Source organism: Rhodococcus sp. ACS1 (assembly GCF_002300155.1).
Lineage (GTDB): Bacteria > Actinomycetota > Actinomycetes > Mycobacteriales > Mycobacteriaceae > Rhodococcus_F > Rhodococcus_F koreensis.
Genome location: NZ_NSDZ01000008.1, coordinates 115,343 through 230,685 on the forward strand (window position 1 = coordinate 115,343; position 115,343 = coordinate 230,685).

At 64.2% G+C, this 115,343-nt stretch carries 101 protein-coding genes and 6 pseudogenes (2 of these 107 running past the window's edge); 64 read left to right on the forward strand and 43 right to left on the reverse strand.

Annotated elements, in window-relative coordinates; genetic code table 11:
* Nucleotides 1–235, forward strand: the final stretch of a protein-coding gene (locus CJ179_RS34900; protein WP_257015932.1) for an aldehyde dehydrogenase family protein. It extends 1,202 nt beyond the left edge of the window; 235 of the gene's 1,437 nt are visible here — the last part of the coding sequence; its start codon lies off the left edge, out of view; the stop codon is at nucleotides 233–235.
* A 494-nt stretch (nucleotides 236–729) separates the two neighbouring features.
* On the opposite strand, the pseudogene CJ179_RS53175 reads toward CJ179_RS34900, so the two are convergent.
* Nucleotides 730–903: pseudogene (locus tag CJ179_RS53175) on the reverse strand (Na+/H+ antiporter NhaA); the annotation flags it as partial.
* Nucleotides 904–993: 90 nt separating this feature from the next.
* Here CJ179_RS53175 and CJ179_RS34905 point away from each other — a divergent pair.
* From CJ179_RS34905 to CJ179_RS34915, 3 genes are all read left to right on the forward strand, one after another.
* On the forward strand, nucleotides 994–2,700 hold the full coding sequence (locus CJ179_RS34905; RefSeq protein WP_143548954.1) for an iron ABC transporter permease: 1,707 nt from the start codon (nucleotides 994–996) through the stop codon (nucleotides 2,698–2,700).
* 50 nt (nucleotides 2,701–2,750) lie between these two features.
* A complete protein-coding gene (locus CJ179_RS34910; protein WP_257015933.1) occupies nucleotides 2,751–3,890 on the forward strand; it encodes an ABC transporter ATP-binding protein in 1,140 nt (379 codons plus the stop codon).
* Nucleotides 3,891–3,987: 97 nt separating this feature from the next.
* Complete coding sequence (locus CJ179_RS34915; protein ID WP_218834863.1) at nucleotides 3,988–4,932, forward strand: extracellular solute-binding protein; 945 nt, start codon at nucleotides 3,988–3,990, stop codon at nucleotides 4,930–4,932.
* 1,620 nt (nucleotides 4,933–6,552) lie between these two features.
* On the opposite strand, the gene CJ179_RS34925 is transcribed toward CJ179_RS34915, so the two are convergent.
* Both CJ179_RS34925 and CJ179_RS34930 read right to left on the reverse strand, forming a co-directional pair.
* Entirely contained in the window at nucleotides 6,553–6,732 is a 180-nt protein-coding gene (locus tag CJ179_RS34925) for a DUF5999 family protein (protein WP_095864413.1), read from the reverse strand.
* A gap of 120 nt (nucleotides 6,733–6,852) precedes the next feature.
* Nucleotides 6,853–8,295 carry an MFS transporter gene (locus CJ179_RS34930; protein WP_095864414.1) on the reverse strand — a complete coding sequence of 481 codons (1,443 nt, stop codon included), beginning with the start codon at nucleotides 8,293–8,295 and terminating at the stop codon, nucleotides 6,853–6,855.
* A 169-nt stretch (nucleotides 8,296–8,464) separates the two neighbouring features.
* On the opposite strand from CJ179_RS34930, the gene CJ179_RS34935 reads away from it, so the two are divergent.
* From CJ179_RS34935 to CJ179_RS34950, 4 genes are all read left to right on the forward strand, one after another.
* On the forward strand, nucleotides 8,465–9,667 hold the full coding sequence (locus CJ179_RS34935; protein ID WP_095864415.1) for a MaoC family dehydratase N-terminal domain-containing protein: 1,203 nt from the start codon (nucleotides 8,465–8,467) through the stop codon (nucleotides 9,665–9,667).
* A gap of 182 nt (nucleotides 9,668–9,849) precedes the next feature.
* The gene (locus CJ179_RS34940) at nucleotides 9,850–11,079 is read left to right on the forward strand and encodes a CaiB/BaiF CoA-transferase family protein (RefSeq protein ID WP_095864416.1); all 1,230 of its coding nucleotides are present in this window, start codon (nucleotides 9,850–9,852) and stop codon (nucleotides 11,077–11,079) included.
* Nucleotides 11,080–11,290: 211 nt separating this feature from the next.
* Nucleotides 11,291–12,478 (forward strand): CaiB/BaiF CoA-transferase family protein, encoded by a 1,188-nt coding sequence (locus tag CJ179_RS34945; protein WP_095864797.1) that lies wholly within the window; start codon nucleotides 11,291–11,293, stop codon nucleotides 12,476–12,478.
* Complete coding sequence (locus CJ179_RS34950; RefSeq protein ID WP_095864417.1) at nucleotides 12,475–13,524, forward strand: MBL fold metallo-hydrolase; 1,050 nt, start codon at nucleotides 12,475–12,477, stop codon at nucleotides 13,522–13,524. Before CJ179_RS34945 ends, CJ179_RS34950 begins: the two co-directional genes overlap by 4 nt.
* A 12-nt stretch (nucleotides 13,525–13,536) precedes the next feature.
* Here CJ179_RS34950 and CJ179_RS34955 read toward each other — a convergent pair whose 3' ends face one another.
* A complete protein-coding gene (locus CJ179_RS34955) occupies nucleotides 13,537–14,292 on the reverse strand; it encodes a GntR family transcriptional regulator (RefSeq protein ID WP_095864418.1) in 756 nt (251 codons plus the stop codon).
* Between the two features lie 212 nt (nucleotides 14,293–14,504).
* Between CJ179_RS34955 and CJ179_RS34960 the strand changes: the two genes are divergently transcribed.
* From CJ179_RS34960 to CJ179_RS34985, 6 genes are all read left to right on the forward strand, one after another.
* Nucleotides 14,505–15,287: an enoyl-CoA hydratase/isomerase family protein gene (locus CJ179_RS34960; protein ID WP_095864419.1), complete on the forward strand. Its 783-nt coding sequence runs from the start codon at nucleotides 14,505–14,507 to the stop codon at nucleotides 15,285–15,287.
* A 221-nt stretch (nucleotides 15,288–15,508) separates the two neighbouring features.
* Nucleotides 15,509–16,867: an MFS transporter gene (locus CJ179_RS34965; protein ID WP_095864420.1), complete on the forward strand. Its 1,359-nt coding sequence runs from the start codon at nucleotides 15,509–15,511 to the stop codon at nucleotides 16,865–16,867.
* Nucleotides 16,868–16,903: 36 nt separating this feature from the next.
* Nucleotides 16,904–18,373 (forward strand): aldehyde dehydrogenase family protein, encoded by a 1,470-nt coding sequence (locus tag CJ179_RS34970; RefSeq protein WP_095864421.1) that lies wholly within the window; start codon nucleotides 16,904–16,906, stop codon nucleotides 18,371–18,373.
* A gap of 51 nt (nucleotides 18,374–18,424) precedes the next feature.
* The gene (locus tag CJ179_RS34975) at nucleotides 18,425–19,255 is read left to right on the forward strand and encodes an N-acyl homoserine lactonase family protein (protein ID WP_179377747.1); all 831 of its coding nucleotides are present in this window, start codon (nucleotides 18,425–18,427) and stop codon (nucleotides 19,253–19,255) included.
* The gene (locus CJ179_RS34980) at nucleotides 19,252–20,382 is read left to right on the forward strand and encodes a zinc-binding dehydrogenase (RefSeq protein WP_095864423.1); all 1,131 of its coding nucleotides are present in this window, start codon (nucleotides 19,252–19,254) and stop codon (nucleotides 20,380–20,382) included. The genes CJ179_RS34975 and CJ179_RS34980 overlap by 4 nt, the downstream gene beginning before the upstream one ends.
* 287 nt (nucleotides 20,383–20,669) lie before the next feature.
* On the forward strand, nucleotides 20,670–23,948 hold the full coding sequence (locus CJ179_RS34985; RefSeq protein WP_095864424.1) for a protein kinase: 3,279 nt from the start codon (nucleotides 20,670–20,672) through the stop codon (nucleotides 23,946–23,948).
* A gap of 17 nt (nucleotides 23,949–23,965) precedes the next feature.
* On the opposite strand, the pseudogene CJ179_RS34990 reads toward CJ179_RS34985, so the two are convergent.
* Nucleotides 23,966–24,841 (reverse strand): annotated as a pseudogene (locus tag CJ179_RS34990) (wax ester/triacylglycerol synthase family O-acyltransferase); the annotation flags it as partial.
* A gap of 307 nt (nucleotides 24,842–25,148) precedes the next feature.
* On the opposite strand from CJ179_RS34990, the gene CJ179_RS34995 reads away from it, so the two are divergent.
* The 3 genes from CJ179_RS34995 (at nucleotide 25,149) to CJ179_RS35005 (ending at nucleotide 26,165) form a co-directional block, all read left to right on the forward strand.
* The gene (locus tag CJ179_RS34995) at nucleotides 25,149–25,478 is read left to right on the forward strand and encodes an ANTAR domain-containing protein (protein ID WP_095864425.1); all 330 of its coding nucleotides are present in this window, start codon (nucleotides 25,149–25,151) and stop codon (nucleotides 25,476–25,478) included.
* Between the two features lie 21 nt (nucleotides 25,479–25,499).
* The gene (locus CJ179_RS35000) at nucleotides 25,500–25,691 is read left to right on the forward strand and encodes a hypothetical protein (protein WP_095864798.1); all 192 of its coding nucleotides are present in this window, start codon (nucleotides 25,500–25,502) and stop codon (nucleotides 25,689–25,691) included.
* A 273-nt stretch (nucleotides 25,692–25,964) separates the two neighbouring features.
* Entirely contained in the window at nucleotides 25,965–26,165 is a 201-nt protein-coding gene (locus CJ179_RS35005) for a hypothetical protein (protein WP_095864426.1), read from the forward strand.
* Nucleotides 26,166–26,855: 690 nt separating this feature from the next.
* On the opposite strand, the gene CJ179_RS35010 is transcribed toward CJ179_RS35005, so the two are convergent.
* The gene (locus tag CJ179_RS35010; RefSeq protein ID WP_095864427.1) at nucleotides 26,856–27,605 is read right to left on the reverse strand and encodes an MBL fold metallo-hydrolase; all 750 of its coding nucleotides are present in this window, start codon (nucleotides 27,603–27,605) and stop codon (nucleotides 26,856–26,858) included.
* Nucleotides 27,606–28,360: 755 nt separating this feature from the next.
* On the opposite strand from CJ179_RS35010, the gene CJ179_RS35015 reads away from it, so the two are divergent.
* Nucleotides 28,361–28,606 carry an AlpA family transcriptional regulator gene (locus tag CJ179_RS35015; protein WP_095864799.1) on the forward strand — a complete coding sequence of 82 codons (246 nt, stop codon included), beginning with the start codon at nucleotides 28,361–28,363 and terminating at the stop codon, nucleotides 28,604–28,606.
* Nucleotides 28,607–29,129: 523 nt separating this feature from the next.
* Here CJ179_RS35015 and CJ179_RS35020 read toward each other — a convergent pair.
* Both CJ179_RS35020 and CJ179_RS35025 read right to left on the reverse strand, forming a co-directional pair.
* Nucleotides 29,130–29,622, reverse strand: a pseudogene (locus CJ179_RS35020) (hypothetical protein).
* Between the two features lie 179 nt (nucleotides 29,623–29,801).
* Nucleotides 29,802–30,974 carry an ATP-binding protein gene (locus CJ179_RS35025; protein ID WP_095864428.1) on the reverse strand — a complete coding sequence of 391 codons (1,173 nt, stop codon included), beginning with the start codon at nucleotides 30,972–30,974 and terminating at the stop codon, nucleotides 29,802–29,804.
* 676 nt (nucleotides 30,975–31,650) lie between these two features.
* Here CJ179_RS35025 and CJ179_RS35030 point away from each other — a divergent pair.
* On the forward strand, nucleotides 31,651–33,381 hold the full coding sequence (locus tag CJ179_RS35030; RefSeq protein WP_218834864.1) for an FAD-dependent oxidoreductase: 1,731 nt from the start codon (nucleotides 31,651–31,653) through the stop codon (nucleotides 33,379–33,381).
* A 56-nt stretch (nucleotides 33,382–33,437) separates the two neighbouring features.
* Complete coding sequence (locus CJ179_RS35035) at nucleotides 33,438–33,725, forward strand: hypothetical protein (RefSeq protein WP_095864429.1); 288 nt, start codon at nucleotides 33,438–33,440, stop codon at nucleotides 33,723–33,725.
* Nucleotides 33,726–33,928: 203 nt separating this feature from the next.
* Here the strand turns inward: CJ179_RS35035 and CJ179_RS35040 are convergent, their stop codons facing one another.
* Nucleotides 33,929–34,066 carry a hypothetical protein gene (locus tag CJ179_RS35040; RefSeq protein ID WP_218834865.1) on the reverse strand — a complete coding sequence of 46 codons (138 nt, stop codon included), beginning with the start codon at nucleotides 34,064–34,066 and terminating at the stop codon, nucleotides 33,929–33,931.
* Nucleotides 34,067–34,209: 143 nt separating this feature from the next.
* On the opposite strand from CJ179_RS35040, the gene CJ179_RS35045 reads away from it, so the two are divergent.
* Nucleotides 34,210–34,431 (forward strand): hypothetical protein, encoded by a 222-nt coding sequence (locus CJ179_RS35045; RefSeq protein ID WP_095864430.1) that lies wholly within the window; start codon nucleotides 34,210–34,212, stop codon nucleotides 34,429–34,431.
* Between the two features lie 292 nt (nucleotides 34,432–34,723).
* Entirely contained in the window at nucleotides 34,724–38,017 is a 3,294-nt protein-coding gene (locus CJ179_RS35050) for a protein kinase (RefSeq protein ID WP_095864431.1), read from the forward strand.
* A gap of 502 nt (nucleotides 38,018–38,519) precedes the next feature.
* Here the strand turns inward: CJ179_RS35050 and CJ179_RS35055 are convergent.
* From CJ179_RS35055 to CJ179_RS35070, 6 genes are all read right to left on the reverse strand, one after another.
* Nucleotides 38,520–39,944, reverse strand: a complete 1,425-nt coding sequence (locus tag CJ179_RS35055) for an NAD(P)(+) transhydrogenase (Re/Si-specific) subunit beta (protein WP_095864432.1) — start codon at nucleotides 39,942–39,944, stop codon at nucleotides 38,520–38,522.
* Nucleotides 39,944–40,270 carry an NAD(P) transhydrogenase subunit alpha gene (locus CJ179_RS35060; protein WP_095864433.1) on the reverse strand — a complete coding sequence of 109 codons (327 nt, stop codon included), beginning with the start codon at nucleotides 40,268–40,270 and terminating at the stop codon, nucleotides 39,944–39,946. Before CJ179_RS35060 ends, CJ179_RS35055 begins: the two co-directional genes overlap by 1 nt.
* Nucleotides 40,270–40,422, reverse strand: coding sequence for a hypothetical protein (locus CJ179_RS51620; RefSeq protein ID WP_179377748.1), 153 nt, complete (start codon nucleotides 40,420–40,422; stop codon nucleotides 40,270–40,272). Before CJ179_RS51620 ends, CJ179_RS35060 begins: the two co-directional genes overlap by 1 nt.
* Nucleotides 40,419–41,549 (reverse strand): NAD(P) transhydrogenase subunit alpha, encoded by a 1,131-nt coding sequence (locus CJ179_RS35065; protein WP_095864434.1) that lies wholly within the window; start codon nucleotides 41,547–41,549, stop codon nucleotides 40,419–40,421. Before CJ179_RS35065 ends, CJ179_RS51620 begins: the two co-directional genes overlap by 4 nt.
* Before the next feature lie 108 nt (nucleotides 41,550–41,657).
* Nucleotides 41,658–41,795: a hypothetical protein gene (locus tag CJ179_RS52280; RefSeq protein WP_218834866.1), complete on the reverse strand. Its 138-nt coding sequence runs from the start codon at nucleotides 41,793–41,795 to the stop codon at nucleotides 41,658–41,660.
* Nucleotides 41,792–42,292 carry a flavin reductase family protein gene (locus CJ179_RS35070; RefSeq protein ID WP_095864435.1) on the reverse strand — a complete coding sequence of 167 codons (501 nt, stop codon included), beginning with the start codon at nucleotides 42,290–42,292 and terminating at the stop codon, nucleotides 41,792–41,794. The genes CJ179_RS52280 and CJ179_RS35070 overlap by 4 nt, the downstream gene beginning before the upstream one ends.
* A 501-nt stretch (nucleotides 42,293–42,793) precedes the next feature.
* Between CJ179_RS35070 and CJ179_RS35075 the strand changes: the two genes are divergently transcribed.
* The 6 genes from CJ179_RS35075 (at nucleotide 42,794) to CJ179_RS35105 (ending at nucleotide 48,995) form a co-directional block, all read left to right on the forward strand.
* Nucleotides 42,794–43,696 (forward strand): hypothetical protein, encoded by a 903-nt coding sequence (locus CJ179_RS35075; protein ID WP_095864436.1) that lies wholly within the window; start codon nucleotides 42,794–42,796, stop codon nucleotides 43,694–43,696.
* Between the two features lie 421 nt (nucleotides 43,697–44,117).
* Nucleotides 44,118–44,489, forward strand: a complete 372-nt coding sequence (locus CJ179_RS35080) for a hypothetical protein (RefSeq protein WP_257015935.1) — start codon at nucleotides 44,118–44,120, stop codon at nucleotides 44,487–44,489.
* 299 nt (nucleotides 44,490–44,788) lie between these two features.
* Entirely contained in the window at nucleotides 44,789–45,913 is a 1,125-nt protein-coding gene (locus tag CJ179_RS35085) for an LLM class flavin-dependent oxidoreductase (protein ID WP_143548955.1), read from the forward strand.
* Between the two features lie 24 nt (nucleotides 45,914–45,937).
* Entirely contained in the window at nucleotides 45,938–47,104 is a 1,167-nt protein-coding gene (locus CJ179_RS35090; protein ID WP_095864439.1) for a thiolase family protein, read from the forward strand.
* Nucleotides 47,101–47,892 (forward strand): SDR family NAD(P)-dependent oxidoreductase, encoded by a 792-nt coding sequence (locus CJ179_RS35095; protein WP_095864440.1) that lies wholly within the window; start codon nucleotides 47,101–47,103, stop codon nucleotides 47,890–47,892. The genes CJ179_RS35090 and CJ179_RS35095 overlap by 4 nt, the downstream gene beginning before the upstream one ends.
* 218 nt (nucleotides 47,893–48,110) lie before the next feature.
* Entirely contained in the window at nucleotides 48,111–48,995 is an 885-nt protein-coding gene (locus CJ179_RS35105; protein ID WP_257015936.1) for an IclR family transcriptional regulator, read from the forward strand.
* A gap of 435 nt (nucleotides 48,996–49,430) precedes the next feature.
* On the opposite strand, the gene CJ179_RS35115 is transcribed toward CJ179_RS35105, so the two are convergent.
* Together CJ179_RS35115 and CJ179_RS35120 are read right to left on the reverse strand one after the other, a co-directional pair.
* Nucleotides 49,431–50,321, reverse strand: a complete 891-nt coding sequence (locus tag CJ179_RS35115) for a MaoC/PaaZ C-terminal domain-containing protein (RefSeq protein WP_095864444.1) — start codon at nucleotides 50,319–50,321, stop codon at nucleotides 49,431–49,433.
* A 21-nt stretch (nucleotides 50,322–50,342) separates the two neighbouring features.
* Nucleotides 50,343–51,146 (reverse strand): SDR family NAD(P)-dependent oxidoreductase, encoded by an 804-nt coding sequence (locus tag CJ179_RS35120; RefSeq protein WP_257015937.1) that lies wholly within the window; start codon nucleotides 51,144–51,146, stop codon nucleotides 50,343–50,345.
* 145 nt (nucleotides 51,147–51,291) lie between these two features.
* Here CJ179_RS35120 and CJ179_RS35125 point away from each other — a divergent pair, with 145 nt between their 5' ends.
* From CJ179_RS35125 to CJ179_RS52290, 7 genes are all read left to right on the forward strand, one after another.
* Nucleotides 51,292–52,926 carry an AMP-binding protein gene (locus CJ179_RS35125; protein ID WP_179377750.1) on the forward strand — a complete coding sequence of 545 codons (1,635 nt, stop codon included), beginning with the start codon at nucleotides 51,292–51,294 and terminating at the stop codon, nucleotides 52,924–52,926.
* Nucleotides 52,923–54,146 (forward strand): acyl-CoA dehydrogenase family protein, encoded by a 1,224-nt coding sequence (locus CJ179_RS35130; protein WP_095864446.1) that lies wholly within the window; start codon nucleotides 52,923–52,925, stop codon nucleotides 54,144–54,146. The genes CJ179_RS35125 and CJ179_RS35130 overlap by 4 nt, the downstream gene beginning before the upstream one ends.
* Nucleotides 54,146–55,006: an enoyl-CoA hydratase/isomerase family protein gene (locus CJ179_RS35135; RefSeq protein ID WP_095864447.1), complete on the forward strand. Its 861-nt coding sequence runs from the start codon at nucleotides 54,146–54,148 to the stop codon at nucleotides 55,004–55,006. Before CJ179_RS35130 ends, CJ179_RS35135 begins: the two co-directional genes overlap by 1 nt.
* Before the next feature lie 2 nt (nucleotides 55,007–55,008).
* Nucleotides 55,009–55,746, forward strand: coding sequence for a 3-oxoacyl-ACP reductase FabG (gene fabG / locus CJ179_RS35140; protein ID WP_095864448.1), 738 nt, complete (start codon nucleotides 55,009–55,011; stop codon nucleotides 55,744–55,746).
* 26 nt (nucleotides 55,747–55,772) lie between these two features.
* On the forward strand, nucleotides 55,773–56,930 hold the full coding sequence (locus CJ179_RS35145) for an acetyl-CoA acetyltransferase (protein WP_257015938.1): 1,158 nt from the start codon (nucleotides 55,773–55,775) through the stop codon (nucleotides 56,928–56,930).
* Nucleotides 56,931–57,029: 99 nt separating this feature from the next.
* On the forward strand, nucleotides 57,030–57,158 hold the full coding sequence (locus tag CJ179_RS52285) for a helix-turn-helix domain-containing protein (protein ID WP_218834867.1): 129 nt from the start codon (nucleotides 57,030–57,032) through the stop codon (nucleotides 57,156–57,158).
* A 160-nt stretch (nucleotides 57,159–57,318) separates the two neighbouring features.
* Entirely contained in the window at nucleotides 57,319–57,543 is a 225-nt protein-coding gene (locus CJ179_RS52290) for a TetR/AcrR family transcriptional regulator C-terminal ligand-binding domain-containing protein (protein WP_218834868.1), read from the forward strand.
* A 58-nt stretch (nucleotides 57,544–57,601) separates the two neighbouring features.
* Here the strand turns inward: CJ179_RS52290 and CJ179_RS35155 are convergent, their stop codons facing one another.
* The 4 genes from CJ179_RS35155 to CJ179_RS35170 form a co-directional block, all read right to left on the reverse strand.
* Entirely contained in the window at nucleotides 57,602–57,985 is a 384-nt protein-coding gene (locus CJ179_RS35155) for a nuclear transport factor 2 family protein (RefSeq protein ID WP_095864450.1), read from the reverse strand.
* Nucleotides 57,982–58,632 carry a transposase gene (locus tag CJ179_RS35160; protein ID WP_306454264.1) on the reverse strand — a complete coding sequence of 217 codons (651 nt, stop codon included), beginning with the start codon at nucleotides 58,630–58,632 and terminating at the stop codon, nucleotides 57,982–57,984. The genes CJ179_RS35155 and CJ179_RS35160 overlap by 4 nt, the downstream gene beginning before the upstream one ends.
* The gene (locus CJ179_RS35165) at nucleotides 58,536–59,063 is read right to left on the reverse strand and encodes a winged helix-turn-helix domain-containing protein (protein WP_218834869.1); all 528 of its coding nucleotides are present in this window, start codon (nucleotides 59,061–59,063) and stop codon (nucleotides 58,536–58,538) included. The genes CJ179_RS35160 and CJ179_RS35165 overlap by 97 nt, the downstream gene beginning before the upstream one ends.
* 192 nt (nucleotides 59,064–59,255) lie before the next feature.
* The gene (locus CJ179_RS35170) at nucleotides 59,256–60,713 is read right to left on the reverse strand and encodes an MFS transporter (protein ID WP_095864452.1); all 1,458 of its coding nucleotides are present in this window, start codon (nucleotides 60,711–60,713) and stop codon (nucleotides 59,256–59,258) included.
* Nucleotides 60,714–60,982: 269 nt separating this feature from the next.
* On the opposite strand from CJ179_RS35170, the gene CJ179_RS35175 reads away from it, so the two are divergent.
* Nucleotides 60,983–61,378, forward strand: a complete 396-nt coding sequence (locus CJ179_RS35175) for a DUF427 domain-containing protein (RefSeq protein WP_095864453.1) — start codon at nucleotides 60,983–60,985, stop codon at nucleotides 61,376–61,378.
* Here the strand turns inward: CJ179_RS35175 and CJ179_RS35180 are convergent, their stop codons facing one another.
* Both CJ179_RS35180 and CJ179_RS35185 read right to left on the reverse strand, forming a co-directional pair.
* Nucleotides 61,379–62,143: an SDR family NAD(P)-dependent oxidoreductase gene (locus CJ179_RS35180; RefSeq protein ID WP_095864454.1), complete on the reverse strand. Its 765-nt coding sequence runs from the start codon at nucleotides 62,141–62,143 to the stop codon at nucleotides 61,379–61,381. It abuts the gene before it with no gap.
* A gap of 56 nt (nucleotides 62,144–62,199) precedes the next feature.
* Entirely contained in the window at nucleotides 62,200–63,330 is a 1,131-nt protein-coding gene (locus CJ179_RS35185) for an epoxide hydrolase family protein (protein WP_095864455.1), read from the reverse strand.
* Nucleotides 63,331–63,875: 545 nt separating this feature from the next.
* Here CJ179_RS35185 and CJ179_RS35190 point away from each other — a divergent pair.
* The 4 genes from CJ179_RS35190 to CJ179_RS35210 all read left to right on the forward strand — a co-directional run bounded on the left by CJ179_RS35190 (nucleotide 63,876) and on the right by CJ179_RS35210 (nucleotide 69,148).
* Nucleotides 63,876–65,699 carry an FAD-dependent oxidoreductase gene (locus CJ179_RS35190; RefSeq protein ID WP_218834870.1) on the forward strand — a complete coding sequence of 608 codons (1,824 nt, stop codon included), beginning with the start codon at nucleotides 63,876–63,878 and terminating at the stop codon, nucleotides 65,697–65,699.
* 379 nt (nucleotides 65,700–66,078) lie between these two features.
* Nucleotides 66,079–66,477 (forward strand): nuclear transport factor 2 family protein, encoded by a 399-nt coding sequence (locus tag CJ179_RS35195; RefSeq protein WP_061700110.1) that lies wholly within the window; start codon nucleotides 66,079–66,081, stop codon nucleotides 66,475–66,477.
* Between the two features lie 281 nt (nucleotides 66,478–66,758).
* Nucleotides 66,759–68,384 carry an NAD(P)/FAD-dependent oxidoreductase gene (locus CJ179_RS35200; protein ID WP_095864456.1) on the forward strand — a complete coding sequence of 542 codons (1,626 nt, stop codon included), beginning with the start codon at nucleotides 66,759–66,761 and terminating at the stop codon, nucleotides 68,382–68,384.
* 278 nt (nucleotides 68,385–68,662) lie between these two features.
* Nucleotides 68,663–69,148: a VOC family protein gene (locus CJ179_RS35210; RefSeq protein ID WP_095864457.1), complete on the forward strand. Its 486-nt coding sequence runs from the start codon at nucleotides 68,663–68,665 to the stop codon at nucleotides 69,146–69,148.
* 858 nt (nucleotides 69,149–70,006) lie between these two features.
* On the opposite strand, the pseudogene CJ179_RS54175 reads toward CJ179_RS35210, so the two are convergent.
* Nucleotides 70,007–70,119, reverse strand: a pseudogene (locus tag CJ179_RS54175) (IS110 family transposase); the annotation flags it as partial.
* 347 nt (nucleotides 70,120–70,466) lie between these two features.
* Nucleotides 70,467–71,240 carry an enoyl-CoA hydratase-related protein gene (locus tag CJ179_RS35215; protein ID WP_179377752.1) on the reverse strand — a complete coding sequence of 258 codons (774 nt, stop codon included), beginning with the start codon at nucleotides 71,238–71,240 and terminating at the stop codon, nucleotides 70,467–70,469.
* A 568-nt stretch (nucleotides 71,241–71,808) separates the two neighbouring features.
* Between CJ179_RS35215 and CJ179_RS51625 the strand changes: the two genes are divergently transcribed.
* The 12 genes from CJ179_RS51625 to CJ179_RS35270 all read left to right on the forward strand — a co-directional run bounded on the left by CJ179_RS51625 (nucleotide 71,809) and on the right by CJ179_RS35270 (nucleotide 81,677).
* Nucleotides 71,809–71,982: a hypothetical protein gene (locus CJ179_RS51625; RefSeq protein WP_179377753.1), complete on the forward strand. Its 174-nt coding sequence runs from the start codon at nucleotides 71,809–71,811 to the stop codon at nucleotides 71,980–71,982.
* On the forward strand, nucleotides 71,979–72,851 hold the full coding sequence (locus tag CJ179_RS35220; protein ID WP_095864458.1) for a sugar phosphate isomerase/epimerase: 873 nt from the start codon (nucleotides 71,979–71,981) through the stop codon (nucleotides 72,849–72,851). The genes CJ179_RS51625 and CJ179_RS35220 overlap by 4 nt, the downstream gene beginning before the upstream one ends.
* Before the next feature lie 11 nt (nucleotides 72,852–72,862).
* Nucleotides 72,863–73,861, forward strand: a complete 999-nt coding sequence (locus CJ179_RS35225; protein WP_179377755.1) for a fumarylacetoacetate hydrolase family protein — start codon at nucleotides 72,863–72,865, stop codon at nucleotides 73,859–73,861.
* Nucleotides 73,851–74,666, forward strand: a complete 816-nt coding sequence (locus tag CJ179_RS35230) for an SDR family NAD(P)-dependent oxidoreductase (RefSeq protein WP_095864460.1) — start codon at nucleotides 73,851–73,853, stop codon at nucleotides 74,664–74,666. Before CJ179_RS35225 ends, CJ179_RS35230 begins: the two co-directional genes overlap by 11 nt.
* A gap of 298 nt (nucleotides 74,667–74,964) precedes the next feature.
* Nucleotides 74,965–76,161, forward strand: a complete 1,197-nt coding sequence (locus CJ179_RS35235; RefSeq protein WP_095864461.1) for a cytochrome P450 — start codon at nucleotides 74,965–74,967, stop codon at nucleotides 76,159–76,161.
* A gap of 37 nt (nucleotides 76,162–76,198) precedes the next feature.
* Nucleotides 76,199–76,405, forward strand: a complete 207-nt coding sequence (locus CJ179_RS35240; RefSeq protein ID WP_095864805.1) for a ferredoxin — start codon at nucleotides 76,199–76,201, stop codon at nucleotides 76,403–76,405.
* On the forward strand, nucleotides 76,402–77,595 hold the full coding sequence (locus tag CJ179_RS35245) for an NAD(P)/FAD-dependent oxidoreductase (RefSeq protein WP_095864462.1): 1,194 nt from the start codon (nucleotides 76,402–76,404) through the stop codon (nucleotides 77,593–77,595). The genes CJ179_RS35240 and CJ179_RS35245 overlap by 4 nt, the downstream gene beginning before the upstream one ends.
* On the forward strand, nucleotides 77,592–78,122 hold the full coding sequence (locus CJ179_RS35250; protein ID WP_095864463.1) for an HtaA domain-containing protein: 531 nt from the start codon (nucleotides 77,592–77,594) through the stop codon (nucleotides 78,120–78,122). Before CJ179_RS35245 ends, CJ179_RS35250 begins: the two co-directional genes overlap by 4 nt.
* 195 nt (nucleotides 78,123–78,317) lie before the next feature.
* Complete coding sequence (locus tag CJ179_RS35255) at nucleotides 78,318–79,580, forward strand: FAD-dependent oxidoreductase (RefSeq protein ID WP_179377756.1); 1,263 nt, start codon at nucleotides 78,318–78,320, stop codon at nucleotides 79,578–79,580.
* A 90-nt stretch (nucleotides 79,581–79,670) separates the two neighbouring features.
* Nucleotides 79,671–80,183, forward strand: a complete 513-nt coding sequence (locus tag CJ179_RS35260) for a carboxymuconolactone decarboxylase family protein (RefSeq protein WP_095864465.1) — start codon at nucleotides 79,671–79,673, stop codon at nucleotides 80,181–80,183.
* Nucleotides 80,176–80,727, forward strand: coding sequence for a nuclear transport factor 2 family protein (locus CJ179_RS35265; RefSeq protein ID WP_095864466.1), 552 nt, complete (start codon nucleotides 80,176–80,178; stop codon nucleotides 80,725–80,727). The genes CJ179_RS35260 and CJ179_RS35265 overlap by 8 nt, the downstream gene beginning before the upstream one ends.
* A 26-nt stretch (nucleotides 80,728–80,753) precedes the next feature.
* Nucleotides 80,754–81,677 carry a TIGR03619 family F420-dependent LLM class oxidoreductase gene (locus CJ179_RS35270; RefSeq protein WP_218834872.1) on the forward strand — a complete coding sequence of 308 codons (924 nt, stop codon included), beginning with the start codon at nucleotides 80,754–80,756 and terminating at the stop codon, nucleotides 81,675–81,677.
* Nucleotides 81,678–81,736: 59 nt separating this feature from the next.
* Here CJ179_RS35270 and CJ179_RS35275 read toward each other — a convergent pair whose 3' ends face one another.
* The 3 genes from CJ179_RS35275 to CJ179_RS35285 form a co-directional block, all read right to left on the reverse strand.
* Complete coding sequence (locus tag CJ179_RS35275; RefSeq protein WP_095864468.1) at nucleotides 81,737–82,570, reverse strand: mycofactocin-coupled SDR family oxidoreductase; 834 nt, start codon at nucleotides 82,568–82,570, stop codon at nucleotides 81,737–81,739.
* A gap of 194 nt (nucleotides 82,571–82,764) precedes the next feature.
* On the reverse strand, nucleotides 82,765–83,574 hold the full coding sequence (locus CJ179_RS35280) for a mycofactocin-coupled SDR family oxidoreductase (RefSeq protein ID WP_095864469.1): 810 nt from the start codon (nucleotides 83,572–83,574) through the stop codon (nucleotides 82,765–82,767).
* A 227-nt stretch (nucleotides 83,575–83,801) separates the two neighbouring features.
* Complete coding sequence (locus CJ179_RS35285) at nucleotides 83,802–85,292, reverse strand: aldehyde dehydrogenase (RefSeq protein ID WP_095864470.1); 1,491 nt, start codon at nucleotides 85,290–85,292, stop codon at nucleotides 83,802–83,804.
* Nucleotides 85,293–85,677: 385 nt separating this feature from the next.
* Between CJ179_RS35285 and CJ179_RS35290 the strand changes: the two genes are divergently transcribed.
* Entirely contained in the window at nucleotides 85,678–86,505 is an 828-nt protein-coding gene (locus tag CJ179_RS35290) for an NADPH-dependent oxidoreductase (protein ID WP_095864471.1), read from the forward strand.
* A gap of 38 nt (nucleotides 86,506–86,543) precedes the next feature.
* On the opposite strand, the gene CJ179_RS35295 is transcribed toward CJ179_RS35290, so the two are convergent.
* The 5 genes from CJ179_RS35295 to CJ179_RS35315 are packed head-to-tail and all read right to left on the reverse strand — an operon-like array spanning nucleotide 86,544 to nucleotide 91,568.
* Nucleotides 86,544–87,650 carry an acyl-CoA dehydrogenase family protein gene (locus CJ179_RS35295; protein WP_095864472.1) on the reverse strand — a complete coding sequence of 369 codons (1,107 nt, stop codon included), beginning with the start codon at nucleotides 87,648–87,650 and terminating at the stop codon, nucleotides 86,544–86,546.
* 12 nt (nucleotides 87,651–87,662) lie between these two features.
* Nucleotides 87,663–88,841: an acyl-CoA dehydrogenase family protein gene (locus CJ179_RS35300; protein WP_061042567.1), complete on the reverse strand. Its 1,179-nt coding sequence runs from the start codon at nucleotides 88,839–88,841 to the stop codon at nucleotides 87,663–87,665.
* The gene (locus CJ179_RS35305; RefSeq protein ID WP_061042566.1) at nucleotides 88,838–89,260 is read right to left on the reverse strand and encodes a Zn-ribbon domain-containing OB-fold protein; all 423 of its coding nucleotides are present in this window, start codon (nucleotides 89,258–89,260) and stop codon (nucleotides 88,838–88,840) included. Before CJ179_RS35305 ends, CJ179_RS35300 begins: the two co-directional genes overlap by 4 nt.
* The gene (locus CJ179_RS35310) at nucleotides 89,260–90,450 is read right to left on the reverse strand and encodes a hypothetical protein (protein WP_061042565.1); all 1,191 of its coding nucleotides are present in this window, start codon (nucleotides 90,448–90,450) and stop codon (nucleotides 89,260–89,262) included. The genes CJ179_RS35305 and CJ179_RS35310 overlap by 1 nt, the downstream gene beginning before the upstream one ends.
* A 38-nt stretch (nucleotides 90,451–90,488) precedes the next feature.
* Nucleotides 90,489–91,568 carry a phosphotransferase family protein gene (locus CJ179_RS35315; RefSeq protein WP_095864473.1) on the reverse strand — a complete coding sequence of 360 codons (1,080 nt, stop codon included), beginning with the start codon at nucleotides 91,566–91,568 and terminating at the stop codon, nucleotides 90,489–90,491.
* Nucleotides 91,569–91,736: 168 nt separating this feature from the next.
* Here CJ179_RS35315 and CJ179_RS35320 point away from each other — a divergent pair, with 168 nt between their 5' ends.
* The 3 genes from CJ179_RS35320 to CJ179_RS35330 all read left to right on the forward strand — a co-directional run bounded on the left by CJ179_RS35320 (nucleotide 91,737) and on the right by CJ179_RS35330 (nucleotide 95,345).
* Nucleotides 91,737–92,570, forward strand: a complete 834-nt coding sequence (locus tag CJ179_RS35320; protein WP_095864806.1) for a mycofactocin-coupled SDR family oxidoreductase — start codon at nucleotides 91,737–91,739, stop codon at nucleotides 92,568–92,570.
* 211 nt (nucleotides 92,571–92,781) lie between these two features.
* A complete protein-coding gene (locus CJ179_RS35325; protein WP_095864474.1) occupies nucleotides 92,782–94,425 on the forward strand; it encodes an NAD(P)/FAD-dependent oxidoreductase in 1,644 nt (547 codons plus the stop codon).
* Nucleotides 94,422–95,345, forward strand: coding sequence for an alpha/beta hydrolase (locus tag CJ179_RS35330; protein WP_095864475.1), 924 nt, complete (start codon nucleotides 94,422–94,424; stop codon nucleotides 95,343–95,345). The genes CJ179_RS35325 and CJ179_RS35330 overlap by 4 nt, the downstream gene beginning before the upstream one ends.
* A 541-nt stretch (nucleotides 95,346–95,886) precedes the next feature.
* Here CJ179_RS35330 and CJ179_RS51630 read toward each other — a convergent pair.
* Nucleotides 95,887–96,045 (reverse strand): hypothetical protein, encoded by a 159-nt coding sequence (locus CJ179_RS51630; RefSeq protein ID WP_179377758.1) that lies wholly within the window; start codon nucleotides 96,043–96,045, stop codon nucleotides 95,887–95,889.
* On the opposite strand from CJ179_RS51630, the gene CJ179_RS35335 reads away from it, so the two are divergent.
* The gene (locus tag CJ179_RS35335) at nucleotides 96,029–96,850 is read left to right on the forward strand and encodes an SDR family NAD(P)-dependent oxidoreductase (RefSeq protein WP_095864476.1); all 822 of its coding nucleotides are present in this window, start codon (nucleotides 96,029–96,031) and stop codon (nucleotides 96,848–96,850) included. The two genes, CJ179_RS51630 and CJ179_RS35335, sit on opposite strands and share 17 nt — an antisense overlap.
* Before the next feature lie 159 nt (nucleotides 96,851–97,009).
* Here CJ179_RS35335 and CJ179_RS35340 read toward each other — a convergent pair whose 3' ends face one another.
* Both CJ179_RS35340 and CJ179_RS35345 read right to left on the reverse strand, forming a co-directional pair.
* Complete coding sequence (locus CJ179_RS35340; RefSeq protein ID WP_095864477.1) at nucleotides 97,010–97,759, reverse strand: ABC transporter ATP-binding protein; 750 nt, start codon at nucleotides 97,757–97,759, stop codon at nucleotides 97,010–97,012.
* On the reverse strand, nucleotides 97,756–100,476 hold the full coding sequence (locus tag CJ179_RS35345; protein ID WP_095864478.1) for a branched-chain amino acid ABC transporter permease/ATP-binding protein: 2,721 nt from the start codon (nucleotides 100,474–100,476) through the stop codon (nucleotides 97,756–97,758). Before CJ179_RS35345 ends, CJ179_RS35340 begins: the two co-directional genes overlap by 4 nt.
* 355 nt (nucleotides 100,477–100,831) lie before the next feature.
* Here CJ179_RS35345 and CJ179_RS35350 point away from each other — a divergent pair, with 355 nt between their 5' ends.
* The 4 genes from CJ179_RS35350 to CJ179_RS35365 all read left to right on the forward strand — a co-directional run bounded on the left by CJ179_RS35350 (nucleotide 100,832) and on the right by CJ179_RS35365 (nucleotide 107,015).
* Nucleotides 100,832–102,097: an ABC transporter substrate-binding protein gene (locus CJ179_RS35350; protein WP_179377759.1), complete on the forward strand. Its 1,266-nt coding sequence runs from the start codon at nucleotides 100,832–100,834 to the stop codon at nucleotides 102,095–102,097.
* A 297-nt stretch (nucleotides 102,098–102,394) separates the two neighbouring features.
* Nucleotides 102,395–103,534 carry an NDMA-dependent alcohol dehydrogenase gene (locus CJ179_RS35355; protein WP_095864480.1) on the forward strand — a complete coding sequence of 380 codons (1,140 nt, stop codon included), beginning with the start codon at nucleotides 102,395–102,397 and terminating at the stop codon, nucleotides 103,532–103,534.
* Entirely contained in the window at nucleotides 103,531–105,033 is a 1,503-nt protein-coding gene (locus CJ179_RS35360; protein ID WP_257015939.1) for an aldehyde dehydrogenase family protein, read from the forward strand. Before CJ179_RS35355 ends, CJ179_RS35360 begins: the two co-directional genes overlap by 4 nt.
* Before the next feature lie 734 nt (nucleotides 105,034–105,767).
* Entirely contained in the window at nucleotides 105,768–107,015 is a 1,248-nt protein-coding gene (locus CJ179_RS35365; RefSeq protein WP_095864481.1) for an epoxide hydrolase family protein, read from the forward strand.
* A gap of 811 nt (nucleotides 107,016–107,826) precedes the next feature.
* Here the strand turns inward: CJ179_RS35365 and CJ179_RS35370 are convergent.
* The 7 genes and pseudogenes from CJ179_RS35370 to CJ179_RS35395 form a co-directional block, all read right to left on the reverse strand.
* Nucleotides 107,827–109,082, reverse strand: a pseudogene (locus tag CJ179_RS35370) (IS256 family transposase).
* 500 nt (nucleotides 109,083–109,582) lie between these two features.
* Nucleotides 109,583–110,635 carry an LLM class flavin-dependent oxidoreductase gene (locus tag CJ179_RS35375; protein WP_095864482.1) on the reverse strand — a complete coding sequence of 351 codons (1,053 nt, stop codon included), beginning with the start codon at nucleotides 110,633–110,635 and terminating at the stop codon, nucleotides 109,583–109,585.
* A gap of 75 nt (nucleotides 110,636–110,710) precedes the next feature.
* Nucleotides 110,711–111,370 carry a TetR/AcrR family transcriptional regulator gene (locus CJ179_RS35380; RefSeq protein ID WP_179377760.1) on the reverse strand — a complete coding sequence of 220 codons (660 nt, stop codon included), beginning with the start codon at nucleotides 111,368–111,370 and terminating at the stop codon, nucleotides 110,711–110,713.
* A gap of 443 nt (nucleotides 111,371–111,813) precedes the next feature.
* Nucleotides 111,814–112,056, reverse strand: coding sequence for an aldehyde dehydrogenase family protein (locus CJ179_RS54180; RefSeq protein WP_143548983.1), 243 nt, complete (start codon nucleotides 112,054–112,056; stop codon nucleotides 111,814–111,816).
* A protein-coding gene (locus tag CJ179_RS35385) for an IS3 family transposase (protein WP_095864808.1) occupies nucleotides 112,053–113,197 on the reverse strand; the annotation gives its coding sequence in 2 pieces (ribosomal slippage) (nucleotides 112,053–112,918 and nucleotides 112,918–113,197; 1,146 coding nt in all). Before CJ179_RS35385 ends, CJ179_RS54180 begins: the two co-directional genes overlap by 4 nt.
* A gap of 70 nt (nucleotides 113,198–113,267) precedes the next feature.
* A pseudogene (locus tag CJ179_RS35390) lies at nucleotides 113,268–113,702 on the reverse strand (aldehyde dehydrogenase family protein); the annotation flags it as partial.
* The gene (locus CJ179_RS35395; RefSeq protein WP_306454265.1) at nucleotides 113,690–114,325 is read right to left on the reverse strand and encodes a transposase; all 636 of its coding nucleotides are present in this window, start codon (nucleotides 114,323–114,325) and stop codon (nucleotides 113,690–113,692) included. The pseudogene CJ179_RS35390 and the gene CJ179_RS35395, both read right to left, overlap by 13 nt.
* On the opposite strand from CJ179_RS35395, the gene CJ179_RS35400 reads away from it, so the two are divergent.
* The 3 genes from CJ179_RS35400 to CJ179_RS35410 all read left to right on the forward strand — a co-directional run.
* On the forward strand, nucleotides 114,237–114,458 hold the full coding sequence (locus CJ179_RS35400) for a hypothetical protein (RefSeq protein ID WP_143548957.1): 222 nt from the start codon (nucleotides 114,237–114,239) through the stop codon (nucleotides 114,456–114,458). The two genes, CJ179_RS35395 and CJ179_RS35400, sit on opposite strands and share 89 nt — an antisense overlap.
* A 253-nt stretch (nucleotides 114,459–114,711) precedes the next feature.
* Nucleotides 114,712–115,161, forward strand: a complete 450-nt coding sequence (locus tag CJ179_RS35405) for a MarR family winged helix-turn-helix transcriptional regulator (RefSeq protein WP_095864809.1) — start codon at nucleotides 114,712–114,714, stop codon at nucleotides 115,159–115,161.
* On the forward strand, nucleotides 115,158–115,343 hold the 5' end (the start) of the coding sequence (locus CJ179_RS35410) for an MFS transporter (RefSeq protein ID WP_095864486.1). It continues 1,251 nt past the right edge of the window; 186 of the gene's 1,437 nt are visible here — the first part of the coding sequence; the start codon lies at nucleotides 115,158–115,160; its stop codon lies off the right edge, out of view. The genes CJ179_RS35405 and CJ179_RS35410 overlap by 4 nt, the downstream gene beginning before the upstream one ends.

Sequence of the window (115,343 nt, forward strand, 5' to 3'; positions counted from 1 at the left end):
AATCAGCGCCAGCCCGTACGGCTTGCAGTGCGGCATCTTCACCAACTCACTGGACCTCGCACTGTCGACACTGCGCAACGTCCGAACCGGCGGGGTAATCGTCAACGGCACCTCGCGTTGGCGCGCGGACCAGATGCCGTATGGCGGTGTGAAAGACAGTGGAATCGGTAGAGAGGGACCGAAGTTCGCAGTCCGGGAGATGACCGAGGAACGGCTCTTCGTGCTCAACGGCTGAGCGGGCCTCCTGCCCGTGGGCAAGGGCACTCGACCGATGGCCAGAGGGCCCTTGCATTCAGTGGGTGATCCGGTCGAAGGGGTCCGATGCATCTCCGGGACGGCGCAGATCGCGGACTCGGCCGTCCCCCTGTAGGCGCGAGTGCGCCGTGACAGCACCAGGATGCACATGGCGCTGAGCAGCGGGCCCGACAGCATCGCGACCGTCACGTGTCGGCGGCCGTGGTCGAGACGACGGCGGGTCGCCGATCGGCAGCGCCACCGTGAACCCGATCGTGCCGAGCAGACCGACACCGATGACGTCGATCCGGTGTAGCCGGATCTCGGTGCGGAACCGACGATACGGGACATCAGGGGCGTCGTGCCCGCGATCCCGGTCACCGTGTCGGTCAAGAGATCTCGGCGACGGCCCCGACGAAAAACGGATTCCGTGGTGGCGGTCACCAGGGCCGTCGATTCCTCCGACGGGGACACCGGCAGCGAAAAGGCGAAGGCGGACAGCGGTCCGGCGATCCCGGCCGAGCGCGGCCGCAGACGGTGCTCGAAGTACTCGGCCGTTCGGAGTTCACTTCGATGGGCACGCCGCACGGGAAACGGCCAGCCCAGCAGGACACCGGTGATGGTGGCGTGCACTCCGGATTCGTGCACCCAACCAGCCAGGTCGCGCATGCATGCGCACGAAAATATTAGAGTCTTGTATAGATACTATATTCTCTGTACGCTCCTGTGAGCCATACCACTAATCACAGGAGGTAGACCGTGAGTAGTACCACGGTGCTGGGTCCACGGCGGGCGCGTGCGCTTATTGCGCAGGCTCCCTGGCTCGTTCTCACCGCACTCGTCATCGGGCTTGTGCTGCTAGCCGTTGTTCCCTTGCAGATCAAAGCGTTTCAGAACGGCGCGGCCGGCCTCGGCGAGCTCGGAGAGATTCAAGGTCTCGGCGAGGTGGCGCGCAACACGGTTCTCTTCGGGGCAGGGGCGACAGTCGTCGCCATGATTCTCGGCACCACGTTGGCGCTCAGTGCCTACGCCATGCCGCGCCGGCTGCAGGGTTTGTTGGGCTTCATGCCGGTGCTGCCGCTGATCATCCCGTCCGTCGCGCACGTGGTCGGTTTCGTGTTCCTGTTCTCGCCTGAGAACGGATACGTCAACACCCTGCTTCGACGACTGTTTTCTCTCGACGCCAGCTCGTCGGGGCCGGTCAACGTCTACACGCCGACCTGGATCATCATCTACACCGGCTTGCACCTCTCGGCGTTCGTCTACCTGTTCGTATACAGCGGTCTCAAGGACCTCGGCACTGACTACGCGCGCGCGGCACGAGTCAATGGAGCCGGGCCTCTCCGGGTGATGTTCACTGTGACACTGCCGATGCTTCGGCCGGTATTTGTCTATGCGGGCATGGTCACGCTCCTGCTGTCGCTCGGCCAGTTCACCGGCCCGCTACTTCTCGGGCGCCGTGAAGGTCTCGACGTACTCACCACCCGCATGTACTTCCTTATGAGCGAGCAGTACCCGGTCAACTTCCCGCTCATCGCTGCGCTGGGCACTCCACTGCTGGGGATCGCGGCTGTCCTCATCTTCGTGCAGCGCCGGATGGCGGGAGATCAACGGCGGTACGTGGGACGCGGCGCGGAGAGCATCGAGCAAGCTCCTACGAGTCGACTGACGAGGATCTTCGCCACCGCGTACGTGCTTGTCTTCGTGACACTGTCGGCCGCGCTTCCCCTGCTCGCTCTGGCATACGTCTCCCTCTCCCCGTTCTGGACCGGCAAACTCAGCATCGATTCGCTGAGCTTGGTCAATTTCGAGGACGCGTTTTCGAATCCCCTGCTGCTCGACGCGATCACCACGAGTTTCGTCGTTACCGGGGTCGGAATTCTCATAGTGATGCCGCTGGGCTTGCTGGTGGCGCTCACGCTGAGCACGCGGGGAGCGATCTGGCGGCCGGTCGCTGCCGTGTTGGATGTTGCCGCGTCCATACCTCTGGCGTTGCCGACCACCCTTGTCGGGTTCGGGTTCCTCTTCGTGTTCTCGTCAGGGGCACTCGACCTCTACGGCACTCGAACCGCGTTGATCATCGGGTTCGTCACGATCATGCTGCCGTACGCCGTGCGTTACCAGTTGACGACCCTGATCTCGCTCGGCTCGCAAACGATGGACGCATCCAGGGTCAGTGGTGCCGGCCCCCTTCGGACGTTCCTCCGCATCCTGCTCCCGTTGGCTCGTGGCGGTATGGCCGCATCGGGAGCGATCATGTTCGTCCTTCTCATCCACGAGTTCGGCGTTGCGCTGCTACTACGGTCGCCCGAGAGCACCGTCATGTCGGTGCTCCTCTACGACCAGTTCAGCAGCGGTTCCTATCCACAGGTCGCGGTTACAGCGATCGTCATGACGGCCCTGACATCGGCCGGAGTCATTGCTGCTCTTCTCTTCGGGGGCAGCCGAGCCATGGAGCGAATGTGAGTAATACCTCCGCACTGAACATCCCTATCGAGCTCCCAGAGGTGCCCGCGGTGCCTGAGCCTGAGACGGCAGTCCGCGTATCGGGCCTGCGCAAGACGTTCCACCGGCGCCGTGAGGCGGTGCATGCCCTCAAAGCCCTCGATCTCGAGGTCGCACGCGGGGAACTCCTCGTCTTGCTGGGCCCCAGCGGTTGCGGAAAGACCACCTTTCTGCGGTGTCTGGTCGGCATGGAGCGACCGACACAGGGCACGATCAGCCTGGAAGGTGACCCCGTCGTCGATGCCGAGTGCGGACTCTTCGCCCCACCCAACCGACGCAACGTCGGCATGGTCTTCCAGAACTACGCGCTCTGGCCGCACATGAAAGTTCGGGACAACGTTGCATATCCGCTGAAGGCCCGCAAACTGAAGGACGCTTTGAGTGAGGGGCGCGTCGACGAGGTCCTCCAAGTTGTGCAATGTAGTCATCTGGCCGACCGGTATCCACCCGAACTGAGTGGCGGGCAGCAGCAGCGGGTGTCCTTGGCGAGGGCCCTTGCGGCCAAACCGGCCCTGCTTTTGCTCGACGAGCCGCTGAGCAACCTCGACGCCTTGCTGCGGATCGATCTCCGTGCCCAGTTGCGGGAACTGCACCGCACATTGGGCTTCACCGGCGTCTACGTCACGCACGACCAGGAGGAAGCGCTCGCGCTTGGTACACGGGTCGCGGTGATGAACGAGGGGGAGATCGTCCAGATCGGCCCTCCACGCGACGTCTATCGCCGGCCCGCGACGGAGAAGGTCGCTGATTTCCTCGGTGCTCGAAACGTGTTCCAGACTAGGGTTGGCGCGGAAGTCCTCGTCAACGACCAGTCCGTCTCGCAGTTCGCGGGCCGCTGGACACCGGGGGCGTACTCGCTCAGGCTGCGCCCCTCACAACTTCTCCTGCGCAGCGTGGCGGACCCGACGGGCGATCCGGACACCGGTTGGCTGTCGAATGCGACCGTGGTCGAGGTTCTCCCAGGCATTGACCGGCATGAATACGTCGTGTCACTCAAGGGGGAGCGCTATCTCGTTGACCTACCCGTGTCGGGACGCGAGTACGCGGTGGGCGCCGAGGTGGAGATCGGTCTCCCCGCCCACAACACGCTCTGTTACGGAACGGACGGCGTTCTCGTCCCCGAGCTCGAATCCGAAAGTACAAGGAGCTAAGAAGATGAGCGTAATCAGCCGAAGCCGCCGCAGCTTCGTAATCGCCGTCAGTTCGTTGATGGCACTTGCTTCCCTGACAGCCTGCGGCTCAAAGGAAGTGGCACCCTCAGGAGATCCCTCGTTCGACGCCGTGGTCGAGAGGGCGAACGATGAGGGGCAGGTCGTCGTATACACGTTGATGCCCGAGGTCCAGGAGACCCGAATGGTCAAGGCTTTCAACGCGAAATACCCCGACATCAGGGTCACCGTCGTGCGGGGAGACAGCGCCACCATGCCCTCGCGCATCGCCGCTGAACGGCAATCGGGCAGCGGGGGAGCGGACGTGTTCACCTTCACCGACCCCACCTGGTTCGAGCACAACGCCGACGCGGTAAAGCCACTGGACAGCCCCAGCGCCCAAGCATGGCCGGCCGATGAGTGGATTATCGACCACAAGGCGGCAGTGAGCAGCATCGCGCCATACGGCATGATTGCCTGGAACACCGAGCTTTTCCCCGACGGATTCAAGACCTGGGACGATCTGCTCGACCCCTCAGTCAAGGGTAAGCTCGGCACCAGAAACGACCCGAGCCCGGGATACATTGGTTACCTCCGATTCTTGGAGAATCAGCTCGGCGCCGACTATCTGTCCCGGCTGGGTGAGCAGGACCCGAAGTTCTACACCTCGGCCGTGCCGCTGGCGCAGGCGGTCGCGTCCGGAGAAATCGGGGTCACCAACGTATCCTTTCCGTCGATCGTCCAAGATCTGAAGGACAAGGGAGCCCCGATCGAGGCCGTCACCCCCAAGCCGGGATACGCAGTCACGTTCACGTCGGGTGTTCTCGAGCAAGCCACACATCCCAACGCCGCTCAGGTCTACGTGGATTTCCTGCTCTCAGAGGAAGGCCAGACCGCCTACAACGGCGAGGGCCTCGGCTCATCCCATCTCGACGGCGTCGACGGCACGATTCCGCTCGACGGCATCGAAATCTTCGACCCCAAGACGATCACCCCCGACGTCGTCAGGGAGTGGGAGGCGAAGGTCAAGGACGTCTTCTCGTAATCAGCGCCGAAGCTCAGGAGCAATGGAGTTGCGCAGGAATGCGCTGCACGGGCGCGATTCCGCCCAACGGAACACCGTCAGCTCCGTTCCTCATAGTCGGATGTCGGGGCCAGTGTGCCTGATGGTGCTGTGATCGAGATACCTGCGGTCGAATCCGCTCCGTCCGACTCGTTTGGTGACCCGGGGACAGGTGCGGTAGCGGCGAGGTAGAGGTTCGAGTATCTCAGCGACCGCGTGTGCGGCGGCGGCGGAGGATCTGTCAGGGGAAACCCGTCGAGTCGATCCCCGCCGCTGCCCTCGACGAGGGGACCCGCTCGGCCTCGACCAACGCCCACTTCGGCGCCGGACCGACCGTGTGGGCGATTCACGAGGAGGCCTGGCAGAACCGGACGGAGAACGTCCGAACCGCGATCGCCGAGGCACGGGAGGTGGTGATACTGACGACGCTAGGGCGGCAGGGGATACGCAACGTGACGGGCAGGGCGGGAATCGACCGGCCCCCGCAAACCCCTTGCCGTCGTAGACCCCAACTCACGATTCCTCGTTCCCTATTAGAAACGTATATTCCTATGAATACTCGCGAGTATCGCCTCTTACGTCAGAGGCGTCGCGCCGCCTGGGTCGACGCGAACCGCAAACGCAACCATCCTGACACCGAGGCCGAGCACCTCATCGGGTTCGCCCGCATGTGGGCGCCATTCGGAGGCGCTCCCGAGGAGGAGATTCTTGTGCACTTTGGACTGACAATGCACCGGTTCATCGATCGATTGTGGCAGGCGATCGCTGAATCTCTCTGCGCAGAAGACGAGATGCTCTACTTGGCGAGCGTCTATCCGCAACAATGGAAAACGAGCGAATCCTCACCCGATCGGCGACCGAGTGCTCCGGCAGGTACTGGCGATTCCACAGATCCCAAGACCTGCAAAAGATAGCGCAGTAGATTCTGGACTTTGTGTTCTGGAGCCACTGGGAGGACCCACCCCGGACAACGTCGCAACCGCACTCTCATTGCGCTCACGGAATCCAATCACCCGGCTCCGAGGCACTGCGAGGCGCCAATTGCCTCGACTGCAGCACGGCACCATCGCTCCTGAGGTCATCTATGCCGCTGTCCGCAGTCACAGCAACTTGTTCGAGATCCCGCACCAGCGCCTCACCGGGCGTGTGACCGGATCTTCCCGTGGCTCCATCAACCTGACCGTCAGCTACCTATCCCAACGCCGCGCTAACGGCCTTTCATGCCGACGCGAACGCCACGATCCCGGAGCGATGTCGTCGGGCATCGACTTCTGCCAGTTCACCCCGCAGAAGCTGGCGCCGCTCGATGCGGCCATGAAGGTGTGTCCCAGGAAGAGTTGGATGGCCCAAGGCGAGCGGCCGGGGAAAGCCGGCCCGCCAGGTACTGGGCGCCTGGACGGACGCTCTCGAGCGTCCCCACCCCCGCCACGGCGGATCTCGGAGCCGCGGTGGGGACCATTCCGCCGTGACCTGACCAAACCGAACCCGGTGCCTGCCGTCTCGATACGGAGGACACCGGGTTCACGGCGTGGTGGGTACATTCGGTGATGGGCACGAAACTGCTGGACAGAGCCCGGCCGGGACGATCGAGCAGCGGCAGGGTCAGGCAGAAGGCACCTGTCCGCTGATGCCGTCCGGGCGCAGGTAGTGGCCGTCGTCGAACAGCGTGATGCCGTTGCACAGCAGCTGCCAGCCCTGCACCGGGTGGTCGGCGACGATGCGGGCGCTGCAGCAGTTCGCGGCATCGTCCGCGGGGACGCACGGCGGGAAGTGGGTACACATCGAGAGCCTCCAGGAAACGGGGGATTGTCAGGGGCACAGGAGGATCTCCTGGCGAACGAAAGTGATGTACGGCATTCTGCCGTGATTGTGAGGCATCTGCAAGAACGATTGTGTTTCAGTCTATTTCGTTGTCGGCAGGGAATGGTTCCCGTGCGTCGCAGCCACCGTGGTCTTAGTCCTCCTTCGACAGTCACGAAAGGCATTGCAACAGAGTGCCGCCAGTACCGTTACGCTGGTGAAAGCCCCGATTGCGAAGGCAAGATTGATTCCCACCCCGGTCGGATGGCCGTCCGGGGTCAGGTGGGTGGCCAGCACCGCGCCCGAGATGGCGCTGCCGAACGCGCCACCGACGGTGCGCAGCACCTGATTGAAGCTCACGGCGCTGCCGAGTTGGACGGCGGCGACGTTTCGGGCGATCAAAGCCGGCATGGCCGCGTAAGTGGTGCCCAGTCCGATTCCGAACAGCAGCGTTCCGCCGAGGATTCCGGCCAGGTTGTCGTGCACACACGAGAGTAGAACGGCAGACGCGGTCATCACGGCGGCACCGAGCGGCAGCATCGTCGTCATCTGAATCCGTCGGGTGAGCACCCGGACCAGCCGCCCGGCGCCAAGGCTTCCCCCCGACAGGGGAATCATCACAAAGCCCGCCCAGAACAGGGGCAGGCCGACACCGTATTCGGTGGACGTCGGTGCCTGTGCAACCAACCCGCCAACCGACAGTCCGATGTACAAGGCGGCGCCGAGTCCGATCGCGGTGCCGTTCGCGAGGACGACCTCCGCATTCCGGAACACCCGGAGGTCGACCAGGGGTTCGTCCGTTCGTAGTTCGACCACTGCCCAGGCGACGAGCAGCACTGCGGCAACGAGTACCGCGCCGAGCGTCCAACCCGAGGTCCAGCCCCAGTTCGAGCCTTCGCTGACCGCCAGCAGCAGCGCGGCGAGCCCGAACCCGAGCAGTACGGCCCCTGCCGCGTCGAAGTTGCCGCGCGGGGCGCGCACGTCGGGGCCATCGGGCACCGACCAGTGCACCGCGGCGGCCGCGGTCAGCAGGAATACCGCCGCGAACCCGAAGGCCGCGCGGAAGCCGAACAAGCTGCAGAGCACTCCGGTGAGCGGATAGCCGACACCCATCCCTGCCGCGACTGCTATCGACAGACTCGAAATTGCAGGCCGCACATGGGCGTCCGGCAGATAGCGGCGAGCGAGCGCGATCGTGACCGGGACGATCCCGTAGGACAGGCCCTGCAGCGCCCGTCCCAGCAGGAAGATCGGGAAGTTCGGGGCGGTCGCGGCGACGACAGACCCGACGAGGATGACGGCGAGCGAGACCAACAGGATGCGCTTCTTGTGCGGGCCGTCGCTGAGCCGGCCCATGATCGGTGTGGCCACCGCGCCGACGAGAAGATTGACGGTCAGCATCCACTGCGCACTGCTGACGGAGACGTCCATGGCGTGGGAGATCGTCGGCACCAGCAGCATGCCCAACGAACTGACGACCGCGCTGGTCAGGCTGGCGTAGACGAGAACCGGCAACAGGGGTGAGTGGTATAGGCGTGTGCTCATCGGGGTGTCCTTCGTAAGCGGTTCGCGGCACCCGGTAACACGGCAACGGCCCTGGGTGCGGCGCGAATTCGAGGTCTTCCTCCACGGCTGCGGACGGCGGCCCTTGTCACGGTGGAAGCTATAATATATTGTAGCGAGCGAAGCGGCCCCTGAAACCCAAGGAGTGGGTATGACTACCGAAACCATCACCGCAGATGTCAGTGCGGAATACGGCACCATGTCGGACGAGGCTGTCGCGAGACTGCGCAGCCGCCTGGGCAAGGTGATGCCCATCGAGAAGCCGTACATCCGGTACATCAACGAGGACAGCATCACGCACTTTGCGCGCGCCGTCGGCGATCAGAACCCGCTCTACGTCGACCCCGAGTACGCAAAGCAAGGACCGCACGGCGAGCTCATCGCTCCTCCCGGCATCTTCTACGGCGTTGCCTGGGGCAGCTGGGATCTGCGGCGCGGACAGGGCCTGCCCGGCGTGCACGGGCTGCACTCCGGTGATCACTGGCAGTTCTTCCGGCCGGTGCGCGAGGGCGACGTGCTCCACGCAACCAAGGAACTGGTCAAGTGCGACTTCAAGGAAGGCCGGATGGCCAGCCGCATGCTCGTCCAGGCCGACGAGATTCGCTTCTATAATCAGCGCGACGAACTCGTTGCCATCCAGCTGATGCCGATCTTCCGCATGGAGCGTGGCGAGTCCAAGAGTACCGGTAAAAACGCCGAGCTCGAGATCGCCAAGTACACGCCCGCGCAGATCTCAGAGCTCGACCAGGCTCTCGACAACGAGCGGCCTCGCGGTGGCGAGACCCGATACTGGGAAGACGTCACCATCGGCGACGCCATCGACCCCGTCGTCAAGGGCCCGCTGACGGTTCCGGACATGGTCGCCTGGCTGCAGGGCATCGGTTCGCCGCACGTGCGCGCCGGCAAGTACTGGCTCGACTACCGGCGTCAGTCGCCCAAGGTTGCGGTCACGGACCCGAAGAGCGGTATCCCGCAGGCGATCGAGCGCGTGCACTGGGACGACTTCATGGCCGCCGAAATCGGCATGCCGGCACCGTACGACTACGGTTCGCAGCGTGGCGGATACGCCACCTACTGGGCCAGCCTCTACCCCGGCGACGAGGGATGGGTTGCCGACCTCGACTTCCAGTACCGCGGCATGGTCTTCCTGGGCGACGTCTACCACATCAAGGGCGAGATCATTGACAAGTGGCGCGGCGCCAAGACCGGAACCGGCTACGTCAAGGGCAAGTTCACCTCGGTGAACCAGCGTGGGCTCGACGTCATGCCGGGCACCGTGATCTTCGCTCTGCCGAGCAAGGAGACCGGAGCCATCAGCTTCCCGGTCAACGTCGAGGAAGACGGCCGAGCCTAGTCCCGTCGGCCGGCTCGAGGCGGCCGGCCACCCAGTCAGGTGCGCAGCGGGCTACGTCACGTCCTGTGACGCGGCGTGGCCCGCGCGTCTGTCCCCGTGACGATGCGGCCGCCGAGACGGTGCCCGCAGTGGGCGACATTCCACCACCAGTTCCGGTGACCCCGGATTCGAGGAGCTCTCTCATGACCACAGTTCAGCGCCCCATGAACGGTATTCGCGTTCTCGACTTCACCCACGCGGCGGCCGGCCCCTTCGCCACCGTGATGCTGGCCGACCTCGGGGCCGAGGTCATCAAGGTGGAGAAGCCGGGACGAGGAGACGGTTCGCGCCACATGGGCAAGCCGATGCTCGGCCCCCTCGAGAGCGATTACTACGTCGCCCTCAATCGGAACAAGCGCGGTATCGCTCTCGATCTCGGCACCCCGCAGGGCCGGGAGATCGCGCTTCAGCTCGCCGAGAAGTGCGACATCGTCGTCCAGAACTTCCGGCCGGGTGTGATGGATCGTCTCGGGCTCGGATTCGAGCAGATCGCCGCCCGACGGCCCGGAGTCGTCTACTGCTCGCTGTCGGCCTTCGGCCCCGAAGGCCCGCTCAGCGACCGTCCCGCGAACGACATCATCATGCAGGCCGTCTCCGGTCTGATGGGTATCACCGGTGAAGTCGGCGGTGGTCCGGTTCGGGTCGGCGCCCCGATCAGCGACTTCAGCACCGGGCTTTTCGGTACGGTCGGCATCCTCAGCGCGCTCTACGTGCGGGATCAGCACCCCGAGGGCCAGCACATCGAGGTCGCCATGCTCGACGCCAGTATCGCGTTGATGTCCAACTACCTTCCCGCCGTCGCCGGCCTCGGCGAGACCGTCCCGCGATGCGGACGAACGCATGCCCAGATCGTGCCCTACCAGGCCTTCGAGTGCTCGGACGGCGCGTACGTCATGGTCGGCGCCTTCACCCAGGGCTTCTGGCGGCGTCTCTGCATCGCTGTCGATCGTCCGGAGTGGCCCGAGGACCCCCGCTTCGAGACCAACGCCCAGCGCCTGGAGAACCGGAGCGTGCTGGCTCCGATGCTCGAGGACATCTTCCGGACCCGCACCCGCGATGAGTGGCTGGAGGTTCTCAAGGTCGCGGATGTACCGGCCAGCCCGGTGCTCGATCTGCACGAGGCGGTCGCGAGCGAGCAGGCGCAGTACAACCACATCGTCCAAGATGTCGGCCGCGACGGAATCGCCTGCCCGACAGCGCGGTTCCCGGTACGCTCCTCGTCCTGGCCGCTCGCCGAGTCGCAGACTCCGCCGAGGATCGGCGAGCACTCGGTGGACGTGCTGGCGGACGTCCTCGGCAAGGGCGAGGAAGAGATCGACCGGCTGCTGTCCACCGGCGCGGTGGGAGTGGACCGGGTCGACGTCGCCTCGTAGCTCCAGGCGTCTCCCGGTGGCATCGAACGGTCGTCATCGGAGCACTCGGGCGCGGCGGCCTGGCGAGTGCCGGCAGCCGCGCCCGGAAGATATTCGTCCGACGGGACCTGGACCTGGACCTGGACCTGGACCTGAGCCGGTCTCCAGGACTGTCGAATCCGCGAACCACAGGCGAATTCCCGCCTGATCGAACTAGTTGGAGGAGCACGTCGTGACAGCTCTCGAGGGCGTGAAGGTGATCTGCCTCGGGCAGTTCTACATGGCACCGTACGCCACCATGCTGATGGCCCGGCTCGGTGCCGACGTCGTGAAGATCGAAGCCCCTGAGGGCGATCCCTATCGTCGCCTGCCCACGGTCGACGACGAGGGCATGTCCGTGCAGTTCCAGTTCATGAACGCGGGTAAGCGCACGGTGCGACTAGACCTCAAGCATCCGGCCGGTCAGGAGGTCCTGCGTTCCCTCGTCCGCGAGTCCGACGTGCTGGTGCAGAACCTGTCTCCGGGCGCGATGGAGCGCTTCGGTATGGGCTACGAGCAGTTGAGCCAGGTCAACCCGCGCCTGATCATGGCCTCGGGCACCGGTTTCGGCTCCTTCGGTCCGTACGCCGGCGAGCCGGCGATGGACCTGACCGTCCAGGCCCGAACCGCCGTCATGAGCACCACCGGCTTCGACGACGGTCCGCCGGTCCGGACCGGCCCGTCGGTCGTCGACATCATGGCCGGCACACACATGGTGGCTGGCGTGACGGCCGCCCTCTACCAGCGCACCGTCACCGGACGCGGCCAGCACGTCGAGGTCGCCCTGCAGGATTCGGTCATCCCGGCACTGACCTCGAACATCGCGGGACTACTCAACAGCGGCGGCACCATCCCGGAGCGGACCGGCAACCGACACGGCGGCCTGGCGGTGGTGCCCTACAACGCCTTCCGGGCGAGCGACGGCTGGATCACCCTGCTCGCACCGACCCAGGCGCACTGGGGACGACTGTGTGAGCTGATCGGCGACCCGGACCTCGGGGACGAGCGCTTCGCCGACATGGCCGGCCGGTGCGCCAACGACGTCGAGGTCGACGCCCTGATCGAGCGGTGGACGCAGCAGCGGCCGAAGGACGATCTGGTCAAGGTGCTCCAGGCCGCCAGGATTCCGTGTGCCCCGGTCGTCACGCTGCCCGAGCTGCTCGAGGATCCGCACGTGCGCGAGCGCGGCATCATCCGCCGGATGACCGACGAGCGGGGGGAGTGGACCACGCTCGGCAGCCCGATCCTGCTGTCCGATTCGCCCATCGTCGAACCGGTCCGTGCCGGCGGCCTCGGTGAGCACACCGACGAGGTCCTCACCTCCCTACTGGGAATGTCGGCAGACGAGGTCGGCAAGCTGCGCGAGGACGGTGTGCTGTGAGTACCGCGAACCCGGCAGCGGCCCGACAGGCGGGGATCACCGCCACCGCCTTCGCCCGCGGCGTGTGGGGCACCACGCTGCCCTTCCCCAGCCCACTGGCCTACTCGTTCGGCTACCTCGTTGCGGTGGACCGGGGGGTGATCGCGGTCGACCTGGGCTGGAATTCCGACGAGTCCTGGGAGGCATTCCAGCTCGGCCTCAAACGCGCCGGAGCGGGATTGGACTCCCTGCTCGGTGTGCTGGTCACCCACGTCCACCCCGACCACTACGGACTGGCCGACCGGGTGCAGAAACACACCGACGCCTGGATCGCCATGCATCCGGGAGAGCTGCCACACGTCGTCCGGGACGAAGCGTCGATTCGGGGCCGGGTCGAGGACATGACCGTCTGGCTCACCCGCTGCGGAGTGCCGACGCACGTCCTCGACGAGATCCACAGCGAGGAAGCGGAACTCACGTCCGGCTTCGCCTCGGTCAGTCCCGACATCCTGTTGGGCGACGGAGACAAGGTGCCCGGCACAGGTGGCTCGTTGGTGGCCCTGCACACCCCGGGTCACACCCCCGGCCACCTGTGCTTCCACGACACCGAACGGAACCTCGTCTTCACCGGCGACCACGTGCTGCCCCGGGTCACCCCGAACGTCTCCCGGCGGCCGGGCTACGGCGACGATCCACTGTCGGACTACTCCCGCTCCCTCGAACGCCTGCGGGTCGCGTCCGATGCGTTGGTGCTGCCCGGCCACGAATGGGCCTTCGACACGCTCGAGCCTCGGCTGCAGTTCCTGCAGGAGCACCAGGACGAACGCGGCCGGGAAGTCGAGGCGGTCGTTGCCTCGGGCGCGACGACGGTGTGGGAGGTGACCCAGGCATTGAAGTGGGCTCGGCCCTTCGAACAGTTGGCCTCGCGGGGGCGCAGGCAGGCGATCGGCGAGACCCACGCGCACCTGTACCGGCTCCGGAACGAGGGCCGGTTGGCCGTCGATTCGGAGGTTCCCGAACGCTGGTCCCGCAACGCGGACGGAATGCCGCGCCGCGAGACCGCGTGACCGGCGTCCGCGTTACTTGCCGGCGGTCGACTTCCGCGCAGCAGGCTTTCGCGCCCGCGCCTTCTTCTCGGGCGCGGGCTTCTCGGGCTCGGGCTCACGCAAGCGCGCCTCGCGGTCGAGGTGCTTACTGCGGCGGTAACCGCGGTGCGCGTCCATCGCCGCGATCATGCCGTCGATGTCGCGTGCCTCGAACAACGCAAGTTGGTCGAGGTGGTCCGCGTGGCCCTGGGTGCTCTCGATCAGCTCCGCTGCGGTGTACGGCTTGGTGATGTCCCACAGGTAGTTGAGCAGGTGCAGCAACACCGGAGACTCGACGCGATTGAACGCGACGAAGTGGAACCTGCGGTTCAGTTCGAGGTATTCGAGGCGATCCGCGGCGCTGAGCTTGTGGCTCTCCTCCTCGACGATGCCGCGCATTTCCGCGATGTCGTCCTCGGTGATCTTGGGCATCGCCAGCCGAAACGCCTCGGTCTCGAGTACCGTGCGCCACGTGTAGATGTCGTTGAATTCGTCGACGCTCAGTTCGCGAGTGAAGAAACCGCGCGCCTGCCGGTAATCGATGAATCCCTTCGCCGCCAGCGAACTCAGCGCTTCACGCACCGGGATGTGGGAAACTTCGAATTCCTTGGAAAGGATCGCGGGGGACAAGCGGGCCCCGTTTGGGTACTCACCCTCGGCGATCGCCGTCTCGATGCGGCGCTCGATGAACGAGACCAGTGTCTCCGGCCTGTTCTCCTTCACTGCTCCGGCTGTCTTTGCGGTCGCCACGGCTCTACCTCTCGATTGGTGGACTAAATACTATACTATCGCCAGCCGCCGCTGAGGCGTCCGGAACATTCGGACTGATCATTCCCTCGGCCGACCGGATCGATCGGTTGCGCAGGCCAACCCACTTCCGAGTCCGTTGTTGCCCTGGGCTTTTCGATTCAAGATAGACAGTATATTCTAGATTATCTAATCAACATGGAGGAGCTGAAGCAATGGCAGACATCGAGTTCACCGTCGAAGGCGGAGTTGGTCGCATCCTGCTGAACCGTCCGCACCGCAGGAACGCCTTCACGTTCGGAATGCTCGAGGACTGGGCATCCATTCTCGACGACGCGCGACATGACGACGCCGTTCGAGTGGTAACGGTCTCCGGTGCCGGCGGTGCGTTCTGCGCGGGAGTCGATCTGGAGGATTTCGCGACCGACCGCGCCACGCCGTATTCCGACAAGGCCATGCTGACCGACCGAGTGCACATCGTCGCGCGTGCGGTCGAGCGCTTCGACAAGCCGTACATCGCCGGGGTGTCGGGTGTCGCGGTGGGGGCCGGAATGGACATGGCATTGATGGCGGACATCCGGGTGGCGGCGGAGGGGGCCCGGATGTCGGAGGGTTACATCAGGGTCGGACTGCTGCCGGGGGACGGCGGATGCCACTTCCTTCCCCGACTCGTGGGCAAGGCCAAGGCCTTGGAACTGCTGTGGACGGGAGATTTCGTCGACGCCGACACCGCGCTGGAGATCGGCCTGGTGAACCACGTCTACCCGGACGACGAGTTCGATGCCAAGCTCGACGAGTTCGCCTGTCGCCTGGCGGCGCAACCCCCGCTCGCGATGCGGATGATCAAGCGCGCCACCGTTCACGGCGAAACACTTTCCCTGGCAGCATCTTTGGATCTGATCTCCTCCCATCAGGCGATCATCCAGTCCACCGAGGACTCGGTGGAGGCGATGGCGGCCTTCAAGGAGAAGCGGAAGGGTGTTTTCGTCGGCCGATAGTCGCCAGTCGCACTCAGTGTTTCTGCTGGTCACGGGCCGGTAGCAGCATTGAGCTCCCGTCGGTATCCATCGGACTCGGCCGCTGTGATGTGCGCCCAGTGATTCGAGGGCAGTGAGCCTTGACACATCACGAGTAACAATAGAAGATATATTCTATGGCCGGTTGGTGTGTGAACACCTGCGTGGTCGATCCTCTGACTTCCTGCTAGAAGGGCAAGAATATGGACGTCGCGTCCGCAGTGGCCCAGAGCCGCATGACATTCCGCCAGTACCTGGTGATCTTCGGGGCAATGCTCTGCAACCTGGTCGACGGGTACGACCTCTCAGTGGTCGGGTTCGCGCTACCGCACCTCCCGGACGGATTCGCGTCCGCCGCGGTCAAGGGATGGCTCATCAGTACCGGCCTGATCGGTATGGCGGTCGGCGCCATCCTGGTCGCCCCGCTGGCCGACCGGTTCGGCCGGCGGACCCTGCTGATCGCCGGTGTCGCGCTCAACCTGATCGCGATGATCGGAACCGCACTCGCCCCCAACGTGGAGGTGATGTTTGGAACCCGATTCCTGACCGGTGTCGCGGTCGGGGTGTTGTCTACACTGAGCATCCTGATCGCTCAGGAGTACTCGGCGATCAACAAGCGGAATCTCGCCGCGGGCCTGGTCACCATCGGCTTCTCGATCGGCACGATCGGCGGCGGGATCATCGGCCTGTCGCTGGTGAACACCTTCGGCGGTGCGTGGCAGATCTTCTTCTGGGCCGGCGCGGTACTGACCGCGGTCATCTTGGTGTACATCGTCGTCCTGATGCCCGAGTCGCTGTCGTTCCTGGTCGCGCAGGGCACCCCGGAGGCGAAGCGGCGTATTGCGAAGATCGCGGATCGCATGGGTCTCGAGGACGTTGATCCGGACGCGCAGGCACCGGTCGGCAGGGCGGAAACGAGTGTCGACACGAAGGCCTCCTTGCTCGACAGCGTGTTCCGTAAGCGGTCGCTGCTGCTGTGGTCCGCCTACGCGGTCCTGACCGCCGCCTACTACTTCGTCGCCTCCTGGACCCCACAGCTCATCGCCAACGAAAGCGGAAGCGCCGATGTCGGAACCACGGTGGGCACCCTGATCAGCTTCGGCGCGATGATCGGTGCAATCACGTTCGGCATCATCGGTATTCGGATGGCAGCCACACATCTCGGTTGGATCTTCCTCGGGATTGCCATCGTTTCCCAGATCGTGTTCGCCATGACGATGGAAGGAGGGGCCGCAATGGCGGCCGCAGCCGTGCTCGGCTTCGCGGCCTTCGCGTCGATGACCTCATACGTGTCCGCCGCACCGCAGCTCTACCCGGTACAGCTGCGCGGCCGGGGACTGGGCTACATGTACGGCATCAGCCGGTTCGGCTCGATCCTCGCTCCGATCGCGGCCGGCTACGCGATCACCGTCGTGAGCGGTCGGACGATGTACCTCGCGGCCTCGCTGCTCTTCGCGATCTCTTTCGTGCTGACTTTCGCGCTCTGGCGGATCACCCGATCCCAGCTGGCCCCCGCGCGTGCGCCGGAGTCTGCCACCGAATCCGCCACCGCATCGGCCTGACAGCCGAGACCAGTTAACACAGAGGAACACAAGCACATGACTACTTCGCTACACCCAGCACAGTCGACCCGTGTGAACCAGGAACTCGACCTACGGATCGGTGGCACCTTCGAACGCGGCGGTGGTGAGACCTTCCCGGTGCACAACCCGGCGACCGAGGAGATCATCGCCGAGGTGGCTGCGGCCACCCCCGCCCAGATCGAACGCGCCACGGCGATAGCCAGAGCCGGACTCGACCGGGACGAGATGGGCGATGCCAAGGAGCGGTCCGCCGCGCTGGACCGATTGGCCGATGTGTTCGAAGCGCACGCCGACGAGATCCTCGCGATCTCGGTGAACGAGATCGGCACCCCAGTCTCCACCGCCAAGGGGCTGCACGTGGACACCCCGATCAGTGTCCTGCGATGGATGGCGCAGGGTGCCCTGACCGACCGGACCGAGCACCTCGGGGTGTTCGACGGCCCACCGGCGAGCGAATCGATCGTGATCCACCGTCCGGCGGGTGTGATCGCCGGCATCGCCGCCTACAACTATCCGCTGCTCTTCGCCGCGATCAAGGTGGGCGCCGCCTATGCCGCCGGTTGCCCGAGCGTGCTGCTCTCCTCGCCGAACGCGCCGCTGGGGATCCTCAACTTCGGCCGCTATGTGCAGGAGGCGGGTTGGCCGGAGTCCTCGGTCAGCGTGCTCGCCGGTGGTGTCGACGTCGCGCAGCACCTGATCTCGCGGCCCGAGGTGGCGAAGGTCAGCTTCACCGGCTCGGTTCCGGCCGGCAAGGCGGTCATGACGACCGCCGCCCAGGGACTGCGGGACGTGGTGCTCGAACTCGGCGGCAAGTCCGCGGCGATCGTGCTGCCCACCGCACACGTCGAGGCCGTTGTCGAGCCGATCCACTCGCGATACCTCCGCAACGCCGGTCAAGGGTGCGCCTCACCGACCCGCATCCTCCTACACCGCTCGCAGTACGACGCCTTCGTGGACGCGAGTCGCGAGTACTTCGACTCGGTCGCTGTCGGCGACCCCTGGGACACCCGAACCCTGGTCGGCCCCGTGATCAGCGAGCGTCATCGGCAGAGTGTGCTCGCCCACATCGGCAACGCACTCAGCGACGGCGGCACCGTGCTTGCCCGCGGCCACGAACCGCAAGCCACCGGCTGGTGGGTGCCGCCGACGCTGATCGGTGGACTGGCCAACGATGCCCGCTGCAATCAGGAGGAAATCTTCGGGCCCGTCGCCAGCGTGCAGGTCTACGACACCGTCGACGAGGCGATCGCGATCGCCAACGACTCCACGTTCGGTCTGCACGCGACCGTGTGGGGTCCCCACGACGAAGCGATGGAGATCGCACCGCGGCTCGATGTCGGGCAGGTATCCATCAACGGCGGCGGCCCGAAGCGCCCGGACGCACCGAACGGCGGCTGGAAGAACAGCGGAATCGGGCGCGAATTCGGCGAAGCCGGCATTCGGGAGTTCCTCGAGCCGGTGCACATCCAGTGGCCGGTCACGTAGCCCGACACCACCGGTGAACACCTTCGCCCACACATGAAAGGAAGGCTGCAGATGTCCGAGCAATTCTCGGTCCATGCCCTGCGATACGCCCAGAGCGTCGGCAAGCGGTCCTCGTACTTCTACGGATACCACCTGTCCGACCAGCCCGATGCCGAGCAGCACGTCGACTGGTACTTCTGGCTGCTCAAGAGCGGCAACAAGACCGTCCTCGTCGACTGCGGGTACGACACCGACCGGGCCGCAAGGAAAGGACGGTACGTCGGTACGAATCCCCTCGAACTGCTCTCCCGGATGGGCGTCGCCGCGGGCGATATCGACCACGTCGTGATCTCGCACGCACACTACGACCACGTCGGCAACATCGGCCTGTTTCCGAACGCTGAATTCACCCTTGCACGTTCAGAATTTGACTGGATCACCGGACCCTACGCCAACCGATTTCCCACCTGCTGGGTGGTGGAGGACGAAGAGCGCACGATGATCCAGAACTTCGCCCGGGACGGCCGGTTCCACTTCATCGACGATCGTGCCGAGGTGCTGCCCGGACTCATGGCCTGGGCCGTCGGCGGCCACACTCCCGGTCAGATGCTTGTCGAGATCGCGGCGACCTCCGGCCAGGTGGTCCTCGCGTCGGACGCCGCCCACTTCGCGGAGGAATACGAAACCGACCGGCCTTTCAGCATGTTCCACAACCTCGAGGACCTCTTCGCCGGCTACGAACAACTCCGCGATCTGAACGGGCGCACCGGAACGGTGGTGGTCCCCGGCCACGACCCGCGGGTGAGCCGGACCTTCGCCGAGGTCGAAAAGGACTGCTTCGACCTGACATCCGTGATCGCGCCCCCCGTGGTCCACAACAACCTGGAAAGGGCATCGCGATGACGACGACCCTCGACGTTCCCCGGACCGCGCGGGCCGCGGTGGTGACGGCCTTCAACGAGCCACTCGAGGTCCGAGAGGTCACCGTCCCCGAACTCGAAGCCGGTGCGGTGCTGGTCAAGATCGACGCGGCGACGGTGTGCGGCAGCGACGTTCACCTGTGGGACGGCTCGCTGTCCGCGATCCGGCCGCTGGAACTGCCGATCATCCCGGGCCACGAGATGGCTGGCACCGTGGTGGCGCTGGGCTCGGGTGACGTTACCGACGTGGTCGGCGCGCCGCTCGACGTCGGCGACCGGATCGTCTTCACCCAGGGCCGATGCGGCAGCTGCTATCACTGCACCGTCGCCAACCAGCCGAACCTGTGCCCCAACCGCAAGAACTACGGCGTCAACTGCGAGCGCTTCCCCTACCTGGTCGGGGGATTCGCCGACTACTGCTACGTCTACCCGACCTCACGCAAAATCAAGATCCCGGCGAACGTCAAATCCGAATGGGCGTCGGCCTCGAGTTGCGCGCTCCGCACGGTCATCAAGGCCTTCGACCAGCTCGGTCCGCTGCAGTCGTGGCAGACAGTCGTGATCCAGGGCGCCGGACCGCTCGGCCTGTTCGCCACGGCGGTAGCCTCGCACCTGGGTGCGACGCGGTGCATCGTCATCGGCGATCCCGCTGATCGGCTGGACCTGGCACGCGCGTGGGGGGCCACGGACACCGTATCCGTTTCGGGGCACCCCGACCCCGAGGCACGAGTCCAAGCGATCAGGGACCTGACCGACGGTGCAGGCGCCGAGGTGGTAATGGAGTTCTCCGGTGCCCGGACAGCATTCGGTGAGGGCCTGTCGATGGTCCGCCGCGGCGGGCGGTTCCTGGTGGCGGGGCAGGTCGGTCCGCACAAGGTGGAGTTCGAGCCGACAGCGATTACCCGCGGCAACATCAACGTCATCGGCTCCTTCTCGGCGTCGGAAGCCGAGTACTGGCGTGCGCTTCGGTTCATGAGCGACACCAACGATCGGTTCGACTTCGACCGCCTGCTGACCGGACGGTACGGCCTTGACCACGTGACGGATGCGCTGGCCGGAATGCAGCGGCTGACCGAGATCAAACCGGTAATCGTCCCGAGCATCGGCTGAACTAGTTCGGAGAGACGACCACGCAACTAATCGGAGTGATCCGTGGCGGCACCATGGGTGCCGGCATCGCCGAGGTATGAGCCAAGGCCGAAAGCGGCGTCCTCATGCTCGAGACCAAACGGGAGTCGATGTGGTCATCACAACGGATCCGCGGGTGCGGATATTCGGAACACAGCAGGGAATCGGATGCGCACGATGAGCGATATCCTGAACGGGCATCGCCCGAGATTGTGAGTATGTCCGCCCGGCTGTTGGGGGTATCGAGCGGCGGAGAGTGTACGCACCCGATGACCGACAGCGACCCGTTCCGAACCCAACGTGAGGTGACCGTCGCGGTCACGAACGAGTTGGGTGCGGCGGGGTTCGACGCCGCCGAGGAGATCGGGCGTGGGGGCTTCGGTGTGGTGTACCGCTGCACCCAGGCCCTGCTGGAGCGGACGGTGGCGGTAAAGGTGCTCACCGCCGAGGTGGACGAGGAGAACCGGGAGCGGTTCCTACGGGAGCAGCGGGCAAGGGGCCGACTGACCGGGCATCCGAACATCGCGGGGGTGCTGCAGGTCGGGACCACCGACAGCGGTCGCCCGTATCTGGTGATGCCGTACCACCGGCAGGGGTCCCTCGACGTGCGGATCCGGCGGCACGGTCCGCTCACGCGGGAGGAGGTGCTGCGGCTCGGGGTAAAGATGGCCGGAGCACTCGGGATCGCGCATCGGGCCGGAATCCTGCACCGGGACGTCAAGCCGGCGAACATCCTGCTCACCGACTACGGGGAACCGGTGTTGACGGACTTCGGTATCGCGCACATCACCGGCGGGTTCGAGACCGCGACCGGCACGGTCGCCGGGTCGCCGGCGTTCACCGGCCCGGAAGTGCTCACCGGGGACCCGCCGACGACCGCCGCAGACGTGTACGGTCTCGGCGCCACCCTGTTCGCGGCGTTGACCGGGCACGCCGCGTTCGAGCGCCGCAGCGGCGAGCAGGTGGTGGCGCAGTTCCTCCGGATCACCAGCCAACCGGTGCCGGACCTGCGCGAGCACGGCATCGACAACGACCTGGCGGCAGTGATCGAACACGCCATGGCCCGCGCACCAGACGACCGGCCCGCGGCGGTCGCCCTCGGCGAACGACTCCAACAATTGCAGGCGCGACACGGGTTCCCGGTCGACGAGATGGCGCTACGCCCCGAACCGGACACCGGCCAGCCGGCGGGTGACTCGGCCGCGCCGGTGCCGCTGACCACCGGCCTCCCACCCTCGACCACCGGCGGCTCGGCGAGCGGCAAGGGGAATCTCCCGGTCGAGCTGTCCACGTTCGTGGGCCGCCGCACCGAGCTGTCCGAGGCGAAGCGGCTGCTGGCGGTATCCCGGCTGGTGACGTTGACGGGGATCGGTGGCGTGGGCAAGACCCGTCTGGCGCTGCGGGTCGCGACGGGCGCGCGGCGGGACTTCGCGGACGGGGTCTGGCTGGTCGAGTTGGGCGAGTTGCGCGACGGGGCGCTGCTGGCGGACATGGTCGCCGCCGCGCTGGGGATGCGGCCCCGGTCGACGCGGCCGGTGCGGGAAGTCTTGGTGGATTTTCTGGCGCCACGGGAGGTGCTGCTGATCCTCGACAACTGCGAACAGGTGATCGACGCGGCGGCGCAGCTGGCCGAGACGCTGCTACGCGCCTGCCCCGGGCTGCGGATCCTCGCCACCAGCCGCGAAGGGCTGGGGATCGAGGGTGAGGCGGTGCTGCGGGTGCCTCCGCTGACGGTTCCCGATCCGGCCCACGAACCGTCGCGGCAGGGAATGCGCAGTTACGACGCGGTCGGCTTGTTCGCCGACCGCGCCGCCACAGCACTGCCGGGATTCGAAATCACCGACGGCAACACGGCCGCCGTGGCCAGGATCTGCCGCCGCCTGGACGGGCTGCCGCTCGCGATCGAGCTCGCGGCGGCGCGGTTGCGGGCGCTCTCGCCCGAACAGATCCTGCAGCGGCTGTCCGGCCGTTTCACGCTGCTCGCGCGCGGCGGTCGCGGCGCGCCGACCCGTCAGCAGACTCTGCGCTTTTGTGTCGACTGGAGTTACGAGTTGTGCACCACGACCGAACGGCAGCTGTGGGCGCAGTTGTCGGTGTTCGCCGGCAGCGTCGAACTCGACGCCGCCGAACGGGTGTGCCGGTGCGATACGGAGGCGGGCGAGCTGCTCAATGTGCTGACCGCCCTCGTCGACAAGTCCATCCTCATCCGGGAGGAGTCAGGCACCGCGGTGCGGTTCCGGATGCTTGACACCCTGCGCGACTACGGCCACGAGAAGGTGCAGGAGTCCGGCGAGCTCGCCGACCTGCGGCGGCGGCACCTCGACTGGTACCGGCAGCTCGCGCTCGACGCCGACGCCGGATGGATCAGCGCCCGACAGCTCGACTGGATCGCCCGTCTGGACCGCGAACAACCCAATCTCCGGGAGGCTCTCGACTTCGCCCTCACCGAGGACGCGGACTCCGCATTGGCTTTCGCGACAGCCCTGCAACCGTTCTGGTACTCCCGCGGCCTCCTCGGCGAGGGCCGGCACTGGCTCTCCCGCGCCCTCACCGCCGCACCCAATGCCGCATCCGCGGTGCGCGCCAAGGGGTTGTACCGGGACTGCACCCTGACCGAGGCACAGGGAGACCAAGCCGCAGCGACCGCGCTGGTCGCGGAATCCGGGGCTCTCGCCGAACGGTCCACGGACCCGGTTACGCGCGCGTTCGCGGAGCTCACCCAGGGGCGTCACGAGGTCAACACCGGCGACTTCACCCACGCAATCGAACTGTTGCAGGAAGCGCTCGATGCATTCACCGCGCAGGGCGATCTCCATGCACAGGTCTTGGTGCTCCTTACACTCGGATGGGCTCGCGAACTGCAGCAGGACACCACCGGCGCCCTCGAGTGCCGCGAGAAGGCCCTCACGATCACTGAATCCCGCGGCGAATCGGTGTATCGGTCATACGCACTGTGGGGCACCGCGATAGCCGTCTGGCGCCAGGGCGATCACGGTCGTGCGCTGGAGCTGCTGCGGCAGGGGCTTGCACTGGTCCGTCGCCGAAGGGACCCATTCCTGGCCGCGCACTGTATCGAGGGACTGGCCTGGATCGCGACCGCAGAGGGCAGCGCCCGGCGCGCCGCCGTGCTGATGGGCGCAGCCCAGGCAATGAGTCAGGCGACCGGCGCCTCCACCATGTTGCTCCCCAACCTGCTCGTCCATCACGACGAATGCGAGCAGAACACCCGCAGGGCCCTAGGCCAAAGGACATTCGAGGCCGCACACCGCCAAGGCAGCTCGCTCGATGTCGACGCCGCCATCGCCTACGCCCTCGGCGAGGACTCCGAGGCCACACCTCCGACCACAGGCCAGTCGACCGAGTTGACCAAACGGGAGCGGCAGGTGGCCGACCTCGTCGCCGAGGGGCTGACCAACAGGGCGATTGCCGCCCGCCTGGTCATCTCACAACGCACCGCCCAGGGGCACGTCGAACACATCCTGACCAAGCTGGGCTTCACATCCCGGACGCAGATCGCGGCTTGGGTCGTCGAACACCGACGACACTGACCCCGGGTACAACGTTCCCGCAGGGTGCCCGCGCACATCGTCAGCACGTCGTTGATGGTGGCGTCGGCGTGCTTGGCCAGCAGCCGAATCCGTTCGATGGGGAACGGCCGGGCGGCGACGTGACGGGCCCCGCTGATCGGCACGTTGAACAGGGTGTGCGGCGCGGTGAGCGACAACGCACCACCCTTGCCGCGGCGGGCGCGGTCCACGGTGCCCAACGCCGCGGGCAGCAGTCCGGCCACCTCGCCTGCCGCGGCGCGGGCCACCTCGCCTGCCGCGGCGCGGGCCGCGTCCCACGCCATGGCCGGAAGCGTGGAGCCGGGACCGGTCGTGACGGCCGTGCCCGCGTCCGGCACGGCCGCCAGCGGGGTCCGGGGCTGCCAGGGCGTGGGCATGTTCCGGCGGTGCGGGTCCTCGCTCATGCTGTCGCGGAGCAACCTCATCGCGGACGCGCCGTCGGCGAGGGCGTGGTGGATCTTGGTGTAGATCGCGTAGCGGCCGTCGGCGAGGCCCTCGATCAGGTGCATCTCCCACAACGGCCGGCTGCGGTCGAGCAGGGTGCCGTGCAACCGTGACACCAGGGTCATCAGTTCGGCCATTCCTCCCGGCTGCGGCAGGGCGTCGCGGCGCACGTGATGTTCCAGATCGACCTCGTCGTGCGGAAGAGTGTCCCAGCCCCACTGGCCGAGTGACGTCACCGAGCGGCGGGCCCGTTTACGGAAGGGCGCCGCCACCTGGTCGCCGATCAGCGCCGCATCGAACAGCGCTCGCACGTCGGACGCGGACGATCCCTCGGGTGGGGTGAACACCGCCAGGCCGCCGACGTGCATCGGATGCTCGCGGGATTCGCCGAGCAGAAACAGTGAGTCGGTCGGCGCCATCGGGAACAGCATGTGGTGTCCTTACCGTTCCTCGGAAATGATGGTCAAGTCGGTGTAATCGGGTCTTAAAGTAACGTTTGCATGTGGTTCAGATCACAAACCGGTCTCGCTGTTTCAGTTCTACCGCATCGCCACCGGCCGCGCCACCTGCGCGGATGGGCGCCCTTACCTGGACGTTTGTGTAGATGGCCGGCGCGCGACGTGTGCTAGAACTGGTCAGGCATCGACAGTGACGTGACTCATAGTGTTTGTCCTAGGGGGATTCGTCGGCACGCCGGCGGATCCCGGTCGATGCACGAGAGCGAAGGACCAACGCCCCATGATCGAGGACACCACCGAACCACATCTCGCCCCGGTTCCCGGCGCGACGCGCCTGATTCCCCGCCGGCGGCCCGACGGTCGCGAACTTCTCGCCACCGCGAATGGGATCCTGATCGCCGCCCGCGGCTGCAGCGACGATCAGGCGTTCGACGAACTCCTCGACGTATCCCGCCGTCATCACCTGACCGTCCTCGGCGCCGCCCGGAGTTTGGTCGACCTCGCCGCGGGACCCCCACCCCGGCGTCGCCGGTCCGCCGCCGTCCGATTCGACGAATGGGAACAGCTGATCGCCCAACTTCCCCCACGTCGGCACGCGCACGCGAGCTGACGCGACAGGATGCGCAAGGTCATGTCTGAGACCGACTGTTCGAACGACACCACCGGCACCACAGCGAGTCAACGGGGCGAGAGCGCGTCGCCGGTCGCCGACGACGCGATCGTGTGGCCCGAACCCAGCCCTCTCGATTCTTGGTGGGAGCACGTGGTCCACGACCATTCGGCCCCGCCCGCCGCCGAGTCCGCACTCGGTACCGACGCGTAGCGGTCCGGCGACCGGGCCGAGGTCACGATTTTCGGCCGAAACCGGATGCCGCGGCACGTATCCCGTTGCTACCGTCGGCCTTCGCCGGTGTGGTCTGCGTGAGAATCGAGAGGCGAGCGTCCCTCATTTTCTGAGTGCTGATGCGGAGGAGACGGAAGGGGCCGGAGCGACCCGGGTCCGGGTTGGGACGGCTCGGCGTGCGCTTGTGTGGGACACCACGGCCGCGCGGGTTGTGGCATCCTGGGTGCACAGTGTCGAAGTCGCGGGCGTGACATGACTGTTCATGCATTGCTGCGGTCCATAGGCAGGCGTGGCTGGACGTTGCGATGCGATCTGTGCGAGCACACCTTCGACGCTGCCGTCGCCGGCCGGCCCGAGGCGGTCGCTTTTGCCCGCATCAACGAATGGATCGTCGGCGAGCGCACGTGGTGCCCGATGTGCGCGGCCACCCACACCTCCCGCCGCGCAGCGTGAACCCGCGGATCTGCAGCCCTGACCCGGGACTGCGTGTTCCGCGGTGAGGATGTACCCGGGAGTTTTCGGCGTCCGCTGGTAGCTAGCCTCGATCCTTCCTGCGGCTGTGCGTCGGCCTTGTTGGTTCGGCGTGGTTGTCACCGTCCCATGTCACAGGATCCGAGCCGTTGTCGGAACTCGAGGGGCCGGCCACGACTCACCCTCCGATTGGCCCGCCCTGTATGGCGATCGTCAGGCGGTGCTCCGAGAGGCGTTCGGGTTGCGGTGAGCGTCTGGTGGCGGCGGCTCGATCCCGGCGCGGTGGCATTGTCCCTCGCCCGCCCTGTCGTCGTATTGCCGATAACACGGCAGGCACCGTCGTTCGAGTGGTCTCATTGGGGGAACGATCATCGCCGCAACGGCAACGGTTACGGCGGTCTCGCGGCTCGGTCTTGGTGGTGGGTCACGTCCGGACGTGGGGGACAACGCATGGATATGCGAATCAGCGCCCAGGCACCCAACCTCGACCTGCCGGCGCTGACCGAGGACCGCATGCATAGGACCTCGCCCACCCAAACCTCCTGATCGCACGCATTGTCTGCATTGCGTGCAATAGGGCGACCAGGCCCGACGTGTAGCCGTTTGTCGGTCCGGGTGGCGTGCTCGAAGACCTTGCGGGAACGAAGGTCTCGCGTCAATGCGGTCCGATCCTCACCTCGCGGCGCCGACGCGTTCTCGTGCGGTTGCGGCTGCTTCGGCGACGGAGCCGTGATGGATCGGCCCGTGTCCGGGCAGGAGAATGTCGGCGTCCAACTCTCCGATGATGCGCAGTGACTCCGCGGCCATACCACGGTCGCGGTCGAACCACTGCGGCAGCAACTGGGGCCCGGAGACCGGAGAGGTCAGGTGCCCGGTGATCAGGGCATCCCCGGAGATCACCACACCGCGATCGGGAAGATGGTAGATCGTGTGACCGGAGGTGTGGCCGGGCGCGAGAACCGGGACCGGCGTACCCGGGCAGGCTAGGGCGCCGGGTACGGGCATCGGGGTGGGGAAGTCGATGCCGTACTTGGCCGTGCCACCGAGGCGGATCAGCTTGATCGCCCAGGGCAGGACCCCGGGGCGCCAGATATTGCTGAGCACATCCCAGGGGGTCGCGACCTCGTGGCAGTCCCGGCGGGCGTGAGCGGCCTCGGCGGGGTGTACCAGTACCGGCGCCCCGTAGGTGTCGGCGAGATACTGTGCGCTGCCGATGTGGTCGACATGCGCGTGGGTGATGAGCACGGCCTCGATGCCGTGCGGATCCCGTCCGATAGCCCGGATCGATTCCTCGACGTCACCGCGCTGCCCCGGGTACCCGGTGTCGATCACCGTCACCGCGTCGCCTTCGGTGAGCAGCACCCAGTTGACCATCTCGGAGTGCACGAAGAACACGCCGTCGGCGATTTCGACGGGCGTCATCGCGTGACCGCCGCCAACATGCCGACGTGTCGCGCGTCTGCCTCGAAGACCTCTCCGTCCGACACCCGGCGGTAACCCATTCCGTCGCAATGAACGAGTCTCTCGTGCACCGATCCGACCCCCATGCTGTCTCTCCTCCTGTGTGCTTGCTCCAGCGGGCAGGGTACGTGGTCAACCGTGTCGAGGTGAATTGACACGGGTGGTGTAGCGGGTCGATCCGTCGCTGAGCCGAAGGGTCTGTCACCGTGTCAGCGCAACCGGTGGTGTGGGCTACTCGACGGTTCCAAGCCGCGAATGCTTGTGCGCACAGTGATTTCGATGCGACTGTGGGAACGAGCAAGAGGTCGTGGCGTTCGCGTTCGTCGACGTGGAAGTTTCCCCACGCAAGCTCGGAGCTCTTGGGCGAGATCGGCCGGGAGGGCAGCGGCATGTCGACATTGTCGCTAGCGAGCGGGTTCTCTCGGTTCGGGGGAAGAACCCACGATGTTTGGGGACGTGTGGTGTCCTCAGCTGGAGGGATCCACTCCAAGGATTCCAAACCTTGCAATTCATCGCTGTAGTGTTGGAACGTACGGACCGCTACCGGGCCAACGAACCGTGTGCGGGCATTACAGCACGCGTTGTAGGGTCACCCCGAGGAAAGTCCCGCACCGCCTGGCGTCGTATCGCCGCCGTCTGCCGGGTCGACCGCCGGGCTGCAACCGAACGACCACCCGCAGCACCGACGGGCGATGAACGGGAAGGACTCTCACCAGATGGCCAACCCACATCGACTGACCACCGATCAGGTCATCGACCTGATCAAGGAGGAAACCGGTACCGAGCTGTCGGCCTTGACGTTCCGCGGGTACGTCTCCCGAGGGCACGCGCCGGCGCAGGTGGAGAAGATCGGCCGCACCCCGCTGTGGAAGCGCTCGGAAATCGTCGAGTGGGCGAACAACAGGCCGGGTCAGGGCGCGCGCACTGACATCCCCACGCCGCGCCGGCGCCGCGCCGAGTGAGCACCTTCCCTTCTTCCGACATCGAAGACCTGGAGGCCGGTCCGCGGGAGTTCGCCCACACCGGAAGGCCGGGCCGCACTACGCCAGCGGAGCCCTGCGCGGGGGAATGGTGGTGTGCACAGGCGGAGGTGGGCACATGCGCTACGTGCATCCGGCGCGAGAGATCTCGTTGGCGCACGTGTAGGTCGAGAGTACTTCCGCGGCTTCATGGGTCGGTCGTAGGTCGTGGGCGCCCGAAGAGGCGGTAGGGCGACGCTGCTCGAATTGCATCACGGTGACGAAAGTGACGAGCGATCGCTTACGTTGAGTTCGTCTGGTGAAAATCCGGTTAGCGCAGTGGAGACGGTTCCTCGAAGGATCGGCAGCGGCCGCGCGCAACAGGGTGCTGTGTACGACCTTGTCGCCGACATTTGATGCTATGCAATCCTAGCTAGCATAGCTATCAGCGATGCCGGTAGGTTCCGGAAGCTAGGAATCGTCACCAGCCGCCGAACATTCGCTCGTCGAGCACAGCCGGACACCGTCATCGACGGGCATCGGACCCGAAGGTGGTGGGGAAGGGGCTGGGCCCGAGGGTGAGGGTGACCGAGGTGGGGTGGAGTCCGACCTGGGGCCAGCTGGTGGTGACGGTCAGCGATCCGGTGGTCGGGTAGGTGCCGATCCAGTACTGCGGCGTGGTTCGGTACGGCCCGGATCCCTCCGGGCCGGTATCGGGGACGGGGTGGAACGGATCGGCGAGCCCGCCCAGGTCGTCGGCGAGGATGCGCACGGCCAGATAGGACCACTGCGCCGACCAGTCGTGGGGGTCGGTCAGGGGGCGGGTTTCGTAGCGTGCGAAGTCGGCGCGGGCACCGGTGACGGATAGCGTGAACCGCAGCAGCAGCCCGGACGCGTACGCGGTCGCGGCGGACAGTTCGAGGGTGAGGTTGTTCTCGGCCACGATCGGCATGCCCGTGTGCACGGTGATCCCCCCCGGTGGTGGGCGGCGCGAGGGCCGGCCAACGATGGCGGCGCATGCTTCATCGTCGCATCACTCGGCCCCGCGGTGTCTGTGAATTTCCTGAGAGTCCCTCCCGGCGAGAACGATTCGAGTACCAGGCCTACTGTCCGGTAGCTGAGACCAGGGTGCCGACCCCACCGGGGGTGTGCTGTCAGCGAGTGTGGGATCCGACTCCGCGCGCGAGGACAGGGGTCTTCAGGCGGTGGGCTGGCGGCGAATGAAGTCGGCCATGCCGGGGACGGTGAACGCGATGCGACCGTGTTCGGGGGACCAGATGAGGCCCTTCTTGATGGCGGAATCCCGGACATCGCTGACCGCGGTGGTCGCCACACCCATGGCCGCGGCGACCTTCCCGGAGCGGGGGGTGGGTTCCCCGGTTTCGGCGATGGCGCGCAGGTACCGGCGCTCCCGGTCGGTGGCCCGGGTCCACCGGGACGGGAAGAACCCGTCATCCAACGCTCTCCGGCCTTCCTCCACCGCGAGGTGGGCGTCCTCGGTATCGAAGGGGGAGGCGGGGGCGGTGTGCCAGATCGCCTTGCCGAACTCTTGCAGGAAGTACGGGTAGCCGCCGCTGGCTTCGACGACGATCTCGAGGGCGTCCGGGGTGAACGCACCACCGTGTTCCTCGACCGGGACCCGGAGCGCGTCGGCGGCATCTGTGGGGGAGAGCGGTCCGATGGTCCGGTAGGAGAATTGCCGTTCGGCGTAGGAGCGGCTGTCGGCGAGCACCGCCGGCAGGCTGGGCAGTCCGGCGCCGATGACGAAGAACGGCCATTCTCGTTGGCTGGCGCGGTGCTGCACCGCGAGCAGGGCGCCGAGCAGATCGGGGTCGAGGTCTTGCATTTCGTCGATGAACAGTCCGAACGCGGCGCCTTTCTTGCGCATGACGTCGCTGATCGCTTCGACCAACTCCTCGAGGTCGAGGTCGATGTCGCCGCTGGCGGCCCGCCCGCCGAGGGCGAGTTCGATCTTGGCCGGGCCCAGGCCGACGCCGAGGGTGAATCCGCGGGCGAGGGAGACGAGGTCGTCGATGACCTTGTGGAGTTGATGTTTGCGGCTGAAACGGCGCAGGCCGACGGCGAGTTCGTAGCCGAGGCGGGCGCGGACCGCTGCGATTCCGGCCTCGTTCGGTCTGGCCTCGATGTTGATCGCCAGCCAGCCCTGCCGCTCGGCGTGCTCGGCGAGGGTGTTGAGCAGGGTGGTCTTGCCGACCCCGCGGAGCCCGGAGAGCACCATCCCGCGGTCGTAGTTGCCGCGTTTGCTGCGGGCGACGAGGAGTTCGAATTCCTGGCGTTCCCGGTCCCGGCCTTCCAGCGCCGGGGGCCGTAGACCCGAGCCGGGTTTGAACGGGTTCAGCGCGGGGTCCATATCGACAACTATAGACATTTATGGGAAATTGTCCATAAATACCCATAACTGGCGATAGCTGCCGATAGTTCGGTCCGGGTTGTAGGGTCTCGAGAACCTTGGCCAGATGCGGGTTGAAATACGCGGTCAGACGATGGCGCCGACTGGAGTGGTGCTGGTCAGTGGTCACGCGCACGCGTAAACGACGCGGTGCGGACTCTCCGGACGCCTGGGTCGGAAAACTCGCAATCGCGCTTCTTGCCCGACGGCATGCTTATCGAATCCTGACACGGGATAGTCCCTGCGTAATTCATGTGCCACTCGGACCGGAGGGCGTCGTGGGATGTCGATGCCCCGAGCGATGGGTGTAGCCGCCTGAAGCGTGTTCGTCAGGGATAGAAGTTGTACCGGGTTCAGTGGCCGAGATTGTGAAGCGAGACACTACGAAGAAGGGTGCAGGTGTGCCCGCACCGGGTATCTGTCGAATCTGACCTCCTGCTATCCGATGTCTTCTTCACAGAAGAGTGCAGATAGGCGAAAAAGCAGAAGCAATATTCGAAATATCCGAGATAGCTGGTAGCATCGCTTGCGATCATGTGACTGAGGCCACATGAGTGGTCTGCAAGTGCCAAACTTCGCGTGGTGGTCGGTGAGGACGTGTTCATCGATCTCCGTGTCTGAATGATCGGAGTCGGTCGTGTCGACGAAGCATGCTGACGAGTACGACGTCGTAGTGGTGGGTTCGGGCGCCGGGGGGATGGCTGCCGCGCTCGCCGCATCGATTCGCGGCCTTTCGGTGGCTCTGGTGGAGAAAGCCGACTATTACGGTGGCACCACCGCCTACTCGGGTGGCGGGATCTGGATCCCTTGCAATCCGTATCAAGCCCGCGCGGGAGTAGAGGACGATCTCGATCGCGCTCGGAGGTACCTTTCTGCCACCGTGGGCGACCGTGTCCCCGCCTCGCGCCGGGAGCGGTACCTCGTCGAGGGGCCACGAATGATTCAGGAATTCGACCAGCGAACACGGTGGGTGCGGTGGCGGTACCTCCAGGGATACCCGGACTACTTCCCTGAGGCCGACGGCGGCCTCGTTCAGGGGCGGTCGCTCGAGCCGCCGATCGTCGACGGCCGCAAGCTTGGCTCGATGCGCCCGCAACTGCAGCCACCTCTGCTCGACCTCAAAGGGTTAGCAATCACAGCCTCGGATGTCCACGATCTCGCCATGATCGGCCGGACCTGGGCGGGGAAGATCACCGGCGCCAAGCTCGTCGGCAGGCTCATCGCTTCGAAGGTCACGGGCGCCGAGCATCTGGCGATCGGTCAGGCACTGGTCGCGCGGCTGCGCCTGGCGCTCGCCGACCGCAATGTTGCGGTTCTGCTTTCTACCGCACTGTCCGAACTCTCAGTGGGCCGCGAGGGCGGAGTCCGACGAGTCACCGGCATTCGCTGTGTACGAAACGGCGAATCGGTGACGTTGACCGCTAAACGCGGAGTAATCCTTGCCGCGGGGGGCTTCGGCCATTCGCAGGAGATGCGGGAGCAGTACCTGCTCAAGCCCACAGATTCGGGATGGACTCAGTCTTCGCCGGGTCAGGTAGGGGATGCAATCAAAGCCGGGATGGCGATCGGCGCCGAAGTCGACTTGATGGACCGGGTCTGGGGAAGTCCATCGGCTATGCTTCCGATCCCGGGCTCTCCACCGCTCCATATTCTCCCTCTGGTGGAGCGGGCGGCGCCGGGAACCCTACTCGTGAACGGCGCCGGTGAACGGTTCGCAAACGAATCGCTCCCCTATGACGCGCTCTATGACGCCATGTATGCGAACAACCGACCGGACGCCGGAACGATCCCTGCCTGGTTCGTGTTCGACCAACGGGCCAAGGACCGTTACCTCATGTTCACAACGTTGCCACGTCAGAAGTTCCCCAAGGAATGGGAAAGCAACGGCTTCCTGAAGCGTGCGCAATCCATAGCGGAGCTCGCGGCGCAGATAGGGGTACCGGCCGCGCAACTGGGCAGGACGATCTCGCGGTTCAACGGCCTCGCCGAAAACGGGCACGACGACGACTTCCACCGTGGTGAAAGCGCCTACGACCACTACTACGGCGACCCCCGAATGCCCAACCCCAATCTGGCGCCGCTGGACAAGCCACCCTACTACGCCATCGCACTCTATCCCTGCGACCTGTCTACGAAGGGCGGTCTGATGGTCGACGACGACGCACGCGTCCTCGACAAGGACCGGCGCCCGATCCAGGGCCTCTACGCGACCGGAAACTGCTCTGCATCGGTGATGGGGACGACCTACGTCGGCCCCGGCGCGACACTCGGCCCCGCAATGGTGTTCGGATATACGGCGGCGAAGCACATCGCCGCTGCGTCCGATGTCGGAAGCTCCGATCGACCAACCGCCAGCTCGGTTGGCTAACCGAAGGAGACCCACCTTTGACTACCAGGCACATGTAGCTGACGACTTCGGGACAGATGATCGCTGAGGAGATCAAAACTAGCCCGCGCCTCTCTGAAGAACAGGAGGCCACCGAGGCGCACGTCCTCTTTCAGGAGATCCACGACAGCATCGAGCGTCGGGACGACGGCGAGTTCTTCGTGCTGGCTCCGGCTCGTTTCGCCCCATCACGATCCGTGGCTCGAAGCCAGTGGATGCTCCAGACCTTCTCAGGCGTGAATTCACCAGGCGGCAGTCAACCGCCCCGGGCGCTGCGCGTCGCCGAGGAATCAGTGGCGATCCGGCGGGTCTTCTCGGCGTTGTAGCCGACTGCCTGCACGTACGGGTGTGCGACCCAGATGGGTTGTGCAGTCGAGGGATGCACCCTCAACTGCAAGCGAATACCGCTCTGGCGCACTTCCGATGCGGGTGTATCGATCCCCCTTGGACACAGCAACTCCCTGACCCATTCAGGGGCAGACGACTATGGCGTCCAGCTCGGATCGAGCCGTGGTCCTGAGGCCCGCTATCACTTTCCTTCGCCTCCCGAACGCGCCAGTCCGTGGAGATCGACCGCAATCGGCCGCAGCCCCGCCTCGGCGAGGCTGCCCAGCACCGGAAACCAGATCCGGCTCCAATACGCTCCGTGCAGCCGCAGCAACACCACCTGACCGTCCTGGTCGACGGTCAGGTGGCTGGCGGTTTCGCCTCGACCCGAACTGCGGTCCTCAACACAACCGTTCCGTCATTTCGCTCATGGGACACTGTGACCGAGGCCGGCGTCCACGCCCAGAGTCAGAAACGACATTCATGAGCACATTCCTGCCACGAATCTTTATCATCGGGTGGCCCCTGCTCGACCCGCCCGAGCCGCCCGTCGAACACGACTGCGCCGCAGAGCTCTTCGGCACCGTCCTGCAGTACGTCCCAGCCCGCTCCCGGATCTTCACCGAGCATCACAGCCCTCCGCAGATCACCGCCGGATTCGAAATGCTCGTCGACACGAGGCTGGCAATTCGTCGATCATTTTGATGGCCATTCCCACTTCGAACAGTGGCGCTCGGAGGCTGGAACCGCGACCGCGACCGCGACCGCTAACGGCGTGCGGCGCTCGCCCCCGCGATGTCGGGGTGTCATCGGTCGGTCTGGAGTGATCGTCCCAATTCTCGACCACGCACAGCTGAGCGCGTCGGTCGCCTGTTATGCCTCGCTGGTCTCGCGCCGCGAACTGGATTAAGCGGTGAGGGGTTGGTGATAACTTCGCCCCAGCTTCCCCCCGCGATATCCTGAGGACACATCATCGAAAGGTAAGTGTGCATCGCCGATGGCCGACAGCGATCCTCTCGACACTCAGCGTGGCGTGGCGACGAATGTCATAGCGGAGCTGGCTGCGGCCGGATTCGAGGACGCACACGAGATCGGGTGCGGCGGCTTCGGCGTTGTCTACCGATGCACCCAGACCGAGTTGGAGCGCACCGTGGCGGTGAAGGTCCTCACCGCCGAACTCGACGAGGAGAACAGGGCGCGTTTCTTCCGTGAACAGCGCGCCATGGGCAGGCTCACCGGGCATCCGAACGTCGTCAACGTTCTTCAGGTCGGCGCCACGGGCAGCGGTTGCCCCTTCATCGTGATGCCGTACTACCCGCTCGGGTCACTGGAAGCTCGCGTTTCTCGGGCAGGCCCGCTCGCACTGGACGAGACCCTTCGACTGGGCGTGAAAATCGCAGGCGCTCTGGAGACCGCGCACCGCCTCGGCATCCTGCATCGTGACGTGAAGCCGGCCAACATCCTCCTCACGGCCTATGGCGAACCGGAGTTGACCGACTTCGGTATCGCGCACATCTCCGGAGGATTCGAGACGGCTACCGGCACGGTCACCGGATCGCCCGCATTCACTGCTCCCGAGATTCTGCGGGGCGATCCGCCGAGTTCGGCCTCTGACATCTACAGCCTCGGAGCGACCTTGTTCTGCGCGGTCACCGGTCACGCGGCGTTCGAACGTCACAGGGGGGAGCAGGTGGTCGCACAGTTCCTGCGGATTGCCTCGGAACCTGTTCCCGATTTGCGCGAACACGGTATTCCCGAGGACGTCTGCGCGGTCGTCGAACATGCGATGGCGGCGAACCCGGATGACCGCCCAACGTCGGTCGCTGCACTCGGCGATGCACTACGTCAGGTTCAGGCAAGTATGGGACTGCCAGTCGACGAAATGGCCCTGCACGACGAACCCGCCGCAGACCGGCGGACTTCGGAATGGTTACTCCTCGCTCCGGCACCGCGGGCGCGGCCCCCGCTGCCGGAGCAGCCGGTGGCACATTCCCTTCGTGGCGCCGAGGGTAATCTTCCGCTGGAACTGACCAGTTTCGTGGGACGCAGACGCCAACTGACGGAGGCAAAGTCGAAGCTGGCGGACGCGCGACTGGTCACGCTGACGGGTCTAGGCGGCGTGGGGAAAACCCGTCTCGCTCTCCGTGTCGCCGCCGATGTCCGTCGAGGATTCACCGACGGTGCGTGGATGGTGGAACTAGGCGAATTGCGCGACGAGTCGCTTCTCGTCGACGTGGTCGCGGCCGCACTGGGGTTGCGGAATCAATCGGCGAAACCGTTGAAAGACATTGTGGTCGACTTCCTGGCCGCACGGCGGATCCTGCTCGTACTGGACAACTGTGAGCAGATGATCGTCTCCGTCGCGGAACTGTCCGAGTCGCTGCTCCGCAGCTGCCCGGAGTTACGAATCCTGGCCACGAGTCGGGAGCGGCTCGGGGTCGAGGGAGAAGTCGTGCTGCGGGTTCCTCCGCTGATGGTCCCCGACCCCGAGCGGAACCTCTCGCTGCGGGGAATGCCGCGCTACGACGCCGTGACGTTGTTCGTCGAGCGCGCTGCTGCGGCGGTGCCGGGTTTCAAGCTCTCCGAGGAGAACGCGAGCACGGTGGCGCAGATTTGTCACCGACTGGACGGGTTACCCCTTCCCATCGAGTTGGCGGCGGCGCGGTTGCGGGCCATGTCGGCCGAGCAGATTCTGCGTCGTCTGACAGACCGTTTCGCACTGCTGACCCTCGGAAGCAGGGGCGCGCCGACGCGCCAGCAGACGTTGCGGCTGTCCATCGACTGGAGTTATGAGCTTTGCACCGCACAGGAACAGCGGTTGTGGTCCCGCTTGTCGGTGTTCGCAGGCAGCTTTGAACTCGACGCGGTCGAGGCCGTGTGCGCCTGGAATTCGGACGGCAACGTCCTACTAGACGCGGTGGCGTCGCTGGTGGACAAGTCGATCCTCATCCGGGAGGAGTTCGGAGCGGTGGTGCGCTTCCGGATGCTCGAGACTCTCCGCGACTACGGTAGCGAGAAGCTGACCGAAGCAGGTGAATTCGAGACTCTGCGTCGACGGCACCGTGACTGGTACCTGCAGTTGGTCGAGGATGCGAAGGCCGAGTGGATCACCCGGGAGCAGGTCGGGTGGATGAAGCGGATCGCCCGTGAGCAGCCGAACTTACGAGAGGCGCTGGAATTCTGTGTGAGCGAGGCGAACTGGGTGGAGGGTCTCGGGATCGCGAACGCTCTTTTTCCGTTTTGGCTCGCCCGGGCCATGTTCAGTGAGGGACGGTACTGGCTCGACCGCCTTCTGAAGGGTGCGCCGGTCGAAGTGAGTGAAGAACGTGTCATAGCCCTGTGCGTAGACAGTGTCCTGGCCGACATCCAGGGAGACGCGGGGGCTGCGACGTCCCTGGTGGCCGAAGAGACAACACTCGCGGCACAGACAGACAACGCGGTGATCCGCGCGCACATGGCCTTTGCCGAAGGTCTGCTGGCGCTGTTCGCGAGTGATCTTCCGCGGGCGAGGTCATGCTTCGAAACCGCCCTTGAGGTGTCCGGATCCTGTGGTCAGCCCACCCTGCACATCGAGGTCCTGAACTCGCTCGGGACAGTGAACGAACTACTCGGAGACCCAGCCCGGGCACTCGACTACTACGAGCAGGTCCTCACGATTACCGAATCAACCGGCGAGTCTATGTACCGGGCGCATACGCTGTGGGCCATGGGTGTTGCGGTGTGGCGTCGAGGTGATGTCGAGCAGGCGTCCCGGCATCTCAAGGATGGGCTGGCATTGGCTCGGCTGGTGGACAATTCGCTCACCGCTGCCACCTGTCTGGAATCGTTGGCGTGGATCGCCAGCGATAGCAGTCCGCACCGCGCGGGCGTACTGATGGGTGCGGCGGAGGCGATGGTGAAGTCTGCGGGAAGCTCCACCGCGCTGTTCCCTGGCCTGCTTGTCGATCACGAGGAGAGCGAACAGCGCGTGCTGGCTGCTCTCGGCGGAAAAGCCTTCGACGCGGCGCGTGACGAGGGCAGGATGCTCGCCACCGAGGACGCGGTCGCTTTCGCCCTTGGCAATCAGTCTCCACAGTCTTCGCCCCCCGCGCGTGCGGCCACCGACCTGACGAAACGGGAGAGGGAGGTCGCCGCGTTGGTCGCCAGGGGGCTGACCAACAGGGCGATCGCCGCCGAGCTCGTGATCGCCCAACGGACGGCGCAGGGGCACGTGGAGCATGTTCTCGCCAAGCTCGGGTTCACGTCCCGCGCGCAGATCGCGGCCTGGTTCGTGGATCAGGCCCGCGACTGATGCGGCTGACATTCGACCTACCCAATCCGACGTAAGAAAATGGCCACACGAAACGGCAAATGGCGGCGTGAATCACAATCCTGGGTGATGTAGACCAAGGAATAGCTCGTCGACTAGACGCAAGCAACGCGGGCGATCAACTTGCCAAGGTCGGATTGGATTTGCAGTGCTCCCAACTGCAGATGGGTCACCCAAATCGCCTTTTTCGTAGGGGAGTTGGGACTCGGAACGGTTCGACAAACTGGAGCCGTGTGAAAGGCGACTCTCGCGCACGGTTCTGAGAGCGGCGGCGGGGCACTTCCTGCCGCCGACTCCCCTCATACCGATCGACGACGCTACCTATCGAAGCTGCAGACCCGTTTGCCTGTACCCCATGCTATTTGCAATGCCACAGCTCCGTTGATCCAACACAAACTGCTGGAGCCGAACTGTCTGCTTTCGTGGGAGCGACCCAAGCTAGTATCTGATGTTCACCAGGAGGAGGACCCGGAGTGCGGTAGAGCTACAGGGCTTTGAGTTCCTCGGTGACCTCGGAGACCGACTTCTTCGCATCCCCGAACAGCATGGAGGTGGTGTCCGCGAAGAACAGTGGGTTGTCGATGCCGGCGAAGCCGGAGTTCATCGACCGCTTCAGCACGATCACCGACTTCGACTGATCCACGTTCAGGATGGGCATCCCGTGGATCGGGCTGGACGGATCATTGCGGGCGGCCGGGTTGGTGACATCGTTCGCGCCGATCACCAGGGTGACATCGGTCCGCGAGAACTCGTCGTTGATGTCGTCCATTTCCTTCATCGCGTCGTACTCGACGTCCGCCTCGGCGAGCAGCACGTTCATGTGCCCGGGCATCCGGCCCGCGACCGGGTGGATCGCGTACTTGACCTCGACACCCTTCGACTCGAGCAGCTTGGCCATGTCCTTGACCGCGTGCTGGGCCTGCGCGACGGCCAACCCGTACCCGGGGACAACGATGACCTGGTTGGCGTATGCCATCTGGATCGCCGCGTCCGCCGCCGACGTGGCCTTCGCCGTCTTCGCGGTACCGTCCCCGACCGCCGCGGCGACGCCGCCGCCACCGAACCCGCCGGCCACGATCGCCGGGATGGACCGGTTCATCGCCTTCGCCATCAGATTGGTCAGGATCGAACCCGACGCACCGACGATCATGCCGGCCACGATCATCGCCTGATTATTGAGCGCGAGACCGGCGGCCGCGGCGGACAGACCGGTGAGCGCGTTGAGCAGGGAGATGACGACGGGCATGTCGGCGCCGCCGATCGGCAGCACCACCATCAACCCGAGCACCGCGGCCAGCACCAGCACCCCGACGATCCACCACTGGCTGGTGGGTCCGGTCGGGTCGATCGCCTTGACCCCGATGGCCACCGCGAGGGCGACGGCCCCGATCAGCAGCACCGCATTGAGCGGCTGCTGCAGCTTGCCGATGCCGATCGGCCTTCCGGGGAGGGTTTCCTGCAGCTTGAGGAACGCGATCACCGAACCCCAGAAGGAGATCGACCCGATGATCGCCGCGAACAGTGACGCGATGACGATGTGCACCGTCGGCGACTCACCGTGCGCGAAGGCGGTGAACCCGTCCGAGTCCAGGAACTCCGCATAGGCGATCAGGGCTACGGTGCCGCCACCGACACCGTTGAACAGGGCCACCAGCTGCGGCATCGCGGTCATCTTCGTCTTGAGCGCCGGCGGCACACCCAGGACGACACCGATCACCAGACCGGACACGATCAGCACCCAGTTGGAGGTGTCCCGGATCGCGATCAGGGTGGCGACCACGGCGACACCCATGCCGACCGCGGCGATCTGGTTACCGCGGACCGCGGTCTTCGGGCCGGTCAGACCCATCAGACCGTAGATGAACATCGCGAACGCCACGATGTAGAGCACGTTGACCAAGTACTCCATTACCGGTCCCCACCCTTCTCAGCAGCAACAGGCGCGGTGGGCTTGGACTTGAACATCGCCAGCATCCGGTCGGTCACCACGAAACCACCGACCACGTTGATCGTTCCGAACACCAGCGCCACGAACAGGATCACCTGCAGCCCCCACGGCGGGCCCACGACCTTGCCGAGCACCACCAGGGCGCCGAGGACGACGATGCCGTGGATGGCGTTCGTGCCCGACATCAGCGGGGTGTGCAACGTGTTCGGGACCTTGGAGATCACCGCGAACCCCACGAACCCGGACAGCACCAGGATCGCGATGTTCGCCAACAATTCGGTATACATCAGACGGCCACCTTGGTGTCTCGACGAACATCGGTGTCGTCGTGGAGTTCGTTGGACAGGTCGGCGAACGCATATACCCTGCGGGGGACGATCACGTGGTCGAGGAACACCGCCAGGGGTGTCGCGAGGGTTCTGCAAAGTGTTGTGATCATGAAGGTTCCTTGGTTTCGCGGGTGACGCAGGACGCGGCGAGGACCTCGTCCGAGAAATCGGGGGCCAGCGCCCCGTCGACGAGCATCAGCTCCAGCAGCGCGGAGATGTTCTTCGAGTACAGCTCCGAGGCGTGCTCGGGCATGCTGGCGGGCAGGTTCAGCGGCGAGCAGATCGTCACCCCGTACTTGACGACGGTCTGACCCGGTTCGGTGAGCTCGCAGTTGCCGCCGGTCTCGCCGGCCAGGTCGACCACCACGGATCCGGGCTTCATACTCTCTACCGCGGCGGCGGTCACCAACCGGGGCGCCGGACGGCCCGGCACCAGGGCGGTGGTGATGACCACGTCGAAGCCCTTGATCGCCTCCTCGAGCGCCTGCTGCTGCTGCGCCCGCTCGTCCTCGGTCAGCTCGCGGGCGTAGCCGCCCGCCCCCTCAGCATCGATGCCTAGATCGAGCCACTGGGCACCGACCGAGCGGACCTGGTCGGCGACCTCGGGGCGCACGTCGTAGCCGGTGGCCCGGCCACCGAGACGCTTCGCCGTGGCCAGGGCCTGCAGGCCGGCGACACCGACACCGAGCACCAGCACCGTCGCCGGCTTGACGGTGCCCGCGGCGGTGGTGAGCATCGGGAAGAACCGGGTCGACTCCGACGCCGCGAGCAGCACCGACTTGTACCCGGACACATTCGCCTGCGACGACAGCGCGTCCATCACCTGGGCGCGGGAGATCCGCGGAATGGCTTCTACTGCGAATGCCTGCACACCGGCGGTCTTCAACGCCCCGATGCTGTTCTCGGTGTTGCGCGGTGCGAGGAACCCGATGAGCGTCGACCCCGACGACAGCTTCGAAATCTCTGCTTCGGTGGGAGGTGCGACCTTCACTATGACGTCTGCCGACCACGGGTCACCGATCGACGCGCCGGCAGCGACGTACAGCTCGTCCGGGATCAAAGCGCCCAATCCGGCGCCCGACTCCACCACGACCTCGACGCTCTTGGCGATCAACGACGCCACGATCTTCGGAACCAGTGCGACGCGACGCTCGTCCTTCCCGGACTCACGTATGACTCCGACTCGCGTCGATCCCCCACGGCTCGTGGAGTTGTCAGACCTGTTCACAGGTTTCATCGATGGTACTCATTTCTGAATCGAGTGCATGTGTGCGATCAGTCTTCTCGGCGGGGCAGATTCAGCGCCTCCGTGCGGACAGGAGTTACTGGGCGGAGGCAGCAGGCTTTAGGTGCTCCGCATCGTCGGTGCCGCCCATTCGGGCGTCACCCGGTCGACGGCGAAATCATGTTTCCTTCGGTTGCGCGTCGGGCAGTGTCGGTGACCGGCCGGATTGCCATGGCGCAGCGCCTCGAGCGCGATCACGACCCGACCTCGGTAGCGAGTCTGCGGAACTTACTGCCGTGGAACACGATCGGTGCGACATGCTTAATCTCTAGTTCGTTGATGCGCATCAGTACGATGGCGTGATCGCCGGCCGGAACTTCTTCGGTGACGGTGGCGTCGAGCCACATGCTCGCGCCTCCGATGAAGACCGCCCCGTCTTCGGTTGTCGTCACGTCGAGACCCTCGAATCGGTTACCGGTTTTGGCTGCCAAGGTTCGTGCTGCGACGTCGTGTTCTTCGCCGAGGACGCTGATTCCGATTCGTCCTGCTGCGGCGACTTTCGGCCACGTCGTCGACGTGTTCTGGACGCAGAATGCGACGAGCGGAGGATCAATCGACACTGCGACGAAGGTGCTGGCCGCCATACCGACCGGGACTCCGTCGATCTCGGCGCACAGTGCGACGACACCACTCGGGAACTGTCCAAATGCTGAGCGCAGGATTCCGGAATCGAGTTCGGCATTTGCGAGCGTCATGAGTTGTCCGTTCTGGTGGTTGCCGTCACAGTCGGGAAGCTGCTCCAGGCTGCGACATGGCCGGCTACTGCGAGTGTCGGCGGTGGAGGTGCTGAGATGCGGACCCCGTCACGCGGTGTGACGGCCGAGAGTAGCAAGGGTGCGCTTGAGGTAGAGGCCTCGAGTGCGCGGCGAGTGCAGGTCGGCATCGAGCATCTAGGGGACCGAAGCGGCGTGTTCATCCCGCCACCGCCAGCGAACTGGTCGAGTAGGAGCTCGGGATGCCGGTTCGTCGAACACAGTGAGCGCACTTGCACATAGGTCGCAATGTTAACCCAATTCGATTATTTGGGGTAGAGCATCGAAAAATCGATGAACTGTTTCCGTAAAACCTAATCCTGGTCTATGCTTCAAGGACAAGCGCCCCACTGTGACGCGCGAGCTGCTCCTCGCCAACTGGTGCGAAATAGCACATACGCCCACCACGCACGAGTGTCGACAAACTGAAATGGAACCGCACACATGCCGAACCACTATTCGACTGGCGCCGACAGAGGTGTCGCGCCGTATCCGAACTTGGACCTTTCGTCGAACGACTGGACCTTCGAGGAGAGGGCGGAGGCCGTTCGCTGGTACGAGCTTTCGCACGGCACAGGCGACACCCGGTTCGCCCAGTTCGCGCCGTGGATGATCGACAACAATCCCGGTGGATTCAAGCGGTACCGTGGTCTCGTCCCGGCGCTGACGAGCGAGGTGCCGCGCGGCATCTTCTTTGTCCACTCCTACGCTGTCACCGCGAACGCAGACGGCTGCATGTACGAGATGATCGTCGCCCGACAGCATGGATTCTCCAAGCGACAGATCCTCGATACGCTGAACTTTGCCTTTCTGTCAGGTGGGCCGCGAGCGATCAACGCGGTCTCTGACGTCGCGGGGCCGTGGCTGGACTCTTGGGAGGACGAGGACGACGCCGGCCGCATTGTCTTCCCCACGGACTGGAGCATCGATCCGTCCGAGTTCGTCAGCGGGCTCGATACGACTCAAATCCCCGTATCCGACGCCGACGAGGCAGCGCTGCGTGCGTGGCATGAGCGTGTGAACTCGGAGGTTCCGCGTTTCGTGGACCTCTGGCTGAAACTTCGTGGGCCTGGGTACAAAGCCAACCGGCTTCGGTACGAGCAGGCGACCTCGAGTGCCGTGTTGCCCAAGCAGATCTATCCGCTCCTGACGATGCATCTAGGCGCTTTCGAGGCGAACCCCGCTGTCGTCCGGTATGCGCTCCGGCAGGCGAAGTCGATCGGAGGGATTTCGCGCAATCACATCGTGGAGATCATCGACACGGCGTTTGTGCAGGGTAACGAGTGGAAGATGGCCGTGATCCTCGACGGCGACATAGCGGACACAATCGAGCACTGGGACGACTGACTTCCGCCGGCGGTTCGCCTCCAGAATAGATAGCGGGGCAGACCGATTGGACTGCGGGCAACAATCGATCCAAGCGATACCACGAGGGCGGTTGTCCATCCTGCATCCGACGCGCGGTACGTGACCCGGCCCAGCCGCTGAAATTCGATGCCTGTGCGGCTTTCAGCAACCACCTCGGGCGCCCGCTGGCTTGATCGGCGGGACACCGAAAACTGTCGCAGTAGGCGATCGACGTCGAATTCGGAAATGGGTAGGAGTAGTCATGACAGCCGGTGTCACCCCACGGCCGGTTAGGCCGGAACTGTGCGTCGCCGTGGCGGACGGAGGCGACACTGTCGCGTGGAGGGATTTCCGCCCTACGGGAGATGGCTCATTGTTCAGTCCGCAGGCTCCGCGCTCGGCCGCCACGATGGTGCACAGAATGCGGCAAGCCGAATTGCGCGGCGCCATCAGGGAACGTGCGTCAGTGCGCGAACAGTGGATAGGCGCGGGCGAAGACCCCGCAGACCTTATCGTGGCACTAGAAATCGACGTGTTGATCGCCGCCGATGCCCGAACCGCGCGCAGGGAATTACTGCAGTATGGGGAAGCGCAGTTCGGCGACACTGTTCGCTATGTCGGCACTCCCCAGGGATTGGCGACTCTGATTCTCGACGTATACGTGGCAGACGTAGCCGACGCAGCGATCCTGTGTCCGATCATCTCCAGCGCAGGGAGTAAGCACGGGACTGCGGCACTGATGATCGACGACGTGCTGCCGCTACTCGGTGACAAGTACCCCTGGCGCTCGTGACAAGCCGGGGAGAGACATCGCAGTCGGCAGACGGAGGAACAATGTCAGGCCAAGTTCATCGTGGCATCGCCGGCCTGCAAGCGGCTCGTGGTTGTGACACGCGGCCAACCTCGTGGGTCACGCTGCCGCTAAACCGGATCCCCGCCTCACACGCGAAGGTTTGCACGCTCCGTGCAAGCGCAAGAGTGAGCGCACCGCGACGCCAGCCGGCAGCGGACTCCCGCGGGCTTTCGCTTCAGCGCAGACAAGGTTGTGCGAATCCGCCGCGACCGATCTTCATATTCAGTTAGGAGAACTCCGTGACCACCTACACCCCACCCCTCGAGCATTCCAGCCCGCGAACATTGCCCCGCGTGAATAACGGGGTCCGCCTCGGACTCTTCCTCGCGAACATGCGCAACGCGCACTACATCACAAGCGCCGAGGGATCCACCGAGCCGATCTACGACAACGTCCGCGAGATAGCGATCGCGGGTGACGAGATGGGGCTCTCGTTCTTGCTGCCGGTGGCGCGGTGGAGGGGGCTGAAGGGGGACCAGGCCGACTTCTGTCCCTACGGCCTGGAGACCATCACGCTCACCTCGGCGCTGCTTGCGGTGACCACCCGCACAACAATCCTTACGACGATCCACACTGAAGTATTCGGTCCCGCTGTCGTTGCCAAGATGGGGGCCACCATGGACCACATCGGAGACGGTCGCTGGGGCCTCAACGTCGTAGCAGGCTGGTCCCAGGCCGACTTCGAGTCGATCGGCCTCGAGCTGCGCGGGCATCACGACCGGTACGACCACGCGGAGCACTGGCTGAAGGCCATCCGCGAATTGTGGCGCGACGGGCACTCCTCGTACTCGTGCGAGCACTTCCAACTCAAGGATGCCGAGTGCCTGCCACGCCCACGACAAAAGGGCGGCCCCCTCGTGGTGAATGCGGGGCAATCCGAACGGGGAATGCGGTTCGCGCTCGACAACGCCGATTATCTGTTCAGCACCGCGGCCGACGCCAGCCAGTTCCAAAAGGCCAAGGAGGTCAGCGGCGGCACTGACGCCGGGATGATCGGGCGCAAGCACGTGATCATCCGCAAGACGCGCGCGGAGGCGGAAGAGGTCGCCCACCGCATCGTCGCAGGCGGCGACAAGAAAGCTATCGCCCAGCTGGTGGCACATGGACGCGGACCCGTCGAGGAGGCGGAGCGACGGCTCGGCGAGCCCGGCGCGATGGGCAAATTCCTCCTGCAGGATCCGATCCTCGGCAGCCCAGATGAGGTCGCGGTCGGCCTCGCCAAGTGGGCGACGGAAGCCTCGGTAGACGGGGTTTGTCTCAGTCTGTTCGAACAGCGCCAAAGCCTGGAGCTGATGGACGACACGTTCATGGAGCGGCTCGGCAATGAGCTGGCAGATCACGGAAAGACTCTCGTCCTTTCCTGACAAGTACGAGCACCAAGGAGAATCATGCGTGATGCAGTAGTGGTGGCCGCAGTCCGGAGCCCAGTCGGGAAGCGGAACGGCTCTCTGTCAACAGTTCACCCGGCAGACCTGTCGGCACACGTGCTACAGGAGCTTGCCCGGCGCAGCGACCTCGACCCCTCCGTCGTAGACGACGTCGTGTGGGGATGTGTGAGCCAGGCCGGCGAGCAGACCTTCGACATCGCACGCACGGCGGTGCTCTCGGCGGGATGGCCGGAATCGGTTCCCGGCACGACCATTGACCGCCAGTGCGGCTCCTCGCAACAGGCGATCCACTTCGCTGCCGCCGGCATCGTCTCGGGACAATACGACGTCGCGGTGGCGGGCGGCGTCGAGTCGATGTCACGTGTGCCGATGGGATCTGCGGCCGGGACACAATCACCGTTGGGTGAGCTGTACGCCAAGCGATACAGCCCGGAGTTCCCCAGCCAGGGCCTCGGCGCCGAGACGATCGCGCGCAGGTGGTCCCTCTCCCGCACCCAGCTGGACGACTATGCACTCCAATCGCACGCCCGCGCCGACAACGCATCACGCGGGGGAGCGTTCAGCGGGCAGATGGTGCCGATCGAGACGGCCGCAGGCGCGTTCGTGGTCGACGAGGGAATCCGACCCGGATCGACTCTCGAAATCCTCGGCACACTGAAGACCCCATTCCTACCGGATGGGCGAATCTCGGCGGGCAACAGTTCGCAGATCAGCGATGGCTCCGCGGCGCTCCTGCTCACCACCTCCGAGTACGCCGCCTCCCACGGGTGGACGCCCCTGGTGAGGGTGCACACGGCAGTCGTTGCGGGGAGCGAGCCAAACGTCATGCTGACTGGGCCGATCCCAGCGACGGAGAAGCTCCTGGCCAAGTCGGGCATCTCACTGTCGGACATTGGCGCCTTCGAAGTCAACGAAGCATTCGCCTCCGTCGTCCTCGCCTGGCAATCCGAGTTCAAGGTCGCCGACGAGCTGCTGAACCCCCTCGGCGGTGCCATTGCCCTCGGACACCCGCTAGGCGGCTCGGGTGCGCGGATCGCCACGACGCTCATCTCGCATATGGTGGACAACGACATTCGTTACGGTATGCAGACCATGTGCGAAGGTGGCGGACAGGCGAACGCGACGCTGTTCGAACTTGTTGGAGCGGGCACTCGGGGTCGTGGATGACCGAAAGGCACTCATCGAGCGACACGCGACGTGGTGCGCTCAGCGGCCAGGTCGCCATGGTTACCGGGGGGAGCCAGGGCATCGGTCGGGTCATTTCGGAGGCGTTGGCAGAGGCCGGCGCCACCGTGGTGGCAGCCTCGCGGCGCGCCGAGGATTTCCTCTCACCGGCAGGCCAGCGGATTCACGGTCGGCGTCTGGACGTCGAGGACGCCGACGCCTGCCCCACGGTCGTTGCCTCGGTTCAGGAGGAGTTCGGGTCTCTCGACGTCCTCGTCAACAATGCGGGCATCGCCGAATCGGTCAAGTTTCTCGAAATGGATATGGAGCACTGGCGGCGACACCATTGCATCGACGTCGAAGCCCCGCTGCGGCTCGTCCGGGCCGCATTGCCGATGATGCTGGAACGCAATCAGGGGCGGGTGATCTCGATCGCCTCAATCGCCGCCGAGGTGGGCTTCTCGTATGTCACAGCCTATGTCGCCGCCAAACATGCGCTCCTGGGCATGACACGCTCGCTGGCAGCGGAGTTTGCCGGGACCAGCCTCACGTTCAACTGCGTGAGCCCGTACTACACCAACACGCCGATGGCGGCAGCAGCGATTCGGAAGATCGTAGCCAAAACGGGCAAAAGCGTTGACCAGGCCAGTGCTCACCTGCTGAGCCCGCAGGGGCGCATGATCGAGCCCGATGAGGTTGCGGCAATGTGTGTTTACCTCGCGTCGCCGTCCGCGCGGTCGATCACCGGACAATCGATCGCCATCGATGGGGGTCTCTCCGCGACACGGTGAGTGGCGACCTATTGGCGGCAGGCTCAGTTATGTCTGGCTACTTCCTCGCGCGACCTTTCCTGAGAATTCGACGGGGATAAGTTCATAGATCGAAACTTTACGCTGTGTAGCCCCACATTTTACGGGCACGGCATGCCAGTTATATGAAGTGGCTTCGGCTATGATGAAATAGCTGCTCGATAGTTTCGAGCCACAGAGTCAAGACAGGGGAGGCAGCGGTGCCAAAGTCCTCAGCGGCGTCAAAGCCCGTAGCGGCGTCGAAGTCCGTAGCGGCGTCAAAGCCCGTAGCGGCGTCGAAGTCCGTAGCGGCGTCAAAGCCCGTAGCGGCGTCGAAGTCCGTGGCGGCGTCGAAGTCCTCATCGGCGATCGAGAAGGCATTCGGCGTCTTGTCGTTGCTCCGTGACTCGCCGGTACCGTTGACGCTGTCGGCGATCGCCGAGGCAACAGGAGTCGCCGCGAGTTCAGCACATGCCACTCTCAACCATCTTCTCAGCCTCGACGCGGTGGTCCTGACCGAGCACAAGCGGTACGCGTTGGGGCCCGTCTTGCACTATCTCGGGGCTGCCTACGCGCGCGGCACTCCGATGTACCGCGCTGCCTGGATCGAGGCGGTCAACGTCGCGAACGAGCTTGGCGTGACTGCGGTCTCGGCGACCACCTGGGACGGACGCCACCTCATTCTCAACGCGCATCGCGGCCCTGGCTCCGATGTCGCGGTTCCGTTTGGCGGCGGCGTTCCATTAGCAGCTGCGTCATGGGGGAAGACGTACTATGCAACGACGGGGGAACCGCTGCCTGAGAAGCTGGAGGCGTATACGGCACACAGCATCGTTGACCTCGGAGAGTTCCGCGATGCGGTCGAGACGACCAGAACTCGGGGGTATGCGGTCGACGACGAGGAGTACTACCCGGGGGTAAAGGGCGTCAGCGCGTCGGTCACCAGTTCGCACGGCTACGAGGGCCTCATCGCGTTCTTGGGGGCAAAGGTTGTGTTCGAGGAGCTCGGTTTCTCGAGGATCGGCGAACGGCTCGCCCGCATCGCCGACCGAGCATCGCACACGCTCGGCGACACAGAGCGCTTGCGATTGTTCGGCCAGGTTTGAGTGCTCGCCTCGTCGTCGGGGCCAGCACCTTCGCCGGCGTGCGCTTGATCTCGTCGGCGAGCACGAAGGCTGGCCGAACGACTTCTACGTAAGGCGGATCCGCGTCCGTCGGCTCGCCGACGTCGGGCCGCCCGGTCCTTGCGACGGCGGGGCGGGCAGCGTCATCGGCTCGGACAGGATTCGAACCTCGTTGTCCGCCAATCGGAGTCGCCGGTTCGCATCCTTCCGCCGCGGCGGCGTCACTGTCACCTTCACCGACGTTTCGATGCCCTCGCTGCCGGTCAGGTCCTCGCCGCTGCCAAGGCCATCTTCCGGTAGGCGTGAGACGATGTCGCGGAGTCCGAAACAACTCATGGGCCGACGAAGGATGCACTTCGCCCACGTTTGCGGCAGCCGCACCTTCCTCGCTTCGGCGACACCGATTTGCAGTGGTGGTCAGGTCGGCGGGCCGAACGTTGCTGCACCTTGGGACAGGATGGCAACGCCCCCGGGGCCGAGGGTGTCGAAGGCCACGTTGCGGGAGCCGGTGGTGCCGGGCGGAGCCGCCTCCGGCGCGGCCGTGGACCCGTTTGTGAACCACATTCGCGTGGTCAGGGCATCGCCGGGATAGCAGGAGTTGGCGAACCGTGCCGAAAACCGCTGCAGTTGCATACCCGGAGTGTGCTTGGTGCGGGCGACGGACAGGATGGCTATCCCGAGGGTGCAGAGGCCATGCAGGATCGGGCGGTCGAAGTTGGCCTTGCGTGCGAAAGCTGGATCGGAGTGCAGAGGGTTCCGGTCCGCGTTCAAGCGGTAGAGCAGCGCCTGCGTGGGCGCTGTTGTGACGGTGGCCTTTCGATCGGCATGGCCCTCCGGGGTGGGCGGTTTCCCGGTTGCGCCACGATCTCCGCCCCATCCCCCCGCCCCGCGGATGAACACAGTTGAGTCGCCCGTCGCGAGCGGCGTCCCGTCATTGTCGCGGAGTTCGGTGCGGGCGGTGACCACTGCAGCCGTGCCTTTGTCGCTCATCTCGGTGATCGTGGTCGTGATCGATCCTGTCCCTGCGGGGGGCATCGGCGTGTGCAGCTCGAGCGACTGTGCTGCGTGCACGAGGCACGACCAGTCGAATTCGCCGAGCCGGTCCCATACGTCGGATGAGGGCTGGCAGTACACCACGGGCATCGACGGCGTCGTGGTCAGCTGCACGCCGATGCTGTTTTCGGTCGTGTATTCGAGGTCGTCGGTGCCCGCCCCGATGCTCAGTGCGTAGAGCATCGTGTCGCGCTCGTCCCAGGAGACGGGGATCGTAGGTGAGGTGTAGCCGAGGGCTGTCGGATCCAGCGGCACGGGTTCTTCTCCTTTTAGCGGCTAGAAGCGGGTGTAGGCGCCGTCGACGACGAGCCGGTCACCCGTGTGGAATTGCAGCGTCGGGTCGGCCAGGAAGACCGCGATCCGGGCGAAGTCGGCAGGCTGGCCCCACCGGCGCACCGGTGTTCGGCCGATGGTTTGCTTACGTATCAGGGCGTGGTGCTCGTCGGCGATGAAGCCGGCACCGGGCTCGAGTAGGGCAGTGTCCGTCCAGCCGGGCAGCAGCGCGTTTGCTCGTATCCGATTCGCAGCGAGTTCCACGGCGAGGGAACGCATGAGCGCCTCGATCCCTGCCTTGCTCACCGCGTAGGGCTGCTTTTGTGCGCCGCCATAGAACGACATGATCGACGAGACGCCGACGAGCGATCCACCCTCGCCGCGTTCGACCATGTGACGGGCCGCCGCCCGGAGCGACAGGAATGCGCCTTCCAGGTTGATCGCCAGCGTGCGTCGCCAGTCGTCCAATGAGAGGTCGACGAACGGGGTCATGTCACCGGGTACGCCCGCGTTCGCAAAGAGCGAGTCGACACGGCCGAACGCCGCAAGCGTTTCAGTCATGGCGCGGTCGACGTCGGCCTCGTCGCTGACGTCGCACGAGATCGCGTGCGCCTTGCCGGCGGCGTCGCGCAGTTGCCCCACCGCCGAGGCGTTCTTCTCTTCGCTCCGGCCCCAGATGCAGACGTTTGCGCCGGCGTGCGCAAGCCCGCTCGCCAGTCCGAGCCCGATTCCACCGTTTCCGCCGGTGACAACAGCTGTGAGACCGGTCAGGTCAGTGTTTGTATCTGCAAAATGGGGCAGTTCCACGGTGGCTCCTTCGGCGATTTTCACGTCACGCTACCTGAAGACTGGATCACTTTCCATATTTTGACTTGCCAAATCAAAGTTATCGAATACGCTTTCAGCCATGGAAGCCGACTTAGTAAGCACGAGGGTGGGTGCAGGCAAGCAAGTGAAGCGAGCACTCCTCACGGATGTGGTCACGACCGCGGACCGGCGAAACTCCTATCTGTCGAGCGGTGCGTGGGATGACCAGACGCTCGTTGGGGCGGTGAGCCGTTGGGCGGTCGAGCGGGGCGACAGAGTCGCCGTCGTCGACGATGTGGAATCGGCGGGCCACACCTACGCGCAGCTTGCAGCGCACGCGAATTCCGTCGCCGCGCGGCTGCAGTCGATGGGGATCGGTCGTGGTGACGTGGTAACTGTGCAGATGCCGAATTGGTACGAGACGGTGGTCCTGGACTTGGCAGTGCATCTGCTCGGCGCCGTACTCAACCCCGTGCTGCCCATCTACCGTGCGCACGAGCTGTCAAACATCGTTCGTACAGCGGGGAGCCGTTTGATCGTCTCTCCCGCGGAGTACCGAAACTTCGACCACCGCGCGATGGTCGCGGAGGTCTGCGAGGCCAATCCCGGCACCGCGCAGCTCGTCGTCGAGCGCGGCGACGCGGACACCGTGTTCGCGCACTGGCCGGCGCTCGATAACCCGCCAGACCCCGACGCGTCCGCCGTGTGCGAGCTGATCTTCTCCTCCGGCACCGAGTCCGCGCCGAAAGCGATCATGCATACGGAGCAGACCATCTGCGCGGGCACCCGCATGCTGACGTCCGGTATCGGTCTGAGCGAGACCGACGGGGTGTGGATGCCGTCGCCGATCGGGCATTCCACGGGCCTGAACTACGGCGTGCGCGTCGCGCTCCTCAACGGACTCACTCTCACACTGCAGGATCGATGGGATCCGGCCGACGCGGTCCGGCTGATCGAGCGTGCAAAGCCCTCCTACACAGTGGCGGCGACCACCTTTCTTACGGACCTGTTGGACGCAGGGGAGTCGATGGGTGCAGATCTGACCTCCTTGCGAATGTTCTCGTGCGGAGGCGCGCCCGTGCCGAGCGCCGTAGTGGGGCGAGCCGCCGATGCGGGGATCACGGTGCTCCGGATCTACGGATCGACGGAGGTGCTGAGCGCGACGTGGAACCGCCCGGACAGCCCGCTGGAGAAGAGGCTCGAGACCGAGGGACCGCCGCTCGACGGAGTGGAGCTCGAGGTGCGGGACGACGACGGCGCGATTCTCGTCGGAGAGCCGGGTGAGCTCTTCGTGCGAAGCCCGTCGTGCTGTGTCGGCTTCTTCTCTGACGAGGAGAGGACCCGGGCGACGTTCTCGGTCGACGGCTGGGTGAGGTCGGGAGACCTCGGGGTCGTCGATTCGGATGGCTACTTCACGATGGTCGGACGCAAGAAGGAAATCATCATCCGGGGCGGGTTGAACATCACACCGAGGGAGGTCGAGGAACTCATCGTTGGTATGGCGCACGTCCGCGAGGCCGTCGTCGTGGGCATTCCCGATGAGCGGTTGGGCGAGATCGGGTGCGCGTGCATCGTCGCCGAAGAGGGCCACGAGGTCACGCTCGCCGAGGTTGTGTCGTACCTACGTGAGCTGGGGCTCGCGCCCTTCAAGCTGCCCGAGCGAGTGCTCCTGATGGACGCCTTGCCGCGGACGGCGACGGGCAAGGTTCAGAAATTTCAGTTGGTCGAACGAGTGCTCGCGAAGGGTCGCGGGCACATGCAGACAGGAGGGCGAGCGTGAGCGCATTCAATCTCGCGATCAGTCCAGAGGCGGACGAGCTTCGCAAGAAGCTGACCCAGTTCATGGACGACCGGATACTGCCTGCCGAGGCGGTGTATCGGCAGCAGATGGCCGACCTGGGCGAGCCGCACGGGCATCCCCAGATCCTGCTGGACCTGAAGCGCGAGGCGCGTGAGCTGGGCCTGTGGAACCTGTTTCTTCCCCACAAGACCAGGTGGACGGAGGGAATGACCAACCTGGACTACGCGTACATCGCCGAGATCCTCGGCCGCTCGCCAATCGCATCCGAGGTCTGCAACTGCTCCGCGCCCGACACCGGAAACATGGAGATCCTCACCATGTTCGGCACGCCGGAGCAGCAAGAGCAGTGGTTGGCACCCCTGCTGGAGGGCGAGATCCGGTCCGCGTTCGCGATGACCGAACCGGCGGTGGCATCGTCGGATGCATCCAACGTCGAATGCAGCATCGTCGAGGACGGCGACGACTACGTCATCAACGGGCGCAAGTGGTGGATCTCAGGATCCGCTGACCCGCGCTGCAAGATCCTTATCGTCATGGGCAAGACCGACCCCAGTGCGGCGCGGCACCAGCAGCAATCCATGGTGCTGGTGCCGGTTGATACGCCAGGCGTGACCATCGTCCGAAACCTCCGCGTCTACGGCTACGTGGACCGGGAAGGACACTGCGAGATCACCTTCGAGGACGTGAGAGTGCCCAAAGCCAACATCCTCGGCGGACCGGGGCAGGGGTTCGCGATCGCCCAGGCACGACTGGGACCGGGCAGGATCCACCACTGCATGCGCACGATCGGCGTCGCCGAGCGCGCCCTGGAGATGATGTGCCGGCGCGCCGAGGAGCGCGTGACTTTTGGTGAGACCCTCGCGTCACGCAGCTCCGTCCAAGACTGGATCGCCGACGCCAGGATCCGCATCGACCAAGCCCGGCTCTACACCCTCTTCACCGCCTCTTTGATGGATAAGGAGGGAAACCGCACAGCGGCTGTCCAGATCGCCGGGATAAAGGTGGGCATCCCGGAAATGGCGCTCGAGATCCTGGACAACGCCGTGCAGCTGCACGGCGGCGGCGGCGTCGGAGACGACTTCGGACTCGCCGAAATGTGGGCGCACACACGCATCCTCAGCATCGCCGACGGCCCCGACGCGGTCCACCGGCGCACGATCGCCCGGCACGAGCTCAAACGCCACCGGAAGGAGCACTGATGACCATTCACACTCCCACGCTGGGTGCGGTCGCCGAGAGGCCGACGGCGTACCCCGACGAGCAGAGCAGCCTGCTCACGCTGGAATGGCTCGATGAGGACGGCGCAGACGTGGTGATCATCACCTTCAACCGTCCTGAGCAGCGCAACCCGATCGACAAGCACACGATCCGCGCGCTGCGAGAGCTACTCGGAGACTTCGCAGCGAACGGCTCCCCACGCGTGATCGTCCTTACCGGCGCCGGGCAAGCATTCTCGGCGGGAGGAGACCTGAGAGGCTACCAGCAGCTGTACCGGGACCCCGTGGAATTCCGGCAGTTCATCGACGACTTCGACGCCGTGTGCGACGCGCTCGAGGCCTCGTCGTCGGTAGTCATCGCAATGATAAACGGAGTCTGCGTGGCAGGTGGACTGGAGATCGCACTCGCCTGTGACATCATCACCATTGCGGATGAGGCGCGGATCGGTGACGGCCACCTAGGGTTCGCCCAGCTACCGGGCGCGGGCGGGAGCCAACGCCTGATCCGCGCCATCGGCGTACAGCATGCGCGGCGCTGGCTCCTCACCGGTGACCTCTTCGAGGCGTCGGTCGCCGTGAAAGTCGGGCTCGCCGCCTTCCAGGCGCCCCTGGTGAGCTTGCGCGAGGAGACGGTTGCGCTGGCACGCAGGATGGCCACCCGGACGCCGCTGGGGCAGCGGAAGATGAAGGAACTCATCCGCATCGGCCAGCGGACGCACCTGGACGAGGGGCTCCGGCAGGAGACCGACCTCGTGCACGAATATGCGACTCAGTCATATGACGCAACGGAGGGACTGCTCGCGTTCGCGGACCGACGCCCACCGGTCTACGAAGGCAGGTAACGATGGGAAATCTGAGATTCGACTACACCGGCAGGGTCGTCGCAGTAACGGGCGCGGCCGCCGGAATCGGACGTGAACTGGCGCAGGCGTTCCATGACGCCGGGGCGCAGGTGGCGGTAATCGACCGCGACCAGACCGCACTCGAGGCCGCCTGGGCCGGGCAGGAGCGCACCCGCACCTTCGCAGGTGATGTGGCGGATGAGGCGCTCTCCGAATCGGTGTCGGCCGGTGTTGCAGAGTGGGGCGGCCTCGATATCCTCGTGAACAACGCGGGAATCACGCGCGACAGCGTGATCTGGAAGATGTCGACAGAGAACTGGCGTCAAGTTCTCGACGTGCACCTCACCGGGGCATTTCTGCTCACCCGGGCGGCAATCCCGGGTATGCGCGAGCGGGGCTTCGGCCGGATCGTCAACGTGACCTCGTACAGCGGTCTACACGGAAACGTGGGGCAGGCGAATTACGCCGCAGCCAAGGCAGGGATAGTCGGGTTCACGAAGACGGTCGCCAAAGAGGTTGCCCGCTTCGGCATCACGGTCAACGCGATCTCACCGAACGCAGCGACCGCGATGGTGGCGGCGATACCCGAGGACAAGCTGCGCGCCCTGACCGAAATGGTCCCGCAGGGGCGCTTCGCGGAACCGTCCGAGATGGCCGCCGCTGTGTGCTTCCTCGCCTCCGACGAGGCGGCCTACATCACGGGGACCGTGCTCCCGGTTGACGGCGGTGTTGCGATGTGACCGTGCTCTCCCAGTTTGGTCAGGACGTGCGCATCACAGGGTGGGGCCACACGGTCTTCGGCAAGCTCACCGACCGCGACTTGGAATCACTCATAGTCGAGGCGGCCACGGAGGCCATCGTCAGCGCGGGAATCGAGCCTGGTGACGTCGACGAGATCTATCTCGGCCAGTTCAACTCGAGCCTGCTGCCCTTGGCGTTCTCTTCGTCGTTGGCGCTACAGGTGGACGCGGCGCTGCGGAACGTGCCGGCCACACGCGTCGAAAATGCGTGCGCATCGGGCTCCGCCGCGGTCCACGCCGGCATCCGCTCCCTGCTCGCCGGTACTGCGCGGAACGTGCTCGTGATTGGTGCGGAAAAGATGACGCACGCGACTCCCGAGCAGGTGGGCTCCGCGTTGCTCGGAGCCGACTACGAGTCAGCAGGGAACCCCTCATCCGTCGGGTTCACCGGGTTGTTCGCGACGGTGGCGCAACGGTATGCCGAAAGATACGGCGACATCGGAGATCTGCTCGGCGCGATCGCAGCGAAGAACCACCGCAACGGCGTCGCCAACCCGTACGCACACTTGCGGAAGGATCTCGGCGAGGAGTTCTGCCGGACGGTCTCGAATCGCAATCCGATCGTCGCCGCACCGCTGCGCCGCACCGACTGCTCGCCGGTTTCGGACGGAGCCGCGGCTCTGGTGCTGTCCACATCGCCGAGCACGGCCGCGAAGAATCAGCCGGTTCGGGTGACCGGATTCGGCCAGTCGAACGACTTCCACCCGGCCGCCCGCCGCGACCCCACCGCCTTCGAGGCCACGCGCGCATCGGTGGAACGCGCATATGCGATGGCCGGCATCGGTGTCAACGAGTTGTCGCTCGCCGAGGTACATGATTGCTTCACGATCGCGGAGCTGATCATGTACGAGGTCATCGGCCTGGCCGAGCCGGGCAAGGGCGGTGAAGCCCTGACCTCCGGTGCGGTCCATCGAGACGGGCGCCTCCCGGTGAATCTGTCCGGCGGCTTGAAAGCCAAGGGGCATCCGGTGGGGGCCACCGGAGTGTCCCAACATGTGGTTTCGGCTATGCAACTCTCGGGTGCTGCGGGGGCGATGCAGTTCGACGGCGCCGATCGCGTGCTGGTGCAAAATATGGGCGGGGTTGGTGTGGCAAATTACGCCACGATCCTCGAAGCCGTCTAACGCCGAGCGGCCGTTCGGGAACTCAGACATCGAGAACTGGAGGGGTGTGTCGATGGGAAGGTCCAAGCAATTCGATCCAGTTATCGCCGTCGAGCAGCCATGCAGGTGTTCTGGCAGCAGGGATTCCGCGCCACCAGCCCGCAGAATCTGGTCGATGCGCTCGGCATCGGCAGGGGCAGTCTTTACAACACCTTCGGGAGCAACACGGTCTCTTCGAGCTGGCGCTGAGTCGCTATGTCGACGCCCGGCTTCGTTTGCTGACGGCGCTGACGGAGCACCCCGACTCGGTCAAAGAGCGCCTCTGCGGGACGTTGAAGTTCATAGCCGACGAGGGCACCCGAGGTTGCATGATTGCCAACGCGGCGGCAGATCTCGCGGGAACCGACGGGTGGCGGTTTTCGAGGCCCGTCGATACTTCGAGTTCGCCGCGGACGTCTTCCGGGCGCTGATCGAGGAAGGGCAGCGGTCGGGAGAGATAGCTCCCGACCGCGATCCGGCCGCGATGGGGAGCCTGCTCCTGAACACAATGGTGGGGATGCAGCTCCTGGCACGGGTGGAAGAAGGCCCGGACCGCCTTCACCGCGTGATCGACGCAGCGATTGATTCTCTCTGACCAATCCTTGACGGCGGCAAGATCCGCACGCCGTCGTCAGCGGGGTTGGTCAGGTACTTCAGAGCACCAATCTTTCAGGGTCACGACCAACACCTAAATCGCCTGTGTCATAAAGATAAACGCGGAAGTTAGTGACCTTGCCATTCTCGAAAATGCTGCGTTCGGCGAACGAAACTAGGTCGTCGCCTCCCAATATCGGAACCCGACCGAACGCGCAGACGTAATCCCCGTCCACTACAAGACGGTCCACCGTCATGCCGGCGAGGTCGAATTTGGACGCGAGTGTTGCGAACAACTCCTGAAATCCAGCGAAGCCCTGATACTTGCCCCCATAGCTCAAGAACTCCGGTTCCTCCACTACTACCTCGGGTGAAACGAAGGCGAGAAACCGTTCTGTATCGCCTCCTAAAGATGTTTCGGTAATTGAGTGAGTACCGATCATAGGGAAAGGCCGGTGTGGTCGAGGAAGCTGTGGCACAGGTCGTAGTTCGAGCCGATCCGGGTGAGGCCGGTCTCGGTCGCGATGCGGACCTCGTCGAGGATGTCGGGGCAGAGGTTGGCGAGTTCGGTGGATTTCATGTTGCCCCAGACTTGTTCGATGGGGTTGAGCTCGGGCGCATACGCAGGGAGGCGTTCGACGTGGAGCCAGTCGCGTTGGGTGGCCAGCCACGCGGTCATCGCCTTGGATCGGTGGGCCATGAGCCCGTCCCAGATCAGGATGACCTGCTCCCGGCGAAGTGGGTGCGTAGTTCGGTGAGGAACTCGATGAGCTTGTCGGTGTCGTAGGCGCCGTCGATCATGGAGAACACGAACGCGCTCCGGCTGCGATCGGGCCGATACGCCAGCACTCCGGCCATGGACATGCGCTTGAAAGGAGAATCGGTGATGCAGCACGGGTGTGAGGCCTTTGGGCGCCCAGGTTGCGCGGACGACCGGCAGCTGCGACACACCACTTTCGTCCTGGAAGCAGATCCACGCACCTCGGCGCCGCGCTATTTTTTTATCCGCGGCCAGTCGTTCTCGCGCCAGGCGACGATGGCGTCCTCGTCGCGTTCGACTGCCCGACGTGCGGGACGCTGCCGACTCCACCCGAGCCTGGTCCGCAGGATCGTCCAGGTCTGAGTGGGTCCATAGGTCACGCCGGTGAGCCGCTCGATCACGATCGCGACCCGACCCAGGGTCCACACCCCGGTCGCGAAGCCGTGAGCTTGGGGTCCTTTGAGCAGTTCCTCTCGGATCGCCTCGATCTGGGCGTCATCGAGCCGGGGCCGGCGTCCCGCCCGACCGGCACCTTCCAACGCCTCGTTGCCCCCTTCGGTCCACTGTCGATACCAACGTGAGGCGGTCTGCTGGGAGACCTCCAACCAGGCCGCGACATCGATCTGCCGCCGACCGGCGGTGAACATCTCCGCCGCCCGCATTCGCCGGTCACGCAACGCCTCGAGATCCCGGCGACCGCCGCGCTGCTTGACTTTCCGGGCGTCGGCCCCCTCGCCGGAACCGGCTTCCTTACCTGCCATTCATCAATGATCTAGCAGCACAGTGTGAATCCCGTGCAACGACACACCCTATTACCGAAACATCTTTAAGACTGCCTGGTACATGCCTTGTGCGAGGGCGCGATTGGTTTCAGTCTCCGTGGGGCCATTACTTGTCATTTCGAACTTCTTTCCCGTCTTCGTGGGCTGTCTTTGCCTTGGCCTCAGTGGGATCTACCGCCCGCCCGCAGTTCTTCCGGCAGCCGGTGCGAGCGGCAGGTTTTCCGACTTCTCGCGGTCGATCGTTCTATCTCGTCTGATTGCAGGTATGAACAATGCCGCGACGGCGCCGAGGCCGACTGCGACCGCCAGCATGACGAAGCCATGGGTGTAGCCGGCTTCCGTGGGCAACCCCGACGCGGACTCGCTGGCTGTGACAGTGCTTGCCATGAAGGCGGCGCCGAGCGACCCGCCGATCGTGCGAATGTTTGTGTTCATACCGTTGGCAGCACCGGTCTGCTCCGCGGCAACTGCGGCCACAACAACGTTCGACACGGCAGAGAACGCCATGCCGAAACCGATTCCCACCACGGCCATCGCCAGGTAGATGACGGCCTCGGCCGAGTGGAGGAAGGCCACCATGAAGTAACCGATCGCGGTCAAGACAGATCCGACCACAAGCAGATTCTTCGACTCGAAACGAGCTGAGAGTCGGCCCGCAGCAAGTCCCGCGAGGAACATCCCGATCGTGTTCGGCAACATCATCAAACCCGATTGGGTGACCGAGGCGCCGAAACCGTAGCCGGCCTCGGGCGGTGTCTGCAGGAACTGCGGTATGAATCCGAGTGCGGCGTACATACCGATTCCCATAAGCAACGCCACCAAATTTGCCGCCCAAATCGTGCGGACCCGCATCATCTTCATGTCAATGAGCGGGTTCGACGAACGTGACTCGGCTAGGATCCACGCTGCTGCAACAACCGCCGCCAGGACGAGCATGCTGATTACCTTGAACGAACCCCAGCCCCACGTCGGACTTTGGCTGACGGCGAGCAGGAGCGCCACGAGCCAGCCGGACAGCAGAAATGCCGTGAACCAGTTGATTTTTCCCGCGGTGCGTACTGGTGATTCGGGAATCAGGAGATGTGCGGCCAGACCTGCGACGCTAATCATCATCAGCGGAATCCAGAACAACCAGTGGTAACTAAATGCGTCGACGATGGGGCCCGCGAGAACGATACCGAGGCCGGCGCCCACAGAGGCGAGTGCCGCGACCATGCCTACCGCCCCGGGCACCTTCTCCTTCGGGAACTCGTCCCGGATGATTCCGAATGTGAGGGGCAATACTCCGCCACCGACGCCCTGGATCACCCTGGCGATCACCATCACCACCAATGAACTGGCGAGGGCGGCGAGCAGCGAGCCGATCGCGAGCGCGGCCAGTGCAACGACGAACAAGCGCTTCTTGCCGTAGATGTCACCGAGACGACCGACGACCGGAGTAAACACCGATGCCGATAACAGGTAGGCCGTCAGCACCCAGGTGACATTGGTCTGGGACGTGCCGAGAGCCTTCTCGATTGTCGGCAGAACGGGAGTGACCAAAGACTGCAACAAGGCATAGGCTGCTACGCCGACGGTAAGGACAGCGAACGTGAGTCGGTAGTCCCCTCTCTGGGCCGTGAGGTTCAATGAGTGCCGCCCTGCGCTGCAATCGGATGGAACTGGGTATTATTGGAATTGAGATTCCGAATGATGCCATCATGTTTCTAGAAACTTACCACCGGAATCGGGACTTGTGCTCCAGATGGAGGCTGGGATCACACTGAACCGGCCGAGCAGACCTTCACGTGCGGGCTCCGGCCCGGATCTGTTGCTCAATCGGTATCAAGAGCGGATGCGGATCGGCGCGGCTTCGCTCGGGTTGGAAGATGCAGTCGCACAAAGAAGTTGAGAGAACCATGACGGACAAACCGGTTCTCGTTCCAGGACTCGACCACCCGATTACGATCGCGAAGGCCAGGCGCCGCGTCGTGGCCACCGTGGGTGGCCGCACGATTGCTGACTCCGCTCACGCGCTCACGCTGGAGGAGAAGGACTATCCGGTTGTTCACTACATCCCACGCGCAGACGTGAACCTGTCCGCCCTCGAGGGCACCGACCACGAGACGTACTGTCCTTACGAGGGGGTGGCCCGGCGAGGGGTGGCCCGGTACTTCAGCATCGGCACCGACGGCATTGTTCTCGACAACGTTGTGTGGACCTACGCGGATCCCCACCCGGCTGTCGCCCAAATCAAGGACCACGTCGCCTTCTACACCGATCAGGTCAATATCACTGTATCGGCCGCTGATTGATCACTTGGGGGCCATCCTGATGGCACCGTCCAGGCGGATCGTTTCGCCATTGATGTAGTCATTGTCGATGATGTGGCCGACGAGCGACGCGTACTCGTCGGCCCTGCCCAGACGGGCGGGATATGGCACCTGCTCGGCGAGCGATTTCTGCGCTGCCAGTGGCAGGCCGGCCACCATCGGTGTCTCCATCAGTCCAGGCGCGATCGTCAGCATTCGGATCGAGTGCTTGGCCAACTCTCGTGCGATCGGAATGGTCATCGCGTGCACTCCGCCCTTGGAAGCCGAGTAAGCGGGCTGGCCGATCTGCCCCTCGAACGCTGCCACGGACGCGGTGTTCACGATCACCCCGCGTGCTCCAGAGGAGGGGTCCGGGTCGTTTCGAGCCATTCTCGCTGCAGCTTGGCTCAGTACGTTATACGTGCCGACCAGATTTACGCGCACCACCTGCTCGAACTGCGCCAGTGGTACGGGGTTTGCCGATCTGTCGAGCACCTTGTTCGGCGTGGCGATCCCAGCGCAGTTCACCACCACACGGAGTGGCGCCATGCGCTCGGCGAGAGTGATCGCCGCCCGAACTTCCTCGACGTTGGTTACGTCCGCTGGAGCGAAGGTCCAGTCGGCCTCATCGGCGATTGCGCGTCCGGCCGAACCCGCCAAGTCGGCGATGACGACGCGCGCCCCCTTGCGGGCAAGCATTTTCGCGGTCGCCAATCCCAGGCCGCTTGCGCCCCCGGTGATCAGCGCACTCGCACCCGTCACGTCCATTACCACTCCTAACGATTAATCGAATGTGCAGGCCCGGCAGCTACGAGTCCACGCAGTCAGCGAAGTGATCGGAAGAACGTCCGCACGTCGTCGAGTAGCAGGTGGGGCTCTTCGAGTGCTGCGAAATGCCCGCCGCTGGGCATCGTGGTCCAGCGGGCGATGTCGTATTGAGTGTCGACCCAGGTCCGCGGCGGGACGAAGTTCTCGTGAGGGAATTCTGCGTAGGCGACCGGAAGCTCGACACGAGCCTTGAGGTACCAGTCCTCGGCTCGGCTGGTCTCGTAGTAAAGCCGAGCCGCGCTCGCGGCACTGTTCGGGGCCCAGTAGAACATCAGGTTGGTGAGCAGCAGGTCCTTGCTGAACGAGCTCTCGATGTCTCCGCCACAGTCGCTCCAACTGCGGAACTTCTCGATGATCCATGAGGCGAGTCCCGCTGGCGAGTCACTCTGCGCGATCATCAAGGAGTCAGGAGTGGTGTTCTGCACCTGCAAGTAACCCAGGGCCCTTTCGCTGAACCGGCTGTAGCGCTCGAGATGTTCGAGATCCTCCGGTCCAGGCTCTGCGGGGGGCGTCCCCATGATCAAGTTCAGGTGGATGCCGAGCACCGACTCGGAGTGGTAGGCGCCCATCCGCGAGGCGATCAGACCCCCGAAGTCGCCGCCCTGGACCGCATAGCGGTCGTATCCCAGCTGGTCGACCATCAGCGAATTGAACACGGAAGCGATGTGCGACAAGCTCCATCCCGCGGTGCGCGGAGCGCCGCTGAAGCCGAAGCCCGGCAGTTCGGGCACGACGACATCGAACGAGTCAGCGGGATCCCCACCGTGTGCCGCGGGATCAGTCAACGGGCCGATCAGCTCCAGAAACTCGACGATCGAGCCGGGCCAGCCGTGCAAGAGCAGTAGCGGCGTCGGGTTCGGTCCGGTACCGCGCACATGCCAGAAGTGCAGGTCGACGCCGTCGACCTCGCAAACGTAGCCCGGGATGCTGTTCAGGCGTCGCTCCCAGTCCCGCCAGTCGTAGCGGTGCGCCCAGTGGTCGCATAGCTCGCGAAGGTACGCAACGTCGGTGCCGTAATCCCAGCCAGCGCCTTCGATCTTTTCCGGCCAGCGCGTGCGTGCGAGCCGCTCTTTGAGATCGACGAGGACCTCTTCGGGGACAGCGATCGTGTATGGGCGTACAGCCACAGTGAACTCCTTAAGGAACTGAGCTATCACGAGTCGTGCGAGGGCTCATCGCCGTGCCGGGCTTCGGGAAAGCTGTAGAAAAGTGGGGGTGATGTTCTGCGGAAAGAGTAGACGACATGTTCAAATTTCGAAACAGGTTCCCGATTTTCATGGTTCTGCCCATCAAAACTAGAGCCTTCGGCCGTGTATAGCGGCGCGCATCGACTGGCTGACCGAGGCTTCGAGCTCCAGTGGCGACGTTGGGTCGAGCTATTTGCGCACCAGTGTGACCCTGCCGCTCCTGCGTCCGCACGAGTCGGAGCTCCTTGTCGAGGGTCGACGTACCCATGCTGACTCTCCCGCCTTGTCGCGTTCGCTCTGCTTAGGCGCTACGTGATCACCGCAGCGTTTCCAGGCTCTCGCCGCCTCGCACGTAGTGGCGGCCGGGCAGGGGGTTCAGTCGTCGAACGGGAGCGGCCGAGAGTGCGTGGTGCGCGATGACAATTCAGCAACTTTCGAATGCTTGTTCGAATAGATTGGTCTAGATAATCGGGATCTACTTCGATATGTTCGACCTGAATTTCGAATACTGTCAGCAGCGTTGCGACATGATCGGAGTCAGTATGTCTAAAACGGTAGATTCATCCCGTAACAGTGGAACGCCAATCTCGGATGGTGGTGGGACCACGGGCTTCGCAGCGGGCGACTTCTACACACCACCGCCCGACGACTTCGCGAGGAGGGAAAGCGCTCGGCCGGTACAGGCTGCAGATTTGGGCTCGTTTGCGGCTGAGGTGGATGTGATCGTGGTCGGCGGGGGTGGAAGTGGCTTTGCGACCGCGCTGTTCTCGGCCTGGCGAGGAAACGAGGTGCTCCTGCTGGAGAAGGCTGCGGATGTCGGCGGTACGACGCGCAAGTCCGCGTTTGGATTCTGGGTGGCCAACAACAAGGCGTTGCAGCGCGCGGGGCTCGAGGATCGACGCGACGAATGCTTGCAGTTCATGGCAAAGATGTCGCGTCCCCAGCGGTTCGACCCCAACAGTCCCACCTATGGGCTGAGCGAGTGGGACTTCGATCTAATTCAGGCGATCTATGACAGCGGTGCCGAAGCAGTCGAATTGCTTCATGAAAAGGGAGCGTTGCGACATCGCCCTGCGGAGGGCATGGTCGAGTACTTCACAGAGGTCCCGGAGAACAAACTGCCCGCGGGCCGGGTTCTGTTTCCCGACGTCGATGATTTCGCGCAGGGTGGGGAGGCGGGATTTTCGATGCTGGTGCCCGCGGCCGACGAGGCGGGCGTACAAATCGTTCGCGGCTGTCGCGTGCAGCGGCTCGTGCTCGATGGCGAAGAGGTAGTCGGAGTGCAGGGCACGGGGTCGGATGGATCGGCGCCGACCTACTTCGCGCGTCGTGGCGTCGTGTTTGCCAGCGGCGGCTTCGTGCACGACGACGAGCTGCGCGAGAACAGCCTGCACGTTCCGGCGTTCGCAGGTTGCGGAGTTCACTCGAACGAGGGTGATCTCGTCCGTATCGCTGGTGCCCTCGGAGTGCCGATGCGCAACATGAGCAACGCGTGGATGGCACCGATACCGTTTGAGCCCGTTGCCAAGCGCGATCCGCGGGTGATGGCGATGGCCGGGATCCAGGGTGATTCGATGGTGCTCGTCAATCGCGAGGGTCAGCGAGTGGTCAATGAAAAGCTGCCGTACAACGAGCTCTCGCGGGCATTCTTCTACCGAGATCCAATCACGGCAGAGTACCCGAACCTGGTGATGTTCCAGATCTGGGACTCGCGCGCGCAGGAGCACAGCGCGGGCAACTATCTCACCACGATCGTGTCGAACGATGACGGTGTCATCAGGGGTCAGACGCTCGAGGAATTGGGCGGCGCGATCGACGCGCGGCTGGCCCAATACGAGAGCGTTACCGGTTGCCTGCGGTTGGCCGATGGTTTCACCGCAGGGCTGCGCGAAACAATCGAGCGATTCAACCGCGGTGCTTCCGAAGGGGTGGATCCCGATTTCCATCGCGGCGAGACGCCGATCCAGCTGGTGTTCAACGGCAATGTAAAGGACGAGGGCGAGCGGCGTAACCCGACGGTATGGCCGATCTCGGAGACCGGCCCCTATTACGCGGTGATGATCTGCGCCTGCGCGATGGACACCAAGGGTGGTCCGAAGGTCAACGCCGACTCGCAGATGGTCGACGATCTCGATCAGCCGATTCCAGGCCTATACGGCGTCGGCAACTGCGTAGCCTCGGTCTCCGGGAACACGTACTGGGGGCCGGGAGCGACGATTGGGCCGATGATGGCCTTTGCTTATCGCGCGGCCGCAGCGATCGATCGAGAGCCGCGCCGCAGCGGCGCACGGGCCGCGGTCGCCACCTGACATGAAGTCGCGCTTGATGTCTGGACTTCTCGCGGGTGTCGGTGTCGTCGTCGCAGACGGGACCGGCCGCCGAGCGAAGCGCAGCTCGCGTCGACCATGCTGCCGCCGGCGACAGACTCACTCCCGCGTCGGAACCCCTCGGCGACGAGCGGCAGCGTCGCTCGCAGCTTGGCGAACGGGAAGGCCAGGGGTCGGCGCGATCACCTCGACATCCAGCTCCTCGAAAACGAGTTGTTCGAGGCGGTTGCATATACGACTCGACGTCGACGAATTGCGTTCAGAGAAGGCCGCTATCGCGAACAACCGTCGCCTGGTCCGGATAATCGTGCGGATCGACGACCTCGTCAACCCAGGAAAATGAATCGAAAGAGAGCCTTGAATGTCCGTAACCGAGACCAACCGCAGAATCGTCACTGAGATGTACGAGGCCGGACAGCGTGGTGAACTCGAGACGTTCTTCGGCCACGTTGCCGATGACGTGGTGCTCACCGAGCCTGCTTATCTGCCTTACGGCGGGACATACCGGGGCGCCGGGGCCGTGAGAGAGGTCTTCGGGGTCATAGCCGGCTACCTCGACATGAACTCCCTGACGATCGATCGCCTCGTCGCCGACGAGGACCATGTCTTTGCAATTCTGAGCTCGAATCAGATCGCGACCGGGGAGCGGATCATGCTGACCGAACTCTCGATTCTTCGTGAGGGCAAAGTCGCCGAGTTCCGGGTCTTCTTCCACGAGGCCGGCTCGTTGCTCGAACTCGCGTCAACAGATTCGCGATAGGGCCCGGCCCAGCCGGCGAATTTCGATCGTTTACGCAGTGTGACCCTGGCGCTGTGCCCGAGCGAGTCGGGGCTCCTTGTCGAGCGTGTCATCTGGGATGGGCACATCATAAATCAGCATTGACATTCGGAATATCAAGCCTATGCTTCGAAGAAGCCGTGATGCGGTTCACTTAATCTGGACCTGTGTGGTCCCAGCCACAGGGCACGAGCACGTCTACCTGAAGTAGCGATCGTCCGATCAGAGAACCGGGCGATACCGAACACGAGGAGCAATAAGAGATGGCCGATGATTTTGATGCGATTGTCGTTGGGGCTGGTATCGCTGGCTTGTACTCGTTACACACGCTGCGTGAGCGCGGGTTCTCGACACAGGTGTTCGAAGCGGGTGAAGGAGTCGGGGGCACCTGGTACTGGAACACGTATCCGGGTTGTCGCGTCGACGTCGAGAGCCTCGAGTACTCGTATGGCTTCTCCGACGAGCTGCAACAGGAGTGGGAATGGACCGAGCGGTGGCCGGGCCAGCCGGAGGTCGAGCGGTACCTCAACCACGTCGCCGACCGGTTTGACATGCGCCGCGATATCAAGTTCTCGACCCGCGTTGTGGCAGCGCACTTCGATGAAGAGCGGGCACGCTGGAACGTAACGACGGACGACGGGCAGGTACACACCGCCCAGCATCTTGTGATGGCGTCGGGCACGATTTCGGCGACGAAGGATCCGCGCCAGGACTTCAAGGGCTTGGACGAGTTCAAAGGCGAGTGGTACATGACCTCCGGTTTCCCGACCGAAGGCGTCGATTTCTCCGGCAAGCGGGTTGCGGTAGTCGGCACCGGCTCGACGGGTGTGCAGCTGATCCCAATCGCGGCCGAGCAGGCCGGGCATCTGACGGTCCTTCAGCGGACGCCGGCGTTTACGCTCCCGGCCAAGAACCGACCGATGGACCCCGAATTCCAGACAGCAATGAAGGCGCGTTATCCGGAGCATCGCGCGTTAGCGAAGACCATGCCGTTCGGCGTACCCATCGAGTTGCCGACCATAAGCCTGCTTGCCGACGAGCCGGAGAACGTCCAGCGTCGGCTGGAAGCGTGCTGGCAGGAAGGCGGGGTCGCACCTCTCATGAACCTGTACACCGACGTCCTCGTCGATGAGAAGGCGAACGAGGTCGTGGCGGAATTCGTGCGCGAGAAGATCCGCTCTATCGTGGACGACCCGCAAGTGGCGGACCTGCTGTGCCCCAACACTTATCCGTTCGGTGCCAAGCGTCCGTGCCTCGGCACGGACTACTACGAGACGTTCAACCGGGACAACGTCTCGCTGGTATCGGTCCGCGAGAATCCGATCGACACTTTCACCGAGAAGGGTGTCCGGCTCCGTGACGGGCAGGAACTCGAGTTCGACATGATCGTCTTCGCCATCGGTTTCGATGCGATCACCGGTGCGCTGAACAACATCGACTTGCGCGGGCGCGCAGGCATGACAATCAAGGAAGCATGGGCCAATGGCCCGAATGCGTACCTGGGCTTACTCGCGGCCGACTTCCCGAATATGTACATCCTCACTGGTCCCGGCTCCGTTTCGGTGCTTGCGAACATGTACACCTCGATCGAGCAGCACGTCGACTGGGTCGCAGACCTGCTCGTCGACATGCGTGAGCGTGGTCGCGCGACGGTGGAGGCCAGCCACGAAGCGCAGGAGAAGTGGATGGCGCATGTCGCCGAGGTCGGTGACGCGACACTCTTTCCGCGTGCCGACTCGTGGTACGTCGGCGCGAATGTCGAAGGTAAACCACGCGGCCTGATGCTGTACGTCGCCGGGCTCGGTGTGTACCGAGGCATCTGCGACGAGGTCGCTGCCAAGGGCTACGAGGGCATCGAGTTCCAAAGCGACCCCGTGGGCGCGGTCTAGGACGGATTCAAGAAATACTCGTTCACCACGACCGATGCCGATGAATCTCGTTCCCGGATGGTCGTTAACGAAGTGCGGCAGGGTGTGCGCCGACGGCCACGACTTCTCCGGTGTCTGGGACATTAGGTTCATCGAATGAAGTGTCCGACACCGCTGCCACGCGGCCCCGATCGCCGATCGCCGACGCGCGCGCGGCGTGCGCGTCGGAGGTCTGGGGCCGCACCCCGGACAAACCGCGTGCGACCAACGACAGCCAACCAACCTCCAGGAGGAACACCATGGGAAAGCGCACGAACGTTATCGATCACGTCGTGTTCATCTACCGGAAAGAGAATCTCGACGCCGCACAGGCGGAGCTCAGCGCGGCGTTGGGGATCACTGATTGGGACGGTCCGACGGAATTCGAGCGCTTCGGCATCATCCAGGTCCAGTCTGTCTCGGCTGGTGTCGAATTGCTGGCGCCTACGGGCGACCATGGATTTATCGCTGACCATCTGAAGGAGCACGGTGAAGGATTCTTCGCGCTGATCTACGGCGTCGAGAATCTTGACAAGGCGGTCCGGGAGACGCGAGCCAGAGGGATCGAGCCGGTGCTGGACGGTGACGGGAGCCCCCTAGTCATCGACTCCATGGTCGGCGGTGCGGATGGCGGTCTCGCACACCCGACGTGGGCAGGAAAGGTAACGGTCTACAAAGAGGTCCCGTTGCAACCGGTCGCGGGTCTCAACCTCTACCTGGGCGAGATCGAGGCGGTCGGGAACTGACAGTAGGGCCGGTGCGTCGCTCCGGACGACGGTGCCGTTGATCGCGGCGCCGTCGGTAGATACTCGACCCGCTCCAGGAGCTCACTACTTTCGGCCACCACTTTGACTCCGGCAGCCAGGCGCCGAGCGAAGGTCGCGGCTCGGGCCTTGACGACGGAACGACGACGGTATTCCGTGATCAAAATGACCGTCGAGCTCTCGAGCTGCTCCACGATCTCTTCCACCGCGGCGACCTCCTCGGGTTTTGCCTGATTCGCCTCCGTCTCTGGATGGTCGGCGCATAAGCGAACTACCGATCGGGGGTAGGCAAAAGCTAACGCCCAGGACACCCGTCGCCGTGCCGCCCGCGGTCACCTGACGTCAGCGCACTCAGTGCGGTCCTGCCCGCGATCAGCAAGGACTTTGTGGCGAAGATCGGTGCGGCGGTGCAGTTCTGGCGACGGCACACCCGCACCGGTCGCGCCTTCGCACGCGCTACCGTGAACAGCCTCACCGTCGCCTCGGTCCCGGAGGCGGCCTGAACGAAGTCTCCACCTCGTCCAGGATGCTTCTCCATCCGTCAAGTCATGCCGGGGTCCGGGCGTGCAGCGGTCAGTGGTCGGAACATCTGCCGGGTGATCCCTCGTCAGGCAACGCACTCCTTGGTCTTCGACCATCGCAGCGGCGGGCAACATACCCGCGGGTGTCGCGGTGGGGCGGATCCGGGCGAGGACGAGAGTGGTCAGCGCCGGTTCAACCTTAGACAGTTCCGGTTCGATCGCGGTTACGGCAGAATCGAGTGCCTTCTGTTGTCGATCAACTCGGTATCGAGGGCGCGGATTCGTCTTTGTCAGTCGTACCGCCACCCGTCGACACATCAATCTGTCTGCGCGTCAGCGCTTTGCGCGCATCGATTCCAAGGTCGGTGATCCGGAGCAGGGCGGCGAGCGCATTACTGCTCGGGTCCGCTCGCCGGCCATTTGTTCTCTGGCCACGATGGGAAAGGTGTGGCGCAACCAGTTCGACAGAACCTTCGGCCGCACTCAGCCGATCATCGCGTAACGCCCGCGACACCTGCCCGGTCTCGACGGGAAAAGCTTGTGGAACAAACCGCCTCGAGAGGTCGGACGATCACCCACGCCCGTCACCTAATCGCAACCGCACAACGAAACTCAGCACACGCACATCAGTCGATCGGTGAAGGCCGGCGCCCTGGTGGACGCGGGGCCGGGCCGCCGGACCGACCCGCAGCGGGGCCATTCTTTCGGCGAGGGCGATCGCCGGCCGACCCTCCCGCCATCACTACCATCACCTCGGCGGGACGGCGCCGGTTGTCGGGTCAGGTGAGGTGGGCATACCTTGGTTCCCGCCTCTCGACGACTGCGTTGATCGCTTCTCTCGAATCGGGATGCGCGCAGAACTCCACGGTCAGTCCCTGCTCGTACACGTAGCCCTCCTCGAGAGGCATCGGTTCAATCATGTTGAGCGCCTGCTTGGCGTACCGCAGACTCGAGGCGCTATGGCGTGCCACATGGGTGGCGAGTTTCAACACTTCCTCGCGCAGTCGACTTCGATCGACCACTGTGATGAGGGCCCCGTATGACACCAGACGCGTGACCGGTACCGGGTCGCTCGTGAAGTACATCCATCGCAGCACAGGCTCGGGCACGAGGCGGGACAGATGGCGGGCGCCTCCTAGTACACCTACGTTCAATTCTGGCACGCCGAAGCGCGCGTCGTCGGAGGCGATCACAAAGTCGCAGGAGGCTGCAAGCGCGATTCCGGAGCCGAGTGCGGCACCCTGCACAGCGCCGATGACGGGGAGCGGACAACGCGAGATCGCAAAGAAGGCCTCGCGCACCTCGAGCATCCGCTCAGCGGCGTTGTCCGGTGCAAGCTCTGTGAACTCTTGCAGGTCGTTTCCGGCGCAGAAGTGATCGCCCTGGCTTGACAAGACGACGACGCGGGCACCGGGGGCGACGTCATCGATGTGCTGGAACACATGCGCGAGTTCACGGTACGCGGCTTGGCCAAGTGCGTTGACCGGGGAGCGGCGCAGTTCGACACGAGCGACCGCGCCCGTGACCTCGCAGCTGATGTTGGTGTACTCCATCGTCGATATCTCCTTGCACTCGGCGGACTTGTTCAATCAGGCAGCCGGAGTCATCCGGGAAGCACCGGAACATGCTTCGAATTGATTTCTGTTTTCACGTACGCAGATTCAATGTAGGGCATCGATCCAGATCCGGCTACGCTGAGTCTCCTAAGGTGACGCGGCCCAGCGGCCCAGCGGCCAGTCGTAGACTGCCTCGGGCACGTCCACCCTGGAAGGTGACGACTGTCATCGGCCTCGAGGGCCGTCATATCCGTATTTGAGCTCCGACCTGGGCGTGCCCAGCATCGCGATGACATTACCGGCGAATTCTTCAGTTTGGGCTCGGACGCGACGCGCCGAGATCTACCTGCAGTGCGCGCACAGCGGATCTGCACCTCGATGTCGGCCTATGAAACGGATGTCATAGGGCAGACGAGGGAAGTGCGGTATCCAGAGCAATGCGAGTGTCGTCAGGTGCTGCGCGGCGCTCCTAGACCAGATGCAGAAAGGAGAAAACCTATTCGCATTTACAGAATCTAAATTTCGTAATAGCCTGACGTCATACGACATTGCGAAGGAGTTTGCGTTGTCCACAACCGTTGTGTACGTCCGGATCGCCCACCCCGATCTGGAGCATTCACTTGCCTCCTCGACCGAGGCCGTGGTGTCCGAATCGACGAGCGTGTCAATCCCCGTCGACCTGACCGTCGCCGCGAAGCTGCCGAACGCAGACTGCCAGACCGGGCAGCGCCGCCGATGAGCTGCGGATCCGGCACGTCCGTCCTGTCCTATCTGACGGTTGCTGGCGCATCCCCTTCGGAGTCGATTGCGGCGGCGGCGGAGGCGGGCTTTGAGGCCGTGACGCTGCGAGCGGTGCCGGTGGGGACCCGCCCCGACGCCGTCAGTCGGATCCCGTTGGACATGGGCGGTGCTATCAACTCAGCACGCGTAGGGGTGGCGGACATCGAGTTCGTGGATATCCATCCAGATCTCGAGGTGGCCCGCCTGGAGCCCGTCCTGGAGTTCGGCGCGCGGGTCTGCGCGAGATTCGTCAATACAATGTGCAGCGACTGGGACGAAGAGCGCGCCACCGATCATCTGGCCGCACTCTGTCGGCTGGCTGCACCCCACGGTCTCACCGTCGCCCTGGAGTTCACTTCGTACACCGCCGTGAACTCGCTGCACAAAGCTCACCGAATGGTGGAGCGGCTCCAGGACCCGGCGGCAGTCGTCGTGGTCGACGCGTTGCATCTCGCGCGCACGGGCGGCACGCCGAGCGACGTCGCAGAGTTAGTGCGACTGCGCCCCGATCTCTATCCGATCGTGCATCTCTGTGATGCGCCGCGGACTCTCGCCGAACCGACGGCGGAGGCACTGGCATACGAGGCCCGGAGCGCCCGGCTCCTCCCGGGGGAGGGCGGGCTGCCGTTGGTCGATCTGGTGCGAGCCATGCCTGCTGCGACGCAGTACGTCGAAGTGCCCTCACCAGCGTTCGCCGGGATGTCGTACGTCGATCGTGCTCGCGCGGCCGCCGACGCGCTTGCCCGGATCAGGGATCAAGCGGGGCGGTCATCGTCTCGCCTTGTCGGCCAGAAACAGTCAGCACGATCAGGAGAGGTGAAGGGTTGAGGTTCGCACGATTGCAATCCGGCAAAACCGCCGTAGCGCAGGAGGATCGGTTCATCGACCTCCATGGTGCGGTGACCGCGTTCAGTGCGCACGATCCAAGCGCGTCGAGCATCCTCACAGGGCTGTTGCCTACGGCGGACGCTGACTGGACGTCACTCATCGACGGATGGGACAAGGCGAGGGCGGCAGTCGAGTCTCTGCTCGTCTGGGCGGCGAAGGAAGGTGGCTATGACGTCGTTCTGGACGGTGCGCCCCCGCTCGCCGCGCCATCGATTGCGGTACTCGCAATCGGCGCGAACTTCGCCACGCATGCGGCGCGATCCGAATTCGCAATCGAGGGAGGCGGCGTGGCGACGTCGGATCGTGTTGCGAAGCTCCTCGAGGCCAGGCGCTCGGGCGTTCCTCCGTGGGGGTTCCAGATTCTGCCGCGCACGGTCGTCGGCGACGGCGGACGGCTCGGTCGGCCATCCGGTTTCTCGTACCTCGACTACGAGGGAGAGGTCGGGGTCGTGCTTCGCGGCGGCGAGACGCCGCGCGTCTGGGGTGTCGTCGCTGTCGACGACGTCAGTGTGCGCGACCCGTACTTCTCATCGGGCGCACCGAGGATCGACGAGGGTCCCCTCACCTGGGTGTTGCAGAAGAACTTCCGAGGCGGAACCGCCTGTGGACCGTGGGTTGTGGTGGACGAGGACCTCGACGAGAACGACCTCAACATCCAGACGCGCGTCAACGGAAAGCTCCGCCAGAGTGGCAGCACGAGCGAAATGGTCTACTCCTTCGCCGATGTCGTCGACCACCTGCACGGGTTCATCCCGTTGCGCGCCGGCGACATCATCGCGTCCGGCACACCAGCGGGCACGGCGTTCGAGGAAGGCGCGGACGGACCATTCCTCGTCGACGGGGACGAAGTCGTCGTCGAGGTCGAGGGTGTCGGAAGCCTACGCAATGTAGTCGGCAAGACGCCGACCGGATCGGGAACAGCAGAGAAGGGAACTGCAGATGGCAAATGAGGATTTGACCGAGGGTCGTCGCTTTACGGGCAAGACCGTCATTGTGACCGGCGGTGCTTCCGGCATCGGTCTCGCCATGACCGAGAGATTCGCTCGCGAGGGTGCCGCAGTGTTCGTTGCGGACGTCGGCAAGTCCGATGAGTGGTCGGACATGCTCGAGCGGGGCGGTGACATCACGTTCGTTGGCACCGACGTGACTGAGCCTGCCGACTGGGCGTCGCTCGTCGGGGCAGCGTCTGAGCGAAACGGCGGTGTCGATGTGTTGCTCAACAACGCCGGCCTGACGCGAGCTGGGCTGCTCCACGAGATGAGCCGGGAAAACTGGGATCTCGTGCTCAACGTCGACCTGAACGCGGTGTTTCACGGGGCGCATGCGGTGCTTCCCGGGATGGTCGAGCGTGGATGCGGAGCAGTCATCAACACGGCATCGACGCTGGGTTTCATGGCAAATCACCACCTCGGTGCTTACACCGCTGCGAAGCACGGCGTGGTGGGCCTTACGAAGCAGATAGCCCTCGACTACGGGCCGCTGGGGGTGCGGTGCAACGCAATCGCACCTGGTCCCACCGAGACGCCGAATGTGGTCCGTAGCTACGGCAGCGCCGACGCGATGGCTCCTCGCGGCAAATACCTGCTCGACAGTGTCCCGATCGGCCGGCTCGGGCGACCGTCCGAGATCGCCTCAGTTGCTGCATTCCTGGCGTCGGAAGAGGCATCGTTCGTCAACGGTGCGATCCTGCCGGTGGACGGAGGGCACTCGGTGCACACGGGGCCGATCTGGAGCGACCGTGAGTATGAGAACTGATAGGCCTCACCGCAACAGCGTGCAGATAGTAAAAAACCGAAACTAAATACGTAGTATCGCCACATGTGCGTGTATAGTTGGTGATCTCTTGTTCAGATTACTGAATCTGCATAGGACGACGACCCGCGATAGACGGACTTGAAATCGCGTTCCAATGCTGGACGGCACCCACGAAGGCTGACCTTTCCTGTTATTCGGAGAAGTGAGTTGTGAAACGAAACCGCACCGGCCACACGGCATTCGCGGCGAGGGTCGTTTGTCTCGAAATCGACGACCCACGAAGAAACGGAGAACCCCTATGACCTCTGGACTCAGTCCCCTTCTGACGGTCCGACGGGAGCGCGGGCATGGCTTCGCCCCCGATAGCGAACTCGTCAGGGTGCGTGAGGCGGGGGAGCTACCGCTGCTAGGCCTCGACTTCCCTCAATACGGGCACTTCGACGTCACGGCGATTACACGCTATGACGACGTTCGTGAGCTCCTGGGCAGCGGCGACGTGGTGATGGGGCCGAGTTCGGAGGCGGAGACGCCGGGAACGTTGGCGAGCATTCCGGGGTACTTCATCTACTACGACGGCACTAAACACGCGCGGATTCGCCGGATGGTGAGTCGGTGGTTCACCGTGAAGAACATCCAGCGGTTGCGGCCCCGCATCGAGGAGATCGTCAACGAGAGCCTGGACAGCTTCGAGGCACTCGGGTCGGGGGACTTCTTCTCGCAGTTCGCCCTGCATGTGCCCACTCGGGTCATCTGCGAGATCCTTGGAATCCCCACGGAGGCCAGCCGCGATTTCCAGCAGTGGACTCTCGACATCCTGAGCACCTCATCTTCCCCCGAGACCGCGATCGCAGCGGTGGCGGCGCTGCGTGAATACCTGCGCGAGCGCGTTGTCGACGCCAAGGCGACAGTCGAGACTCGTGACGACCTCATCAGCGCCCTGCTAGCTGAGAACGAGGGAGAGATCACCGACGAGGAGATTGTCGGTATCGCAATGTTCGTGCTCATTGCGGGTCACGAGACGACGGCGAATGCGATCACGGTCGGGACTCTCGCCCTTCTGGAGCACCCGGATCAGGCTGCAGCTGTCAGGGATGACGACTCGGTGATCCGTACGGCGGTCGAGGAGCTGTTCCGGTATTTGTCCTTGGCAGTGGGAGTGCATCGGATGGTCACCCGCGATACGACGATCGCGGGACGCGACTTCACGGTTGGCGAGCGGATCACGTTCTCGTTGCTGGCGGCGAACAACGACCCGGCGTTGGTCGGGAACTCGCCCGAGCTGGACATATTCCGAAAGCCTGTGCCACACGTCGGCTTCGGCTTCGGCATCCACCAATGCCTCGGACAGCACCTGGCTCGACTCGAGCTGACGGTCGCGATCCCTGCCGTGCTCCGGCGGTTTCCGAATCTGCGCGTAACGGTCCCAATGGCCGAGATCGAATTCCGCCGCGACGCGCCCATCTACGGTGTCGCGTCGCTTCCGGTGGCATGGTGACCCCGTCGCCTAGATAGGAGAAGAAATGATGAAAGAACTGCATATCGTCGTCGACGAGGACAAATGTGTCGCAGGTGGCCAGTGCGTCTTCGCGGCACCGGACGTATTCGACCAGCGTGACGACGACGGCATCGTCGTGTTGCTCGACGAGCGTCCCCCCATCTCCAGTCAAGAGGACGTGCTCACAGCGATCAGCCTATGCCCGGCTGCAGCGATTCGGCTCGCGGATCAAGACGCACGATGAGAAGCGACGTCCTCATCGTCGGAGCTGCGGCAGCGGGCCTCACGGTTGCTGAGACCCTCCGCCGCAAGGGCTTCGCAGGCAGCATCCGCATGGTCGGTGACGAGCCGCATCCTCCCTACGATCGCCCGCCGCTATCCAAGCAGGTACTCGCCGGTGAATGGGAGCCAGCTCGGGCCGCCCTTCGCTCGAGTGACATCATCGATGCCCTCGACATGCGATTGGATCTCGGAGTCAAGGCGACCGCGCTGAACGAAATCGATCACACCGTGGCCTTCGACGACGGGACCGTGAGTGAATACGGCTCGCTGGTGATCGCGACAGGGCTGCGCCCCCGGCAGTTGCCCGATTGGGAGGGCATTCACGGAGTGCAGAGCCTGCACAGCCTCTCTGACAGCCTCCGGCTGCGCGAGCAGCTCACGGGTGCGCGCGATGTCGTCATCGTCGGTGCCGGCGTCCTGGGGTGCGAGATGGCCGCGACCGCACGCAAATTCGGCGCGAAGGTCACGATCGTCGATCCATTGCCGTCTCCGATGCTACGCGTCGTCGGGGAGGCGCTCGGTGCCCGTATCCGGGCACTGCATGAGTCTCATGGGGTCGACTTCCGCCTGGAGACGATGGTTCGGGACATCATTGCCGACGGTGGACGAGTCGCTGGCGTGGACGTCGGCGATGAGGTAATCCCCGCCGACACCGTGGTGGTCTCTATCGGCTCGTCGCCCGCGACGGGGTGGCTCGAGTCGAGCGGTCTCGAACTTGCTGACGGCGTCGTCTGCGACGCGCATTGCCGCGCAGCGGAGGACGTCTACGCGGCGGGCGATGTCGCACGCTGGTATGACAAGCACCGTGACGCCCATGTGCGATTCGAGAACCGGACGAACGCATCCGAGCAGGGCATGCTGGTCGCACGGAACATTCTGGGCGAAGAACTCGAATACACCCCCATCGCGTACTTTTGGACCGACCAGTATGACGTCAAGATTCAGGTGTACGGGACCGTCCCCGACGGAGCAACCGTCGAGACGATCGACGATGAGCCGGAACGCAATCGGTTCCTCGTCAGGGCGCTCTCCGACGGACGAGTCACCGGCGTGGTGGGCTGGAACAACCCACGGGGCGTGCGAATGGCGCGCCAGGAGATCGTCGACTCCGAGCTCGCCAGACAGGAGAGCCGGGAGACCCGCGTTCGATGACGGCCGAGCCGACGCAGCTGTTAGGACTGCTGTGGGGGGTCAAGCACAGCTTCCGGGTGTACGTCGCGCGGTCGCCTGGATCCCGAATTGCGGTCGGGCACGGTGCGGGAGTCTCCGCCTCCGACGAGTTCTTCTTCGCGCCCGCCGCCGAGCAGGGGAACGCAGTGCCCTTCGCTCAGGGCAAGGGCACGCTGCGCTTCACCGGTTCAGTGTACTTCGTTGCGCACCAAGGCTTCCTCTCGGTGCCGATCGTGGATCCCTGGGTGGAGTTCGACGGTGCGGATGCCGTGTTGAGCATCGCGGGTACGGGCTCGCACGACGCGCGTGTGCGGATCGCCCGGTTGAGGCCAGGCCCAGCGGTGTGGGACGCGGGGGCCTGGTACTGGCCCGAGCTCCCAGCCCGGCTGCATGAGGACGGTGTCGAGGTGTTCGGCGGGAACTATCCGGTTGGCGCGCCACTCGATCCGGTGCGAATTCGCGTCAGCGGATCCGCTCAGGTGCTGGCGGTTGACGAAAATCGCCAGTGACCTCTATCTTTACGGTAATAGTTTCGATATATTCGCAATTAGTTTCATAATTTGCTCGAAGGACAGCGCGCTCGTCGATCCGGGCGGCCCACGATTTCGATGATGAACAGCGATTCCACCGCAATCAGTGGCAGCTCGCGCATCGGCCCTGGACGTGACTGTTGCAGAGAGCGTGACGCCGAGGAGAGGTGCACAGTGTCCGAACGGGAACTGTTGGAAGTGGACGTATTGGTGCTTGGGGCAGGGATGGCCGGGCTCACCGCAGCATCGGTCGCAGCCAAGGGAGGGGCCAGCGTCCTTGTCGTCGAGCGTGCTGCAACCAGTGGCGGCACCTCGATGCTTTCGTCAGGTTTCGTTTGGCGATTCGGCTCGATGGAGGAGTATGCGGCCGAGGACCCCAAGGGAAACCGGGAGCTTCAGTCCATCATCTATGACGAGTTCGAGAACCTCATCTCGCATCTCGAGGACGTGAGCGGAGTTACGACGCCTCTCATCCCTGTGCTCGACGGTTGGGGGCACGAGGCCGATCTGGGCACCTACTTCGCGCGCGCTATCCGCGAGGTCGAGAAGGCCGGTGGACAGATCGTCTACGGCGCCGTCACCGACCGGCTGATCGTGGAGTCGGGTCGAGTGGTGGGCGCGGTCATTCTCGACGACTCCCTCGAGGTCGAGGTGCGAGCCTCCGCGACGGTGCTCTCTACCGGTGGATTCGCGCAGTCGCAGAAACACCTCGAGGAGTTCTTCGGGCCGGCCGGTGCGACGCTGCGTGCGCGCGCTGCAGAGACGGTCCGTGGCGACGGACTGGACCTCGCCAGGGCGGTTGGCGCGCGCATTGTGCGGGAGGGTGGCTTCTACGGACACCTCGTGGGCAAGAACGTCGAACTCGCCGAGCACAGCGACGCATGGCACACCTACAGCAACCTACGTAGCTGGGCCTGCTGGCTCTACAACCGCGACGGAGAACGATTCACCGACGAGAAACGCGGCGACCACATCAACTCGCTGGCGCTGCTGAGCCAGCCGGATTCCACCGGCCTGCTCGTTTGGGACGAAGACATCAACACCCGTGTGCCGGCCTCGAAGCCTGTCCAGCCGATCGACTCATTCGAAAAGTCGCTCATGCTCGGAGCGCTCGGAAAGCTGTGCGAGACACCCGAGGCGGTCGCCGAGTTTGCCAAGGAGAACGGTTTCGCGCCTCCGGTCCTGCCTGCCGACCACGGCAGTGCGCCCTTCCGTGCGCTCTTCGTCGAGCCATCCATCACGGTCCCGTACCCGGGCATCGCCATAGATACGAACGCGCAGGTGCTTTCGGAGGTCGGTGAGCCCATCGAAGGGCTCTACGCCACGGGCGCAGACTGCGGTGGCGTCAACTTCGAGGGCTACGGCGGATCACTCTCGCTGGCAGGCACGACCGCCCTGCGCGCCGTCCGGAAAATCCTGGCGGGCGTGAAGGTGTGAGACGTGACGTCAACGCAGAGCTCGCGTTGACGTATGTGGGCGCGCGCCACCGTCGCTGAGGATCACGGTCGCAGTTGAGAAGGAGTAAGTATGTTGAGACTCGATCTGCCGGACACCGACAACCTCGCGGCGGCGGCGGGAGCTCTATCCCCACGGATATGGGATGACCTCGTCGCATTTAACGGGGCTGCACGCACACACGCGCGGCTCTCCGGTCGTGAGTTCGAAGCCGCTCGTTACCGCATCGCGCTGATCAACGACTGCAACTTGTGTCAGTCTCGGCGAGGTGCCCCTGGTGAAGAGGAAGGCGACGCAGGAATTCCGGAGTCCTTCTACGAGGCAGTCACAACCTGGCGTGAGGATCAGTCTCCGTTCAGCGAACGGGATTGGCTCGCAATCGAATTCGCTGAACGATTCGCTCTCGACCACATCGCGCTCCATGACGATGAGGTGTTCTGGGACCGGCTGCATGCGAGCTTCTCCGATCCCGAACTCGTCGACCTGGGTCTGGTGATTGCCGGATTCATCGGGGGCGGGCGTTTCCACCGTGTATTCGGGACCGACTCCGCTTGTATGGTCGATCTCTCCGCGCGAAATGCCTGAGGCCGCGGTAGGGGAGCTCGAACATCTTCGCGCCGAGCTCAGCCAACTGCTCGCGCGACAGCAGATCCTCGATTGCATTCACCGCGCAGCGCGGGGCCTCGACCGCCATGATGTGGAACTGCTGGCTAGCGCCTTCCATCCGGACGCCGTCGTTCGATACGGCAAGATTGTCGATGGTGTTCCCGGAATTGCGCGCAAGTTGAACGAGGGCCACGCCTCGTCGTCGCGGGCGCACACGCACAACATCACGACACATAATTGCCGCATCGACGGGGACAGTGCCGAGGCGGAGTCATACGTTCTTGCCGGACTGGCCTCCGGCGACCGGACCACGGTACGGCTACTCGGTGCTCGGTACCTCGACGTGCTCGACAAGCGCAACGACCGCTGGCTGATCAGCGCACGCGAGGTCGTCATCGAATGGTCGATGAGCGGGGACGCGAGCGCATTCCACTCGGAGACGTTCAATGCACGCGGCTATCCGACCGGAAGCTGGGATGGGTCGGATCCCTCGTATCGCATCGGCGGATTCCCGCGTACCTGACGAGTTGCGCAGGTCGTGTGGTTTCCATGCCGCCGAGGCTCAAATCCAGCAGCAACGAAGGGCATTACATGACTACAACGGCCAAGCCACTCAAAGTCGGGCTCAGCCTGCGGCACACGCTGCAGGCGAACCCTCTCGCTCTCGCGGAGCTCGCGCGAGTCTGCGATGCCGTCGGACTCGACTCGCTCTGGTTGCCTCATCACACGATCATTCCCACTGATTACGCCAGCCGGTACCCCTATCAGAAGGACAGCAAGCTGCCCTTTCCTGCCGACACGCTGTATTCGGACTCGCTGACCCTCCTATCCTACGTGGCCGCCGTCACCACTCACGTTCGTCTTGGTACAAATGTCATCCCGCTCATCACGCAGCATCCACTCGCCCTCGCCAAGCAGGCTGCAACGGTGGATCACCTCTCCGGTGGCCGTCTGGAATTGGGTCTGGGCTCTGGCTGGTTGATTGAGGAAGGAACCGTGCTCGGTCAGCCGACGAACAAGCGAGCTCGCCGGCTGAGCGAGACGATCGACATCCTCCGCAAAGCTTGGACCGGTCAGCCCTTCACCCACGAGGGCGAGTTCTGGCAGTTCCCCGAGCTTGTCTGCAGCCCCGCCGCGGCCCAAGGATCGGATATCCCGATTTGGCTCGGAGGATCCTCACCCGCGGTCGTCGAAATTATTCGGACCCGCGGATCGGGTGCAATTCTGCCCCCGGGCGATGCGGGCGAGGAGATCCTCGCGCAGCTTCGGCCGTTGCTCCCGGCCGATCGGGACATCATCTCGCCGGTGGTCGTCTCACCCGATTCGAGCGATGACGACATCCTCCGGTCTCTGGAATCCTGGCATCGGCGCGGAGTGGCCGGTGTCATCCTGCTCTCCCCGCCTGACACGGACATCGCGATCCCCTTGATGCGTCGGATCGGCGAGCATGTGTTGCCTCGGCTTGCCCGCTAAGAAACGACAATGCAGGTCCAGTCGACACAGCCGACTGGACCTGCATTACTGCTGGTGGATCACCCGATTGCGTTGCCACCGTCGATGGGCAATGCTGCTCCCGTGATGTAGCGCGCTTCTTCCGATGCCAAGAACAAAAGCGCATTGCTTAGGTCGACAGGCTCGATGAGGTCCACCGGGTATGGGTTCAACACGTGGGTGGCCGCGATGAAATCAGCCTTTGTCGGGTTCTCCATGTGGGGGAGGAAGACCCGGTAGGTCGCATCGTTGAAAGTCATGTCGGTTCCGACAGTCGTCGGGTGAATGGTGTTGACTCGAATGCGGTCTTCAGCGAGTTCGAGGGCAAGGGTTTTCATAAGCCCGATGAGGCCCGATTTAGCGGCTGTGTAGTGCGCGGCATTTCGTACCGCGCGCAATCCAGTGACCGAACTCGTGATGACAATGGATCCGCCGCCGCTGGCACGAAGGTGGGGGGTTGCGGCCTTGACCGTGTGCCATACGCCAGTGAGGTTGATATCGATCATGTCTTGCCATGTTGTCTCGTCGAGAGTCTCGGCTGGCACGAAGCCGCTGACAACTCCGGCGTTTGCGGAGACGATGTCGAGTCGTCCGAACTGGTTGACACCGTCGTCGACCGCCTTCTTCAGAGCGTCATAGTCGCGGACGTCAGCGCGGGTGGCGACGATTTTCCGGCCAAGTGACTCGACCTGCCTGACCGTCTCTTGGAGGTCCTCGGCGGTACCCAATGCGTATGGAACTGAGGCGACGTCAGCCAGGATGTCGACGGTAATGATGTCGGCGCCTTCTTCGGCTAGCCGCACCGCATGGCTTCGGCCTTGGCCCTTTGCCCCGCCGGTAATGAACGCAACCTTGCCTTCTAATCGACCTGCCATTGTGCGTTACCTGCCCTTCTGCGCTTCCTGTCTCGATTTGCTCGGGGTTCGTGCGCAAAGGCCGGCCGGCGCTTGCCCGGATTGGATCGATGCGGGCAAGCGAACCGGCTGCACTACTCAAATAGCTCGGTGCGGAAAGCCTTTGAACGCCACATCGTCATTCGCTACCAACGCGAGAGTTGACTGTTCACCACTCAGTAGTTGGCGAGGCCGCCGTCCACCGACAGGGCGGTGCCGGTAACCCACGTTGACTCGTCGGACGCCAGATAGAGGACGGCGTTCGAAATTTCTTCCGGAGGCATGCGACCGGGAATCCACTGGGAGAACATGCCCACAAGGTCGGGGTTTACCTCGTTGAACCGCTCGAACATTTCCGCGGCCTGCGAAACCATCATGGTCTGTACTGCGCCGGGGTGGACGCTGTTCACGCGCACTTTCTGCTTCGCGAGCTCCATGGCGAAGGATCGCATCAATCCGGTGACGCCGAACTTGGAGGCGTTGTACGGGAGATTGAAGGGACCTGCTTTCAAACCGTTGGACGAGCTTGTCAGAATCACCGAACCGCCACCGCCGCTGATGAGATGCTCTACCCCCGCCATCACGCTGTTCCATGCGCCGATCAGGTTCACGTCGATGACAGTGCGCAGAATCTCGGGTGTCACCTCGTTCCAGGGCTTCATGATGGCCACGCCGGCGTTGGCGACAATGATGTCGAGGTGTCCCAACTCGCTGACCCCTCGATCGACAATCGTCTTCAGGCTGTCGAGGTCCCGCACGTCTGCGACGTCGCTGACAATTCGCCGACCAAGGGCCTCGACCTGACGCACGGTCTCTTTCAAGTCCTCGTTGGTCGAGGCTGGGTACATCACACCCTCGACGGGTGCAGCGATATCGATCGCAATGATGTCAGCGCCTTCTTCGGCGAGTCGGAGAGCGTGCGTCCGTCCCTGGCCTCTCGCCGCGCCGGTTATGAAAGCGACCTTTCCTTGCACGCGTCCGGTCATCTGTTGTGTCCTTCCGTAGTTCGCTCGCGAAGATCGTTGTCTAGCAATGCATGAGCCTTCGATTGGTCTTAAAAGCTGCGGTGGCGTCCGGTGGCTACGCACACGGTCCCGGTTCGTCGAGTCGCCCTTCGCCTCACTCCCGAACCGCGACACCCACACGAAATGTCTTCAGGTAGTTGAGAACTAGCGCTCGCCCGCCCGGCCGAGACGGCTCTGCCGGCGCTTACTCAGCGTTCGAGGACCGTCTTGATGTTCGTGAACTCCTCGACGCCGAGTCGGCCGCCCTCGCGTCCGAAGCCGCTGCGTCCGACTCCGCCGTACGGTGCGGTGGGGCTGTACGCCACGCCTGTATTGACACCGACGGTGCCGGATTTGAGCTGCGGAATGATTCGGCGGATTCGTCGAGCGTCCGGCGTCTGCAGGTAATTCGACAGTCCGTACGGCGTCGAATTCGCGATCTGCACAGCGTCGGCTTCAGTATCGAACGGTGTAACCGCCATGACCGGACCGACTATTTCCTTCATAGCAAGGTCACTCGTTGGATCAACATCGACAAACACGGTGTTCGATATGAAGTAACCGTCGGCTAGTTCGCCACCCAGACGTTCGCCACCGACTAGGAGTCGACCGGCTCCGCTCGCCTTTGCAGACACGATTGTGCCGAGAATGCGGGTCAGTGCCGCCTCATTGATTACTGGACCGCCGATGTGTCCAGGTTCGAGAGGGTCACCGATGCTCAGTCCGCCGACAAACGCTTCGATCCTGGAAACCACTTCGTCGTAAACTCCGCGTTGGACCAGTAGCCGTGTCGGCAAGGAGCAGCCCTGGCCAGTATTGACCAACGAGAAATTGCACTGGAAGCCGACGGCTTCGTCCAGGTTGGCATCATCAAAGATGATATTGGCTCCCTTGCCGCCCAACTCGAGCACCAGCGGCGTGAGGGAATGTGAGGCGCCACGCATGATGGCGCTGGCCGTGGGAGGTCCACCCGTGAACGAGATTTTGTTGACGTCAGGGTGGGCGACCAGCGCCTCACCGGCCTCGATCCCGCCAGGTACTAGGTTGAGGACGCCGTCGGGGAGGCCCGCCTGACGGCCGAGCTCGATCCACGGCACCGCACTGAAGGACGTCTGAACATCCGGTTTCAACACCACTGTATTGCCGGACGCGAGCGCGGCAGGGATCTTCATCGCCAGTGAGATCAACGGGGCATTCCATGTGATGATCGCAGCGACGACGCCAACCGGCTCGTGGATGGTGTAAACAAATCCCTGCTCAGCGTCGTGCGTGGTCACCTGACCGTCGAGCCGATCGGCCCACCCGGCCGCATATGAGCCCCAGTCGTAGGCGGCCGCAGCTCCGGAATCGGCGACCCCTAGCGGCATGCCGCTCTCCAGTCCCTGAAGCGGCGACCAGTGCGGATAGTCTCGAACCAGCTCGGCGAACCGCTGCAGCACTTCGCGCCGTCGTGCGGGGTTCCAAGCACGCCACGCGGGGAAAGCCGCTCGGGCGGCGCGGACGGCTTCGTCCACTTCTTTGGCGCTCGCAAGTGGGATCTCGGCCTGAACCTGGCCCGTAGAGGGGTTGACGTGTTGATGAACGCCGCCGCTGCCGGTGGTGCGCCTTTCGTCACCGATGATGATTTCCACTTTTGGAAGAGACGAACGAGCCGCCGCATGCCTCTCGGCGAGGGTGCTCTTGGTAACGACGTTGTTCACGGCTTCCCCATCTATGCATGCGGCGTCTTTCGATACCTGCTTTCCACGAGGCTAGACGAAATGTCACAAGGCGTCCAGGATTTGATCAGCCAGCAACTGATTTTCGGAAATCATATCAATGAAATCCGAATGCCAGTGGTTGGGGTGATCTAGGCGGTGTGGGGTTGTCGCGGCGTTGACATCGGTCTCCCGGCGGCCTCGGGAGCACAACTGGCAGTGGTCTGTTCGCAACGACCCCGTAGAAGCGACTATGCGGTGCCGCCAGTGGGTCGGTGGTAGAAACACGGCCCCACCCTGTACGGCGACAGTGACGCATGATTTGAGGATCTTATTCGGAAAGTTAGAAATCTGGAACTAGGTGTTTCTTTTAGTAAAATCGTTTCATATGACAACTGGCACAGTTCAACCTCAGTCCGCCCTCCGACAAGGTTACGGTGACGCGACGATTCCCGAGCCTGCGCGGTGGAACAACGTCCTCGACACGGTGCACAACCACCGGTCCTACCGGCGGTATCTCCCAGACCCAGTGACTGACGAAGAGATAAGTCTGCTGGTATCGGCGGCACAATCTGCAGCGACGTCGTCAAACCTGCAGACCTGGACGGTCGTCGCGGTTCGCGATAAAGCGCGCAAGGCGCGCCTCGCCGCATTGGCTGGTCGCCAGACGCACATCGTCGAAGCGCCGCTGCTGTTGGTGTGGACGGCGGACTTCGCGCGCCTTCGCCAGCTCGCCCAAGATCGCGGGGTAGCGCTGGACGGTGCGGACTACCTCGAGAGCAGCTATGTCGGATTCATCGACGCGGCGCTGGCGGCCCAGAACGCAGTGACCGCAGCTGAATCATTGGGCTTGGGAACGGTATTCGTTGGCGCCATCTGCAACAATCCGGATGAGGTGGCTGCAGAACTAGGGCTGCCGAAGCACGTGTTCGCCGTGTTCGGACTCGTCGTCGGACATCCCGACCAGTCCGAACAAGCCCGAATCAAGCCGCGCCTCCCGCAGGCCGCGGTGCTGCATCACGAGACTTACGCGCTCGAATCTCAGCGCGGACAGGTCGATGTATACGAGGAGCGGATCGGTGCCTTCTACGCGGAGCAGGAGATGAGTCACACGTGGACTGAACGGGTACTTGCTCGGCTGGCGTCGGCAGACAGTCTCAGTGGCCTGCACCCGCTGCGTGAGTCCCTCCGAATCCTTGGCTTCCCGCTCCGCTGACCCCGCGCAACCCGAATGCATTTCAAGCCGCTGAGAAGTCAGCCCGCGGGTGTGAGGACGTCGCGTGCGATCTGACGCAACAGCGCGCTCGAGCCCTGGTGGCTCGCCCGTAGGAAGAGTGCGCGCTTGTAGTACCGATGCAAGGGCGAGTCCCACGTCATCCCGATACCACCGTGCAGTTGGATTGCCGTCTCGGCGGCTGCAACGGCTGCCGGCAAGGCGTGCGCTGCCGCCGCGGCGATCTCGAGCGACGCGGGTGCTTTGAGGCGGTCCGTCTCGAACGCAGCCCAGAGCACCAGCGAGCGCGCCAGTTCGCCGTCCACGTAGAGATCCGCGAGCTGATGGCTGACTCCTTGGAACGTCGCGACCGGACGGTCGAACTGCTCGCGCAGGGAGGTGTACTCCGCGGTGATGGTCAGCAGCCTGGAGATGATGCCGACTGCCTCCGCGGAGGCGAAGAGTCCGGACAGGTCCTCGACCCGCCGAGCCGTGTCCGTAGCCTCCTGACCGCTCAGCAGGATTCGGGCCGGTGCGGAGTCGAAGACGACCTCGCTGACCGACTGGCTGGCGTCCAGGCTCTCCGTGGGCCTGACCGAGGCATGCGCTGCGTCGACGAGGAGGATCGCCGGCGCGTCGCCCCATACGGGAACGAGGAACGCGTCTGCGGCATCGGCACCGATGACCCAGGTTCGAGTTCCGGACAGGAGCGGCTGCGTCGAGGTCCCTCCCACGGTCAGCGGCACGAACGCATCGAACAGTGTGCGTCCGCCCACTGAGGCTCCCGCGAACGCGACGCGTCGCTCGCCGCCGACGACTGCGGGGATAAGCTCCTCCGAGTCAGGGGAGGCGGTCAGCCACGGCAGCACGTGTGCGACGGTGGCGAGCAGCGGGACAGGCAGAAGTCCGGCGCCGACCTCCTCGAAGAGCACCGCGGTGTCGCTGTGGGTGGCCCCTGCGCCACCGAGGTCTTCGGGCACGGTGAGTCCGAGCCACCCCAGCTCGGCGAGTTTTCGCCAGACGCGCGACGTGAAGCGGGTCGCCTCGTCGACGTTCCTGTTCAGCTGCTCCAGCGGATTGATCGTGCCGATGAAGTCACGGCCGACCTTGCGAAGAGCATCCTGTTCCGGCGTGGGTCGAAGGTCCATTGATCTGATCTCCTATCGTGCACGCGGCAGTCGCAGGACGCGCTCCGCGATGATGTTGCGTAGGACCTCACTTGTGCCCGCTTCGATCGAGTTGCCTCGGGTGCGGAGCACCGTATATGCCCAGTGGCCGCCGTCGAGGCCGTCTGCGCCGGGCACCAGGCCGTCCAATCCCACGGCGTCCTGGGCGAGAGCCGCGAGTGCTTGGTTGAGCAGACTCCACTCCAGCTTCGAGATCGTGCCGGCGGAACTCGGCTTGCCGGTCTGGTCGAGCTCTGACAATGAGCGGAGATTGGTGACGCGCAGCCCCTGGGCACGCACCCAGATACGGGCGTACCGTTCCGCCAGGATCGGATCATCGGCTGGGACGTTGCCGTCCGCTCCCGGCCGTGTCATAAGCCCGCCGACCCTGTCGAGTTCGGCGATGAGCTGCGATGACAGGGCCACCCCGTGCGTAGACCGCTCGTAGTCGAGTGTGGTCAGGGCCACCTTCCATCCGTCACCAGGCTCGCCGAGCATGGAGCTTCGCGGTATCCGCACGTTGTCGAAGTAGATCTCGTTGAACTCGGGGTCTCCCGTGAGCTGGGGGAGTGGCCGCACGTCGACGCCTGGCAGCGACATGTCCACCAAGAAGAAGGAGAGGCCCTTATGCTTCGGCGCGGTCGGGTCGGTGCGCGCGAGGAGGATGCACCATCTCGCGTACTGCGCGAATGATGACCACACCTTCTGCCCGGTGATCACCCATTCGTCGCCGTCGAGTACTGCACAAGTGCGAGCCGCGGCGAGGTCGGATCCGCTGCCTGGCTCGGAGAACCCCTGACACCAGATTTCGTCCGCGGTCAACAGCGGTGGAAGAAGTCTCCGTTGCTGCTCATCGTTACCCCACGCGATGATTGTAGGACCCGCCATGTCCACACCAATCACGCCGAAGTGCTCGGGCACGCCGGCTCGCGCAGCCTCGGAGAGCCAGATCTCCAGGTAGGAATATGGCAGGCTCCGTCCACCTGCCTCGATCGGCCACGTGATGCCCGCATAGCCGCCTTCGGCCATCGTGCGACTCCAGGCCCGCCACTGGTCGACTTCCGCCTCGGTCGGGATACCGGAGATCACGGGGGCCAGGTGCGCGTGGTCCCCGAGCCACGCTCTGGCCTCGGCACGGAACGCGGCCTGACTCGCGTCGTCGTCGGGTGTCACGGTGTGACCCGCTCGAATCCGAGGAGTGTCGTTTCGTCGACTATGTAGGCGACCGGACGGACCACCATGTTGTCCTCGAGCGGTCCGTTCGCAATGCGGCCGAAGATCCGTCCGCCTCCGTCGAACAGGACTGCTGCGATCGTGTACGGAGTCTCCGACGCAAAGGTCTCGTCCGCAGTCCGATGGACGACGATCCACGACTCCACCTTGCCCTGCTCAGGGAGAGGACGATCATCGACCGATTCGCTGCCACACTGCGAGCAGGTCGGCGTGGGTGGGAAGAAGGTGCGGTCACATGACTGGCAATGCGGAATGAGCAGTTCGCCGCGACCGAGTGCGTCCCACCACCAGCGGGTGTCCGGATCGATGTCGGGAGCGACGGTTGCGCGCTGGTCGATGACCTCGAATGAGTTGGACATCAGTTCCCCTTCCTGAACACGATCGCCGATCCGTCCACCAGAACACCAGAGGTGGCGACGCTGACCTCGGCATCCTTTACCTGTCGGCGCTCCCCGCGTCCTTGGACCTGGAGGACCGCCTCGGTCACGGTGTTCATTCCGTGCACGTAGCCCTCGTTAAGCAGCCCGCCGTGCGTGTTGGTCGGGATCCTGCCGGTCAGTCCCGTCTCGCCGGAGCGGATCAAGTCGCCGGCTTCGCCTCGTTCGGCGAAGCCGAGCGCCTCGAGTCCGTAAAGCACCGCAGGACTGAAGCAGTCGTAGATTTCAGCGACGTCCACGTCGGTCGGTCCAAGACCGGCGGACTTCCAGAGTCGCGGCGCGAGCAGGTGCTGGCAGTTGCGGCTGAAGTCGGGCCATGAGTGCAGGTCCGCGATGTCGAGACCCGAACCGCGCCCGGTCACCCAGGCACCTCCTTCGATGATCGCCGGAGTGACCGGGGCATCGGCGGCGCGGTCGACGGAGGTGACGACCAGTGCGACCGCGCCGTCCACCTCGACGGTGCAGTCCACCGTTCTGAAAGGCTCCACGACGTAGGAGCGGGAGAAGTACTCGTCGAGGCTGAGCGGGTCGCGGCGGACAGCGCGGTCGTTCAGCGCCGAGTACTCCCGCTGCTTCATCACGACCGCGGCGAGATCTTCACTGGTCGCGCCTGTTTCGATCATGAAGCGACGCGACCACATGGCGATGTACTGAGGGTACGAGTTCAAGCCGATCGGATATCGGAACTGACCCGACGGGGAGTCGAAGTGCGTCGAGCCCACCTTCTTACCGCTGCGCCCGTTCAGCGCGCGGTACACGATGACGGTGGACGCGACGCCCGACGCGACAGCCATCGCGGCGTTCAATACGGCGAACGCAGGCTGCGATCCTCCGTTGTTCAGGTCAAGGACGAAGCTCAGGTCGTTGCAAGCCAGACCGGTTCCGACAGCCTGGCTTGTCACCGAGTCGTTGAACAAACCATAGCTGCACACCCCGTCTACATCGGCTGCGGTCAGGCCCGCATCGGCGAGCGCCGCGCGAGCGGCCTCGAGGGCGAGGTCGAGGACGCTTCGCGGCTCCCCTGAGACCGCAAGCTTGGTGTAACCCACGCCGGTGACGGCGGCCTTTCCGGCGTACGCGGGCCGCGCGGACCCGGGCGCTCTCTGTGACATGTGGATGAACCTCTTTCGTTTCTGAATTGACGGGGTGTCTATGCCTGCGGTGCGTGGGCGTCGGGCCAGAACGCGGTCAGGCCGTGGTCGAGTACGGCTCGGCCATCCTCGAGTAAGCCGGCCATCGTGCCCTGCAGCTCCTCGTATATGGGGTCTCGGAGCCGACCGCGCCGGCTGAGCTGCAGGTTGTATGCCAGGATCGCGGCGTACTTGAAGCATGAGGCCGCGACGTGCCAAGACAGTACGTCGGGGTCGGCTCCATACAGCTCGGCGAGTCGCGCGCCGGTAACCTCCACTGATCCGGTCGGATTCGGCTCGGGCTCGTACCGGCGCCGTAGCGCGGCAACCGTCAGGCACGCGAGGTCGGTGAGCGGATGCCCAAGCCCGGCAATCTCCCAATCGAACACAGCGTTCACTGTCCGGGGGCCGAACAGCAGGTTGCCGAAGTGGTAGTCGCCGTGAACGAGCACGGGTTCCGCTGACGGATCACTGCGGTCGAGTTCGCGGAGGAGCTGCACGCGCAGTTCGTCAGCCGCATCTTGGACATGATCCGGTCCTCGCTCGACCAGCGGCACCCAACGTGCGATCTCGCCCTCCGGTGGCATACGAGGGTCGCCTGCGATACCCGACTCTTCGACGGAGAGCGTTTGGATCGATTTCAGTGCCGACACGGCTGCGTTCGCCGTCTCGTCGTGGGAGTGGCGCTCGGCGAACTCGTGCCACTCGGCGCCGGAAACCAGTGACATCACCGCGATGGACCGCCCATCGACCGCTCCGGTGCTATCGCTTGCGAGTACCGCAGGAGCCGGAAGGTCGTTTTGGTGCAGGGTGCCCATGATCCGGCCCTGCCGCCCGACGTCCGCGGGACCCGCAATTCGCACTCCCGCGGGTGAGAGCCGCACCACGATGTCGTCATCAGGCCGGGTAGACCGATGGAGCACCGCTCGGTAGGTGTCACCGGAGTGTCCGGTGCCGAAACGCTGGAACTGTGTCAGGGCGACCGAAGGATCGTCGAGGGCGCCCTTGAGGAAGATCTCGACGCTGAGCGACGGATCGATGTGACCGGGGCCTTCGAGGTCCTGTCGGGTCCGCTGATCGGATCGTGCTCGTTCAGTCATACCGAAACTACTTTCGTTTATTTACATTGTGCTTCCCACTATATATAGGATCTGTCATGATTTGTCTAAGCAAATTCCGAACAGGTGAGGCCAGGTGGGTCTCAATGTGACGTCGGTGACCCGCACGGCGGGCGGGACGCCGAGGTCGTCGAACGAATGGAGGATCAGATGGGGCGGGTAGCGGGAAAGGTGGCGTTCATCACGGGAGCGGCGCGGGGGCAGGGTCGCAGCCATGCGATTCGGTTGGCCGAGGAGGGGGCAGACATCATCGCCATGGATATCGCACGTGACATCGGATCGGTGCCGTACGGGCTCGGGACTGCGGCTGACCTCGCGGAGACCGCACGCCAAGTCGAGGCTCTCGGTCGACGCGTCGTCATCTATGAGGCCGACGTGCGCGACTACGACCGGCTCGAGTCGGGGCTCGATGACGCGGTCGCGCAACTCGGCAGACTCGACATCGTGTCCGCGAACGCCGGAATCCTGAGCTTCGCCCCTATGGATCAGCTCACGGAAGAGCAGTTCGACGATCTTCTCGATGTGAATCTGAAGGGTTCGTGGCACACGGCGAAGGCGGCCATTCCGCATCTTCGGGGCAACAAGGGCGGATCGATCATTTTCACCAGCTCCGCCTCCGGGATCAGTGGGGCGGGCAACATCGGGCACTACTCGGCGTCGAAGCACGGCATGGTCGGGCTGACCAAGAGTCTTGCGCTCGAGCTGGGCGTTGACAAGATCCGGGTCAACAGTGTGCACCCGACGAGTGTGGACACGAAGATGATTCAAAACGACGCGATCTACGAGCTGTTCATGCCGGATGTCGCCCCCGCAGAGCGGACAAGGGAATCGGTGACACCACGATTTCTGAATCTCAACGTAATCCCGATCCCCTGGGTGGAGGCGATCGATGTCTCCAACGCCGTCCTCTGGCTTGCTTCCGACGAGTCGCGCTACGTGACCGGGCATCAACTCACCGTCGACGCGGGTCAGCTCGCCCGATAGCGCGCGGAGAAGCGCAGGCGCTGCCGACTGGAGGTTCGTGCTGAATCCGATTGAAATCAGTCGGAGTTTTCTGGACAGTATCGAACCGCATGTGTAATCTCGAAGCGATATTCTGAATTACTAGGTGCATTTTCAGAATGCATCGCATCCTGGGCGGCACGGGGCGTGCCTCTGTCCGCGATCCACTGTTCGACTCAAGGGAGGCTGTGCTATGACCGATGTGACGGATGTCGAGTTCGACGCCATCGTGGTGGGGGCTGGTGCCTCCGGGCTCTATGCGCTCTATCGACTCCGCCAGGCGGGGCTGCGTGTTCGTATTCTCGAGGCCGCAAGCAGCATTGGCGGTGTGTGGTTCTGGAATCGATATCCAGGCGCTCGATGCGATGTGGAGAGTGCCGACTACTCGTATTCCTTCTCCGCAGAGCTCGATCAGGAGTGGACCTGGAAGGACCGCTTCGCGACGCAGCCGGAGATCGAGGAATATCTGAACTTCGTCGCCGACAAGTTCGACCTTCGGCAGGACATCCAGTTCAATACGCGTGTCGAAGCCGCTGTTTTCGATGACCAGACGGGCATGTGGACGGTCTCGACGTCAGAGGGCGAGGAGTTCGTCGTGCGGTACTGCGTGATGGCGACCGGCCAGCTCTCCTCATTCAATCGCCCAGTGTTCAAGGGTGCTGAGAGATACCGGGGTCGGACGATAGACGCGGGCACCTGGCCGGACGAGCCGATCTCGTTCGAAGGCCTTCGGGTGGGCGTGATCGGCACGGGATCGACGGGGATCCAGCTCGTCCCCGAACTCGCGAAGGAAGCGAAGGAGCTCGTCGTGTTCCAGCGCACGCCGAACTTCAGCGTGCCTGCGGGGCACAAGAGGTACTCCGACAATGATGTTGCTGAGCTGAAGGCGACCTATCCCGAGCGTCGGATTGAGGTCCTCGATTCCCCGACGGGCAATGTGTACGACCCCAACCCGATGTCGGCCCTGGACGACACGCCAGAGAATCGGAAGCGCAACTTCGCTCGGCGGCAGAGCAACGGCGCGTTCGCCATCATGTTCTCGTACAGCGATCTGTTGACCAGCATGGAGGCAAACGCCTTCTTCACCGAGTTCCTGCAGAACGAGATCCGCAACAAGGTGAACGACCCGGCCGTCGCAGAGGACCTGGTGCCCACCGGCTATCCCGCGGGCAGCAAGCGACTCTGTGTCGATGGCGGCTATTACGAGACCTTCAACCGCAGCAACGTGCGCCTGGTGAACGTGAAGAAGACGCCCATCGAGGAGTTCACCGAGACCGGCATCCTGGTCGGCGACGAGAACATCGAACTCGACGTCGTGATCTACGCCACGGGATTCGACGCGATGACGGGTGCCATGACCAAGATCGACATCCGCGGACGCAACGGTCTCACGCTGCGCGAGAAGTGGGAGGATGGCCCTCGGGCCTACATCGGCCTGATGATCACCGACTTCCCGAACCTGTTCATGATCGCCGGACCGGGCAGCCCCTCGGTTCTCGGCAATGTGATTCACTCGGCGGAACAGCACGTCAACTGGTTCGCAACGGCGATCGAGCGGATGCACGCGGACGGGCTCGACACCATGGAGCCGACCGAGCAGGCGGAGAACGATTGGCTCGAGCACGTTGCTCAGGTCGCGGATTCCACGGTCTACACGAAGACGACCTCTTGGTACCTGGGCTCGAACATCCCAGGCAAGCCGCGGGTATTCATGGCATACCTGGCCGGCACCAACACCTTCCGGAACATTTGCAACGAGATCGCGGCGGACGGCTACCGCGGGTTCGAGTTCAAGGCGCTCGAGAGCGCCGACCGCCTCGTAGGGACCGGCCAATGACACTGCACCGACAAGCCCAGGAACTGCTGGACTCGTTCGCATCAGCCACCGGCGACGGCCCACCACCGGAGCGTTCGGTCGAGGAAATGCGGTCGCTATCCGGCGGCTTCCGCCAGATGCAGGGAGACGCGGCCGTCATCGGCAGCACCCGAGTCGAGAAGATCCCCGTGTCAGGTGGATTCGTCGAGGCCACCGTGTACGATCCGGTGGGCGATCCGAACGGACTCGTCGTGTACTTCCATGGAGGCGGCTTCGTCCTCGGCGCGCCTCGCGATTTCGAAGTGCTGTACCACGCACTGGTGGCGCAGTCGCAGGTGCGGCTCGTCGCCATCGACTATCGGCTGGCACCGGAGCACCCGTTCCCGACAGGGGTCGACGACTCGTATGCTGGGCTGCTCTGGTCTGCAGAACATTTGGCGGACGGGTTACCGATCATCGTGGCCGGGGACAGCTCGGGTGGGACCTTCGCAGCGGTGGCTGCACGACGCGCGCGCGATCATGACGGTCCCGCCCTTGCAGCTCAAATATTGGTCTATCCGGTCACGGATCACGATTTCTCGCGGGCCTCATACGACGAGCATGGTGACAGCGGGCTGCTGGTCGGCAAGTCCGACATGGAGTGGTATTGGGCGCAGTATGCGAGTGATCCGGCTGTGCGAGACGGTGAGGACGCGTCGCCGCTGCGGGCAGCGTCGTTCGAGGGGCTGCCTCCGACCTTCGTGTTGGTAGACGAGTACGACCCGGTACGCGATGAGGCGAAGGCCTTCGCAGACAGGCTTATCGCCGCCAAAGTGCCCACGGTCGTCGACTACGTCGCCGACCAGATGCACGGATACTTCACGATGGCGAACATGATGGCCAGCGCCGACGAGTCGATCGCACGAGTGGCCGCGTACATCAGGTCAGTCGTCAATCCCTGACACAGTCGAAGCAGCGACGTCGGCTGCAACGGCAGACCGCCGAGGCGGGGGCGGGCACGAATGCAGAGGGAGGATGAATGCGGATCGCGAGCTGGTGAAAGAGGTGCCGGACACCTGCAGTGTGCGGCATTTGGAGCCGAGAACACTTGCGTGATCGGCACTCTGGCGCCGCATGCCACTACACCGAGCTGAGCCAAAGAGGTTGCAGGTAATTGGCTGAGCGAAGGGGCTGGCCGCCGCGGTGGACGGTACCGCTGCCACGGTACGCCCTGGATGCGGCGCTGAACTCGATCGAGGGCGGCGCCGCTGGCCGTACCGTGGCCGCGCGCTCGCGGTGGGCGCGGGCGACGCCCTGCAAACCGTCACCAGTCCGGGCGGAACCGTGTCGCAAAGCCACGAATTGTCTACCGCAACAAAGGTCTATGGTCCCCGCGATTGTCGGCTCGAAGGTGAGCGTCGACCGCGGGCGGACATCGGAGGACCCGAGCGGTGAAGCGTGCCGGAAACATCGTTTACGTGCTGCGAGTGGGACGGACAGGAATCAGGCGGCGAAGACGATCGTCGCGATCAATGAGGACGCCGACGCCCCGATCTTCGGCATCGTCGATTTCGGCGTGGGGGATCCTTTCATGTCGCGCCAAAGGCGGTTTCGGCGATCAAGGCGCAGCAGGTAGGGAGACGAAATGAAGGTCTGGTTCATTACAGGGACATCTCGGGGGTTCGGCCGAGAATGGGCCGTGGCGGCGCTGAACCGTGGCGACGCAGTCGTGGCGACGGCGCGGGATGCGAGCTCGCTCGAGCCGCTCGTTGCCGATTACGGCGACAGGGTGCTGACGTTGCCGCTGGACGTCACCGACCGCAGCGCAGCTTTCGAGGCGGTACGCCGGGGGCACGAGCGTTTTGGTCGGTTGGATGTGATCGTCAACAACGCTGGCTACCCCCAGCAGGGCATGGTGGAAGAGCTGTCGGAAGCCGACGTGCGCGACCAGATCGAGACCAATCTTTTTGGTGCAATCTGGGTCACCCAGGCGTCGCTCCCGTACCTGCGTGCGCAGCGGTCCGGGCACATCCTGCAGGTGAGCTCCGTCGGCGGTGTCACCGCCTGGCCGAACATCGGCATGTACAACGCATCCAAGTGGGCGCTCGAGGGCATTAGTCAAGCGCTTGCAGACGAGGTGGCCGCGTTTGGAATTCGCGTCACACTCCTCGAGCCCGGGGGCTTCGCCACCGACCCGGACCGCGTGTCCATCCGTCTGCCCGCCCCGATCCCCGACTACGACATCGTCCGCGAGTCGCCAGCGTTCGGTCAGCGCCGCCTCCCGAGGACAGGGTCTCCGACCGCGGCAGCCGCTGCGGTGCTGGAGCTCGTCGATCTCGAGAAGCCCCCGCTGCGGATCTTCCTCGGCGAGGATCCACTCAGGCTCGTCGAGGACGACTACAAGCTCCGACTCGCCCAGTGGCGGCGATGGGATTGGCTATCCCGCGAAGCGGATGGCATGCGGTGACCCGGGCAGTTGCCGGCTTGCGGTGGTCTTGGTCGCGTAGACTGGCGAGTGGAAAGAACTGAACGACACAGCCCACTATTCTGAGCGCGCGCCGATTTAGTTCCGCCACGGATCACCCGCGGTCGAGGCCGTGAATACTGCGGCCGCCGCACCGGTCCCTCAGGCCGTGCCCAGGTACTGCTCGAACAGGTCACTTTCGAGCAGAGCTCCGGGTGCCCCGTCGAAGACGATGCCGCCACGGCGCAGGACGTAGGCGTGGTCGGACATCCCCAACGCCTTCGTCACGTACTGGTCGACGATCAGCAGCGCTGCACCGCGACTGGCTAACTCGACGAGGAAGTCGAAGATCCTGTCGACGATGATCGGTGCCAGCCCCAATGAGACCTCGTCGACAAGGATCAACGAAGGGTTGCGTACGTATGCTGCGGTGAGGGCCAGCATCTGCTGTTCTCCGCCGCTGAGCGTGCCGGCCTTCTGATGCAACCGTTTCCCGAGCACTGGAAATGAGGAAGAGGCCGCCTCGATCGCTAGGTCTACGCCCCCGCGCGGCGCCTGCATCAGCAGATTCTCGCGCACCGTCAGCGACTTGTAGACTGCCCGACCCTCCGGGATCAGACTGAGTCCGCTGCGTGCTCGCCGATGAGGCGCCTCCCTCGTCACGTCTCGCCCCACCATCTGAACCGAACCGGACATTGGCGGAAGCAGACCCGAGGCGACCCGCATGAGCGTGGTCTTGCCTGCAGCATTGGGTCCTACGAGGGCCGCTACGGTGCCTCGAGGGACCCGCAGTGAGACGTCCCTGAGCACAGTCGTTCGTCCGTACCCCGCGGTCAAATTGGCGACTTCCAATGCGGCCGGTCCAGCATCCAGACCGCAGTCACCCACGCTTTGCTTGACGGTGTTCGTCATAACACTGCCCCTCCGATCTTCATTTCCGGTTCGAGTTCCTCAGAGCCGAGGTATGCGGCGCGGACCTTCGGGCTCGCGGCGATCTCTATGGGCGTGCCGTCTTCGAGCAGACGTCCGAAGTCAAGCACGTAGATGTGGTCGCAGATCCCCATCACCAGCGACATGTCATGCTCGACCAACACGATGCCGCATCCGCGCTCCTGAACCACACGCTGCAGGATCCGGCCGAACTCTTCGGTCTCCTCGTGATCGAGACCCGATGATGGCTCGTCCAGCAGGAGTATGTCGAACGGTCCGCTCAACGCACGGGCCAACTCGACGAGGCGGCGCTGACCTGTGGACAGACTGCCGGCCTGCTGGTCGGCGAGGTCGGTGATGCCGCAGAGTTCCATCGACGCGAAAGCCGCTTTACTGGTTATAGCGCGCTCGGTACGCGTCGCGACGATCTGGGAGAGCGGGTTGCTGCCGGCCTGACCAGCTTCCCTGCCCAGAGCTACATTCGTTGCCACGGAAAGCGTTTCGCATAGCTGCGGAATCTGGAACGTCCGACCCAGCCCTAGTCGTCCGCGTGCGGCCGGTCCATAGCGGCTGGCATCGACACCGTGCAGGCTGATTTGCCCGCTGATGTTTCGGTTCAACCCACTGACTGCATTGAACGTCGTGGTCTTGCCGGCACCATTCGGCCCGATGAGGCCCGTGATCCGGCCACGCGGTGCTTCGAATGTGACGTCGTCGACCGCGAGCATGCCGCCGAACCGCACCGTGAGGCCGGCGACGCGTAGCCCCGACCCGTCGCCGACGGAGACCTGCCCTGCTAGCTTCGCCGGCGTGAACGAGGGCCCAGCTTGCGGTGGGGCCGTGGCACGACCGCCGAAGACCCGCTCGAACCATCTCCGTGCGGCCTCCGGCATCGTGGGCGTCCCACCCACTGCCGCGGTGAGCACTGCGAATACGCCGAAGACGACGTTGAGCCAGTAGGTGGTGTACACGTTCTGGGCGTACGCCTGGACGATCAGGGGGATTACGCCGAACAGGGCGTACCACGGCGAGGCGAAGGGGGCGATAGCCAGGATCGCAAGGAATACCAGCGAATTGAATGAGCTGAAGAAGGAGTCGCCACTGACCGCGAAGTTCACCGAGACCCCGTAGACGATTCCCGCGATCGCAGCGAAGAACGCCGAGATGCAGAAGACAATGACTCGAGTCATGTACGTGTTCAGGCCCATCACGGATACCGCAGTGGGCGAGTCCGACATGGCCTGCAGTACCCGGCCCAGGCGGGTCGAGTGGATCAACAGCATTACTAGAGCGCTGACCACCAGGAACGCTAATGCTACGTAGTAGAAGTTCAAGTCCGACTCGAATCCCGGCGGTCGCGGCATGATCCGGCCCTGGGCGAGCGTGGTGAACCCGATCTCGGTGGGGTAGAACAGCTGCTCGACGAGCAGCCCGAAGCCGAAGGTGGCCAACGCGAGGAACAGGGTGGACAGCCGGATCGCGGGGAGCGCGATCAGAGCTCCGACCGGCATCACGATGATGCCGGAGAGGACTACCGCGACCAGCCATGGCAGCCCGAAGTCGGTCATCAACTGCGAGAACACGACCGCCCCGATGCCCGCAAACGCCCCAGACGCGAGAGAGATCTGCCCGGACGTGCGCACCAGAAGGCCAAGTGAGAGCAGCATGATCCCTTGTGCGAGGCCGACGGTGAAGAAGGATATCCGCAAGGAGTCAAAGATCGGAAGTAGCACCAGCGCACCGACGACGATTACACCGCTGAGGAGCTTGAGTCGCCAGGGACCACGCCATTGCAGCGGCGGTCGTCGGCTAGCGGCCGTGGGCATCGCGAGCTTCCGCTTCGGAGTCACAAGCAGAACGATGAACAGGACGATGAACGGAAGGCTCGCCGGTAGCCCGGACAACCACGGGACCTGCAGGACGTACGTCTTCGAGACGTCAGCGATGATGCCCAAGCCGATCCCCGCGACGAACGTGATCGGGATGCTGGAGAACGCACCTACCGCCGCGGCTCCGAACGCCTGGACGGCGAGGTAGGTCAGCACCACGGCATCGATCCCGACCAGCGGTGCCAAGAGAACCCCGGACAGTGCCGCGAACGTCACGCCGATGACCCACGCGAACCGCCGGACCCCGCGGGCGTTGACGCCGTGCAGGCCGACCAGGTCGGAGTCGTCCACCACCGCGCGCATGGCTACACCCATCCGGGTAAACCTGAACAAGGCGTAGAGCAGTGCCGAGGCAGCCACAGCGACCGCGGTGACGGTCAGCTGTCCAACCGTGACGACCACCCCGAACATCCGAAACGTGTGGGATCCGTTCGGCAGGAACTGCGGGATCCGCAACGGATCAGGGCCGAAGAGCACCCGCGCCAACCCCTGCACGATCAGGATGACCCCGATCGTGCCGACCACCTTCATGGCGACCGATTGGGGTGCCAGGAAGCGGGCCAGAACCTCGAAAAGCAACCCGAGCGCGGGGCCCAGGATCAGGACGCTGATCACGAACGCCGCAAGCCACGGCAGCTGCAGCTCGTGAGTGAGGAAGTAGAAGAGGTATGCGGCCGCAGCAGCGACCGCGCCATGGGCGAAGTTGAAGATTCCTGACGTCTTATAGGTGAGCACGAGTCCGCTGGCGGCCATGCCATAAATGGCACCAGCGGCGATCCCGCTCACAATGAACGGAAGAACGGCGTTCATCGCAGAGCTCCTTCGTGTGTGCGCCGTCGGTGCTGAGCCGGCAGAAAGCTGCGCGACTCCGCAACGAGATCGATGTCACGACAGCGTTCGAACGGCCTCGCCACAATGACTTCTCGGCTTCGTCTGCTCACATTGCACTCCCTCGTGCATCCACACTTCGCCAACCCACTTCCGGACGGCACGCCCGGGTGCACCTAAGGATGCACGCCGAGTATTCCGACGAAGGATGGCCAAGTCAAGCAATCGCTGCGATAATTCCTTTATCAATTTCCATTTTCTGATAGTCAGTTTCGGTGTAACGTGATCGACGCGCGACACAATGAAGGTTGCGCCCATGCACAGAGAGGTGCATTTCATGAAAATGTCACGACTTCGGGCCGCGGCCACGCTGGCGGCTGGCGCGTTGCTGTTGACCGCATGTGGTTCCGGTGGATCGTCTGGAGCCGCATCGTCTCGAGAGGCACCGACTGGCGGACCCGAGGGCGATACGATCAAGATCGGATACGCGGTCGCCCAGACCGGATTTGCCTCCGGGGTGGTGGGGCCGACGGCAGAGGTCGCCCAGGCGTGGGCGAAAGGGGTCAACGCCGAGGGCGGGATCGGTGGCCGACCCGTCGAGATCGTCGTCCGCGACACCGCCGCGACACCGGCAACCGCACTGACCGCCGTCAAGGAGCTCGTCGAGCAGGAGGGCGTGATCGCCCTCATGTTCGCCGACGGCGCGAGCGAGAGTGGTCTCAGGGACTACCTGGCGGGCAGCGACGTCGCGGTCCTGGAGGCTCAGAGCTTCGATCCGAAGATGTTCAGCGCTCTCCCGAATTTCTTCGCGACGAGCACCACCGACAAGTACATGCACTCCGGCTATACCGAGGCCGCCGCGGCGGCCGGGGGCAAGTCACTTGCGTTCGCCGTGTGCGCCGAGGTCGCGGCGTGCGCTCAGGCCGGGGAGGTATCCGAGGAGCTCGCCCCGGGACTCGACATGAAGTACACAGGGACAGTCAAGGTGACCGGGTCGCAGCCCAGCTTCACCGCGGAATGCTTGAAGCTGAACCAGACTGACACCGAGTGGATCGGGATGGCGCTCGATTTCGCGGCCACCGGCACCCGGATGGCCAGTGACTGCCTGCAGCAGGGCTACACCGGCGGATTCGTAGTGGGATCCGGTTCGGTGAACGGGGGCCTGGACGAGGTCCCGGACGCGAAGTTCACGGGGCCGATGAATGGGTTCCCCTGGTGGGTCGACGACGCGCCGGTCGCGAAATACCGCGACGTGATGGCGGAGTTCGCCCCGGACGTGCCGATCACAGGCACATGGCAGACCAGCACATGGACGGGTCTGGAAATGTTCCGCAAGGCCCTCGCCGGGCACACTGCCGCAGGTCTGACTCGCCAGCAAGTGATCGATGCCTACGGAACGATCAAGGACGAGACCCTCGGCGGGCTACTTCCTCAGCCGGTGACCTACACGCCGGGTGAGCCGGCTCCGCCGGTCTCCTGCTACTGGATCTACAGCTATACGGGCGGATCCGGAGAGTTCGAGAACATCCAGAAAGGGACAAGCGGCAATGGTTTGACGACCGATCTTGCTTCATCGTGTTACGACGGACCGCCCTTCTCCTAGAGCGATCCGGCCGGAAGGCGTCAGCGAAAAGCCTCGACCGAAGCCGGTGGGGGCAGCACGCTCTGCGTCGAAACCATCTGGGACGACGCCGCAACACAGGCGCATGACTGCACGCGCAGCCACCGAAACCTGAAGCAGGATCCGTCAAGCGAAGCAACCGTTTGGAGAGGAAGCAATGACCTTATCTCCGTTCATCGCCGTGTCGCGTGTGGCGTCCGGGCCACGCAGACATTGCACGTTTGGATATGACAACCACGCCGGATACATCCCGGCTGTACTGACGAAGGAACCGGTTCGATGAAGACACGCGCAGCAGTACTCTGGCAGCAGCCGGGCAAGTGGGAGGTCGACGACTTCGACCTGGCGGGACCGGGCACGGGCGAGGTGCTCGTCGAGATGGTGGCGACAGGTTTGTGCCACTCGGACGACCACATCGCGACTGGTGACACCCCATTGCCGAACCTGCCACTCTGTGGTGGCCACGAGGGCAGCGGAATCGTCCGTGAGGTCGGGCCGGGTGTGACCACCCTGAACGTGGGTGACCACGTAGTGACGTCGTTCATCCCCGCGTGTGGGAAGTGCCTCTGGTGTGCGAGGGGACTACAGAACCTGTGTGACAACGGTGCGCTCATCCTGACCGGCGCGCAGTTCGACGGTGGTTACCGGCTGCGCGGGCGCGGGCACGACATCGGCACGATGGCGATGCTCGGCACGTTCTCTCAGTGGCAGGTCATGGACGAGTCTTCACTCATCAAGGTGCGTGACGATGTGCCGCTGGGAGTCGCGTGCCTCGTCGCCTGCGGTGTGCCGACCGGGTGGGGCTCAGCAGTCAACGGCGCACAGGTTTCTCCCGGCGATGTCGTGATCGTGATGGGTGCCGGTGGTGTCGGGATGAACGCCGTGCAGGGCGCGTCGCACGCCGGAGCAGGGCACGTGATCGTCGTCGACCCGCAGCCGTTCAAGCGGCAGATCGCGGGTGAGTTCGGCGCGACGCACACGTTCGCGGATATCGCGGAGGCGACCGACTTCGCCCGCAGCATCACCAACGGCCAGGGTGCCGACTCCGCGATCGTGACAGTGGGCGTGATCGAGGGGCAACAGATCGCCGACGCGTTCAATGCGATTCGGAAGGCGGGAACCGTCGTGGTGACCTCGCAGGGGGCAGTGGCGGCGGTGGGAGCGCCCATCAACCTGTTCGAGATCTCGATGTACCAGAAGCGGATCCAGGGAGTTCTGTACGGCATGACCTCACCTCGCGCGGCGGTGCCGCATCTGCTCAACATGTATGCCGACGGGCAGCTCAAGCTGGACGAACTCGTGACGAAACGATACGCCATCGACGACATCAACCTCGCGTTCGACGACATGCACAACGGCGAGGTGATCCGCGGCGTGATCGACTTCACGACACCCAGCGCGCACGGAGGAGCACAGTGACCGACATCCTGAACCGCGCACCGTCGGAGACGATTCCGCATCGGCGAGAACTGTTCATCAGCGGCGACTGGGTCGTCAGCGAGAGCGAGCTGGACGCCATCCCGGTAGTGAACCCCGCCACCGAGGAGGTGATCGCCACGGTCGTCGACGGCGACGCGCGTGACACCGCCCGCGCGATCGCAGCGGCGCGCACCGCGTTCGACGAGGGGCCATGGCCACGGCTGCGTCCGAAGGAACGCGCCAAAGCGCTGCTGAGACTCGCCGAGTCGATCGAGGGGCGCAAGGACGAGATCGTCGACCTGCTCGTCCGTGAGGCCGGGTCACCGGTCGCGTTCGCAGAGGCTATGCAGTTCCGCCTGGGCCTGACCCACTTCGTCGACATGGCGGAACGGGTAGTCGCCGGACACGAACCGGTGCGCGGCACCCCGCCGGTGTTGGGCAGCCGGGTAGGACAGGGCGTTGTAATAGAGGAGCCTGCAGGAGTGGCCGCCCTCATTACGGCCTTCAATTACCCGTTTCACCTGGCGCTGATGAAAATCGGCCCCGCGCTGGGTGCCGGCTGTACGGCCGTGCTCAAGCCGTCCGAGCTCACCCCGCTGGTGGGTCTCATCTTCGGAGAGCTGGCGGCCGAGGCAGATCTGCCCCCTGGCGTGCTCAACGTCGTCTCCGGAGGCGTGGCATCTGGAGTCGAGCTGACGTCGAGTCCACACGTCGACGTCGTGAGTTTCACCGGTTCCGACGATGTGGGACGACGCGTGATGCAGCAAGCCGCGGGCACATTCAAGAAAGTCGTCCTCGAACTCGGCGGCAAGTCCGCCGGCATCGTGTTCGCGGACGCCGATCTCGACGCGGCGGCGCAGTCGGTGGTCCTCCACATGACCCTCCACGCTGGTCAAGGATGCAGCCTGCAGACCCGGACGCTGGTGGAGCGCAGCGTCCACGACGAGCTTGTCGAGCGTGTGCGCGCCATCCTCGGAGGAATGAAGATCGGAGACACGGCCGATCCGACCTCGGTGCTCGGGCCCCTGATCAGCGCACGGCAGCGCGATCGCGTCGAACGATGCGTGCAGTCGGGCATCGACGAGGGCGGGACGATCGCCTTCGGCGGCGGCCGCCCGAGTGATCTCGCGCGTGGCTACTTCGTGGAGCCGACACTCTTCGTCGACTGCCGGAACGACATGACAATCGCTCAGGAAGAGATCTTCGGTCCAGTCGGAACGGTCATCCCGTTCGACACAGTCGATGACGCGATCGCAATCGCGAACGACTCCAGATTCGGCCTCAGCGCCGGGATCTGGACCCGCGACTCGCTCAAGGGCTACCAGGTAGCAGAGCGACTGCGCACCGGTGAAGTACTCATCAACGGCGGAACCGGCGGCGTCGACACCTTCGGCCCCTCGGGCGGTTACAAGCAGAGCGGACTCGGCCGCGAATTCGGCGAGTACGGCTTTGCGGAGTACCTCGAACTGAAGAAGGTCGCCTGGCCGGTCATCTCCTGACCACTTGATCTTCCTTCGACGACGTCGAAACATGCACTCACCAGACGACAGTAGGTTTTTCGCAGTTCCTGGCGTCGGACGAGGCGGGCTACTTTACCGGCGTGATGCTGCCCATCGACGGGCCCAACACGAGCGGTTGATTGCGATTGGCGTGGACGCAGGAGGCTCCGGTCATCCCGGGGCTTGCCTGCACCGTCCACCGATCAAAGAGGCAGAAGCTCAACTTATTTGAGTGGCGGACGCGCGGAGCGGCCCGAAGCGTACTCCGATGGACGACATCATCGGGCATGCGGTTGTCTCGAGGAAGTCCAGTCCGTGTCGTTTCGGGGTTCGCCCTCGGGCGTTGCTCTGGAATCTCCGACAGGCAGGTATGTCCGACACCTTCGGCGGCACGGCAAGCATAGGCGGGAGTGTTGGGAGCAGTTGGCGCGGATGTTGATCGATGCGACGAGCAGTCGTCGTCGTGGCGGTTCTTCACACGTGCGTGACGCCCTGTGATTACCACGGCCTGGGTTCGTATCTTGCCGCCGGGAAAGGTCGAAGCCCACTGTGCCGGCGAGGATTATCACGTAGCCGATCATGTCTGTCGCGTGTGCATGGCCGGATAGACGTCGTCCGTAACTCCTGATCGATGTAGGAAGGCCGGTTTCTGCTCCATCCGTTGCGACGATCCGGTTTCTGAAAATGCGGTACCTATTTCGATAGTACTTTTTAAGAAGTATGCTAGTGCGAAGATGAATTCTCACTTCTCCGAAGAAGTTTCGGAGTCCTACTGGCTGGCATTACGGAGGGTGATGGAACCGGAAAAGTTCAACATTCACATCCCAGACGAACGGATCAACGATCTGCGTCAAAGGCTACGGGCGACCAACTGGCCTGGAGACTTCGGAAATTCCGACTGGGACTACGGCGTCGAACAGGGCTGGCTCCGCGACATGGTGAGCTACTGGGCAGACGACTTCGACTGGAGGGCAGCGGAGGCGCGCATGAACGCCTACGACCAGTTCCGAGTAGAGATCGATGGCGTACTCATCCATTTCATGCACATACGAAGTGGCCGGCCCAATGCTATCCCGCTGATACTGACGCACGGCTGGCCATGGACCTTCTGGGACTGGCGTGGTGTAGTCGAAGAACTCACGCGAGACAATGATGACGTGGCCTTTGACATCGTCGTCCCGTCGCTCCCCGGGTATGGTTTCTCGTCACCGCTTCGAATCCCAGGCCTCGACATCCGAGGAATTGGACGCCTTTGGGTGAAGCTGATGACCGAGGTCCTGGGTTACGAACGGTTCGCGGCGGCCGGCGGAGACCTGGGCTCCGCTATCACGGCCGAACTCGGGCATGCGTACCCCGAGCGCATGATCGCTGTGCACTTTTGCATCCTGCTGTTGCCCGAGTTTCACTACAAGGACGTGCGACAGGAGGACTACGCCCCCGACGAGAAGTGGATGATCGCGCGCAATCGGGAGGCAGTGCCGCTGATCACCGCGCATCGAGTGCTGCACAGCACCGAACCACAGACGATCAGCTACGCGCTCGCAGACTCGCCCGTCGGGACAGCGGCGTGGATATGGGCTCGGCGTCGGGCTTGGAGCGACAGCAATAGCGATGTGATGTCTTACCGCGGCCGTGACTTCCTGTGCAGCCTGGCATCGGTGTACTGGCTGACCAATACAATCGGTTCGTCGCTCCGGCTCTACAAAGAGCAGTATGGAGGGGGCGTTCGCGCGACAGGTATGCCCGCGCCGACCGAATGGTCGCTGCTACGTCAAGACGCGCCTTCGATACCGGTCCCGACGGGCGTGGCGGTGGCACCGAAGGAGGTTGCGCTCATGCCGCGGGCCGCCGTTGAGCGGCGTGTGAACCTTGCGCGGTGGACTGTGCTCCCGCGAGGAGGCCACTTTCTCCCATCGGAGGCGCCCGACCTCCTCGCCCAGGAGTATCGCGCCTTCTTCGGCGAGCATCGATTGTCTATCTGATAGCGGGGCGGTGGAGAACTGGGTGGAATACGATCTCACGGTCCGCGAAACCGTCTCGGGGCCTTGTGGCTCGCATGGCAGTTTGTGTGATCAATTGATCGGCGCATCGTGTGGCGTAGTACGTGGCCGGGTATTTAATGATGTTCCCGCGCAGCGGGTTCCCTACTTGGCCCGCAACGAGCACGCCTGATTCACCGCCCGCGGCGCCGATGCGTCCGGGTTGGTGGTGCGGACCTTCGTCGACCTAGCGTCAACCGTGCCAGCGGTTGACGCGTATGAGCCGTTGTAAGGCGCACCGGGGCGACCGCGATGCCCTACACACGGTCTGGTTCGATAGCCGGCGGGCCCGCCCGCCGTAGAAGTTTCTCGGGGCGTTCGTGCACATGCGCCCGGTAAGGACCTGGCCAGTACGACCCCAGACAGACTGTGGTGGTTGGTGATGGATCGACCAGATTGCTTCCGGGGCGGGTCGCACTCGTGCGTGAAGAAAGATGTTGCGGCTGTGGTATTTCGATTGAAATATGAGGTCGTAAGGATGGCGTCAAATGACGAAAACGGCACGCCATTTGGGGTTGTGGGAGCCACGTCGTGGACAGATTTCCTTCGGTGTGACGAGCCAGGAGTCGGGGTGCGTTTGTTGCATCTGCATGCAGCGGAGGGCGTTCAGGGGTGTGGATTGTCGAACGATATGAATGCCCCTGTCACGAAGTGGCATCGGCGCAGATCATTTCCATTGCGCAGACGGCCATGGACGCCACCGAACACGATAGGGCCCCGTGGGGTGGTGGGCTTTGAGGTGAATCCTCGGTGCCTACTTGCCACGGTTGATCGCGGCGATGGTCCCAGTATCGCCGGTGGGGCCCAGCAACGCCATCGATCCCTCGGAGAGGTAGCGGCGCTTGCCGGACTGCCACTCGTCGTGCATGTCGGTCAGGACCGCACCGACGAGTCGGATCACGGCCGCCTCGTTCGGAAAGATGCCTACGACGCGGGCTCTGCGCTTGATCTCTTTGTTTACCCGCTCCAACGGATTCGTCGACCAAATCTTCGACCAATGCGCCCGCGAAAATGTACTGAACGCCAAGACCTCTGACTTCGCCTGGTCCATCAAGGGACCGATCTTGGGGAACCGGCCGGCCAACTGATCACGGACCTCGTCCCACGCCGAGGCGGCGGTGGCGGGATCGGGCTGGGCGAAGATCGTGCGAAACACCGCGGCGACCATGTCGGAGTGCGACTTGGGGACATGCGCCAGCAGGTTTCGCGCGAAATGCACCCGACACCGCTGATGCCCCGAACCCTGGAACGAGCGCCGCAGTGCCGCGACCAAACCGGCGTGCTGGTCACTGATGACCAGTCGGACACCGGACAGGCCGCGTTTCTTCAGCGCAGCGAGGAAGCCACGCCAGAACACCTCGTCCTCACTGTCCCCGACATCGAGGCCTGGGGGTACCACCCGCTTGCGGGGGCGGACCTCACGCGCACCCTCGGCGGTGATCCCCGTGGCCACCACGACCGCCATCGAGGTCACCTGCGAGGAGGTGCCCGCGTACGTGCAGGTAGGTCGCGTCGAGGTAGACGTAAGGAAACGCGGTGTGGTCGAGCGGTCGGGTGCGAAATGCGCCGACGACCTCGCCCCGGCCGGCGCAGATCCGCGACACCTCGGACTTGGAAATTCCCGAATCGATTTCCCAGAGCCGCTACGAGGTCGTCCACGCTGCGGGTGGAAACTCCGTGTACGTAGGCCTCCATCACCACCGCGTACAGCGCTTGGTCGATCCGTCGACGGGGTTCGAGGATCGAGGGGTAGAACGATCCCTTGCGCAGTTTCGGAATCCGCAATTGGACGTCGCCGGCCTGTGTGGCCACCAACCGGGGCCTGGCCCCGTTGCGTTCGGTGGTGCGGGCCTCGGTGCGTTCATAGCGGCCGGCGCCGATCTGTTCGGTGGCTTCGGTTTCGATCAGTTCTTGCATGACCATCCGGACCGATTCACGGATCAGATTCACTCCGTCTCCGGCACGGAATGCGTCGAGTAGCTCGGACAGGGCAGACTGGGACAGGGCCATCGGTGGACCTCTTTCTTCGATGCGTGCTTGGCCGTACACACCGAAGATCCCGCCGATGGCCCTCTCTACGTCGGAGCCGCGCCGCTCAGCCCCAAACCCCACCACTCCACGGGACGCCTACCCGAACATCGCCAATGGATTCTGCCTTCTTCCATTCGAGTTGATGTTGGCTCTGCAGCCCTGACGGGCGTGCGCGGAACGCTAACAGCAAGACTCGTTGGCCTAGAATCCGATTGAGCCGACGAAGTCCCAGCGACCAGCACGAAACCCATCAATGTCCAGAGCGTGAGGCTCGTGTCGGCGACACTGGGTAGTGCAATCGAGTAAGGACCATGAATATTCCGTGAACGGCTGACCAAACTCCTGCTTGCTCCGGTTCCAGTTGTGTGGTGTTCGTCGACCGCGTGGCCATCTCGCTGGGCCTGATGAGTCGAACTCGGGCAGTGTGCAGCGATCAAACAGCTGGCGCGTGAGTTGGACCTGGGTATGCCGTACCGGCCTCAGACTGCGCCCATCGCCGTCTTGTGCTCGTTGGTTCGCAGGCCGAAGGCTTCGGCGATCAGGGCGTGGGAGTAGCGTCGGGCCTCCTGGTCGGGGTTGATGCTTTGCACCATGATTTCCGTAGCACCTGTCTGTTCGATCATCTGTGTCAGTTGGCTGCGGATGGTTTCCGGGCGCCCGGCCAGTTGCTGAGGCCAGATTCCGTCGACGATCCGGGATGGCGCATCCTTTTGACTGTCGGTGAGGGTGCGGGAGGCCTCCTCGATCGAGGGGACGACGATCTGTCCGGGGTTGGTGCGGCCCAGGCTGGCGTAGACGGCGCGGGTGGGCCAGGTCATCTTGTGGGCTTCCGCATCGGTGTCGGCGGCGAACACGCTCACGCCGAGCATTGCCTGTGGGACCTGTTCGCCGTACTGGGTCGGAGTGAACGCCCGGCGATAGGACCGCAACGCGCGGACCGCCCCGGGTGGGTTGATAAATCCTGCGAAGGAGTATCCAATTCCCAGCGCGGCGGCTAGGTTGGCGCTGCTGCCGGACGAACCGAGGATCCATGCGTCGGGACGGGGGGTGACGGTGGGCATCAGTTGGATCTGGCTGAATGGATGATCGGCTGGGAAGTCTCTGCGTAGAAACGCGAGCGCTTCTTGAACTTGCTGGCCGAAGTCATCTGCGGGCCGGGATTCGCGGTCGCGTTTGAGCGCCACGTCCACGAGTGGGCCGGTGGTGGCTCGGCCAAGGCCTATGTCGAACCGCCCGGGCGCTACGACTTCCAATTGATAGAATAGTTCGGCAACTTTGAGGGGGCTGTAGTGGTTCAGCAGGATCGCTCCGGACCCGATGCGGATGCGCTCGGTCTCGCGTGCGATGACAGCCATGAGTATTTCCGGTGCGTGGGACGCGACCGAGCCGATAGCGTGGTGTTCGGCGAACCACATGCGGTGAAACCCTTGAGCTTCTGCATGTTTCGTGGTGATCAGGGCGTCATCGAATGCGTCGAACGCGTTGCCGTCTGCGGGGACTGTTACCTGATCGACGATGGAGAGCTTTACCACTGTTTGCCTCTTTTGATGGATTTGTGAAAGCGGGAATTTGGCGCGGGACGAGTCGGTTGGTGTGACGTATGGGGCTCACGGAGGTGTGAGGGCACCGTGGACGGGACGAAGCCCGTCGACCCCGATTTGCAGTTGGCGGACCCACGGCGCCGTTGTGGGTCGTCGCAGGTCCGTACCGGGCCCGGTGGCTGGAATGTCGGCTCGAGGGTCTATCGGACCGATCTCGCTGTGATCAGCGAGCGAGGCAAGGCAGATGATGAGTTGAACAATGTCCTCGCCGGTGACCCCTTCGCGCAACACCGCGGCAGCATGGCAACGGGCCACGAGTTGTTCGGCAACGGCGGCAACGCAAGTGGCGCACTCATCGAGCTGACGCTCGCTGAAGGGGCGGGCCAGCCGCTCGGTCAAGGCCACATGGGTGGCCTGGCGGCGCACGGCGTCGTCGATGAACCCGGTCAAGGCCGCCCATGGGTCCGCATGATTCACCCAACTCGACAAGCCGGCGCTCTGCCATGCGGAGAACAGGTCCTGCATGACCGTCTCGAGAAGGTCTTCCTTGGTTGGGAAATGGCGGTACAGGGTGCCAATCGCCACACCGGCGCGTGCAGCAATGTCGCGCACGTCCGCGCCGCGCCCTCGCGTGGTGAACTCGGCCGCGGCCGCCTCGATGATCGCAGACCGGTTCCGCACCGCATCCGCGCGTAAATGCCGCTTCACAGCTCGACTCTTCGACATGGGCACACCTCGACCGTACGACAAACCAAGTAATATGAACATGCGCTCCGCTTAACTTCAGAGTGACTTCCGACACTTATCCCCGGCGCATGGCCACCGCTGGGATGAGTGGACATCAGATGGGCAGATCGGTGCTGCAGTCATTGTTCAGTGCGGCGACACCGCAGGAATCTTCGGAAACAAAAACCTCCAACGACCCAGTCCGCTTGGCATCGCGCAAGTTCGAACTGCCCGAGACCGTTCGGTCCTACCGCACGGGCAGTCCGGAGCGTCAGAATCTGTGCGAGTGGGTTCGAACAGGCGTCGCCCGCCGAGTGTTCAGTTGCACGCAGCCTGGAATCCCGATCACTACGCCACCGCGACACTGCGTGAGACTGCGGGGAAAGAATCGCGGTTTTCGCCGCGGACGAACTCGGCACTCCACCACCCTCGTGACGGTATTTCTACGAAATACGGGGGTCGGAAGATGAGTCGAGACCGGTAGTTGGAGCCCGTTCGACGTTGTCGAACTGTCGTTGCGAGGTCAAAGTGCCGATGTCGTAGTCGAACGCTGCACCCTTCCCGAGTTTGAGCGCCTGGGTCTGCGCGACGAGCTTCGGAACGAATTCGTCGTAGATGGTGCCGGCGATGTACAGGCGTTCGGGACTGCCCCCACCCTGGTTGACACTCGGGGTGTGCAGTTTCAGGCCGCGTGTGCGGTCTGATGGAGCGTCTCATACTCGATGGGCGTCAGTCGACCGAGCCCGCGTTGCCGGCGCCGCCGGTGGTAGGTCGTCTCGATCCACCCGACGATCGCCAACCGTAGTTCTTCACGGCTGCTCCAGCGGCGACGGTCGAGAACATTGCGTTGCAGCAACGCGAAGAACGATTCCATCGCGGCATTGTCGCCACATGCCCCAACCTTCCCCATAGAACCTTGTAAACCATTGCAGCCCAACAATTCCACGAACATTCCGGAACGGAACTGGCTGCCGCGATCGGAGTGAACCACGGTGCCATCCGGTCCACGAAGCGCGATAGCGTTTCGCAGCGCCGAACACGCCAGGTCCGCGGTCATCCGGTCGGCGATCGAGTAGCCGACGATCCGGGTGGAGAAGCAGTCCTTGATCGCGCAGAGGTAGAGCTTGCCCTCATCGGTCCAGTGCTCGGTAATGTCGGTCAACCACAACCGGTCGGGCTGCTGGGCGGTGAACTGCCGCCTGACGAGGTCGTCATGGACCGGTGGGCCGGATCGACGATGTAGTCCTCGTTTCTTGGCGAACACCGAGAAGATCCGCTGCTGCGAGCACAGCCGGTGGACGCGGTTCTCGCCGGCGACGATGCCGTGGGCAGGTAGTTCGTCGGCGATGAACCGGTATCCGAATTCCGGATCGTCGGCGTGGATATCGAGTGCGGCGTTGATCAGATGGGCGTCGTCCCAGTCCCGTCGGGACACGGGATCGGTGTTCCACTTGTAGAACGCTTGCCGGGAGAATCCCAGCACCCGGCAGGTCACCGCGACGGGGATACCGTCGGCGGCTAGGTCACGGACCAGCGGGAACATCATTTTGGGTTGACGTCCCGCGATAGGTAGGCGACCGCCCGGCGCATCACTTCCGCCTCTTGTTCGAGCAGCCGGATACGTTTGCGGGCCTCGCGGAGCTCGTCGGATTCGTCTCGTGTGAGGCTGGGTCGGGTGCCGTCCTCGATGTCGGCCTTGCGCAGCCAGTTCTTCAGGCAGGTCTTGGAGATCCCGAAATCTTTCGCGATCTGCTCCAGCGGGGCTTCGCGTTTGCGGGCTACGGCGACGACGTCGCGACGAAACTCCTCGGGATATGGCTTCGGCATGTCGATCATCCTTTCACCGTGAGGGTGGATCCCTCACGGGTCAGGTGTCAACCAGAGCCGGGGCAGTCCCTTCGGTCGACAGGCAGAGCTGCCCGGCGGTGGAGAAACACGCCCGAGCTGCTCCCTTGGCGGCCTTGTCGAGATCGGCGTCGTCGAGCACCAGCATGGGGTTCTTGCCGGCGAGCTCGAGTGTGCAACCGATGAGTCGGCGCGCGGCCGCCTCCGCGATCTTGCGGCCCGCGCCGGTCGAGCCGGTGAAGCAGATGTGGTCGGCGTGGTCGATGAGCGGTTGTCCGACCGTTGCCGGCTCGCCGACGACGATCTGCCACAGCGCGGGGTCGAGGCCGGCCTCGACGAGGAGCTCCCGCGCGCGTAGCGCGGTCAGCGCGGTTTGCGTGTCCGGCTTGTGGACCACGGCATTGCCGGCGAGGAGCGCGGGGATGATGTCGCAGACACCCAGGGACAGGGGGTAGTTCCAGGGGGAGATGATGCCTACCACGCCGACCGTCGCCAGATACAGAAATTCACCGTCACCCACCGGGAGGTAGACATCCCACGCGGGTCAGGTGTCAAGCAGCCGCTGATTGAGATGTGATCTGATGGTCGGGCCAGGCGGCGTGGTCGTCCCAGGGTTCGTTGTGTTGTAGACACCACCACATGCGTCCGAGGAGCTTGTTGGCGAGGTTGCGCAGCGCGGCGTTGTGGTGGTCGCCGGCGGCTCGTCGTTTGTCGTAGTGGGCACGTGGCGCCCGCTGATTTGGTGAGGGTGACGAACGCCAACCACTGGCAGGCGTCGCCGAGTCGCTTGTTGCGGACCTTCCGCGCCTTGACGTAGTGCGATCGGCCCGAGGCGCGGGTGATCGGCGCGGTGCCGGCGAACGCGCGCAACCCGTTTGCCGTCGTGAACCGTGCAGGGTCGTCGCCGACCTCGGCCAGGACCCGGGCGGCGAGAATCGGACCGAGACCCGGAGCCGACCGCAGGTCGGCCTTCACGTCGACCTTGGGTGTTCTCGGTGCAAGTTTGCCGCTTGGGCTACCGATGGTGTCCGACGGTGGGGTCAGCGTTCTCAACGTCGTCGGGCCCGTCACCATTTCGGCAACGGTCGTCGACGCCAGCCCCATGGGCATTGCGGGGGCACTCGTTCTGGCCAACGCCAGGCCGGACGAGCGCGCGGCGCTGTTTCGCAGACTCGCACTGTGGGGCCTTTCGATGGTGATCATCGGCCCGCTGCTGTCGTGGGGCATCTTCACCCTGGCGTGAGGGTAGATCGCAGGCTGGACGTGAGGAAGGTACTGCCAATACACGGACTGGCAGACACTTGCAGCCGCGCGCGCGTGGGCGTCAAATGGTGGGTTGACCACGGATCGGGCCTTCACGGGGCATTGTGTTGATTTTGTTACATCCACTCAAATTAGTCACCAATGCTGTGTATCCTTCATGCATCTAGCGTGGAAGAGTCGGATACTTCTTTCAGATTAACGCAGCAAGGCTGACTAATTAGTGGGTGAAGCTGATGGATGAACGTGTCGATCGGTTGAGGGAGAACGTCGTCGCATTCAGCCGTAGGATTCGAAGCAAGAGCTCAGGGCATCTGATGTCGCCGACGCAGATGCAGGCCCTGTCACATCTGGATCGGTCGGGGCCGTTGAGTGCACGCGCACTCGCCGACCTCGAGCAGGTGGCTCCGCAGACCATTGCTCGCACGGTCTGCTCCCTGGAGGGTAAGGGGATGGTCACTCGTTCCGTCGATCCTAAAGACGCTCGTTCGCAGCTTATTTCGATTACCGAAGCGGGTGTCGGCACCCTTGCGGCGGATCGGGCCAGGCGCAGGGAGTGGCTCGCGGCCGCGATAGAGGAACGATGTACCGAGGTGGAACGGGAATTACTGTTCCTCGCGGGCGGCCTGTTGGCTCGCCTCGCGGAGGCGCCCGGCTCGGCTCGGACGCCGGAGTCGCAGTCGTGACGGCTGTCGGTAGCCGAACCCCGCCTGCATCGGAAGGCCGGGCGATCCCGTTCCGTGTGAGCGGGGCGCTGGCGACCGGTAGTGTTCTGCAGCCGCTGAACTCGTCGATGATCGCCGTCGCCATCGTCGGCATCGCCGCGCAATTCGGGTCGAACTCGGGAGTGTCCTGGGTCATTTCGGCG

Coding starts and splice junctions, on each gene's coding strand:
- CJ179_RS34925 (WP_095864413.1), bottom strand. CDS start 6,732: ATGTGTACCCACTTCCCGCCGTGCGTCCCCGCGGACGATGCCGCGAAC.
- CJ179_RS34930 (WP_095864414.1), bottom strand. CDS start 8,295: ATGAGCACACGCCTATACCACTCACCCCTGTTGCCGGTTCTCGTCTAC.
- CJ179_RS34935 (WP_095864415.1), top strand. CDS start 8,465: ATGACTACCGAAACCATCACCGCAGATGTCAGTGCGGAATACGGCACC.
- CJ179_RS34940 (WP_095864416.1), top strand. CDS start 9,850: ATGACCACAGTTCAGCGCCCCATGAACGGTATTCGCGTTCTCGACTTC.
- CJ179_RS34960 (WP_095864419.1), top strand. CDS start 14,505: ATGGCAGACATCGAGTTCACCGTCGAAGGCGGAGTTGGTCGCATCCTG.
- CJ179_RS34965 (WP_095864420.1), top strand. CDS start 15,509: ATGGACGTCGCGTCCGCAGTGGCCCAGAGCCGCATGACATTCCGCCAG.
- CJ179_RS34970 (WP_095864421.1), top strand. CDS start 16,904: ATGACTACTTCGCTACACCCAGCACAGTCGACCCGTGTGAACCAGGAA.
- CJ179_RS34975 (WP_179377747.1), top strand. CDS start 18,425: ATGTCCGAGCAATTCTCGGTCCATGCCCTGCGATACGCCCAGAGCGTC.
- CJ179_RS34980 (WP_095864423.1), top strand. CDS start 19,252: ATGACGACGACCCTCGACGTTCCCCGGACCGCGCGGGCCGCGGTGGTG.
- CJ179_RS34985 (WP_095864424.1), top strand. CDS start 20,670: ATGACCGACAGCGACCCGTTCCGAACCCAACGTGAGGTGACCGTCGCG.
- CJ179_RS34995 (WP_095864425.1), top strand. CDS start 25,149: ATGATCGAGGACACCACCGAACCACATCTCGCCCCGGTTCCCGGCGCG.
- CJ179_RS35000 (WP_095864798.1), top strand. CDS start 25,500: ATGTCTGAGACCGACTGTTCGAACGACACCACCGGCACCACAGCGAGT.
- CJ179_RS35005 (WP_095864426.1), top strand. CDS start 25,965: ATGACTGTTCATGCATTGCTGCGGTCCATAGGCAGGCGTGGCTGGACG.
- CJ179_RS35010 (WP_095864427.1), bottom strand. CDS start 27,605: ATGACGCCCGTCGAAATCGCCGACGGCGTGTTCTTCGTGCACTCCGAG.
- CJ179_RS35015 (WP_095864799.1), top strand. CDS start 28,361: ATGGCCAACCCACATCGACTGACCACCGATCAGGTCATCGACCTGATC.
- CJ179_RS35025 (WP_095864428.1), bottom strand. CDS start 30,974: ATGGACCCCGCGCTGAACCCGTTCAAACCCGGCTCGGGTCTACGGCCC.
- CJ179_RS35035 (WP_095864429.1), top strand. CDS start 33,438: ATGATCGCTGAGGAGATCAAAACTAGCCCGCGCCTCTCTGAAGAACAG.
- CJ179_RS35045 (WP_095864430.1), top strand. CDS start 34,210: ATGAGCACATTCCTGCCACGAATCTTTATCATCGGGTGGCCCCTGCTC.
- CJ179_RS35050 (WP_095864431.1), top strand. CDS start 34,724: ATGGCCGACAGCGATCCTCTCGACACTCAGCGTGGCGTGGCGACGAAT.
- CJ179_RS35055 (WP_095864432.1), bottom strand. CDS start 39,944: ATGGAGTACTTGGTCAACGTGCTCTACATCGTGGCGTTCGCGATGTTC.
- CJ179_RS35060 (WP_095864433.1), bottom strand. CDS start 40,270: ATGTATACCGAATTGTTGGCGAACATCGCGATCCTGGTGCTGTCCGGG.
- CJ179_RS51620 (WP_179377748.1), bottom strand. CDS start 40,422: ATGATCACAACACTTTGCAGAACCCTCGCGACACCCCTGGCGGTGTTC.
- CJ179_RS35065 (WP_095864434.1), bottom strand. CDS start 41,549: ATGAAACCTGTGAACAGGTCTGACAACTCCACGAGCCGTGGGGGATCG.
- CJ179_RS35070 (WP_095864435.1), bottom strand. CDS start 42,292: ATGACGCTCGCAAATGCCGAACTCGATTCCGGAATCCTGCGCTCAGCA.
- CJ179_RS35075 (WP_095864436.1), top strand. CDS start 42,794: ATGCCGAACCACTATTCGACTGGCGCCGACAGAGGTGTCGCGCCGTAT.
- CJ179_RS35080 (WP_257015935.1), top strand. CDS start 44,118: ATGCGGCAAGCCGAATTGCGCGGCGCCATCAGGGAACGTGCGTCAGTG.
- CJ179_RS35090 (WP_095864439.1), top strand. CDS start 45,938: ATGCGTGATGCAGTAGTGGTGGCCGCAGTCCGGAGCCCAGTCGGGAAG.
- CJ179_RS35095 (WP_095864440.1), top strand. CDS start 47,101: ATGACCGAAAGGCACTCATCGAGCGACACGCGACGTGGTGCGCTCAGC.
- CJ179_RS35135 (WP_095864447.1), top strand. CDS start 54,146: ATGACCATTCACACTCCCACGCTGGGTGCGGTCGCCGAGAGGCCGACG.
- fabG (WP_095864448.1), top strand. CDS start 55,009: ATGGGAAATCTGAGATTCGACTACACCGGCAGGGTCGTCGCAGTAACG.
- CJ179_RS52285 (WP_218834867.1), top strand. CDS start 57,030: ATGCAGGTGTTCTGGCAGCAGGGATTCCGCGCCACCAGCCCGCAGAAT.
- CJ179_RS35155 (WP_095864450.1), bottom strand. CDS start 57,985: ATGATCGGTACTCACTCAATTACCGAAACATCTTTAGGAGGCGATACA.
- CJ179_RS35165 (WP_218834869.1), bottom strand. CDS start 59,063: ATGGCAGGTAAGGAAGCCGGTTCCGGCGAGGGGGCCGACGCCCGGAAA.
- CJ179_RS35175 (WP_095864453.1), top strand. CDS start 60,983: ATGACGGACAAACCGGTTCTCGTTCCAGGACTCGACCACCCGATTACG.
- CJ179_RS35180 (WP_095864454.1), bottom strand. CDS start 62,143: ATGGACGTGACGGGTGCGAGTGCGCTGATCACCGGGGGCGCAAGCGGC.
- CJ179_RS35190 (WP_218834870.1), top strand. CDS start 63,876: ATGTTCGACCTGAATTTCGAATACTGTCAGCAGCGTTGCGACATGATC.
- CJ179_RS35195 (WP_061700110.1), top strand. CDS start 66,079: ATGTCCGTAACCGAGACCAACCGCAGAATCGTCACTGAGATGTACGAG.
- CJ179_RS35200 (WP_095864456.1), top strand. CDS start 66,759: ATGGCCGATGATTTTGATGCGATTGTCGTTGGGGCTGGTATCGCTGGC.
- CJ179_RS35210 (WP_095864457.1), top strand. CDS start 68,663: ATGGGAAAGCGCACGAACGTTATCGATCACGTCGTGTTCATCTACCGG.
- CJ179_RS35215 (WP_179377752.1), bottom strand. CDS start 71,240: ATGGAGTACACCAACATCAGCTGCGAGGTCACGGGCGCGGTCGCTCGT.
- CJ179_RS35220 (WP_095864458.1), top strand. CDS start 71,979: ATGAGCTGCGGATCCGGCACGTCCGTCCTGTCCTATCTGACGGTTGCT.
- CJ179_RS35230 (WP_095864460.1), top strand. CDS start 73,851: ATGGCAAATGAGGATTTGACCGAGGGTCGTCGCTTTACGGGCAAGACC.
- CJ179_RS35235 (WP_095864461.1), top strand. CDS start 74,965: ATGACCTCTGGACTCAGTCCCCTTCTGACGGTCCGACGGGAGCGCGGG.
- CJ179_RS35245 (WP_095864462.1), top strand. CDS start 76,402: ATGAGAAGCGACGTCCTCATCGTCGGAGCTGCGGCAGCGGGCCTCACG.
- CJ179_RS35250 (WP_095864463.1), top strand. CDS start 77,592: ATGACGGCCGAGCCGACGCAGCTGTTAGGACTGCTGTGGGGGGTCAAG.
- CJ179_RS35260 (WP_095864465.1), top strand. CDS start 79,671: ATGTTGAGACTCGATCTGCCGGACACCGACAACCTCGCGGCGGCGGCG.
- CJ179_RS35265 (WP_095864466.1), top strand. CDS start 80,176: ATGCCTGAGGCCGCGGTAGGGGAGCTCGAACATCTTCGCGCCGAGCTC.
- CJ179_RS35270 (WP_218834872.1), top strand. CDS start 80,754: ATGCCGCCGAGGCTCAAATCCAGCAGCAACGAAGGGCATTACATGACT.
- CJ179_RS35275 (WP_095864468.1), bottom strand. CDS start 82,570: ATGGCAGGTCGATTAGAAGGCAAGGTTGCGTTCATTACCGGCGGGGCA.
- CJ179_RS35280 (WP_095864469.1), bottom strand. CDS start 83,574: ATGACCGGACGCGTGCAAGGAAAGGTCGCTTTCATAACCGGCGCGGCG.
- CJ179_RS35290 (WP_095864471.1), top strand. CDS start 85,678: ATGACAACTGGCACAGTTCAACCTCAGTCCGCCCTCCGACAAGGTTAC.
- CJ179_RS35295 (WP_095864472.1), bottom strand. CDS start 87,650: ATGGACCTTCGACCCACGCCGGAACAGGATGCTCTTCGCAAGGTCGGC.
- CJ179_RS35305 (WP_061042566.1), bottom strand. CDS start 89,260: ATGTCCAACTCATTCGAGGTCATCGACCAGCGCGCAACCGTCGCTCCC.
- CJ179_RS35310 (WP_061042565.1), bottom strand. CDS start 90,450: ATGTCACAGAGAGCGCCCGGGTCCGCGCGGCCCGCGTACGCCGGAAAG.
- CJ179_RS35315 (WP_095864473.1), bottom strand. CDS start 91,568: ATGACTGAACGAGCACGATCCGATCAGCGGACCCGACAGGACCTCGAA.
- CJ179_RS35320 (WP_095864806.1), top strand. CDS start 91,737: ATGGGGCGGGTAGCGGGAAAGGTGGCGTTCATCACGGGAGCGGCGCGG.
- CJ179_RS35325 (WP_095864474.1), top strand. CDS start 92,782: ATGACCGATGTGACGGATGTCGAGTTCGACGCCATCGTGGTGGGGGCT.
- CJ179_RS35330 (WP_095864475.1), top strand. CDS start 94,422: ATGACACTGCACCGACAAGCCCAGGAACTGCTGGACTCGTTCGCATCA.
- CJ179_RS35335 (WP_095864476.1), top strand. CDS start 96,029: ATGAAGGTCTGGTTCATTACAGGGACATCTCGGGGGTTCGGCCGAGAA.
- CJ179_RS51630 (WP_179377758.1), bottom strand. CDS start 96,045: ATGAACCAGACCTTCATTTCGTCTCCCTACCTGCTGCGCCTTGATCGC.
- CJ179_RS35340 (WP_095864477.1), bottom strand. CDS start 97,759: ATGACGAACACCGTCAAGCAAAGCGTGGGTGACTGCGGTCTGGATGCT.
- CJ179_RS35345 (WP_095864478.1), bottom strand. CDS start 100,476: ATGAACGCCGTTCTTCCGTTCATTGTGAGCGGGATCGCCGCTGGTGCC.
- CJ179_RS35350 (WP_179377759.1), top strand. CDS start 100,832: ATGAAAATGTCACGACTTCGGGCCGCGGCCACGCTGGCGGCTGGCGCG.
- CJ179_RS35355 (WP_095864480.1), top strand. CDS start 102,395: ATGAAGACACGCGCAGCAGTACTCTGGCAGCAGCCGGGCAAGTGGGAG.
- CJ179_RS35365 (WP_095864481.1), top strand. CDS start 105,768: ATGAATTCTCACTTCTCCGAAGAAGTTTCGGAGTCCTACTGGCTGGCA.
- CJ179_RS35380 (WP_179377760.1), bottom strand. CDS start 111,370: ATGTCGAAGAGTCGAGCTGTGAAGCGGCATTTACGCGCGGATGCGGTG.
- CJ179_RS35400 (WP_143548957.1), top strand. CDS start 114,237: ATGGTGTCCGACGGTGGGGTCAGCGTTCTCAACGTCGTCGGGCCCGTC.
- CJ179_RS35395 (WP_306454265.1), bottom strand. CDS start 114,325: ATGCCCATGGGGCTGGCGTCGACGACCGTTGCCGAAATGGTGACGGGC.
- CJ179_RS35405 (WP_095864809.1), top strand. CDS start 114,712: ATGGATGAACGTGTCGATCGGTTGAGGGAGAACGTCGTCGCATTCAGC.